This window comes from Aliiglaciecola sp., from assembly GCF_039982535.1.
In the GTDB taxonomy this organism is placed as follows: Bacteria; Pseudomonadota; Gammaproteobacteria; order Enterobacterales; family Alteromonadaceae; genus Aliiglaciecola.
The window spans coordinates 57672-173014 of the sequence record NZ_JBDWYG010000075.1 but is presented as its reverse complement, the minus strand read 5'-3'; the positions used below and the strand labels follow the sequence as shown (position 1 = coordinate 173014).

General features: G+C 42.0%; 94 protein-coding genes (2 of these 94 cut by a window edge). 50 read left to right on the top strand and 44 right to left on the bottom strand.

The features are described 5' to 3' along the window. Positions 1–56, top strand: the 3' end of a protein-coding gene (locus ABJV04_RS20465) for a chorismate lyase (RefSeq protein WP_348493524.1). Its footprint begins 553 nt before the window's first position; 56 of the gene's 609 nt are visible here — the last part of the coding sequence; the start codon falls outside the window, past its left edge; its stop codon occupies positions 54–56. After that, on the top strand, positions 53–910 hold the full coding sequence (gene ubiA, locus ABJV04_RS20460; protein ID WP_348493522.1) for a 4-hydroxybenzoate octaprenyltransferase: 858 nt from the start codon (positions 53–55) through the stop codon (positions 908–910). Before ABJV04_RS20465 ends, ubiA begins: the two co-directional genes overlap by 4 nt. Positions 911–929: 19 nt before the next feature. On the opposite strand, the gene ABJV04_RS20455 is transcribed toward ubiA, so the two are convergent. After that, positions 930–1190 (bottom strand): accessory factor UbiK family protein, encoded by a 261-nt coding sequence (locus ABJV04_RS20455; protein ID WP_348493520.1) that lies wholly within the window; start codon positions 1188–1190, stop codon positions 930–932. Between the two features lie 148 nt (positions 1191–1338). Between ABJV04_RS20455 and rep the strand changes: the two genes are divergently transcribed. Continuing rightward, positions 1339–3357 (top strand): DNA helicase Rep, encoded by a 2019-nt coding sequence (rep, locus tag ABJV04_RS20450; protein WP_348493518.1) that lies wholly within the window; start codon positions 1339–1341, stop codon positions 3355–3357. Here the strand turns inward: rep and ABJV04_RS20445 are convergent. Both ABJV04_RS20445 and ABJV04_RS20440 read right to left on the bottom strand, forming a co-directional pair. After that, a complete protein-coding gene (locus ABJV04_RS20445; protein WP_348493516.1) occupies positions 3340–5961 on the bottom strand; it encodes an EAL domain-containing protein in 2622 nt (873 codons plus the stop codon). The genes rep and ABJV04_RS20445 overlap by 18 nt on opposite strands. A gap of 61 nt (positions 5962–6022) precedes the next feature. Beyond that, positions 6023–6421, bottom strand: coding sequence for a cytochrome c5 family protein (locus ABJV04_RS20440; RefSeq protein ID WP_348493514.1), 399 nt, complete (start codon positions 6419–6421; stop codon positions 6023–6025). 437 nt (positions 6422–6858) lie between these two features. On the opposite strand from ABJV04_RS20440, the gene htpX reads away from it, so the two are divergent. Then, complete coding sequence (gene htpX, locus ABJV04_RS20435) at positions 6859–7731, top strand: protease HtpX (protein ID WP_348493512.1); 873 nt, start codon at positions 6859–6861, stop codon at positions 7729–7731. A gap of 82 nt (positions 7732–7813) precedes the next feature. On the opposite strand, the gene ABJV04_RS20430 is transcribed toward htpX, so the two are convergent. Both ABJV04_RS20430 and ABJV04_RS20425 read right to left on the bottom strand, forming a co-directional pair. Then, positions 7814–8032: a hypothetical protein gene (locus ABJV04_RS20430; RefSeq protein ID WP_348493510.1), complete on the bottom strand. Its 219-nt coding sequence runs from the start codon at positions 8030–8032 to the stop codon at positions 7814–7816. Positions 8033–8135: 103 nt separating this feature from the next. After that, the gene (locus ABJV04_RS20425; RefSeq protein WP_348493508.1) at positions 8136–8387 is read right to left on the bottom strand and encodes a hypothetical protein; all 252 of its coding nucleotides are present in this window, start codon (positions 8385–8387) and stop codon (positions 8136–8138) included. Between the two features lie 579 nt (positions 8388–8966). On the opposite strand from ABJV04_RS20425, the gene ABJV04_RS20420 reads away from it, so the two are divergent. The 7 genes from ABJV04_RS20420 to ABJV04_RS20390 all read left to right on the top strand — a co-directional run bounded on the left by ABJV04_RS20420 (position 8967) and on the right by ABJV04_RS20390 (position 19795). After that, entirely contained in the window at positions 8967–11996 is a 3030-nt protein-coding gene (locus tag ABJV04_RS20420) for a TonB-dependent receptor (protein ID WP_348493506.1), read from the top strand. 205 nt (positions 11997–12201) lie between these two features. Next, the gene (locus ABJV04_RS20415) at positions 12202–12930 is read left to right on the top strand and encodes a SapC family protein (protein ID WP_348493504.1); all 729 of its coding nucleotides are present in this window, start codon (positions 12202–12204) and stop codon (positions 12928–12930) included. A gap of 59 nt (positions 12931–12989) precedes the next feature. Beyond that, positions 12990–14024 carry a cupin-like domain-containing protein gene (locus ABJV04_RS20410; RefSeq protein WP_348493502.1) on the top strand — a complete coding sequence of 345 codons (1035 nt, stop codon included), beginning with the start codon at positions 12990–12992 and terminating at the stop codon, positions 14022–14024. Between the two features lie 14 nt (positions 14025–14038). Continuing rightward, complete coding sequence (locus tag ABJV04_RS20405; protein WP_348493501.1) at positions 14039–15523, top strand: tryptophan halogenase family protein; 1485 nt, start codon at positions 14039–14041, stop codon at positions 15521–15523. A gap of 249 nt (positions 15524–15772) precedes the next feature. After that, complete coding sequence (locus ABJV04_RS20400) at positions 15773–17101, top strand: GH1 family beta-glucosidase (protein WP_348493499.1); 1329 nt, start codon at positions 15773–15775, stop codon at positions 17099–17101. A 3-nt stretch (positions 17102–17104) separates the two neighbouring features. Further along, entirely contained in the window at positions 17105–18643 is a 1539-nt protein-coding gene (locus ABJV04_RS20395) for an MFS transporter (RefSeq protein WP_348493497.1), read from the top strand. Between the two features lie 150 nt (positions 18644–18793). Beyond that, a complete protein-coding gene (locus ABJV04_RS20390) occupies positions 18794–19795 on the top strand; it encodes a LacI family DNA-binding transcriptional regulator (protein ID WP_348493495.1) in 1002 nt (333 codons plus the stop codon). 156 nt (positions 19796–19951) lie between these two features. On the opposite strand, the gene pckA is transcribed toward ABJV04_RS20390, so the two are convergent. After that, the gene (gene pckA / locus ABJV04_RS20385; protein WP_348493493.1) at positions 19952–21562 is read right to left on the bottom strand and encodes a phosphoenolpyruvate carboxykinase (ATP); all 1611 of its coding nucleotides are present in this window, start codon (positions 21560–21562) and stop codon (positions 19952–19954) included. Between the two features lie 273 nt (positions 21563–21835). Between pckA and ABJV04_RS20380 the strand changes: the two genes are divergently transcribed. The 8 genes from ABJV04_RS20380 to leuD (ABJV04_RS20345) all read left to right on the top strand — a co-directional run bounded on the left by ABJV04_RS20380 (position 21836) and on the right by leuD (ABJV04_RS20345) (position 29744). After that, positions 21836–22942, top strand: a complete 1107-nt coding sequence (locus ABJV04_RS20380) for an NAD(P)/FAD-dependent oxidoreductase (protein ID WP_348493491.1) — start codon at positions 21836–21838, stop codon at positions 22940–22942. A 199-nt stretch (positions 22943–23141) separates the two neighbouring features. After that, on the top strand, positions 23142–23453 hold the full coding sequence (locus ABJV04_RS20375; protein ID WP_348493489.1) for a cytochrome c: 312 nt from the start codon (positions 23142–23144) through the stop codon (positions 23451–23453). A 197-nt stretch (positions 23454–23650) separates the two neighbouring features. Beyond that, entirely contained in the window at positions 23651–24844 is a 1194-nt protein-coding gene (locus ABJV04_RS20370) for a CaiB/BaiF CoA-transferase family protein (RefSeq protein WP_348493488.1), read from the top strand. Positions 24845–25114: 270 nt separating this feature from the next. Then, a complete protein-coding gene (locus ABJV04_RS20365; RefSeq protein ID WP_348493486.1) occupies positions 25115–25774 on the top strand; it encodes an isochorismatase family protein in 660 nt (219 codons plus the stop codon). Between the two features lie 15 nt (positions 25775–25789). Then, positions 25790–26737 carry a polysaccharide deacetylase family protein gene (locus ABJV04_RS20360; RefSeq protein WP_348493484.1) on the top strand — a complete coding sequence of 316 codons (948 nt, stop codon included), beginning with the start codon at positions 25790–25792 and terminating at the stop codon, positions 26735–26737. Next, positions 26734–27657, top strand: coding sequence for a polysaccharide deacetylase family protein (locus tag ABJV04_RS20355; protein ID WP_348493482.1), 924 nt, complete (start codon positions 26734–26736; stop codon positions 27655–27657). The genes ABJV04_RS20360 and ABJV04_RS20355 overlap by 4 nt, the downstream gene beginning before the upstream one ends. Before the next feature lie 48 nt (positions 27658–27705). Then, positions 27706–29121, top strand: a complete 1416-nt coding sequence (gene leuC, locus ABJV04_RS20350) for a 3-isopropylmalate dehydratase large subunit (protein ID WP_348493480.1) — start codon at positions 27706–27708, stop codon at positions 29119–29121. Next, positions 29118–29744: a 3-isopropylmalate dehydratase small subunit gene (gene leuD, locus ABJV04_RS20345; protein WP_348493478.1), complete on the top strand. Its 627-nt coding sequence runs from the start codon at positions 29118–29120 to the stop codon at positions 29742–29744. Before leuC (ABJV04_RS20350) ends, leuD (ABJV04_RS20345) begins: the two co-directional genes overlap by 4 nt. 92 nt (positions 29745–29836) lie before the next feature. On the opposite strand, the gene ABJV04_RS20340 is transcribed toward leuD (ABJV04_RS20345), so the two are convergent. The 3 genes from ABJV04_RS20340 to ABJV04_RS20330 all read right to left on the bottom strand — a co-directional run bounded on the left by ABJV04_RS20340 (position 29837) and on the right by ABJV04_RS20330 (position 32575). Beyond that, a complete protein-coding gene (locus ABJV04_RS20340; protein WP_348493476.1) occupies positions 29837–30472 on the bottom strand; it encodes an isochorismatase family protein in 636 nt (211 codons plus the stop codon). A gap of 20 nt (positions 30473–30492) precedes the next feature. Further along, the gene (locus ABJV04_RS20335; protein ID WP_348493474.1) at positions 30493–31353 is read right to left on the bottom strand and encodes an isocitrate lyase/PEP mutase family protein; all 861 of its coding nucleotides are present in this window, start codon (positions 31351–31353) and stop codon (positions 30493–30495) included. A gap of 67 nt (positions 31354–31420) precedes the next feature. Next, positions 31421–32575: an iron-containing alcohol dehydrogenase gene (locus ABJV04_RS20330; protein WP_348493473.1), complete on the bottom strand. Its 1155-nt coding sequence runs from the start codon at positions 32573–32575 to the stop codon at positions 31421–31423. Positions 32576–33303: 728 nt separating this feature from the next. Between ABJV04_RS20330 and ABJV04_RS20325 the strand changes: the two genes are divergently transcribed. The 6 genes from ABJV04_RS20325 (at position 33304) to ABJV04_RS20300 (ending at position 38750) form a co-directional block, all read left to right on the top strand. Then, positions 33304–34011 carry a cyclic nucleotide-binding domain-containing protein gene (locus ABJV04_RS20325; protein WP_348493471.1) on the top strand — a complete coding sequence of 236 codons (708 nt, stop codon included), beginning with the start codon at positions 33304–33306 and terminating at the stop codon, positions 34009–34011. 202 nt (positions 34012–34213) lie between these two features. Then, positions 34214–35641, top strand: a complete 1428-nt coding sequence (locus tag ABJV04_RS20320) for an FAD-dependent oxidoreductase (RefSeq protein ID WP_348493469.1) — start codon at positions 34214–34216, stop codon at positions 35639–35641. A 51-nt stretch (positions 35642–35692) separates the two neighbouring features. Then, positions 35693–36004, top strand: coding sequence for a cytochrome c (locus ABJV04_RS20315; protein ID WP_348493467.1), 312 nt, complete (start codon positions 35693–35695; stop codon positions 36002–36004). 75 nt (positions 36005–36079) lie between these two features. Then, on the top strand, positions 36080–37300 hold the full coding sequence (locus tag ABJV04_RS20310; RefSeq protein WP_348493465.1) for a class I SAM-dependent methyltransferase: 1221 nt from the start codon (positions 36080–36082) through the stop codon (positions 37298–37300). A gap of 46 nt (positions 37301–37346) precedes the next feature. Beyond that, a complete protein-coding gene (locus ABJV04_RS20305; RefSeq protein WP_348493463.1) occupies positions 37347–37697 on the top strand; it encodes a hypothetical protein in 351 nt (116 codons plus the stop codon). Between the two features lie 18 nt (positions 37698–37715). Further along, positions 37716–38750 (top strand): DUF1838 family protein, encoded by a 1035-nt coding sequence (locus ABJV04_RS20300; RefSeq protein WP_348493461.1) that lies wholly within the window; start codon positions 37716–37718, stop codon positions 38748–38750. A gap of 105 nt (positions 38751–38855) precedes the next feature. Here the strand turns inward: ABJV04_RS20300 and ABJV04_RS20295 are convergent, their stop codons facing one another. Next, positions 38856–39659 carry a GntR family transcriptional regulator gene (locus ABJV04_RS20295; RefSeq protein WP_348493459.1) on the bottom strand — a complete coding sequence of 268 codons (804 nt, stop codon included), beginning with the start codon at positions 39657–39659 and terminating at the stop codon, positions 38856–38858. Positions 39660–40198: 539 nt separating this feature from the next. On the opposite strand from ABJV04_RS20295, the gene ABJV04_RS20290 reads away from it, so the two are divergent. Together ABJV04_RS20290 and ABJV04_RS20285 are read left to right on the top strand one after the other, a co-directional pair. After that, a complete protein-coding gene (locus ABJV04_RS20290) occupies positions 40199–41227 on the top strand; it encodes an NADP-dependent oxidoreductase (protein ID WP_348493457.1) in 1029 nt (342 codons plus the stop codon). Positions 41228–41364: 137 nt separating this feature from the next. After that, entirely contained in the window at positions 41365–42258 is an 894-nt protein-coding gene (locus tag ABJV04_RS20285; protein WP_348493455.1) for a DUF4437 domain-containing protein, read from the top strand. Positions 42259–42446: 188 nt separating this feature from the next. On the opposite strand, the gene ABJV04_RS20280 is transcribed toward ABJV04_RS20285, so the two are convergent. Both ABJV04_RS20280 and ABJV04_RS20275 read right to left on the bottom strand, forming a co-directional pair. Then, positions 42447–43253: an alpha/beta hydrolase gene (locus ABJV04_RS20280; RefSeq protein WP_348493453.1), complete on the bottom strand. Its 807-nt coding sequence runs from the start codon at positions 43251–43253 to the stop codon at positions 42447–42449. 17 nt (positions 43254–43270) lie between these two features. Further along, positions 43271–44266, bottom strand: coding sequence for an NADP-dependent oxidoreductase (locus tag ABJV04_RS20275; protein ID WP_348493451.1), 996 nt, complete (start codon positions 44264–44266; stop codon positions 43271–43273). A gap of 293 nt (positions 44267–44559) precedes the next feature. On the opposite strand from ABJV04_RS20275, the gene ABJV04_RS20270 reads away from it, so the two are divergent. Then, entirely contained in the window at positions 44560–45240 is a 681-nt protein-coding gene (locus tag ABJV04_RS20270) for a hypothetical protein (RefSeq protein WP_348493449.1), read from the top strand. Between the two features lie 97 nt (positions 45241–45337). On the opposite strand, the gene ABJV04_RS20265 is transcribed toward ABJV04_RS20270, so the two are convergent. The 5 genes from ABJV04_RS20265 to ABJV04_RS20245 form a co-directional block, all read right to left on the bottom strand. After that, positions 45338–46105, bottom strand: a complete 768-nt coding sequence (locus ABJV04_RS20265) for a hypothetical protein (protein WP_348493447.1) — start codon at positions 46103–46105, stop codon at positions 45338–45340. Positions 46106–46181: 76 nt separating this feature from the next. Further along, a complete protein-coding gene (locus ABJV04_RS20260) occupies positions 46182–48638 on the bottom strand; it encodes a TonB-dependent receptor (RefSeq protein WP_348493446.1) in 2457 nt (818 codons plus the stop codon). A 432-nt stretch (positions 48639–49070) separates the two neighbouring features. Further along, the gene (locus ABJV04_RS20255) at positions 49071–50291 is read right to left on the bottom strand and encodes an MFS transporter (RefSeq protein ID WP_348493444.1); all 1221 of its coding nucleotides are present in this window, start codon (positions 50289–50291) and stop codon (positions 49071–49073) included. A 35-nt stretch (positions 50292–50326) separates the two neighbouring features. Beyond that, on the bottom strand, positions 50327–51154 hold the full coding sequence (locus tag ABJV04_RS20250) for an aldo/keto reductase (protein ID WP_348493442.1): 828 nt from the start codon (positions 51152–51154) through the stop codon (positions 50327–50329). Between the two features lie 49 nt (positions 51155–51203). Further along, positions 51204–52784: an FAD-binding oxidoreductase gene (locus ABJV04_RS20245; protein ID WP_348493441.1), complete on the bottom strand. Its 1581-nt coding sequence runs from the start codon at positions 52782–52784 to the stop codon at positions 51204–51206. A 310-nt stretch (positions 52785–53094) separates the two neighbouring features. Here ABJV04_RS20245 and ABJV04_RS20240 point away from each other — a divergent pair, with 310 nt between their 5' ends. From ABJV04_RS20240 to ABJV04_RS20210, 7 genes are all read left to right on the top strand, one after another. Then, positions 53095–54045, top strand: a complete 951-nt coding sequence (locus ABJV04_RS20240; protein WP_348493439.1) for a hydroxymethylglutaryl-CoA lyase — start codon at positions 53095–53097, stop codon at positions 54043–54045. A 33-nt stretch (positions 54046–54078) separates the two neighbouring features. After that, the gene (locus ABJV04_RS20235; protein ID WP_348493437.1) at positions 54079–55074 is read left to right on the top strand and encodes a 2Fe-2S iron-sulfur cluster-binding protein; all 996 of its coding nucleotides are present in this window, start codon (positions 54079–54081) and stop codon (positions 55072–55074) included. Positions 55075–55479: 405 nt separating this feature from the next. Next, positions 55480–57633, top strand: coding sequence for a TonB-dependent receptor (locus tag ABJV04_RS20230; protein WP_348493435.1), 2154 nt, complete (start codon positions 55480–55482; stop codon positions 57631–57633). 216 nt (positions 57634–57849) lie between these two features. Next, positions 57850–59043, top strand: coding sequence for an NAD(P)/FAD-dependent oxidoreductase (locus tag ABJV04_RS20225; RefSeq protein WP_348493434.1), 1194 nt, complete (start codon positions 57850–57852; stop codon positions 59041–59043). An 8-nt stretch (positions 59044–59051) separates the two neighbouring features. Then, positions 59052–59798, top strand: coding sequence for a hypothetical protein (locus tag ABJV04_RS20220; protein WP_348493432.1), 747 nt, complete (start codon positions 59052–59054; stop codon positions 59796–59798). Between the two features lies 1 nt (position 59799). After that, the gene (locus ABJV04_RS20215) at positions 59800–60714 is read left to right on the top strand and encodes a hypothetical protein (RefSeq protein WP_348493430.1); all 915 of its coding nucleotides are present in this window, start codon (positions 59800–59802) and stop codon (positions 60712–60714) included. A gap of 30 nt (positions 60715–60744) precedes the next feature. Then, positions 60745–62271 carry an aldehyde dehydrogenase family protein gene (locus tag ABJV04_RS20210; RefSeq protein WP_348493428.1) on the top strand — a complete coding sequence of 509 codons (1527 nt, stop codon included), beginning with the start codon at positions 60745–60747 and terminating at the stop codon, positions 62269–62271. 107 nt (positions 62272–62378) lie between these two features. On the opposite strand, the gene leuD (ABJV04_RS20205) is transcribed toward ABJV04_RS20210, so the two are convergent. The 4 genes from leuD (ABJV04_RS20205) to ABJV04_RS20190 form a co-directional block, all read right to left on the bottom strand. Beyond that, positions 62379–63020 (bottom strand): 3-isopropylmalate dehydratase small subunit, encoded by a 642-nt coding sequence (leuD, locus tag ABJV04_RS20205; protein WP_348493427.1) that lies wholly within the window; start codon positions 63018–63020, stop codon positions 62379–62381. After that, a complete protein-coding gene (leuC, locus tag ABJV04_RS20200) occupies positions 63020–64447 on the bottom strand; it encodes a 3-isopropylmalate dehydratase large subunit (protein WP_348493425.1) in 1428 nt (475 codons plus the stop codon). The genes leuD (ABJV04_RS20205) and leuC (ABJV04_RS20200) overlap by 1 nt, the downstream gene beginning before the upstream one ends. A 116-nt stretch (positions 64448–64563) precedes the next feature. After that, on the bottom strand, positions 64564–64698 hold the full coding sequence (locus ABJV04_RS20195; protein WP_348493423.1) for a hypothetical protein: 135 nt from the start codon (positions 64696–64698) through the stop codon (positions 64564–64566). Positions 64699–64985: 287 nt separating this feature from the next. Continuing rightward, on the bottom strand, positions 64986–65873 hold the full coding sequence (locus tag ABJV04_RS20190) for a hypothetical protein (protein ID WP_348493421.1): 888 nt from the start codon (positions 65871–65873) through the stop codon (positions 64986–64988). Between the two features lie 242 nt (positions 65874–66115). On the opposite strand from ABJV04_RS20190, the gene ABJV04_RS20185 reads away from it, so the two are divergent. Further along, the gene (locus ABJV04_RS20185; protein WP_348493419.1) at positions 66116–67120 is read left to right on the top strand and encodes an alpha/beta hydrolase; all 1005 of its coding nucleotides are present in this window, start codon (positions 66116–66118) and stop codon (positions 67118–67120) included. 67 nt (positions 67121–67187) lie between these two features. On the opposite strand, the gene ABJV04_RS20180 is transcribed toward ABJV04_RS20185, so the two are convergent. From ABJV04_RS20180 to ABJV04_RS20170, 3 genes are all read right to left on the bottom strand, one after another. Then, entirely contained in the window at positions 67188–69107 is a 1920-nt protein-coding gene (locus ABJV04_RS20180; RefSeq protein WP_348493417.1) for a PHB depolymerase family esterase, read from the bottom strand. 136 nt (positions 69108–69243) lie between these two features. After that, the gene (locus tag ABJV04_RS20175) at positions 69244–70275 is read right to left on the bottom strand and encodes a 3',5'-cyclic-nucleotide phosphodiesterase (protein WP_348493416.1); all 1032 of its coding nucleotides are present in this window, start codon (positions 70273–70275) and stop codon (positions 69244–69246) included. A gap of 11 nt (positions 70276–70286) precedes the next feature. After that, positions 70287–70907, bottom strand: coding sequence for a TetR/AcrR family transcriptional regulator (locus tag ABJV04_RS20170; protein WP_348493414.1), 621 nt, complete (start codon positions 70905–70907; stop codon positions 70287–70289). 156 nt (positions 70908–71063) lie between these two features. Here ABJV04_RS20170 and ABJV04_RS20165 point away from each other — a divergent pair, with 156 nt between their 5' ends. Together ABJV04_RS20165 and ABJV04_RS20160 are read left to right on the top strand one after the other, a co-directional pair. Next, positions 71064–72140 (top strand): efflux RND transporter periplasmic adaptor subunit, encoded by a 1077-nt coding sequence (locus ABJV04_RS20165; RefSeq protein ID WP_348493412.1) that lies wholly within the window; start codon positions 71064–71066, stop codon positions 72138–72140. Position 72141: 1 nt separating this feature from the next. Beyond that, positions 72142–75183, top strand: a complete 3042-nt coding sequence (locus ABJV04_RS20160; protein ID WP_348493410.1) for an efflux RND transporter permease subunit — start codon at positions 72142–72144, stop codon at positions 75181–75183. Positions 75184–75217: 34 nt separating this feature from the next. On the opposite strand, the gene ABJV04_RS20155 is transcribed toward ABJV04_RS20160, so the two are convergent. Next, positions 75218–76840 carry an L-lactate permease gene (locus ABJV04_RS20155; RefSeq protein ID WP_348493409.1) on the bottom strand — a complete coding sequence of 541 codons (1623 nt, stop codon included), beginning with the start codon at positions 76838–76840 and terminating at the stop codon, positions 75218–75220. A gap of 294 nt (positions 76841–77134) precedes the next feature. Here ABJV04_RS20155 and ABJV04_RS20150 point away from each other — a divergent pair, with 294 nt between their 5' ends. Next, positions 77135–78736 carry an ABC-F family ATPase gene (locus tag ABJV04_RS20150; RefSeq protein WP_348493407.1) on the top strand — a complete coding sequence of 534 codons (1602 nt, stop codon included), beginning with the start codon at positions 77135–77137 and terminating at the stop codon, positions 78734–78736. Positions 78737–78827: 91 nt separating this feature from the next. Here ABJV04_RS20150 and ABJV04_RS20145 read toward each other — a convergent pair whose 3' ends face one another. Beyond that, positions 78828–79637 carry a transporter substrate-binding domain-containing protein gene (locus ABJV04_RS20145; RefSeq protein WP_348493405.1) on the bottom strand — a complete coding sequence of 270 codons (810 nt, stop codon included), beginning with the start codon at positions 79635–79637 and terminating at the stop codon, positions 78828–78830. Between the two features lie 317 nt (positions 79638–79954). On the opposite strand from ABJV04_RS20145, the gene ABJV04_RS20140 reads away from it, so the two are divergent. Genes ABJV04_RS20140 through ABJV04_RS20130 form a run of 3 tightly spaced genes read left to right on the top strand, consistent with a single transcriptional unit; the run spans position 79955 to position 85691 of the window. Beyond that, entirely contained in the window at positions 79955–81307 is a 1353-nt protein-coding gene (locus tag ABJV04_RS20140) for an efflux transporter outer membrane subunit (protein WP_348493403.1), read from the top strand. Between the two features lie 4 nt (positions 81308–81311). Further along, positions 81312–82601, top strand: coding sequence for an efflux RND transporter periplasmic adaptor subunit (locus tag ABJV04_RS20135; protein ID WP_348493401.1), 1290 nt, complete (start codon positions 81312–81314; stop codon positions 82599–82601). Then, on the top strand, positions 82602–85691 hold the full coding sequence (locus ABJV04_RS20130; RefSeq protein ID WP_348493399.1) for an efflux RND transporter permease subunit: 3090 nt from the start codon (positions 82602–82604) through the stop codon (positions 85689–85691). A 71-nt stretch (positions 85692–85762) separates the two neighbouring features. On the opposite strand, the gene ABJV04_RS20125 is transcribed toward ABJV04_RS20130, so the two are convergent. Beyond that, positions 85763–86767 carry a DUF1838 family protein gene (locus tag ABJV04_RS20125; RefSeq protein ID WP_348493397.1) on the bottom strand — a complete coding sequence of 335 codons (1005 nt, stop codon included), beginning with the start codon at positions 86765–86767 and terminating at the stop codon, positions 85763–85765. A gap of 448 nt (positions 86768–87215) precedes the next feature. On the opposite strand from ABJV04_RS20125, the gene ABJV04_RS20120 reads away from it, so the two are divergent. Continuing rightward, on the top strand, positions 87216–87932 hold the full coding sequence (locus tag ABJV04_RS20120) for an SDR family oxidoreductase (RefSeq protein ID WP_348493395.1): 717 nt from the start codon (positions 87216–87218) through the stop codon (positions 87930–87932). Between the two features lie 38 nt (positions 87933–87970). Here ABJV04_RS20120 and ABJV04_RS20115 read toward each other — a convergent pair whose 3' ends face one another. From ABJV04_RS20115 to ABJV04_RS20100, 4 genes are all read right to left on the bottom strand, one after another. Continuing rightward, positions 87971–88471: a hypothetical protein gene (locus ABJV04_RS20115; RefSeq protein WP_348493393.1), complete on the bottom strand. Its 501-nt coding sequence runs from the start codon at positions 88469–88471 to the stop codon at positions 87971–87973. 23 nt (positions 88472–88494) lie between these two features. Then, the gene (locus tag ABJV04_RS20110) at positions 88495–90081 is read right to left on the bottom strand and encodes a YHYH protein (protein WP_348493391.1); all 1587 of its coding nucleotides are present in this window, start codon (positions 90079–90081) and stop codon (positions 88495–88497) included. Between the two features lie 547 nt (positions 90082–90628). Next, positions 90629–91324: a helix-turn-helix domain-containing protein gene (locus ABJV04_RS20105; protein WP_348493389.1), complete on the bottom strand. Its 696-nt coding sequence runs from the start codon at positions 91322–91324 to the stop codon at positions 90629–90631. Between the two features lie 158 nt (positions 91325–91482). Continuing rightward, positions 91483–92991: an aldehyde dehydrogenase family protein gene (locus ABJV04_RS20100; protein ID WP_348493387.1), complete on the bottom strand. Its 1509-nt coding sequence runs from the start codon at positions 92989–92991 to the stop codon at positions 91483–91485. Between the two features lie 250 nt (positions 92992–93241). On the opposite strand from ABJV04_RS20100, the gene ABJV04_RS20095 reads away from it, so the two are divergent. After that, positions 93242–93751 (top strand): VOC family protein, encoded by a 510-nt coding sequence (locus ABJV04_RS20095; protein ID WP_348493385.1) that lies wholly within the window; start codon positions 93242–93244, stop codon positions 93749–93751. Between the two features lie 3 nt (positions 93752–93754). Beyond that, the gene (locus tag ABJV04_RS20090) at positions 93755–94450 is read left to right on the top strand and encodes a hypothetical protein (RefSeq protein ID WP_348493383.1); all 696 of its coding nucleotides are present in this window, start codon (positions 93755–93757) and stop codon (positions 94448–94450) included. A gap of 73 nt (positions 94451–94523) precedes the next feature. Here ABJV04_RS20090 and ABJV04_RS20085 read toward each other — a convergent pair whose 3' ends face one another. Both ABJV04_RS20085 and ABJV04_RS20080 read right to left on the bottom strand, forming a co-directional pair. Next, positions 94524–96164, bottom strand: a complete 1641-nt coding sequence (locus tag ABJV04_RS20085) for an alpha/beta fold hydrolase (protein ID WP_348493381.1) — start codon at positions 96162–96164, stop codon at positions 94524–94526. A 30-nt stretch (positions 96165–96194) separates the two neighbouring features. After that, positions 96195–97793, bottom strand: coding sequence for an FAD-binding oxidoreductase (locus ABJV04_RS20080; protein ID WP_348493379.1), 1599 nt, complete (start codon positions 97791–97793; stop codon positions 96195–96197). A 242-nt stretch (positions 97794–98035) separates the two neighbouring features. Between ABJV04_RS20080 and ABJV04_RS20075 the strand changes: the two genes are divergently transcribed. Together ABJV04_RS20075 and ABJV04_RS20070 are read left to right on the top strand one after the other, a co-directional pair. After that, a complete protein-coding gene (locus tag ABJV04_RS20075) occupies positions 98036–99196 on the top strand; it encodes an FAD-dependent monooxygenase (protein ID WP_348493377.1) in 1161 nt (386 codons plus the stop codon). Positions 99197–99242: 46 nt separating this feature from the next. Then, the gene (locus ABJV04_RS20070; RefSeq protein ID WP_348493376.1) at positions 99243–100631 is read left to right on the top strand and encodes an MFS transporter; all 1389 of its coding nucleotides are present in this window, start codon (positions 99243–99245) and stop codon (positions 100629–100631) included. Positions 100632–100779: 148 nt separating this feature from the next. On the opposite strand, the gene ABJV04_RS20065 is transcribed toward ABJV04_RS20070, so the two are convergent. Then, complete coding sequence (locus tag ABJV04_RS20065; RefSeq protein ID WP_348493374.1) at positions 100780–101445, bottom strand: hypothetical protein; 666 nt, start codon at positions 101443–101445, stop codon at positions 100780–100782. A 318-nt stretch (positions 101446–101763) separates the two neighbouring features. Between ABJV04_RS20065 and ABJV04_RS20060 the strand changes: the two genes are divergently transcribed. Beyond that, on the top strand, positions 101764–102405 hold the full coding sequence (locus ABJV04_RS20060) for a glutathione S-transferase family protein (protein WP_348493373.1): 642 nt from the start codon (positions 101764–101766) through the stop codon (positions 102403–102405). 187 nt (positions 102406–102592) lie between these two features. Here the strand turns inward: ABJV04_RS20060 and ABJV04_RS20055 are convergent, their stop codons facing one another. Continuing rightward, entirely contained in the window at positions 102593–103720 is a 1128-nt protein-coding gene (locus ABJV04_RS20055; protein WP_348493372.1) for an enoyl-CoA hydratase/isomerase family protein, read from the bottom strand. Between the two features lie 232 nt (positions 103721–103952). Between ABJV04_RS20055 and ABJV04_RS20050 the strand changes: the two genes are divergently transcribed. Then, complete coding sequence (locus tag ABJV04_RS20050; RefSeq protein WP_348493371.1) at positions 103953–104834, top strand: AraC family transcriptional regulator; 882 nt, start codon at positions 103953–103955, stop codon at positions 104832–104834. A gap of 27 nt (positions 104835–104861) precedes the next feature. Here the strand turns inward: ABJV04_RS20050 and ABJV04_RS20045 are convergent, their stop codons facing one another. The 8 genes from ABJV04_RS20045 to ABJV04_RS20010 form a co-directional block, all read right to left on the bottom strand. Next, a complete protein-coding gene (locus ABJV04_RS20045) occupies positions 104862–105293 on the bottom strand; it encodes a hotdog fold thioesterase (protein ID WP_348493370.1) in 432 nt (143 codons plus the stop codon). A 121-nt stretch (positions 105294–105414) separates the two neighbouring features. Next, the gene (gene mmsB, locus ABJV04_RS20040) at positions 105415–106302 is read right to left on the bottom strand and encodes a 3-hydroxyisobutyrate dehydrogenase (protein WP_348493369.1); all 888 of its coding nucleotides are present in this window, start codon (positions 106300–106302) and stop codon (positions 105415–105417) included. A 61-nt stretch (positions 106303–106363) separates the two neighbouring features. Further along, positions 106364–107866: a CoA-acylating methylmalonate-semialdehyde dehydrogenase gene (locus tag ABJV04_RS20035; protein WP_348493368.1), complete on the bottom strand. Its 1503-nt coding sequence runs from the start codon at positions 107864–107866 to the stop codon at positions 106364–106366. Between the two features lie 444 nt (positions 107867–108310). Continuing rightward, positions 108311–109603 (bottom strand): PEP-CTERM sorting domain-containing protein, encoded by a 1293-nt coding sequence (locus ABJV04_RS20030; protein WP_348493367.1) that lies wholly within the window; start codon positions 109601–109603, stop codon positions 108311–108313. Positions 109604–110083: 480 nt separating this feature from the next. Further along, positions 110084–110860 carry an alpha/beta fold hydrolase gene (locus ABJV04_RS20025; protein ID WP_348493366.1) on the bottom strand — a complete coding sequence of 259 codons (777 nt, stop codon included), beginning with the start codon at positions 110858–110860 and terminating at the stop codon, positions 110084–110086. Between the two features lie 8 nt (positions 110861–110868). Next, the gene (gene pcaF / locus ABJV04_RS20020; protein WP_348493365.1) at positions 110869–112071 is read right to left on the bottom strand and encodes a 3-oxoadipyl-CoA thiolase; all 1203 of its coding nucleotides are present in this window, start codon (positions 112069–112071) and stop codon (positions 110869–110871) included. Further along, positions 112071–112889: a CoA-transferase subunit beta gene (locus ABJV04_RS20015; RefSeq protein ID WP_348493364.1), complete on the bottom strand. Its 819-nt coding sequence runs from the start codon at positions 112887–112889 to the stop codon at positions 112071–112073. Before ABJV04_RS20015 ends, pcaF begins: the two co-directional genes overlap by 1 nt. A gap of 1 nt (position 112890) precedes the next feature. Beyond that, positions 112891–113706 (bottom strand): CoA-transferase, encoded by an 816-nt coding sequence (locus tag ABJV04_RS20010; RefSeq protein WP_348493363.1) that lies wholly within the window; start codon positions 113704–113706, stop codon positions 112891–112893. Between the two features lie 244 nt (positions 113707–113950). Between ABJV04_RS20010 and ABJV04_RS20005 the strand changes: the two genes are divergently transcribed. Beyond that, positions 113951–114730 carry an IclR family transcriptional regulator C-terminal domain-containing protein gene (locus ABJV04_RS20005; RefSeq protein WP_348493362.1) on the top strand — a complete coding sequence of 260 codons (780 nt, stop codon included), beginning with the start codon at positions 113951–113953 and terminating at the stop codon, positions 114728–114730. 54 nt (positions 114731–114784) lie between these two features. On the opposite strand, the gene ABJV04_RS20000 is transcribed toward ABJV04_RS20005, so the two are convergent. Further along, positions 114785–115343, bottom strand: the 3' portion of a protein-coding gene (locus ABJV04_RS20000) for a LysR family transcriptional regulator (protein WP_348493361.1). The gene runs 341 nt beyond the window's last position; 559 of the gene's 900 nt are visible here — the last part of the coding sequence; its start codon lies beyond the right edge, outside the window; it ends in the stop codon at positions 114785–114787.

Here is a 115343-nt window from a genome sequence, read left to right as displayed (position 1 = left end):
TTGCTGAAATATTTCTTCCGGAATGTCCGGCCTATTCCAAGCAGAGTTTGATATGACAAAAAGTAAGCTTAACGCCTTTGTTAGGTTAGCTCGAATGGATAAACCCATCGGCAGTTATTTGTTGTTATGGCCTACCTTATGGGCGCTATTAATTGCGGGGCAGGGCAATCCGCCCATCGAGATCGTGATAGTGTTCGTGGCCGGTGTATTTGCCATGCGCAGCGCAGGGTGCGTAATCAATGATTACGCAGACCGACATGTGGATGGCAAAGTTGAGCGCACTAAATCACGACCGTTAGTCAGTGGTGAGGTGACCGAGAAAGAAGCATTATTATTTTTTTCCGCTTTAGTTTTTATTTCGTTTTTATTGGTATTGACCCTCAATTATCAAACCATACTGTTGTCTTTCGGTGCTTTGGCGCTAGCAACGATTTATCCTTTTATGAAGCGTTTTACTAACTTACCTCAAGTGGTGTTAGGAGCTGCATTTAGTTGGGCTATTCCCATGGCCTTCATGGCCGTCAATGAACAAATTCACTGGGTCGGCTGGGTGCTTTTCGTTATTAATGTGATTTGGACAGTGGGTTATGACACTGAATATGCCATGGTAGATCGCGATGATGATTTACAAATTGGTATCAAGTCTACAGCTGTATTGTTTGCTCAAGCTGACAAATTAGCCATCGGTATTACGCAGCTAATCACTTTGCTATTACTTAGCTTTGTCGCCTATTTTTTAAATATGACGTGGCCGGTGTATTTATCGCTGTTGGCCATGGGCGGACTTTTTATTTATCAGCAATATTTAATAAAAGATCGTGTTAGAGCCAATTGCTTTCAAGCATTTCTAAACAATCACTATGCTGGAATGATTGTCGCAATTGGTATGCTTTGCCACTATTGGCTATAGCTGCTGACTAAATAAACCTTTAGTTATCGTCAGTTGATGGCGTCGGGTTTTCTAGCTTGTCCAGTCGAGCTTCTAAGGCTTCAAGTTTTTCCCGAGTGCGGATCAGAACTTGGCTTTGCACATCAAATTCTTCTCTGCTAACGAATTCAAGTCGACTCAATTGTGATTGAAGAACTTGTTTTACTTTCGCTTCAGCACCCTCAGCCATGGTTTTCACACCGGGGGGAATAGAGTCTGTAATTTGCTTTGCAATATCTTCCAGCTTTTTCGGGTCCAACATGGGTAGAGTCTCCGTCTAAAAGCATAATTGTATCAGAGCTATGTTGAAGTTGCTGCATTTGTAGTAAAACTCCTGATTCGAGGCAACGGAGCTAGCAATTCCATCGTTAATTTTTTACAATTCCCGGCCATTTTTTAAAGATGCATTCATGAAACTCAACGACGGTCAAAATCAAGCAGTTAAATTTATCTCTGGCCCGTGCTTAGTGCTCGCAGGCGCTGGTAGCGGTAAAACTCGAGTGATTACCAATAAAATTGCTTACTTGGTTCAAGAGTGTGGTATTCCTGCCCGTCAAATAGCAGCGGTTACTTTTACCAACAAAGCAGCTAGAGAAATGAAAGAGCGAGTTTCTCAAACCATGGGTAAAAAAGACGCTCGCGGCCTTAAGGTTTCTACCTTCCACACCATGGGGCTGAATATCATCAAGTCTGAGTTTCGTAGCTTAGGTATTAAACCCGGCTTTTCTCTATTCGATGATAAAGACACCATGGCGCTCTTAAAAGACTTAACAGAAGACACCATTGATGGTGATAAAGAGCAGTTAAGTCTGTTGCAGTCGTGTATTTCTAATTGGAAAAATGACTTAATCATGCCAGAGCAACTGCAAAAACGAGCTTTGTCGCCGGGAGAGGTTGAGTTTGCGAAAGTTTACCATGAGTATCAGACCCACCTTAAAGCCTACAATGCACTGGATTTTGATGATTTGATATTGATGCCAACCTTGTTGTTACAAAACAATCAAGAGGTACGGCAAAAATGGCAAAACAAAATCAAATACCTATTAGTCGATGAATACCAAGATACCAATACCAGTCAGTATGAGTTGGTGAGACTGTTAGTCGGCGAGCGTGCTCGATTTACAGTTGTGGGTGATGATGATCAGTCTATTTATTCCTGGCGTGGCGCTAGGCCACAAAACCTGGCACTTTTACAACAAGATTTTCCTAGCCTAAAGCTGGTAAAACTCGAGCAAAATTATCGTTCCTCAGAGCGAATTCTGCATACTGCTAATATCCTTATTCAAAATAACCCCCATGTATTTGAAAAAAGACTGTTCTCAGAATTAGGCTACGGTGAGCCCCTCAAAGTGCTTATTGCTAAGAATGAAGAGCATGAGGCTGAACGTGTGGTGGCTGAATTACTTGCCCATAAGTTTATGAAAAACACCCAGTTCAAGGATTACGCGATTTTGTACCGGGGAAATCACCAGTCTCGCCTATTTGAAAAAATACTGATGAGTAACCGCATCCCTTATAAAATCAATGGGGGTATGTCATTTTTTGGGCGTACAGAAGTAAAAGATTTGATGGCTTACCTGCGATTATTGGTAAATCAAGATGATGATAACGCACTGCTTAGAGTTATCAATACTCCTACCCGTGGAATAGGTCGTGTTTCTTTAGAAAAACTAGGTAGTTTTGCTAATCAGTTGGGTTGTTCGATTTTTGAGGCTGCTTGCCACCCCCAATTACATAGTGTGTTGAGCGGAAAAGCTCTGCAAAGTATCGAGTCTTTTAGTCGGTGGATTGTCGAGGCCGCTGATAACGCAGTCCGTGGTGACGGTATTGCCGCTATTCGAGAGATGATTAAGGCCATGCAGTATGAAGAATGGCTATATGAATCTAGTACTAGCCCCAAAGCGGCTGAAATGGCAATGGCGAATATCAGTACCCTTTTTGGCTGGATAAGCGATATGCTCGAAGGAAATGAGTTGGATCCGCCGATGAGCTTATCTGAGGTAGTAAATCGACTAATTCTGCGGGATATGATGGAACGTAATGAGGATGCTGAGGAGTCAGATCAAGTACAGCTTATGACCTTACATGCATCCAAAGGACTAGAGTTCCCTTATGTCTTCATGGTTGGAATGGAAGAGGGTTTATTGCCCCATCAAAGTAGTATTGATGAAAATAATATTGAAGAGGAACGCCGACTTACTTATGTAGGTATTACCCGAGCACAGAAAGAACTGTTTTTTACTTTAAGTAAAGAGCGTCGTCAATTTGGCGAAGTAATTCAACCAGAGCCCAGTCGTTTTCTGTACGAGTTACCCCAAGACGATATTATTTGGGAGCATAAAAAGGTAAAAGATAGTCCAGAGGTTCGCCAGCAAAAGGGGAAAACTGGAATAGCGAATTTAAGAAATATTCTATCTAGTGGGAAATGAGTTCTGTTCTAATACAGTCGTCATATTGATTGGTGACTGTATAAAGTGCCCTTGGCCTAAGGTGCAACCAGCATCAACAAGCTTATTATACTGTTCTTCATTTTCTATACCCTCAGCAATCAATTTAAAAGACAGCTGACTGGAGATAGCTAATACTGAACGAATTAGATTGTAATTACGTTTTGAGCGAGTAATTGATTTGACGAACTTATTATCAATTTTAACGTAGTCAAATGGGTAGCTATATAAATAGCTTAACGACGCAAGGCCGCTTCCAAAGTTATCTAAAACCAATATTACCCCTGAACGTTTTAGCTTTTTAATCGCTGGAAGCATAAATTGTGATCTTAGGTTGAGCTCGTTTTCATCAAACTCAAATACTAAATTGGATGGATTAATGTTAGCTGCTTTTACTCTTTCGATTATCTGATTCACTAAACGGCTTTGCGATAAGTGATTGATTGATAAATTAATAGCGATTTTTCGGCTTGAATCGTTATCACCTAATTTTTTCCAATGCTGCAAAACTTTCACTGCTTGGTCTAACATAAAGTTATCGATTTCTACTGTGAGACCACTACCTTGTGCGACTTTCCAAAACTTTTCCCGCTTTATTTTTCCGATTGTGGGATGGATCCAGCGTACAAAAAACTCATGATATAAAACAGAGTTGGTTTGAAAGTTTACGATAGCTTGAATTTGAGAGTCGAAATTTTCTTCGTTCAGTGTTTTTCTGAATTCGTTCTCTAATTCTAATTCCTCTAATAACTTTTGACGCATGCTAGTGTCGAATAAAACGAAGCGCCCGCGACCCAGCGCCTTAGCTTGGTACATAGCCGCATCTGCATCACGGATCAGTTCGTCAGCTGACTCGTAGCCTTGCTCAATACTGGCGATACCAATACTGGCCCCAGAAAACATTTCTTTATTATCAAAGGTAAAGGGAATAGCGAGGGTCTGAATAATGCGATTAGCCACTTCCTCTACATCACTGAAATCGTCAAAACTATCTAATAGAATTACGAATTCGTCACCGCCTAACCTAGCCAGCAGGTCGTGAGCTCGTATACATTTAGAGATTCGTTTGGAAACTTCAATCAAGAATTGGTCACCAGTGTGGTGGCCTAAACTGTCATTTATTTGTTTAAATCTATCTAAATCTATAAATAAAACTGCAAATTGGTGTTCAGGGTATCGATTTTTATTAGCGACAGCTAACTCCAATCGACTATTAAACATGACTCTATTTGGGAGATCTGTGAGGGCATCGTGATGGGCATCATGAATAAGTTTTAACTCAATCTCTTTACGTTCTTCAATTTGTTTTTTTAAGTATAAATTGGTTTGGTGCAGCTCATCGGTCCTTTCTCGGACTTTACGACTCAGCTGTAAATTATATTTCTGAATAGCTTCAGCAGATTGTTTGCGTTCTATGGCAACAGCAATATGGTGGGAGACAAATTTTAATAACTCCAGATCCTTGAGAGTGTATTTTGAATCTTTACCATAGGTTTGAACCGCGATAACTCCGGAAATAACACCATCTACATACAGAGGAGACCCTATCCATGAGTTATTGTGTTTGATCATGTTATTTATGGTGGTTTGATCTAATTGCTCTTTAACCGTTAAATCATTAAAACGATCCGTATCGATTAATTCAGCTTTACCTGAACGCAATACGAACTCAGTGAGTCCATTACTGAGTGGCCTTGATTTGACAACGTCACTTAATTCATCGCTGTAATATGGAAATTCTAAGGAGTTACTTTTCTCGTTAATTATTGCTACATAACAGTTAGGTGCACTTAGTAATCGGGCTAGAATATCATGCAAACTAGCGTAGAAATCCGACATTTCCCCTTCCACAGAAGCGGCTATTTCTGATATTTCAAAAAGTGCTTGTTGTAAAGACTCCACTTTTTGACGTTCTAATATTTCGTCCTGAAGCTCATCGTTAATTTCACGAAGCTGTTTAGTTCTTTCGCGAATTGTTTGTTCAGTTAATTCCCTACTTTTGACCCTATCCAAGGCGTTCACAATATGTTGAGAAACAAATAACAGCAAATCTAACTCGTCTTCAACGTATCGAACTGCTTTATCGTAACTTTGCACGACCATAGCGCCAATCACTTTATTACCGCGCTTTAGTGGTACGCCAATGAGATCCACAGGGGTTTTGCCGATGGCTTTGAAGTTGCGTTTTTTAGATTCTGATTCGAAGTTTTCTTCGCTTAAGACTAAGTGCTGACCAGATTTGAGAATATAACCGGCGATACCACCTAGTAAATCTTTTGCAGGGATTTGTTTAATAACATTTTCATCGAATTGATCGACGAAGTAGGGGAATTCGACAAATTCGTCGTCTTTTTCATAAAGGGCTACGAAAAAGTTCTGGGCATTCATAAATTGCCCGATAATCTCATGAATTGCAGCGTACAGGCGTGATAATTCGCTGATAGAACCAGCTAATTCAGAGATGTCAAAAAGCGCTCTTTGAATATGTTCAGAGCGCTTATATTTCTCTGTTAACTGTTGTAGCTGCGGGATTATTTCCCTTAATTCTTCAACAGTTAATTGGCCTGTATCAAAGTCTTCAGTCAATATACTTAATCCGAAAATAGATTAATTACAAAGAACCATGCACTGGCGAAAGCCGCTAAAATTAGACACCTTCAATCATAAATTCTATTGCTGCTTTAATATCATCATCAGAGCAATCGCCACAGGTTCCTCTTGGAGGCATAGAGCCAATTCCGTTTAGTGCGTTATGCAAAACTTCATCGATTCCTTTTTCCAATCGTGGTGACCAATCGGCTGCATCGTGAAGCTTAGGAGCGTTTAATACACCTGATGCATGGCAAGCGAAACAAGCGGTATTATAAATGTCTTCACCAGAGCGAGGACCAGAAGCGGCAGCTGAGTCAGCTTTAGCACCAGCAACATGTACTGAACCAACAGGTTCGATGCGGGACTTGATATCTTCATCAGACATGTTTTGCGCTTGTACGGCAAACATCAAAAAACTTCCAACTAACACGCTCAACAACGCTTTTAATTTCACAATAATCTCCAACGATCTAAATTTAAATTCTAACGTTCACTAAAGAATAACAAATTATAGCGAGTTATTGATACTGAACAACAATTTACTTTGAAATTGCTATTTATCTTCACTCTAATTTGGCTAATCCACAGAGTTTAACTCTTTTTGGCGTCTTCTAACCAACAATAAGTGTTAATTTAGCCTTAAAAAATGACAAATTTTTCATATTTTTAGGTTTGTTAGTTTGTTTGACCCAAACCCTAATTAACATTTCGCCTAAGTTTACACGAAAAAACATCTAAAAATTTTAAGAAATAGTATAAATATGTATTGCACAACTTTAGTAAAGACCCATATTAATTGAGACAATTGGGTTTACTTTTGCCAATTCACCTAACAGTTAATTTCAGCATCTACATTCCGTGAGCATTTATCACGATAAAAAGGAGTAATGAATGTTAAGAATATTTCTATTTCTAGGCACCAATATAGCGATTATTGCATTGCTAAGTCTGACATTTAGCCTTTTGGGTTTTCAAGGGCTTCTAGCGGAAAATGGGGTTGATTTAGATTTAACCGCATTGATGATTTATTCAGGTGTTATAGGCTTTAGCGGTGCGTTCATTTCTTTGTTCCTATCAAAATTTATGGCTAAACGGTCTATGGGCGTGCACGTTATTGAACAACCAACGGACACAACACAGCGCTGGCTTGTTGATACTGTTCGTCGACAAGCTGAAATGGCCGGTATTGGTATGCCAGAGGTGGGTTTATTCAATAGTCAGTCGCCCAATGCCTTTGCTACCGGATGGAATCGCAACAATGCGTTAGTCGCGGTTAGCACAGGGTTGCTAGCCCACATGAATAAGAATGAAGTTGAAGCGGTTCTAGCTCACGAAGTAAGTCACGTAGCTAACGGTGATATGGTGACCATGACGTTAATTCAGGGAGTCGTAAATACTTTTGTGGTTTTCCTATCTCGGGTTATTGGACACATTGTTGACCGAGTTGTTTTCAAGGTTGAAAGAGGTCATGGACCGGCTTTCTGGATAGTCTCTATCATTGCTGAAATTATTCTTGGCTTTTTAGCTATGACCTTGGTTATGTGGTTTTCACGATATCGGGAGTTTAGAGCCGATGAAGGTGGCGCAAAACTCGCAGGTAAGGCAAACATGATTGCTGCTTTGGCAAAATTGAAGAGCTTTCAGGGTACTCCTGATATGCCTGATGAAATGGCTGCTTTTGCAATCAACGCAGGTAAAATACAAAAGTTATTTTCAAGCCACCCTCCATTGGAAAAGCGTATTGAAAACCTTAGAGCTGGCTAAACCAGCTCTGCTAGGTTTTTTAAAGCTTAATATATTTACTAAGCTTCAATAATAAACGAGCACTAGTTGTTTCAAAAATAATCTAAAAAGCAAAACTGGTTTGTACTCTGCCTTGGGCACTAGGTTGTCTATTTCTCGATTTTGCTAACATTCTCAAGTTATCTAAACGATTGATTAAATTATCAAATTGTTTATCACGAGCAGCTCTGTCTTTATTTTTTTGATTGATCCTTTGTTGCTGTATTTCACAGCGAGTGGATTCGCATATTGAATCGTGCAAGTTAACTAATTCATTTGTCATAACGTCCTCTCAATAATTTAACTGTGTTTTTATACAGTATACAATCGAATGAAATTTAGTCAATAAATCGCTCAATTAATTATCAATAAAGTTGCAGGCTTCTCTATGTTCTGTTGTTTAAAACCCGATCCGTATGCTCAGATTCTCGTTTAACTAATATAAAGGTGATTATCATTTTCGTCGGCAGTGACATAACCATGCCTACTGCTACACAGGCTGCACTAATAATGATTCCTTGTACTCCCATTTCGTCAATGGTCTGATTAAAAAGGTGTAAATAAATGCCAAGGGTGATTAAACATAGACCTGAAAACATCACCACTTTAAGTAAAGTCATGACCCTTGAGTTTGTCATGGAGGGGACTCCCTTATTCTAAAACCTTGTTTAGTATTTAATCAGTTAGTAGTTAAATCATATTGATCTGGGTCAGTGGAAACGTAAATATTCTGATTAGAATTAATCTTATTGTCTTTTGAGGTTTATTTTAACGGTGTTATTTAGTGCTCCATCACAAACAAATAATTAACAATGAGAACTTTAAAAAAGTGTGCTTCAAACAACAAAAAATCACTGTTTGTTGTTAATTATTAGTTAATAATCGCTTATTTATGGATGACTAAAAATTTAATTCCCCCACCTGATTCATAGACTATTAATCACCCCGAATATGATAAAGCTGAGCTAATTCAATAGTTTAGGTTTGTGTTGTTGAGTGTTTTAGTTGCGGTTTTTGTAAATTATTAGTTAATAACTTTGTCAGTTTTGATGATTATGAGTTGACGGTCTGATTTTCGTACTCTATTCTAATGAAAGCGCTTACATTTAGCTTGTTATTACAATAACTTTACAACTTTTGGGTGGCAAGAGCAGGAAGTGCGCAAGTAAAAGTGTGGTAATGAGTACAATCAAGTTAGTTTTTTGGGAGAAAACAACATGACTAAAATACGGTTTGCAAAAACCCATCTAGCAAAGAGTCTGTCGCTCGTTTTAGGAGCTTCGCTGTGCGCACCGCTTGCCGCGCAAGAGGTCGAAGATGTCGAGGTTATTCAAGTTACGGGATTACGTGGCAGTTTACAGGAAGCTGCTGCAATTAAACGTTCGTCTGCGGGGGTTGTTGATGCTATTTCCGCTGAAGATATAGGCAAATTTCCAGATACAAACCTCGCTGAGTCGTTACAACGAATAACCGGTGTTTCCATTAGTCGTTCTAATGGCGAAGGTTCTGAAGTGACGGTTCGGGGTTTCGGCGGCGGAAACAACATGATTACCTTAAATGGTAGAACCATGCCGGCAGCGATAACCTATGGTGCGGGCTCAGGGGCCGATGGCACAACTCAAAGTGGAAACACTCGGTCATTTGATTTTGCAAACTTAGCCTCAGAGAGTATTAGAGCTGTTGAAGTCTACAAAACAGGGAAGGCCAATATAGCCACCGGCGGCATTGGTGCAACTATTAATATTATTACTGGCAAGCCTCTCGATCAAAAGGGCTTTGTTGCAACCGTTGGTGCAAAAGCAGTGCATGACACTACTAATCGTACAGGCGACGATTTAACCCCAGAGCTTTCTGCGATTATGAGTTACGCCAATGACGAAAAGACTTTTGGAGTTAGTTTGTCTGCTGTTCACCAAGAACGCGACTCAGGTTATACCGGGGCAACGGTAAATAACTGGAATATTGACTATTGGGATGATATTGCTGATCCAGACAGAATGTGGAACAACGCTGACGCCAATTATATTAATGCGCCAGAACAAGGGCAGCTTTACGCTCGCCCAAATGATATCCGCTATGCTTTTTCTAATACTCAGAGAACTCGTGACAACATGCAATTAACCTTGCAGTTTGCACCCACCGATGATTTTAAAGCATCACTTGATTACACCTTCGCAGAAAATGAAATAGTAGAACAGCGAGGTGAAATAGGTAACTGGTTACAAATTGGAACTAATACGGGCACCGTTGAGTTTGATAACTCGGCAGTAAAAACACCTATCTACATAACCGAAAGTTATGCTGGCGGCGTTGACGAGGGTTACGAGCAACAATGGCGTGAACAGACTAATACACTAGACTCAGTGGGCGTAAACTTTGAATACAATGTGAATGATGATTTTAAAATCATGTTTGATGCTCACGATTCAACGATGCACAGTCGCGGCACAGGTCCTAGAGGTTCTGGTGAACTGGCGGTAGGTTTAGGGGCACCAATAGTCACTTCTAGAGAATGGTTCTGGGATGGCGATTTGCCCACTTATAGCAATGTATATGATGACAGTATCCGAGGCGCAAATAACAATGGCCAAGTGGATCCTGGTGATGTTGGTTCATCAATTGCTCGAATAAGAAACGCTAGTCAAAAGTCTAGCATTACTCAATACAAGCTGGATGCAACTTACTTCCTTGATAGCGGACATTTCGACTTTGGTGTTGAAGCGCGTGAAATGGAGTCTCGTTCATTTCAAACCGCAGGTAACAATATTGCCTTGGGTAACTGGGGGGTTGCTAATCCCGGAGAGTTCGGTGATTTGATTCAACCATTTGATTTGCCGGGCGAGTTCGATGACTTTTCGACCAACCCAGGTGGTTATGGTTTTATTGCTAATGCGCCTGATTTATATACGGCAGCTGAAACACTATACCCAGGTATTCCAAGTGGCGTTGAAGATGCGTTGTCATTTGATGATACGATCCAAGAAGATACCCTTGCTGCTTATGTGCAAGTCTCCTTGGAAGGTGAGATTGGCAAAATGCCATTTAGCATCTTAACCGGTATTCGTTATGAAACGACGGATGTGACTTCAACTTCACTCATTAGTCGTAACTATTTCCAATGGGAAGATAATAATGACGTGGTGGCTTACGTTGATGGTTCTGAAACAAGCTATGTTTCAGCAGATAGCGACTATGACTTTTTGCTACCCAGTCTGGATTTAAAACTGGAAATTCAAGATGATTTGATTGGACGCTTCTCGTATAGCAAAACTATCGCGCGCGCAGGATTTGGTAGCTTAGGTGTTTCAGCCTCAAACTTTGCGGGCGGTGGTGGTTCAACATTATTGGGAGCACAGCCTACAGCGGATGCATCAAATCCAGCGTTATTGCCTTTAGAGTCGTCTAACGTCGATTTATCCTTGGAATGGTACTACGATGAAACCAGTTATGTGTCAGCCGGCTTGTTTCAAAAAAATGTGGTTAACTTCCTAGGTAGTCGTCAAGTTGATCAACCACTATTGGGGATTCGAGACGTAACTGGAGGCCCTCGCGCCGAGGCGGCAGCCCAAGCGTTAGCTGATAGGGATATTGCGTTAGATGATACTTCCCTTTACGCGATGATGGTCTTACTCAGTCAACCCGAAGCTTTCCCTGGAGGCGCTGACGATTACACTGGTACGCCTGAACAAATTCAACAATTAGCAGAAACTGATGGTTGGGATTTGGTCGCCAATGAGGATGATCCTGAAGTTATTTTCCGTACCAACACTCCAGACAATAATCGCGCTGCAAAAATTTATGGTGCTGAATTTGCGGTACAACATTTCTTCGGTGATAGTGGTTTTGGTGTACAGGCAAATTATACGGTCGTGCGCGGTGATGTTGGGTTTGATAATGAAGCTGATCCCAATCAGTCGCAATTTGCTTTAGTTGGTTTGAGTGACACAGCTAACTTAGTGGCTATGTATGAGAAAGATGGCTTCCAAGCCCGTCTTGCTCTCAACTGGCGTGATAAATACCTGGCTGAGGTGAATAAAGGCAGTTCGAATAACCCACGTTATGTAGAGTCTTATACTCAACTTGATGTGAATGTTAGCTATGATATTAACGATCATTTCACGGTATTCTTTGAAGGTTTAAATATTACCGAAGAAGACATTCGTGAACATGCTCGAAACGAAACCCAATTATGGTACGCCACCGATTTAGGTGCTCGTTATCAAATGGGCGCTCGTTATAAGTTTTAATCATACCCAACCTTGGCAACAACACAGCAAGTGTTGTTGCCTTTATCTCTAGCCGCAAACTATTGCGGTTTTTAAGGATAATGGAATAGGATATGAAGATGCTGCAAACTGGTTTTTATATTTTATAGGCTTCGGTATGAATAATTTGATTTTTAGTTTGCTGATTCGAAATAGCAAATAAGTAAAAATTAATCGAGGGAAGATAATGGCTAAACATGTGCTTTTGAATAATGTGCATCACAAAGACACTAGGGTTCTTGCTCATTATGCTAAGGAATTTGCCGATGATGTTGCCAGCGTATTGGTTTTTCCACCGGAATTTGTCGAGTTACAAAAAGAGTATCCAATATTCTTTCAACTAGACCAACAAACGAAAAAATACCAGTGTGTTGTTATGCTTGGTTTGCAAAAAGATGAAAACCTTTTTCTAAGTAACACCACGCCCTCAGGTTGGGACGCGGATTACATACCAGCGATGATGGAACGTGGGCCCTTTCTTATCGGTTTTCAGCAACAAGATCCTCTTTCTGACCCCTCTCCGGTTATTCACATTGATATGCAACATCCCAAAGTGTCCAATGATAAAGGGCAACCCTTGTTTCTAGAACACGGTGGCAACAGTCCTTATTTGAACCATGTTGCAACGCGTTTACAGTCCATCCATGAAGGAATGGCTATTCAAGATAAGATGTTTACTGGCTTCACGTCTTGCGATTTGATTGAACCGGTTAACATTGAGTTTGATTTAAACAATGGCGAAAAGTGCAAACTAACTGGGAATTTCACCATTAATGAGGAGAAATTAGCTGCCCTATCAGCAGATCAACTATTTGAACTCAATCAATCTGGGGCTTTGCAGTTGGCATACGCAGTTGTGGCATCTGTCACTAATGTTAGAAAGTTGATTGAGCGCAAAAATGCCAAGCTTTCATAAGATATCTGGCTTCCATAAGCAGTGCCTTAATCGCCTAATAAGTCGAGCTTAGAATTCAGATGTTAAGTATCAGCAAACAAACTGAAGCTATTATCCATTGCCAGCCAGGTGAAATACCCAATGATATTCATCAGTATCAACATCCTGTGGTACTTAAAGGCTTGGTTAAACATTGGAAGCTGGTTGAGGTTGGCTTGCAATCTCCGCAAAAAAGCGTTGATTATTTAAAATCGTTCTACAATGGAAAGCCGGTATTTGCTTATTTCGGAGAGCCCGCAATAGATGGGAAGTATGCCTATAACGAAAATGCGACTGAACTAAATTATGAGTCTAAAAAAGCACGAGTAGATGAGGTTTTAGAACTAATAATTGAACACCTTTATGACCAACAACCACCTAGTTATTACATTGCCTCAAACGTTATTGATGCTAACTTTCCGGGGCTAGGTGATGAAAATAATTTGCATATTCCTGTCACCTCAAAATCATCCGCCACGGAATCACCGGTAGCCAGTATCTGGATTGGCAATAGATCCATTGCCCGATGTCATTATGATGCGTCCGACAATATTGCCTGCGTGGTTTCAGGAAAGCGCCGTTTTATCACTTTCCCACCGGATCAAATTGCTAATTTATATCCAGGACCCTTAGCGCCTACCCCTGGGGGACCTGTCATTACAATGGTCGACTTACACAATCCAGACTTCGAAAAATACCCAAAGGTTAAACATGCTTTAGCTGTGGGACAAGTGGCAGAGTTAGAGCCTGGCGATGGTATCTATATCCCTAGTATGTGGTGGCATCAAGTCGAAGCACTAAGTTCCTACAATATTTTAGTGAACTATTGGTGGAGTGATGCAGAAAAATATATGGGCGCAGCGATGAATGTGCTGTATCACGCAATGTTAAGTCTTCGCGATAAACCGGCACATGAAAAAGCGGGTTGGAAGCACATATTTGATTACTATATTTTTGGCGAGGGGGAGCAACCAACCGAACATTTACCGCCCGAAGCACAGGGCTTCTTAGCGCCTATGGATGAAATGATGTCTCGTCAGCTTCGCGCCATGTTAATCAATAAACTAAATCGATAAATGGACCTTTAAACGTGAACAGAAAAATTAAGAATGTGGTCATCGCAGGAGGCGGAACGGCAGGTTGGATAGCCGCAGCGGCCTTGGCTAAACAGATGCCGTCAGTGATAAATGTGACTTTGGTAGAATCAGAGGAAATTGGCACAGTTGGCGTTGGGGAAGCAACCATTCCTCCTATGCGTGTGTTCAATAAACTTTTAGGCATTGATGAGTCACAGTTTATGAGGGAAACCTCAGCCACCTTTAAATTAGGCATACAGTTTGATAATTGGGGGAAGCAAGGGGATAGCTACATACATTCGTTTGGTATGACAGGAAAAGAAAGTTTTATCGCGCCATTTCATCATTTTTGGTTGTATGGGAAAGAGCAGGGAGTTGCTAAGGACTTTGGCAAGTACTGTTTTGAACTAGAAGCTGCTAGGGCTAATAAGTTTGCCCTATCGGACAAATTATCCATCAACTATGCATACCATTTAGATTCGAGTAAATACGCCGCATTCTTACGTAAGTTTAGCGAATCTCGCGGGGTGAAGCGTGTTGAAGGTAAAATTGCAGAGGTAAATAAGAACCCGAAAAATGGATTCATTTCTAGCTTGAAATTGGACTCTGGACAGCTGATTGAAGGTGACTTCTTTATCGATTGTACTGGCTTCAGAGGTTTGTTAATTGAGCAAGCTTTGCATACAGGATATGAGGATTGGTCTCATTGGTTGCCCTGTGACAGCGCAATTGCGGTACAAACTGAATCAACCGGGGAAGTCGCCCCTATTACTCGGTCTATTGCCCATCAAAGTGGCTGGCAGTGGCGAATCCCATTACAGCACAGAGTTGGCAATGGCATAGTTTATTGCAGTAAATTCATGAGCGATGAAGAGGCGAAAGCATATCTTCTTGCAAATATCGAAGGGCAAGCGATTACCCAACCAAGAGTAATTAAATACCGAACGGGTCGACGTCGAAAACATTGGAATAAAAACTGTTTAGCTCTGGGTTTAGCCAGTGGTTTTGTTGAGCCTCTTGAATCAACCAGTATCCATTTGATCATGATGGGTATTATTCGCTTACTTAGGCTTTTCCCCTGTGGAGAAATATCTGATTCGGTAGTCAACGAATACAATCAACAAGCTACCGATGAAATCGAAAAAATTCGCGACTTTATCGTGTTGCACTATCATGTCACGCAGCGCCAAGACAGCGAATTTTGGCGACATTGTAAAAACATGGAAGTACCAGAGAGTTTAGCCCATCGAATCAGGTTGTTTGCTGATCACGCCCACGCTTTTCAAGCTGATGGTGAATTGTTTAGGGTGGATTCTTGGACCCAAGTAATGCTTGGTCAGGGAATTGAGCCCAAACAATATCATCCTAGTGTTACCGCAATGCCAGTGAAAGAGTTGGAAAAATTCTTAGCGTCGATGGAACAATCAATAGCCAACGGCGTTGCTCAGCTTCCTAGTCATCAAGACTTTATTCAACAGTATAGCCAACAAAACAAGTAGCCATGTGTAGTTGGCAATAAAATCAATTAAATTAGATGTTTATGACTCTTTAACTTAGCGATTTACATTTTTTTAACCTTAAGCATTGCTTTTTGAAGCTGATCCAACTAACCTAAATGAAAGCGCTTTCATTTGTCAGTTTAGCCAAAACTTTAAGCAGTTACGACAAAGTTTTTAAGCGCTTTATCAATGCTAAACCTGTAAATAGAAACCGATTAACCATTAACTAAAATTAGTAAATATCAAATCATGAATAAGCTTTCCTTACCATCGTCATCAAAATTACTGAACCAAGACTTCGTGTTCGGTGTTGCTACCTCTTCATTTCAAATTGAAGGGGCTGCGGATAGCCGATTAGAATCCATTTGGGATACGTTTTGCGCCACGCCAGGAAAAATTTCAGATGGTTCTAATGGCTTGGTAGCCTGTGAACATATAAAGTTTTGGCAGGAAGATGTGGAGTTGATCGCGTCTTTGGGTGTTGATGCTTATCGATTCTCTATTTCTTGGCCTCGGGTGGTTAAAAAAGACGGTACGTTAAACGAAAAAGGTATGCAGTTTTATATTGATTTAGTGGACGAGTTGCTTAAGCGCAAGATTAAACCTTTTGTCACTTTATATCATTGGGATTTACCTCAACACCTAGAAGAGCAGGGTGGTTGGTTAAATCGTGAAACTGCCTTTCATTTCGAACACTACGTGAACCTAGTGTCAAAAGCCCTAGGCGATCGTGTTTATGCTTATGCCACTTTAAACGAACCTTTCTGTTCAGCTTATTTAGGTTACGAGAGTGGAGAGCATGCGCCGGGCAAAAGCGGTCAAGGAAACGGCAGAAAATCAGCACATCATTTATTACTCGCCCACGGTTTAGGCATGCGAGCCTTGCGTCGCAACTGCCCTGACACTTTGGCGGGTATCGTACTTAACTTCACCCCTTGTTATCCTGAGACTCAGGCCGATACCGAGGCCACCAAATTAGCCGATGAGTATATTAATCAGTGGTATATGCGTCCTGTAATGGAAGGTCTATATCCTGATGTGATAGATCTCATCGAGCCACAAAATCGCCCAGATATCTTTCCTGGTGATATGGATTTAATTAGTCAACGATTAGACTTCTTAGGGGTTAACTTTTATACCCGTTTAAAATATCGTAGTGATGGCAAAGGTTGGTATGAAGAGTTACAACCAAAAGGTGTGCCTACCACTGATATGGGCTGGGAAATCTATCCAAAAGCACTTTCTGAATTATTAATATCACTGCATCAGCGTTATACGTTGCCACCTATTTACATTACTGAAAATGGTGCGGCTATGCAGGATGAAATAAAACAAGACAAAGTGAATGATCAAGACAGAATAGATTACTTTCAGTCCCACCTTAACGCAGTTGACTATGCCAATGAGCAAGGAGTGGATATTGCTGGCTACTTTGCCTGGAGTTTAATGGATAACTTTGAGTGGGCAGAAGGCTACGAGAAGCGGTTTGGGATTGTATATGTTGATTACCTTACTCAAAGTCGCACTATTAAAAACAGTGGGTTGGCATACAAGCAACTAATCACAAGTAGGTCGTAAATTATGCAAAGCCAAGTAAGCAAGTTGCCGATAATTGAAAAGGTCGGTTATGCCATGGGAGACGCTGCCGCCAATTTAGTTTGGCGTGGCGCGCTTGCATATTTGGCGGTCTTTTATACTGATACTTTTGGTTTGACTGCTGCTGCGGCCGCAATGTTATTTTTAGTGGTGAGGTTATCCGATGGTATCACCGATATCATTATGGGAATGATTGCCGACCGAACAGAATCCCGTTGGGGCAAATTTAGACCATGGATTTTATTCTCCACACCCTTATTGGGCCTTTTCATGGTCTTATGTTTTACCACTCCAGATTGGTCGGCAAGCAACAAGTTAATCTACGCCTATGTGACTTACATTGGTTTAACCCTTTGTTACACCCTTAATAATGTCCCTTATTCAGCGTTAATGGGGGTGATGACTGAATGTGATGTCGAACGCACCAGTCTCTCTGCATATCGGTTTGCTGGGGCATTTCTTGGCGGTCTATTAGTGATGGGGTTTTTACCCTATTTTGTTGACTTATTTGGCCAAGGTAATGATGTGCAAGGCTATCAATCCACAATGTATCTGTTTGCAGGGTTATTAGTCGGGCTCATGGTTTTTACCTTTTTATCCACCAAAGAGCGGGTGAAACCTGTTATCAATAACAGCACGGGTTTGAAAACTGAACTTTGGGATCTGAGCAAAAATCTGCCCTTCATTTTATTTCCTTTAATGAGCATAACAGCGTTTTTCTACTACCGTAATCTAATCACAGGAATATGTTTTGCCGTTGTAATGCTTGGTACTTGGCTGCTGATTAAACGCTTTTTGGCTAAGCCCCGAGAGCAAATCAGCTCGACTCAACAAGATATGATTGATTTGATAACCAATAAACCATGGTTAATTTTATTAGGTATGGGGTTTTTAACCATGATGTTTAACGGCATTAAATATGGTGTGATTGCCTATTACTTTAAGTACGTAATCGGTGATGAGTTAATGACTGGGCAATTTTTTGTTGCCTTGCTGGTGGTATCCATTTTTGGGGCATTGAGTACATCTTATTTAGCGCGAATTTTTGGTCGTCGACTGTTATTTATTGGTTCTTTACTCATTGGTAGCGGATTTACTGCCTGTTTTTACTGGATCCCCGAGGGCAATGTCACCTTAGTGTTTGTATTAGGTTGTTGTGCCGAGTTTTGTGCTGCTATTTTCCCAACATTGTTTTTTTCAATGTTAGGCGATTCTGCAGATTATTCAGAATGGAAAAATGGGCGAAGAGCAACGGGCTTAGTCTATTCAGCAGGCACCTTTGTACAAAAAACCGGAGGCGGTTTTGCTGGCGCGTTAGTATTGGTTGTGCTGTCTAGCTATGGTTATGATGGCATGAACCCCAGCACTGTGGCAGATAGTCTACCTGGCATTAAACTGCTAATGAGCTGGATACCTGCGTTTTTTGGTGTCGCAGCGGCAATTTTGATGTTGTTTTATCCTATTACTGATAAACAACAGCAACGAATCACTTTAGAGCTCAAGGGACAAAGAGCGTTGGTTTAGGCCGTTGTTTGTTAGCTAATATCACTGACACTAGCCTTTTCACAACACACATCGGATGTTTAGAAATGCCAAACAAATAACCATTACAAGGTGGCGATTGTATAGTAGGCTAGCTATCCTCTAGTCTGTGGGCGAAAAATAGCAAAATTTATGGCAACGATTTACGAAGTGGCAAAACATGCTGGCGTGTCTTTAGCAACAGTTTCCAGAGTCATGAATGGCAATGTGAAAGTACGAAAAAGTACTAGCGACAAAGTCATGAGTGCAATGAAAGAGCTTGGATATGTGCCTAATAACTTTGCTCGTTCACTGGCATCAAATAAAGCAAATAGTATTGGCCTGTTAGTGTCTAATCTGCATAGTTCCTTCTTTGGACAAATGATGAGTGGTGTGGAAACTGAATTAAGAGCGGCTGGTAAGCACGTGATTATTTCAGCCGGCCATGATGAAGAAGCAGAAGAAAAAGACGGTATAGATTTTCTTATTAGTCGGCAATGCGACGCATTGATCGTTCATTCCGAAGCCATTTCTGACGAATATTTAATAGAGCTAAATAAAACCAAACTCCCCATTTTAATAATGAATCGTGTTGTTGAAAGCATGCAAGAGCAGTGTTTCATCGTCAACAACCAAGCTGGTGGTTATATGGCCGCTAAAACCCTTCTGAAACATGGTCATAGAGACATAGCTTATATTAGCGGCCCAACTTACAAGGACGATACTAAACAACGTTTAATTGGCCATAAACGAGCGTTAGAAGAATATGGTGTTGCCTTTAACGAGAAGCTTCATTATGTGGGAGATTATTTAGAAACCGGTGGTATTGCAGGGATGAATTATCTGCTTAGCTCAGGACAACGTTTTAGTGCATTAGCATGTTCTAATGATGAGATGGCATCAGGAGCCATGAGTTGTGCCAGAGAGCATGGTTTAACCTTGCCTGAAGATCTATCGGTAATTGGTTTTGATGACGTGTTATTTGCCAAACATATGTTTCCCAAATTAACCACTATTGATAACCCAGTTTTAGAAATGGGCAGAATGGCAGCCCAATGGGTATTAAAATATGTGTATAAAGAGTCTGACCAAGACATTCAGAGAGTATTCGAGCCTAAACTCATTGAGCGTTTATCAGTGATTAAAAAAGCTTAAAAGTTCCTCCTTTTATTATTTCTTCGACGCAATTTGAGGTAACCAAAAATAAAGCAGCAAGATGATTTAATCATCTTGCTGCTTTTTTATTTACTTTAAGTTTGCCAACTCTAAAGTTGGCAATTTCAAAACAATGGCATGAGCAAAGAGCTCAGTTTATAGCTTAGGTCCAGAGTTTGAAATTTCCTTTCCTTCGTCGTTGTCAGTAAACTTCACAAAGTTTTCAGTGAACAAAGTCGCTAAATTAGTCGCCTTTTCGGTCCACTCTCCAGCTTCTTCGTATGTGTCACGAGGATCTAGAATCTTGTCTTCAACATCATGTAAATGTTTAGGAATCGACAAATTGAAAATAGGAAGCTCGTCCATTTCCGCTTGATTAATGGAACCATCTAAGATGGCGTCAATAATTGCACGTGTCGCTTTAATGGAAATACGTTTGCCGGTGCCATTCCAACCTGTATTTACCAAATAAGCTTCTGCGCCTACAGCATGCATACGTTTGCGTAAAACCGCTGCGTATTTGGTTGGGTGCAAACTCAAGAATGCCGCACCAAAACAACTTGAAAAGGTTGGTGTAGGTTCGGTAATGCCTCGCTCTGTACCAGCTAACTTGGCAGTAAAACCGGATAGAAAGTAATATTCAGCTTGCTGAGGAGTTAACTTGGCAACCGGTGGAAGTACACCAAACGCATCAGCCGTTAAGAAGATAACTTTAGTGGCGTGGCCGGCTTTAGAGATAGGCAGAACAATGTTTTCGATGTGATCGATAGGATAAGAAACTCGAGTGTTTTCGGTTTTTGAGTTGTCGTCAAAATCGATCTTACCCTTGCTGTCAACGGTAACGTTTTCTAACAACGCGTTACGACGTATGGCAGCATAAATTTCTGGCTCTTGCTCTTTGCTTAAGTTGATGGTTTTTGCATAACAACCGCCTTCGAAATTGAAGATACCATTGTCATCCCAACCGTGCTCGTCATCGCCGATGAGTTTTCGGTGTGGATCGGTGGAAAGGGTGGTTTTTCCAGTACCAGATAGACCGAAGAAAATAGCCACATCATCATCTTTACCCACGTTGGCGCTGCAATGCATTGAGGCAATGCCTTTTAATGGTAAAAAGTAGTTCATCATCGAGAACATACCTTTTTTCATTTCGCCGCCGTACCAAGTACCGCCAATTACTTGTACTTTTTCAGTAAGGTTGAAAGCCACAAAGTTTTCAGAATTTAAACCTTGCTCCTGCCATTTGTCGTTAACCGTTTTCGAGCCGTTTAAAACCAAAAAGTCTGGTTCAAAGTCTTCAAGCTCTTCTTCCGTTGGACGGATAAACATGTTCTTCACAAAGTGGGCTTGCCAAGCAACTTCAGTCACAAAGCGCACTTTTAAGCGGGTATCTGCATTCGCACCACAAAAAGTATCGACTACAAATAGACGTTTACTACTTAACTGTTGAGTAACCGTTTGTTTTAAATGATCCCAAACTTCAGTGTTAATCGGTTTGTTGTCATTTGTTCCTTGATCAGACCACCATACTGTATCTCTGGTGGTGTCATCGCGAACAATGTATTTATCTTTTGGTGAACGTCCAGTGAAAATACCTGTGTCTACTGACACCGCACCGAGTTCTGTTTCAACACCTTTTTCATAACCAACTAAATCACTTTTTGTCTCTTCTTCAAACAGAAACTCATAGGATGGATTATGAATGATTTCCGTGGCATTCAGAATGCCGTTCTTGTCTAAATATTTGGTTAGTTTTTCAGTCTTCATGAACTATCTTCCGTAGGGTTTTATATTTTTATTATTATTTTTGTTTTTAAACTAACTTTGTTATTAAAGTTAGACTCCCTAACACTAAAGGGTCTCAAAGGGAAAAACTAGACTTAGATGCCACTCAATTAAAAAAAAAAGCGATAAGTTATAATTATTCATTAAATTCAATGGATGTAAGGGCTTTCAGTTGTTATTTAGTGGCTGTGGCGGGGGAGTTTCGATAATGTTGACCTTCTTGGTTAAGTTTTGCTAACTACTATGAGTGATTAAATGATCGAGTCTGTAGAGTGCATTGTGATTGGAGCCGGTGTTGTCGGTTTAGCCGTGGCTCGAGAAATGGCCTTAAAGGGGATAGAAACCATTGTAGTTGAGAGTCAATCACAGATTGGCACAGGGATAAGTTCGCGTAATAGTGAAGTGATTCATGCTGGAATTTATTATCCACCTAACTCGCTTAAAGGGAAACTGTGTGTGCAGGGGAATAAGTTGCTGTATGAGTATTGTCAGCAACGAAACATTAACCATAAGCGATGCGGTAAACTCATAGTGGCAACATCTGAGTCGCAATTGCAAAAACTGCCTGAAATTCAAAAAAATGCGAAGGCCAACAAAGCCTTAGATCTGGAGTTTATCAGTAAACAACAAGCGGCAAAGCTAGAGCCCGAACTTGCTTGTTATGGAGCCCTGTTTTCACCCTCTACGGGCATCATCGACAGTCATGCTCTGATGCTTAATTTACAAGGCGATTTAGAACATGCTGGGGGTGTTGTTGCATTCGGTTCTAAAGTGCATTCAGGCGAATGTGCTAAAAATACAATATTGTTAACCATTGCCGGTGAGCAAGAAGTTCAAATTCGTGCTAAATATGTCATTAATTGCGCAGGGTTACATGCTCAATCTATCGCTAGACTATTCCAAGGTTTACCGCGAAGCACAATTCCTGAAATTCATTATGCTAAAGGAAACTATTACGCTTTATCTGGTTCCTCTCCTTTTAAACATCTTATTTATCCAATTCCCGAGGAAGCGGGTTTGGGAGTTCATTCAACCTTAGATTTAGGCAATTCAGTCCGGTTCGGTCCTGATGTTGAATGGGTAAATGAACTGAATTATTCAGTAGATCCCGCACGTGCTAATGATTTTTATGGGCAGATTAGAAAGTACTGGCCCAATCTAAAAGATGGTTCATTAACCCCTTCCTATGCAGGAATTCGACCTAAACTCCACGCCCAAGGCCATCCTGCGAAGGACTTTATGATCCAGACTGAATCAGAGCATGGTGTTGCAGGACTGGTGAACTTGTACGGTATTGAATCCCCTGGATTAACGGCTTCAATGGCTATTGGGGCAATAGTTGCCGAATCCCTGTTATCTTAGAAAACCGATCATTTTGTCGAGTCAATCAGTCAGGTTTAGTTTTGATTTTAGTCAATGTTGGAGTGAAATATACCAAGTATATTGACCACATTGCTTGAGGTTACTTTGATACTTGTCTCTTCATCTTAGCTCACCAAAAAATAGCATTTTTTAGAATCAATCACGAAATTCTGTTTTATTGAAATAGGAACATTTAAAAATGGTGAAACTACGTAGTTTTTTGATAACGATGACAGCCATGGTTTTTGCAACTCAAACTCAGGCAGCAGATAAATTAATCAGCATGGGTAAAACAAAATCTATGATTTGCGCCAGTTGTCATGGTAGCGCTGGAATTAGTCAAAGTCCTATTTGGCCTAACTTGGCTGGTCAAAAATCAGGTTACTTAGAAAAACAACTCATAGCATTCCGAGATGGAAGTCGTAAAGAACCCACTATGTCGGCAATGGCTAAACCCCTAAGCGATAGCGATATAAAAGCTTTAGCAGCTTATTACGCCTCTTTGAAATAATGCCTTTTATTGGCTTCATAATCTTCACGAAGCAGTGAAACTTACCTGAAAATATTAAGATTTTTGCAATCTCATTAGCTCACTTTCACGATAATTTTGTGGAATGAAGTAGAATCTCTTGATATAAATGGTATAAAGCTATAACATAATTTCAATAGAGCATTTTAGCTATCTTTTAATTTACAGGATTATTATTTATGTCGACAGCAAGATCATATCCACTTGAAGACCTCAAAGTCGTTGAGTTTACACATATGGTTATGGGGCCTGCTACCGGTGTGGTACTTGCCGATCTAGGTGCTGTCGTGACAAAAATAGAACCTATTGATGGTGACAAAACTCGTCGCTTAAAGGGCTCAGGTGCTGGTTATTTTCCAATGTACAACCGCAATAAGCGCAGTGTTTGTATTGATTTAAAATCTGCCGAAGGTAAAGAAGTTGCATTGAATTTAATTCGTGAAGCCGATGTTTTAATTGAAAACTTTAGACCGGGTGCCATGGAAAAACTTGGTTTTGGTTATGCTGCTATGAGCGAGTTGAATCCAGGTTTAATTTACTGTTCATTAAAAGGCTTTTTAACCGGCCCTTATGAAAATCGTACTGCCTTAGACGAAGTTACTCAAATGATGGGTGGTTTAGCCTACATGACAGGTTTACCCGACCGACCTATGCGCGCAGGTTCATCGGTAATTGATATTACCGGCGGGATGTTTGGTGTCATTGGTGTTTTATCGGCTCTGCACGAACGTCATAGCACGGGTATAGGCCGCCATGTTACCAGTTCCTTGTTTGAGACTACGGCGTATTTTGTTGGTCAACATATGGCCCAAGAGGTGGTTTTAGGCGAAGCTCCACCGCCTATGTCTGTGCGCAGAAGTGCATGGTCAATTTATGAAATTTTTCAATGCAAAAATGACGAGCGAGTTTTTGTCGGGGTAGTGAGTGATACCTTGTGGAAGCATTTCTGCAAAGAGTTTGAATTAACTGAATTTGCCGCGGACACTAGCTTAGATAAAAACAATGATCGGGTAAAACAGAAAGACAGAATTATCCCTGTGATCAAAGCACTCTTCAGTGAATTAGATAAACAAACTTTAATGGATCGTTTAGAGCGTGCAGGAATTCCGTTTGCACCTATCAATACTCCCTCTGACTTATTTAATGATCCGCAACTCAACAGCGGTGGATTATTGCCTGTGAGCACACCTCAAGGTGTTGCTAATTTGCCTTCTTTGCCAATTGAACTCGATGGCAAACGTACACAGCTACACCATGATTTACCAAAGGAAGGCGAAGATACTGTTCAAGTACTCAGAGACGCCGGTTACAGTGAAAAGCAAATAGCTGAATTGATTGAATTAAAGGTAGTAAAGGCCCTTACTACTGACTAAAAAAGTTTCCAACCTTCTCCGAAATTAGGTTGTTTTTTAAAGGGCGTTTTAGCCCTTTTTTTTACTTTTTTTATTGGCTAAATGTTAACTGACATCTAGTTAGATTGTTTAAATTTCAACTTATTTAAACGCAAACGGGGCTTAAAAGTACATAACAGTTTTATTTCTTAAGTATAAAAGATATGATGATATATCATTTGGCTGTAAGCTTATTAGTTTCACATCCTTACAATAATAAAAATTATCACATTTAGGCAAATAGGAGCGACTATGGAATTATCTGAAAAAACCGCCCGTCAGATTTTTGCGGAAGTTCAAGCTAACCCAGCAAGAAAGCGTTTTGGCTTTGGAAATAAGGCTATTTTGGTCAATATTGATTTGCAAAAGGCCTACACAAGAACAGATCTCTACAAAACTGCCTACGAGACTGACCCGCGCCAACTCGAATATGTGAATACCCTAGCGGAAAAATTCCGCGCACTTGACTGGCCTGTCGTCTGGACCAATGTGGCCTACATGGACTCTGGCGAAGATGCCGGTATTTGGGGGACCCGCACAGATACTCCAGATAGTTTGCAAAATATCAAGTTTGATAGTGAGCGTTCAGAACTTGACGACCGTCTGCAAGTTGATCGTAAAAAAGACGTTTTCTATTGCAAAAAAATGCCTTCTCCTTTTTTCGAAACACAACTACAAAGCTTATGTGTGTGGCATCAGGTAGATACCGTAATCTTAACCGGTGGCTCCACTTCTGGCTGTATTCGAGCTGCTGCAGTAGACAGTTTATCTCGTGGCTACCGCACCATAGTGCCAATAGAATGTGTCGCTGATAAACATGAAAGCTATCACTTCGCGAACCTAACCGATTTGTCATTGAAATATGCTGATGTACTTGCCGTACAGGAAGTATTTGACTGGTTAGAGAAATAGTAAAAGGAGTTATTAATGCAAACCGATCCTGGATACTACGATTATTGGCCCTATGATAAACGCCCTAAAATTACTTGGCCGAACGGAGCTAAAGTTGCATTTTGGGTAGCTCCTAATATTGAATTTTATGAGTTAGACCCGCCGCCTAACCCATCCCGTAAAGCGTGGCCTCAACCTTATCCTGCCATTGCTGGTTACGGTATTCGTGATTACGGTAATCGCGTGGGTCACATGCGTCAAATGCAGCTATTGGAAAAATACGGTGTGCGCGGCTCGATCTCTCTGTCTACTGCGTTATGCGACCACCATCCGGAGATTATTCGTCTTTGTCAGGAAAGAGACTGGGAATTTTTCAGTCACGGTATTTATAACACCCGTTATACCTATGGAATGAGTGTGAAGCAGGAGCGGGAAATGATCCGCGACTCAATTGAAAGCATTTACAAACATACTGGCCAAAAATGCGCTGGATATTTAGCGCCGGCTCTGTCTCACAGTGACCATACTGTAGATTTGTTTGCTGAAGCAGGAACAGAGTTATTCGGTGATGAAGCGGGCTTCTACACCTGTGATTTATTCCATGATGATCAGCCAACGCCTATTCATACTCGTTCAGGTAAAAAATTCGTGTCTATTCCTTATTCGTTAGAGATGAACGACACCATTGCCTATGTTTCCAATAAAGTCACACCCCGACAATATGGCAAAATGCTAAAAGCTAACTTTGACCGTTTGTACCAAGAAGGTGAAGAGAGTGGGACTATCATGTGTATCCCTACTCATAACTACCAAGTGAGCTGTCCCCACCGGCTAAAAGCCTATGAAGAAGCCTTGGAGTATATCACCGGACACAGTGATGTCTGGATTACCACTGGTCGCGAAATAGCGAGTTATTACATGCAAAACTGCTACGAGCAGAGTGTTGCTGACATAGCCGCCAAGCAAGGAGGGAAATCATTATGAGTTTAGATGATTCTTATCTTCAATATCCCAAACGACGTTACGGTATGGACCATGACTTGTACGATTGGTCGATGCTTTCACAACGTAAACCTGTTGTTTGGCCGAAGCAAAACAAATTAGCTCTTTGGGTAAATATTAACGTCCAGTTTTTCCCTTTGAATCAGCGTGATAATCCCGTACCCGTGCCCGGTGGGATGAAAATGCCTTACCCAGATTTACGTCATTTTAGTTTACGTGATTACGGTAATCGCGTAGGTATATTTAGACTGTTCAAAGCCCTCGATAAATTCAATATTAAACCGACCATAGCTGTTAATGGCGCAATGGTAGAACGCGCTCCTTATTTGATGGATGTGATCAAAGAGCGAGGTAATGAAGTTATTGCCCATGGTTGGCAAATGGACATGTTACATCACGGTGATGTGTCGCCAGAAGATGAAGCAAGTTGGATTGACAAAAGCGTGGAAACTTTGCGTGAACGTTTTCAACAACCAGTAACCGGTTGGTTAAGTCCGGGTCGTTTGCAATCTGAAAATACCCCTAAGTTACTTCAACAAAATGGTATCGACTATATGTGTGATTGGGTAAACGATGAGTTGCCCTATGCCTTTAGAACCGAAATCGGTGAGTTGACCGCCATGCCTTTGTCTAATGAATTAGATGACTTTTTTATTCTGCAAAATAATCTACACAGTGAAGATAGCTATGCGGAGCAAATTGAAGATGCCTGTGATTTGTTACTCAGTGAAGCACAAACACAAGGTGGACGTTTATTAGCATTGAATATTCACCCATGGATGTTGGGACAGCCCCATCGTATTGCCTGTTTTGAGAAGGTTCTTGAGTACATCAGCAGCAAAGATGGAATTTGGAGCGCCAGTGCAAGGGATATTCATCAGAGCTGGAAAGCACAGCAGTAATGTGAGTGGGCGTTAAAACCCGCTGCATTCTTGAGACAAGAGATAATAATGTCCAAAACACTTTTTCAGAAAATATGGGATGCCCATCAAGTTAAAAAATTACCCGATGGCACTTATTTAGTTTACATCGACCGAGTTTTTTTACACGAAAGAACAGGATCAATTGCACTGCAGAGTTTGGCTGAAGCAGGACGTAAGGTCCGTCATCCTGAGCAAGTCTTTTGTACTATGGATCATATCGTTGATACTTTCCCTGGTCGTGGTGATGAAACCGTCATGCCCTCTGGAAAAGACTTTATTCAAGCAACCCGCAAAGAAGCAAAATCTGCAGGCATCACTTTGTTCGATATTGGTGATGAACAGCAAGGCATTGCCCATGTTATCAGCCCCGAGCTTGGCATTGTCCAACCGGGATTGACCTTAGTTTGCCCAGATAGCCACACTTGTACCCAAGGTGCCTTAGGTGCAGCTGCCTGGGGAATTGGTTCTTCAGAGGCAGAGCATGCCATGGCCACTCAAACCTTGCGGATCAATAAACCTAAATTAATGCGGGTTTGGTTTGAAGGAGAGCTCAATACTAGTGTGACTGCTAAGGATATGATCCTGCATCTTATCAGTAAGTTTGGCGCTCATGGTGGTGCTGGTCACGCAATCGAATTTGCCGGACCAGCCGTTGAAGCCTTGTCCATTGAAGCGCGCATGACCCTATGTAACATGGCGGTAGAATTTGCTGCCTTTACGGGATTGGTTGCCCCAGACCAGAAAACTATCGACTATCTGCAAGGACGTCCCTATGCACCTAAAGGTGAGCAGTGGGAGAGTGCAGTGGTTTATTGGCATAGTTTACGTACCGATGAATACGCGCTTTTTGACACTGAAATCAAAATAGATGTGGCCGATATCGAACCTACTATTACTTGGGGGACGAGTCCTCAGCATGCTGGCGGAATTACCCAAGCCATTCCTGAATTAGATTCATTACCGTCTGACGATGCGCGCACAGCGGCAACACGAGCTTTAGCGTATCAAGACTTAAAATCAGGGGATAAATTACTTGGTCTGAAGATTGATTGTGCATTTATTGGTTCATGTACTAATTCGCGAATTGAAGATTTGCGTAAAGCGGCGGCTATATTAGATGGTAAAAAAGTGGCGGATCACGTAAAGGCCATTTGTGTTCCCGGCTCTCAGCAAGTAAAAGCCGCTGCGGAGCGTGAAGGTTTACATCAGGTCTTTTTAGATGCCGGTTTTGAGTGGCGAGAAAGTGGCTGCTCAATGTGTTTTTATGCTGGCGGTGAACACTTCGGCAAACAGCAAAGAGTGTTGTCCACAAGCAATCGTAATTTTGAGTCTCGACAAGGTCCTGAAACTCGCACCCATTTAGCCAGTCCGGAAACTGTGGCAGCCAGTGCAATAAAAGGTTGTATTACCGATCCACGCACGGCGCAAAGGAAACACAAATGAAAGCATTTACGACCCATTGTGGAATAGCCGCACCACTGTTAAGAATTAATATCGATACGGATGCCATTATTCCTAGTAGGGAAATGCGTCGAGTCTCTAAAAAAGGCTTAGGTGAAGGACTATTTGCTTCCTGGCGCTATGTTTTGCCTGACTCTCGGGAACTCAATCCAGATTTTATATTAAATAAACCGGCATTCGCCAATACCACAATACTGCTTGCAGGGAACAACTTTGGTTGTGGCTCATCTCGGGAGCATGCGGTTTGGGCATTGGCCGAGTATGGTATTCGTGCCATTATTGCTCCAAGTTTTGGTGCTATTTTTTATCAAAACTGTATGCGTAACGGCATATTACCGGTTGTTTTAAGTAATGAAGCTGTCACTCAATTAGCCGAAGAGATTCAGCAAGATCCACAGCGTTTAACTCTTAAAATCGACTTACAAGAGCAAAAAGTTGAAAGTCCCAAGGGTGAAGTTTTTGAATTTGATATTGAGACTGGCAGCAAAGAAATGCTGTTAAAGGGGTTAGACAGCATCGGAGTCACTTTGCAACACGAAAAAGAAATCGCTGCATTTGAAAGGCAGCTTCGTCAGCAACATGATTGGTTGTATTTACAAAATTAGATAAGTTAAAACCCTAGATTATCTAAACCTTACATCTAGATATAAAAAGTCAATCAACCTGAGTTGATTGACTTTTTTATTGGCTGGCGTTTTTAAGCAGTTAATGATTGCAAATAGGTGATGACATCGCTTTCAGTGATAACATCGCCATATTTGGCATTCATATCAAATAGATTGGCATTGTGAGGTGCTTCATGGCGATCACCACAAGCTTCTTCAACAATTATTGGGATGAATCCATGGGAACAGGCATCAACACAACTGGCTCGAACGCAACCACTGGTAGTCAAACCGGTTAGTATTACGCTATCAACGCCATGTGCTGCCAGAGTTGAACTCAATGAAGTACCAAAAAATGCGCTGGGGTATTGCTTGGAGATCACCAACTCATCTTCAGTGGGGCTGAGTGTGCCTGCCCATGCGCCCATTGGTGAACCTTCAGTTAAATAGCGTAAGGGTTTCGCTTTTTTGAAGAATGCTCCGCCATTAATACCAGATTTATGGTAAACAACATTGGTGTAAATAACTAGAATTCCCGCTTTTCGTGCCGCTTCGAGTACTCGTTGAGCCGAAGCTAAAGCATCTTCTACATCGGCATAAAGCTCGCATGATTTGTCATAATAAGCTTCAACAAAATCTATCAGTAATAGGGCTGGTTTTTTGCCATAACCGACTTTATTGTTATAAACGTTTGCATAGTTTTGATCGATATTTTCACTAATAGTCATATACTTCTCTTTAATACTTGTTACTTAGCCCACTTTTTTTCAAATTCCCAAACGTCTTCGAAACCAATTAACGAACAAAATTCATTGAAATCATTAATAGGTACACCGTCAGGTAACGGACTACCTTGTTCTTTCATGGCAACTAATGCTTTTTCCATGGCGTTAGCCGCAGCTAAACTGGTCAATGAAGGAGCGATAGCGATGGCGTATCCCACTTCTTTCATCTCTTCTACAGATAACATTGGAGTTGAACCACCGTTAGACATGTTAGCAAACATAGGGCCTTCTACCTCTGTGCATGCTTTGCGCATTTCATCTTTTGACTCTAAGGCTTCAACAAATAAAATATCGGCACCCGCTTTATAATAAGCTTGCGCCCGTGCAATTGCAGCATCTAATCCTTCGGCTTGTCGTGAATCGGTGCGCGCTATTATTAACATATTTTCATCAGTACGCGCATCTACTGCCACTTTAATTTTTTCAACCATGTCTTCAACGGGTATCACTTTTCGATTGGGAGTATGACCGCATTTTTTAGGAAACTCTTGGTCTTCAATCTGTATTGCAGTGACTCCAGCTTCTTGATAACCACGCACAGTATGGTGAACATTTAGCAGCCCACCATAACCTGTATCTGCATCAGCAATTACCGCTGCATCACTAGTTTGTACTAGAGTGCGCATGCGATCTACCATTTGCGTGTAAGTTACAATTCCCGCATCAGCAATACCGTACGCAGACGCGGTTAACCAGTAACCCGTTCCGTAAACAACATCAAATCCAACCTTGTTAGCAATCACAGCTGTGATCATGTCTTGAATTCCAGGGGCAAATATAAATTCGCCTTTTTCTAATTTTTCTTTAAGTATTGGATTAGCCATTTGTTAACTCTTTACTATCTTATTCATTAAAATCCCGATGCATATGAAGCAGCTTATGAGTGAATTTTCAGTACGCTGATTTATATATATCGAGGGCATCTTCACGAGTTACCTCGCGGGGGTTATTTACTAATAACCTTTGTTGCAGCATCGCTTCGTCTGCTAACTTCCCAAGATCTTCTTGAGGAATGTTCATTGCTTGTAAATTTTTAGGTAAGCCCACATCAGTGATCAAATCGTCCATGAATTCGATAAAGAGGTTACATCCTTTGCTGCCTAAGTCCGTTATTTTCCCTGCTGATATGCTAGGTAGTAATGCCGCATATAAGTCTGCCGCTATCGGAGCGTTAAAGCGCAAAACATGGGGCAATACCAAGGAGTTGCTCAATCCATGGGGGATATGATAGTTCCCGCCCAATGGGTAAGCTAAGGCATGAACTGCGCCAACGGGTGAGTTAGCGAAAGCTTGGCCGGCCATTAAGGCTCCCAATAACATGTCGGAACGAGCTTGTAAGTTAGCGCCGTTCTCTACTACTTCTAGAAGATTTTGCGACATTAATCGCAATGCTTCTTTTGCTAACATGTCAGAATAGGGGTTCTTTTTAATCTTTCCTGTAAAGGCCTCGATTGCATGCACCATGGCATCGATACCCGTTGCTGCGGTAATTGCAGGCGGTAAGCCAACGGTTAGTGTGGCATCTAAGATTGCAATATCTGGCAGTAAAGTTGGAGAAACAACACCCGATTTGGTGGTTTCACCTGTGGTGATAATGGAAATTGGCGTAACTTCTGAGCCAGTTCCTGCAGTAGTTGGTAATAAAATTAACGGCAGACGTTTACCTTTGACCTGACCAATACCATACATGCTCTTCAATGTTTGATTGGATGTTGCTAACACGGCTATTAATTTTGCTACATCTAAACTGCTACCGCCGCCAAAGCCAATTACTCCGTCCACTTCTAATTGTTGGGCAAACTCAGTTGCAGACAAAACTAGTGCTTCTGGCGGATCGGCTTGTATATCGCTATAAATTACCGCGGTAATGCCATCTTTATTCAGAGGCTGGGTGACCTGTTCTATTAATCCGGCTTTAACTAGCCCGGGATCTGTCACTATCACGGGACGAGAAATGCCTAACTGGCGACAGTGTTCCGCAATTTCTTCAACCGCTCCTATCTTACAAATAACTTTATTCGCGGTGGTGAACTCAACGGTGCTCATGGGCGACTCCTTTGTCACTGAAATGCAAAGCACGGCTTTCTAACGCCTATTTATAAAGCTGCGCTATCTGGTGTTCATACAATGCTGTTTTTAAGCAAACATAAATTAACAGTAGGCCCATGCGAATCCAGAATATTTGAAACGTTCAACGTACATTTGCTACTGAGAGCACAACCGCAGTTAAAGAAATTTACTTAGTTTATACCCTTTCTCTAGTCTGCACTTTTACACCAATTTGGCTATGACAAATGTCAAACAAATCATCAGTCATGATCACAAAACAATGTAATCGAACTGATTGACTGAGAATTTGTTTCAGCCTCCACTGTTTTGATTGGTTTAATTGAGTTTATTAGGTCTTTAAATGGACACTAATTAATGTGGTCACCCTTTATGCGCTCAGGTTGGGTAAATTATCTCTCTAAGCTAGTCAACAAAGGGGGGGAGCAGAATAAAAACACCATCAAAAATTGACGAAAAACAGGGAAATCTGCGACGAAATGATGCACCAAAAGGATTCAATTGAACTATTTTAAATACTATTGATATATCATTTGTTCATTTAGTGAGCTAAAAGTAATTAATAAGTATTTGAAAATATTGATAAATATCAAAAAATAGGGTTTTGGTATGCTGTTTGCTTTGTAAAATTAAGCGGTTTGTCGGCCCTTAAGTGCTTGCTACAAATGTAAATTTATGTAATTCTTTTGTTAAAAAGGAATAATGATATGTCAACAATATTTATACCTAAACATATACATCCTACTTACTCTAATAATGTGTTCGATGATTGTCTGTTGTTTCACAACCTAACGCCCAATGAATTGGATCGATTAGAAGACTATGCTGAACTGTCTAAATGCGACGACGGAGAGTATCTGTTTCGTCAAGATACACCAGCCGACTTTGTCTATAATGTGATTTCAGGGACAGTGGCAATCGAACGTATTTTCAGTAACGGCAGACGCCAAATTATCGGTTTTTTATTTCCCGGTGACTTCATTGGCTTAACCCACTCTAAAAACTATGACTGTGCTGTACGTTGCCTAACTAAAGTTGAAGTTTATAAATTCAGCCGCAAACGCTTAAATACGTTAAGTGAAGAAGTTGGGCATCTAAAACAGAATATGGAGCAGATCAAATCACGGATATTTTCCAGAGTGATGGAACAGCTTTATGTTTTAGGTCAGAAAAAAGCCCTAGAGCGATTATGCTTTTTGTTCATGCAATTGTTAGAAAGGCTGCCAGGAGCACGAGCTGATCGAATTGAACTCTATATGTCTCGTCAAGATATGGCGGACTATTTAGGTTTGACCATAGAAACGGTTAGCCGTTGTTTAGCAAAATTAAAAGCGGATGAGTTAGTTGCTTTTCCGAAGTTAAACCATTTACAAATACTAAACTTATCTGCTGTGAGTGAATTGGCTGAATGTTAATTTAACACTGATTTAAATAGGGCAAGGACGCGCCCTTGATTTCGTTAAAAGCGTCAAATATCCGCTAGATCACTCTATTCAATATTTTTCTTCGTATATTGACAAATATCAATGCTCAAATTGCCCCCCATGCTAACGTCGATACTAATACGTTGGAGAATCTACTCATTCACGAACCTAATAAATGTGCAGGAATTTTGAAATGAAATTAAACCGAAGACGATTTCTCCAATCCAGCGCGACCTTAGCTGGAGCCGCTTTGTTCCCACCTTTAACTTGGGGAAGCGGTAAGACTGATGTGTTAATTATTGGTGCAGGGTTATCAGGTTTAAATTCGGCTCACTTGTTAGAGCAAGCGGGTTTGTCCGTAACTGTGTTAGAAGGCCGAGACCGCATAGGTGGTCGCCTGTTCACTATGGATGATGTGCCGGGTAAACCAGAAGCTGGCGGGCAGACTATAGGTTCGAACTACGGACGAACCATCTACACTGCTCAACGTTTAGGTGTGCCATTGGATCAAGTCGACTTTATGTTGGGTGACGAGCCAATAAGACAGACATTCTTCACTCAAGGCCAGCGCATATTACCTGCTGATTGGGCGACTTCAAAACACAATCCCTTCCCTGAGCAATATCGCAGTGTACCGCCAGACCGTCTACTTTTAACGGCATTAGGGCGTCCACCTTTGAGCTCACCAGATGACTGGCATAAAAAATCTAATTTTGGTTTAGATATCCCCGTCGCAGAATTGCTATCTAAAAAGGGCTTTTCAGCAGAAGCTATCGATATGTTAGGGGTTAGCAACAATTACGGACGTACACTGCAAGATACCTCATTGTTATTTCAACATCGTACCAATGCGTTGTTATTTCAATCTATGCAGACTCCCGGTGGTGTGAGAATGGTTGCCAATGGTAATCAACGTTTACCCGAGGCGATGGCAAAAAGTTTAAAAGCTTCTGTGCAATTAAATAAAGTGGTTACCTCCATTGTACAAAAGGGCAACAAGGTCAACGTAACTTGTGCTGATGGTTCACAACACCAAGCTAGTTATGTGATCAGTTCTTTACCCTTTTCTACCTTACGTGATGTATCCATCGAGCCTGGTCTACCAACTCTGCAAGCCGAAGCAGTTAATAAGCTTGTGTATAGTCAGGTGTATCAAGCGTACTTTGAGGTTGAAAAACCCTTTTGGGAAGGCTCAGGTATGTTACCCAATGTTTGGTCTGACTCCGTAATAGAGCGGGTGATGGCTGTTGATCCAGGTAATACAGGCCGCATCACTAATTTAACTGTATGGATAAACGGCATAACAGTCGAAGCGTTAGATAAAATGACCCAAGCCGATGCCTCAGCTTTAATCCAAAAAGAGTTTTATAAAGCGCTGCCCGAAGCGAAAGGCTCAGTACGCTTTGTAAAAGTGAACTCTTGGCAACAACAACCTATGTCTAAAGGCTCTTTTGCCGTTTGGCAACCAGGTCAAATCAGTCGTTATAGCGAGTCTATGGCGAAACCTTCTGGTCGTTTGCACTTTGCTGGAGAACATACGGCGCAATGGTCCTCAGGAATGGAAGGGGCATTGGAATCAGGTGAGCGTGTCGCCAGCGAAATTCTATCTCGCATAGGGTGAGGCAAATTAGACTGAGTTTACGACTCAAAGAGTAAAGATTTGGAGTTAGAAATGCGCTTTAAAATAAAAACAATATTAGCAGTGTTACTGGCAGTTATACCGGCAACTTATGCGCTAGCTGGTGATGCTGAAGTAGGCAAGAAACTAACTGTGCAACATGGTTGCGTTGGTTGCCATGGTAGTTCCGGAATTAGTTATGGTCCTCTGTGGCCTAATTTAGCCGGTCAAAAGGCACCTTATATTGAATCTCAACTAAAACTATTTAGAAGCGGTGAACGTAAAGATCCGATGATGAAGTTATATGCTACGCCATTAGCGGATAAAGAAATAACGGATTTAGCATCCTATTATGCGTCACTTTAATCCATTGATTGTATCTGTAGTTGAACAACTGTGTGGACACCGCAATTTAGAAATTAGCAAATTGGAAAAACTATTATGACATCGAGTTTACTTAATACGTTTCAACAAAACGAACATCCTATGTTGCCCGTCGGCGATGCTGATGACCGCGCACGCCAAGAATTTGTAAAAAGCTTGAAGGCTTACATTCAGCAAGATATTTTACCTTTAGTGCAAAATACCTATCAAACACGAGCTGTTAGCAAATTCAAAAAAAGCCACAAACATGACCCTGAAGATTACCGAGAAGCTCGGGAAGCTTTTGCCGATGATCCTATCTTCAAAACTTATTTAAGTATTAATCGCTCGAGCCAAGAGCTGCAGTGGTTTTCGGTCATTGATGGTATGGAACCGCAAATTGCCGAGCTAGAAGAAAAAGCGAAAAACTTACCAAAAGCCGGTGGTTCCTTAACAGTCGATGAAGACTTTGTGGTTCCTAAATATATTTCTGAGCTAGATATTCACTGTATGCCTGGCGGTTATTGTGGCCCTCAAGGCGCGAGTAAAATCCACGCTGGGGCGCTTTACGACAGAGGCGTGTATTTGTATGCGTTAGGGTATATGGGGCCAAATAATGACGATATGGGGCGTTCCGTATGTAACTACATCACCCGCAACTACCCAGACTTCAAGCCAACCGCTATTTTAGATATGGGATGTACAGTCGGTCATTCAACCTTGCCTTTTGCTGAATTATTTCCAGAGTCTGAAGTTCATGCTATCGATGTTTCTGAATCCTGTGTTACCTATGGTCATTATCGGGCTGAAGGGCTTGGATTACCTGTTCACTTTAAACTAGCAAACGCTGAAAAAACTGATTATCCAGATGAAAGTTTTGACTTAATTGTTTCCCATATATTGCTCCATGAAACGTCTAAAAATGCCATGCCTAAAATATTTAAAGAATGCATGCGTTTATTAAAGCCCGGTGGAATCATGATCCACGCTGATTTACCTCCTTTTGATAATATGGATGCGTATACGCAACTTATTTTAGATAACGAAACCTGGTACAACAACGAACCATTTTGGACGGCAATGCGTAACACCGACCAAATTGAAACTGCTGTGGAAGCGGGTTTCAAACGTGAAGACATTAAATTTGATACAGCGCCAATGGCCATTATGGAGTTGATTGCGCAAAGTGAATCTTATTCAGAAGAAAAAGCTCAAGAGCTGACCGACCGCGAGTTTACTGCTGGAGAGTACGCACCTGGAGGGGGATGGGAAGTATTGATAGCGCAAAAAGCTATCTAACTTTAATCGGTAACCAACCCAATTTCAAAATTATAAAGGTGAAGAAATGAATCAAAATAAAATTATTAAAGGCAAACGTCCAAGTTTTTACGATGCCCCAGAGTCTGATTACTTAATGCACATGGTTATGGTGTTGGCGCAAGAACTTTCCGCCACCAGAGACCGTCTAGATACGCTAGAAAAATTAGCAATACAGAATAATCAGATTGGACCTGATGATGTTGAAAACTATACCCCAGACCAAGATACCCTTGAGCAACGTGAGGCTAGACGCCAACAATTCTTGGGTAATCTTTTCAGTGTAATGAGTCAAGAGTCAGCTGAATTGAAGGCGCGGGATAATAAAAGCCGATTTGACCAAGTGATCGATGATATTGCTAGCGGCAAAATTGATTAATTAAACGGAGTGTTTTAGATGCAAAATGATGATAAGAACAGTGACCTAAAGCAAGACAATGGTCGTCGAGAGTTTTTAACTAAAACAGCGAAGAGTCTAATTGGTGCTGGTGTTGCAGGCGCAGGTATAGGTATGGGGATCGGTCAAGCACATGCGATGACAATAGAGTCCGGAAGCCATAACTTACCTAAAAATGCTGGAACCTTAAAGTACAACGATAACTATTGGAATCGTGATGCGTTAGCACGGATTATGGGCGATTTAGAACTAGGGAAACAGAAGTTTGGCTGGTATCGCGGTACTGTTATCGGTGTTAAAAAAGGTGAAAAAAATCGCGAGTTATGCGGCTTTGAAGGCTTTTCTTTCGCTAGGCTGAAAGATGCTGGTAACGGTGTTTACGAAAAGCTGCTTAGAGAAGTAGGCTTTTATACAGATCTGAAAACTGGCGAAGTGTTAGAAGAATGGGACAACCCATACACTAATGAAACCGTTAAAGTCGTGCATATTGCCAATGACCCATTTAACTTCAAAATTGGCCCGTTTTTTCCTAAGCCTCCTTCATACGGTGGTTTAAATAAAAAAGTAGAAATGCCCGATATTCCAATGATTTTGCCTTGGACTGAAGTGGGTGATGACAAGGTGATGTTACAAAGTAACACTCATCTATACTACAAAAATGCTTTGCAACCAGACAAATGGCCTCGTGAATCATCAGGTGAAATGAACCGCGTTTCAGAAATGTTTACTTATGTTTTTGACAAAGAAGATTTGGCTGACCCTAAGGTTACTGGTTTAATGTTTTCAGGTAGCTGGAATCGTATTACACCTTGGTTACCCTGGATGTTGATGGGGCAAGCAGAAGGGCACGCTTACTATAATTGTATTATGGGCTGTTACGATAATATGGATATGATGTCTCCAAAGGTTTTGGCCTATGCCAAAAAACATTATCCTAAATACTTTGAAGCCCCTACTGAATGGGTTGAACCTAGTTGGTCTAGTTTAGAGCATTATGCCAACGAACAAACTCCTGCCCCAGTTAAAAAGTCTTAAAAATAGTTAGCGCCAATATAGTTTTTGGCGTTTTAAATAATTGAGCCTTGTAAAATACAAGGCTCAATTATAAGAACTAGCTTTTCTTGCAAAGATAATAACGAATTACTGCACACTCTCTTTATAGCTATCTAAATCCATTGTCATTTGATACTGGAAAATTGACGGATTGTAACGGCAGTAAAGAATATCAATAAGTTTATCATTACTATCGTAAGAGCGGCGTTCAAGCACCAATAATGGGCTTCCTTCACGTATGTCGAGTTCTCTGGCAACCTCTGAGCTAGCTACTTCAGCACTTATTATCTGGTCGATACGAGAAATATTGATACCTGTTTGTCTTAGTAGCTCAATGCGGGTGTGGTTATCTAATGCTTCTGCATTGAACGTATCCGCAGGAGTTAAGGTCCAACTGATGTAATAGGCGTAAGGGATTTTTTCATCTTCAGTTAAACGAACACGGAGTAGACGACAGGCCGTTTCACCATCTTTCATATCAAGGGCTTCGCGAACGTCAGCGGGAGGCACTGTTTGTGCAATTTCTATGGTTCTCGATAAGGTATGTCGACCCATAGTTTCGATATTTTCGAGTAATCCAACTAACGGCGATTTGGCTGGTTTTGGTTTGTATTTATAAGTAACCGAAGTGCCACGTCCACGACGACGTTCTACCAATTTCTCTGCTGCTAGTTCATCCATCGCTCGCTTTACCGTTATTCTAGATAACTTAAAGGCTTCACCCAACTCTTGCTCTGTGGGTAATTGCGCACCATAACTGATGGTGCCGTCGATTATTTGGTCTTTTAATAAGCTGTACAACTTGTGATACAGGGGAGTGGGTCCATTCCATTCTAAGCCAATGTGTTGGCTATACTGTTTAAGTGATTTTATAATAGTTAACTTAGACAAATTTTTTTCCTTCAAGTCGTCGTGTATTTTAAACGATATAGATCTCACAAAAGAATTATTCGCAAGTCATTATACCTTTTCATGACGCCGTTGCATATTAAACAATCAAAGGTTTCACTAGCTTTAGTATAAAAAATTCTTATTTTGTCGGTTTTGTTAGTCAAGCTTACCACCCACTTCCCATCTTGTTTGTATTTTTATTGGTATTGTATGTTTTATTGACAATTATCATTTCGTTGGCCGTAGTAAGAAACGTATTATTTGAACGTGATCGTAGAGAATCCCATATTAAATATTGTTTTCCATAAATGTGCAGTGAACGAGCATCTTAAAATTAACGGTCCGTATAGGTAGTTTGCCGCTGAAATATGATTCGGCTTTTTGGGTGTTAACAACCTCTTCGGTTTAGTTGTGTTAAATACAATAAACCAACCAAACTACAACTAATCAACAGAACGGTTAATTCGATATTGAGCGGTTGCTTGAATAAATCGATATAAAATAACGGTTCTCCAAATATACTATTTGAGGACGAATCAATGACAACGAATAGACAGCTGTGTTTGAGTCGAAATATTCGTCAGGGTGAAGCAGTCACCTCTGAACTATTTGAAATGAAAGAAACACCCATTCCTGAGCCGGGTGAAGGTGAGTTTTTAGTAAAAACCAGTGCACTAGGCTTTTCTCCTGCTCAACGTGCTTATTTGATGGGTGAAGAAAGTCGCTTTCATACTCCTGTTGAAATCGGTGACATTATGCGTGGCCGCGGTGTTGGTGAAATTTTAGTATCAAAAAATGATGAATATAAAGTTGGCGATATCGTTGCTTGTTCAACGGGTTGGCAAGATTACTCAGTACAAAGTGGTGACCAAGGCGACTTGTTAGTTAAAACATTGCAAAAAGTCGATAATCCTCAAGATCCTTTGTACCTACACTTAGGCATTCTTGGTTCTTCTGCATTTTCCGCTTATTTTGGTTTATTAGATATAGGTAAACCGCAAAAAGGTGAAACTGTTGTTGTCTCTTCAGCTGCCGGTGGCGTGGGTTCCATTGTCTGCCAAATTGCTAAAATTAAAGGCTGTAAAGTAGTCGGTATCGCTGGTGGCAAAGACAAGTGTAAGTGGCTTGAAGATTTTGTTGGTGTTGATGAAACCATCGACTATAAAAATGATGATATCGAAGCCAAATTTAATGAGTATTGTCCAAATGGCATTGATGTTTATTTTGATAATGTTGGTGGCGATATTCTTGACCTTGCATTAAAAAATATTGCCTTACGGGGACGCGCAGTTATCTGTGGAATGATTTCTACTGAATATCAAGAGCCGCCTATGCCAGGACCACGTTATTACTACAATGTTATCTATAAACGTGCACGTATTGAGGGCTTCTTTGTTTGGGATTATTTTAATCAATTCCCAGCCGCAGAAAAAGAACTGATCGATTGGTATAAATCAGGTCAACTTAAGCCTACAGAAGATGTTTTCAAAGGTTTAGAGTCTGCACCTGATGCGCTGCAAGCTATGTTTGATGGCAGAAGCTGCGGTATTAAAATCGTCGACTTTTAGTTAACCAATTTAGACAAGTGTTGCTTGGCTTATTTTTAGAATGAGTGGGTCAGGTAACCTTAACAAGGACAATGGGTTGTTGGTTGCGCCTTGAAAAATAATTTTAACCATTCTTAATATAATTGATTGGAGAAATCATGAGACCTCATGTAGAAATGATCGATGAGAAGGACCTAATTTGGCACCCTTCAGAATTAGTTGGTGCAACTGAAGGTAGCGCTAAACAACGTAATTTATCTTACGATGAAGAAGATGGTTCTGTCTCTGCAAAAATCTTATTTGAAACCACTTGGAAAAGACCTGCTGGTGTTCACAAAGCACAAACTGAATGGTACTTACTTAGTGGTGAAGTGAAAATCGGTGACGAAGTGCTTATTGAAGGCGGTTACTGGTGTACACCTCCAGGTGTACTTTGCCCTGCAATTGAAGTGAAGCCAGGGACCGAAATTTTATATTTCCGTGAATTTGGTACTTGGGAATTTGAAGAGGCCAGTGAAGACAAACCAGGTGTTCGTGAAGACCAAAAATTAGTGGTTAAACACAGTAACTTAATGGAGTGGGTACCGGTTGAACTCGGTAGCCCTATGGACTTTTCTGCTGGTGGTACGCCAGTTCCTGGTTTGTTCATTAAACTATTGTTCCGCGATGAAAAAACCGAATTTTACACGCGCTTAATTAAAGCCAAGCCAGGTTGGGTTGAACATCCTCTTGCTCACCACCCTTGTTATGAAGAAGCTTATACATTGGAAGGTTCATTCGAGTTTAACTTTGGTGAACAGTGGCCTGGTGTGTATTTCTTCCGTCCACCGTTGATTCGTCATGGCGACTTCAAAGCGGGTCCAGAAGGCACTACTTGGTTATTACGTTGTGATGGTCGTTTAGTGGATTGGTATACTGACAATGCAAAAATGGAAATGCATGGTGACCCAGTGAATTGGGGACCGGCTTATCCAGGCACTCAAGATCCTGTGCCTCTACAGCCAGTGCGTTCTAAATCCGTTGGTCCTATGAAAGACCCTTACTACACCTAAGCTGTGAGTAACCTAATGCCTGCTATCTACTAGGTCGATAGCAAGCTTAAAACCTCAGTAGTACTTTAGTCAGTACTCTGAGGTTTTTTTATGTCTTAAATAACGTTACTTAAATCACTGTAAAAACTGAATTGGAATTATCTAGATAAAGCAGTGTTGTTGACTTGAATAAGCTTATTCACTTGAAGCTATAATTCTTTGCTTAAAAAAGCATGGAATTTTTCACCAATTTCTTGCGGTTTCTCAAAGGTATTTAACGCGCCAGCATTTGCGATAGTAGTCACTTCACAGCGTTTTATGCGACTTAATGCACGGGTTAATTCGTCCTTAGAATAAAATAAGTCGTGCTCAGCAGCAAATACTAGGGTAGGGCACTCAATAAGGCTGACCCAATCCGCTTTAGCCATCCACTCCAATACACAGTGATGGATATCATAGGGTCGTAGTCTGCCAGCTTGTCCTATAATAAAGGGTTTATAACGGACTTCTAATGGACTTGTTGGCGCTAGCATCTCGAAGCGTTTCCAGGCATCCGCAATAAACTGCCCCTCATCATCCATAGGGATTTCTCGAGATATAGGCTTTTTCTTAAAGGCTTCCATAATCTCGTAGATGCGCGACTGAGAGGCTAACATTTCGCAAGATATAATTAATTTAGAGACTTTTTCTGGAGATTGGGTCGCAATGCAGGTTGCCAATGCCGCGCCGGAGTGATTTCCGACTAACATAACCTTGTCGAATCCCAGACTTTCAATTAATTGTAGGGTTACTTTTGCAAAATCTTCAACTTGCATGGCGTAGTCGGGATCGTAAGACTGACCATGTCCCGGCATATCCGGAGCAATGACCATAAAGTCATCGGCCAGCAGTGGGATGATGTCATCCCACTCAGCGATGCTCATTGGTGATTGATGCAATAAAAAAACCGGCTGACCTTGTCCAGCGACAACATAATGAATTTGACCGCTGGGTAAATCAATATAGTGTTTTTTCATAACCACCGGACCTATTTTTAATCTGAAACTTTAATGAGAACTTTACCGATATTCTTACCGTTCATTAAGCGACAAAACGCTTCTGGAGCACTTTCAATCCCCTGAGTCACTTCTTCAAAGGGAGCTAAACGTTTTTCATCAATATAAGTCTGACACTCTTTGATGAAGTCTGCTCGTTGCTCTTCAAAGTCATAAACTACAAAACCGTAAACTGTTGCACGACTTTTGATCCACATGGCTGGCATCGGGCCACCAGAACGCTCAGTTTTATTAACTTCAGACATAATGCCACAGAGGATAACGCGTGCGCCTATGGCTAATTGGCTCGAAACAATATTAAGGGTTTCTCCACCTACTAAATCTAAATAGATATCTACACCATCGGGACACAATTCTTTTAATTTTTCTGCAATATCATCGCTTTTGCGATCAATGCAGGCGTCATATCCTAATTGCTCTACAGCAACACGACACTTCTCTTCGCCACCGGCAATACCAATTACCTTGCAGCCATATATTTTCGCGAGTTGCGCAGCGGTTGAACCTACGCCACCGGTCGCTGCAGGAATGACAACAGTGTCACCTTGTTTAGGTGCGCCTTTAAGAATTAAAGCAGCATAGGCGGTTAAACCTGTTGAACCTAAAGCTGATAAATAAGCAGAATAATTAGATGCATCGGCAGGTAATTTAGTTAACGCTTGTGCCGGTAGTTTTGCATATTGCTGCCATCCACCAAAACCGCGAACGATATCACCGACTTGGAAGTCATCTGAACGGCTTTCCACTACACGGGCGATGGTTTCCCCGTTCATCATTGAGCCGGGTAAAACTGAACCGGAAATATGTAGTCCTGAAATCTGACTTCGCATATATGGGTCTAAAGACAAATACATGACTTGGCAAAGTACTTCACCGTCTTGCAAAGAATCGACTTCGGCGGTAGCCAATTGAAAATCCTTTGGCTCTGGCACACCTACTGGGGTTTGTTTTAACTGCACAATGGTATTAAGCATGTTTTTTCTTCTCTAATTAATCGCTAAGCAAATTTAGTCTAGTGTAAAGGCTTTGGGGTAAATGTACTTTGATATTTGTCATAACCAAGGGGGGTTCTTAAAAGCTGCTACATCTGGATTTTTCGGTTAATTTGGCTGATACGCTTAAGGTAAATAAATTGGTAATTAGATCCACTGGTTCACAATGAGAGTTAACAAGAGTTTAAAGTTAGTTAACTATTTTTTGATTTTTGTTAAGGACGGTAATTTTTCAGACTGTATTGTAAACTCAGCTTACATGAAGGAGTTAACAAATGGGTATTGTAGAACTTTCGGTTCTAAAATGGGCACATATAATTGCCATGGTTTACTGGTTAGGCGGTGAGTGGGGTGTATTCCAAATCTCGTTTAATGTCGTCAATAGAAATTTATCTATGGATGAAAGAAAACGACATTTAGAAACTGCTTATCGTATTGATATACTTGCTAGAACAGGTATTTTGTTACTATTTCCTCTTGGTTTCCACATGGGAAATATTTGGGGTGTACAACCCTATGGTGGCGGGTGGTTAGTCGCAGTTTGGGCAATCTTTATTGGTTGGTTAATTCTATGTTGGACTGCATTTTACTTCCGCGAGACCGATCGTGGTGTCATGTTGACAAAAGTAGATGAGAAGTTACGTTATATATTGATCCCCGTAATTGCCATATGCGCCATTTCTACCCTACTTGGTTACGGTCCGTTTCTAGGTGTAGAAGGTATGCGTTGGTTCTCAGTGAAAATTCTAATGTTCTCGGTATTGCTTTGTATTGGTCTGTACTTAAGATTCGTTATGCGTCAATGGACAGCTATTTTTAGAAAGTTGGCTGAAAAACAAGATGATGCGTTAGAAGCTGAACTAGAAAGTTCCATTCGTATCTCACGTTACCTAGCTTATTTTTACTGGATAATTATTGCTGGAGTGGGCTTCATTGGAGCGACCAAACCTTTCTAGATGATTTAATCTACATTCTAAAAGGCTTTAACTGTAACGGTTAAAGCCTTTTTTATTTGGGGTTGTAGTCTTAGGATATTTCAATTGATTGTGGAGTCTACAGCCACTTAGTCATAAACTTGCCCTTCTCATCTGTTGTTACAACCACCCCAGTATTGTAGCGCTCACGCAGCACCTGCTGCTGCTTTTCAATCTCAGTAGCTTGGATGCGCACGGCTGAAAATACTGAAACACCTCGCAATGGCCCTAACTCATAAACATCTTCTGCTTTGTTCAAGCCTAAATTAACCACAATGCGTGTATTGGGATTCGGTAGAGTGATGAGCATTTGGTAAGTTGGCTGTTTGGACTCCTTATTTATGGAGGTATAAAGTGCACTACTTTCAGTAACAGGTTGTAATTTATCTTCTGTAGTTGCCATATAAGCGTTTAATGGAGCAAAGATCACACTACCTGGATGCTGTTGGCTATTTTCAGATTGCGCTTTGCTAACTTGAATGAGTTGAACACCCATTGAGTCTGGTATTTCAAGCCCTACAGCGCTGGCTGGAAAATGACCCGGAGGATAAAATTTACGTTCCGTTATTATGGCCTTGTTTTGCCCTACATCAATTGAGAATAGCGTGCCGTAATGGGCTATTTTGCTATTGTATTGACCATCCATATAGGTATTTTCGCTAAGCCAATGACCTTGTTGCGCTGCCCAAAATGGCACCGATTTTAAGTTTTCTGCAACGCTTGAAGTTGAGGTTATAGCGATGACTAAACATGGCAGTAATGCAGAAATGGAAAGTCCAAAAAAACTGTTAGTTGAGTTTTTCAAAGGTAAATTTAGGGGCAATAGTCGAATTAAATTTAATATCATAATTAGTCCAATTAGTGTGTTGAATACAGCAATAAAAAAGGCGCCCCATAGGCGCCTTTCATTTGTTTTGTGCTAGTTAAAACGCGTAAGCGACTTTTACACCAAATTCTCTTGGCATAATCGGGTCAACTACCGCACCTTGTGATGCAAAAAAGTTTGGTATAGCACTAAAGTCAGTGTTACGACGCCCAGTAGCCCAACCATCTTCGTCAGTACAGTTTCTACAGTACAACTCTACATCGATTCCGCTTTCATGTTGGAAACCCAAACTAAGGCTCAATAACGAATATGAATCGATTGTGGTTAGGTTAAGCTCATCAGTGTAGGTTTTGCCTCTGTAGGTTAGATCTGCACGTGCGGAATAATCCCATTCGCTGTTTAATGTATCTTTCCAACTCATGCCAATAGCACCACTGTGTTTTGGTGAACGAGGTAGGGTATTGCCATCAGCCGCTAAAAATGTTCCGTATGGCAAGCCTAATACTGTGCGGAACGAGTTGCTGTCGTATCTATCATACTCAGACTCTGTATAACCATAGGCGAATTGCATATTTAGATTTTGGTTAATTTGCCAGCGACCTTCAGCTTCAATACCCTGCTGTATACTTGATCCTTCCATTGTCGGGTTCAAGAAATAAGGTGTGCCTGTACTTTCACCAAAGAATGCATATAAACCAGAGGATTTCATAGCTTCCCATTCTTGATAAAATGCAACCAATGAGTACCAAACGCTACCGTCAAAAACAGATTGTTTCAAACCAAGTTCATAGCTGTTAAGACTCTCTTCGCCAGTGGTTTTTTGCACATTGGGATTTTGTGCTAAGAAAGCTGCAGCATCATCTTGATCAATAGCATCAAGCTGAGCATTGTATGAACCAGGAAGGAGCGCCTCTGAGTATGTTAAGAATAGATTGGTATCTGCATTAGGTTTGTATTGTAAGCTCACACGCGGTAAAAATGCGTCATAGTCTTGTTCTACAGGATCCGTCAATGTCGCTTCAGTAAATCCACCACGAGTGATAGTGGTATCTTCTTGATAGCGCCCTTCAAAAACAGCCGTGAATTGGTCAGAAAAGTCATATTCTATAGCGCCAAATATTCCTGTTGATGCAACGTTAGCTGCATCAATTGAGCTAGTGCCATAACCAAGTTGTAGACCACCAAATATACCGTCAAATACACTCCAGCCGCCATCTACGTCACCCATTTGATCAATTTCAGAGGTGCTTACGCCAACCATCCAGCGTAACTTTCCTGCATCATCAAAGGTGTAACGTGCTTCTGCGGACCAAGACTCTAACTCTAACCAAGTCGCAGTAATCCAAGCTTTACTGTCTGTTTGGTCACTGTCGCGAATTTGCGTAGTATCTCTTTTGTTGTAGCCCGCCAAAACTGACAAGGTATAGTCGTCGGATACCACGTATTCAGCTTCCATTGAAAAAGACACTAGCTCTCCGGCTAATCCAATTTTATTCAAACTAGGTGTGTCACCCGAATCGGGTCGTAGGTTTAATAATTGTTCCGTGCTATATGTGCCATCAGCAATGATGTCTTGTCCACTAACAGCAACATCATAAAAGGTCGCGTTGTTGCTAATATCTATGGTAGGTAATGATCCAATAAGCCAAGGCTGAGTAAATGTCACATCCTGCGTACCGTTGTTAGTTGGAATAGTGATCCCATCACCTGCAGACACATTGTTATAGGTAGTGAAAGGTATAAATGTTGAACTTGTCGCACCATCGTCGTCTTCTGAATAAGCAAAACGGGTTTTAATACTGAGATCTTCAGTCGGTGTGAAAGAAACAATTAACGAAACCCCAGTGGTGTTTTCTTCACCTAACTCACCGCCGTCATTCGCGGTGAAAGGAGCACCTTGAGTACGTGTAAAAGCAGTCAGTCTGGCATTGATGTTTTCAACAATTTCACCTTCCACATAACCTTCCAACTCTTGGCTACCAAAAGTGGGGCTGTAGGAAGCGGAAACACCACCGCTGAAGTCACTGGTTGGAGTAACTGTAGTGTAGTTAATTGCGCCACCAAAGGTACCTCGGCCAAAGTATACCGGTTGGGGTCCACGTATTACTTCCACTTGAGATATGTCGCTGAATGAAACTGAGCTTGAGCCCCCAAGCATGGCTATTCCATCAACTAAAAAACCACCGGTTTGCGTGGTTGGCGTGGTAATGGCGATATCCATTCCTCTAAATCGAATACCAGGGTTAAATCGACCTGGCTGGGAGTTACCCACATTTTGGAAGTCTAAATTAGGTGCGAAGTTAGCAAGGATTTCTAAGTCAGATATGCCTTTTTCTTTCAAGTCAGCACTGGTAAATGCCTGAATTGAAAGTGGAACTTCAATAATGGACTCATCTGTTTTACGCGCACTAACAGTAATTCTTTCAAGAGAGTTATTATTAACTTCCGTTGCTGCGTTAGCATCTTGAGCGTGGACTAGTGTTGTGGCTATAGGGGATAAAGCGAATGCAGTTCCTGCAATATACACGTATTTGCGTAATTTAGAGTTGCTCATGATTTTTCCTTTTATGTGATGCGTTTCTATTTTTTGACTGCGATTAACTTTTGCTAAAAATTAAACCAATTTATTGTTTTTATTAATATTCTGTAACATTTAATGGTTAACCTACACTCGCAAACAATGTGCTTATGTGTTATTCAGCATAAGCAGCATAAAATTTAGCCGCCTTAACAAATGTCAAAAATCATTGGGAATTCGCTTATTTTTTGACTAAATAATTGGGAGTATGCAGTTTGCTGAATTTCAGCGGGATATTAGTTACCCATTGATAGAACAATGTGACCTAGAAAGAGAAATTTGCCTTACCAAACAAGGGTGAGATGTATAAAGTACAGGCAGAATATTGTTTAAGCGGAACTGCTATTTATGAATGGTTAAATAGTGCTTGAGGCTCTATGTGATTAGAGCCTCAGCAGTATTTAGACCCTAGGTTGGGTTTTTATTTAATTTGGTGAACGCTGTTTCTCTAACTTGAGTAATACAAGGAATGGCTAAGACAATGAGTCCGAAGAATACCCAAAAAGCTAAATCGTAACTTGAGTTCATTCCATAGAACACGCCAGTAAGCCAGATACCTAAGCCACCACCTAAGCAATCTAACACCGTGATAGTGCCCAGAATTTTACCTGCCGACTTTAAACCAAAACAGTTTACAGCAGATAATTGAATCGTCGTGTAAACACCACCCCAGCCTAAGCCGAACAAAATAATTGCTTCCCATAAAACAGATTTATTCATTAGTGCTAGCAAAAGGGAACCGCTAAGCATCACTAAGATATTACCTAAGAACACTTTCTTAAAGTGAATGTGGTCAGCTAAAAAGCCAAATACAAATTTACCAATAAGCGCACAAGTGAAAAACAAACTAATACCGTTGGCGGCGGTACTTGCTTCAAATCCAAGATCACGCATATAAAGGAATAAGTGGGCTTGAACCCCTAAAACAGTATAAAAAGTTGTCATCGCCACTAAGGTTAATGCCCAAAAGGTGCGGGTGCGAATGGCATCAAAATAATCCATACCAGTAGGGGCACTAACAGTTTCCGGTTGCGCACTGGCGCTGGCACTTTTGTTGCGCTTAGACGGGTTGTCTGAAACAAAAATTAACACAATTAAAAGCATCGCAAGTGGGAATAGAGTGGCCCATTGCATTGCCGTACGCCATCCATAAAGCTCGTTCATGTATAACCCATATTGAGGGAATAATACGCCTCCTAGACTAGTACCCACTAAGGCGATTCCTATTGCCGCGCCGCGTTTTTTCGTAAACCAATTGGATACCAGAATAACAGCAGGGTTCAGGCCACAAAATATGAGTACTAGGCCTAACATTGCATGTACAACATATAAACCTTGCAGTGATTCAATTTGACTATACAGAGTGTAAGCCACTGCCAGTAATGACCAACCAAATAATAGAGAGCGTTTAACCCCGATTTTATCGAGAATAATGCCACCAAAAGGTGCAAGTAGTGCACTAGTAGCAAAGGTGATCATATCTCTAAACTTTAGAGAGCCTCGTGACCAGCCAAATTCATCGAGTAGTGATTCATCAAAAACTGATAAACCAGAAATACTCATGCCGTTACTGACCAGCAACGCAATACAAGCAATAAAAGCGATAATCCAAGGGTAATGTTTGTTCATAATATTTCCAATGTTAGTCATTGTGTTTTAGTTATTTAATCTAATCCGACGAAATCCAATGGATCTGGACCGAGTCGTTGGTCTTTATTTAAATCATCTATGGTTTTCAATTCTGCTGCAGTTAATTCAAAGTCGAACACTTGAATATTTTCAATAATTCGACTTGCTGTAATTGATTTGGGGATCACTAATGTGTTTCGTTGCAGATGCCAGCGTAAGACCACTTGAGCTGGAGATTTTTGGTATTTGTTAGCAATGCTCGTGACTTGTTGTTGTTCGAAAATACCCTGGCCACCTTGGGCTAAAGGACTCCAAGCCTGAACTAAAATATTGTGTTTAGCACACCAATCTGACAATGTTTTTTGCTGAAATAACGGATGTTTTTCAATCTGGTTTATAACTGGTGTAACACCCGTTTGTTGAATCAATGTTTCAATATGTTCTGGTAAAAAATTACTAACGCCGATGGATTTCACTAAGCCGTTTTGCTGCGCTTTAATTAACTCTTCCCAAGCTTTGCTATATTGTCCTAAAGATGGCACCGGCCAATGAATCAAATAACAATCTAAATAATCCAATTGCAGTCGAGATAAACTATCTTCTAATGCTTGTTGAACGTTATTCTGATCACTATTCCAAAGTTTGCTAGTAACAAAAATGTCTTCCCTAGCTACTTTATTTACTCTCAGTGCTTCACCTACGCCAGATTCATTTGCGTAAACAGAGGCTGTATCTATTAAGCGATATCCAGCATCAAGGGCAGTAGAAATCGCTTCAACAACTTGTTCGTTGCTTGCTTGCCAAACCCCTAAACCTAATTTGGGGATGCTATTGCCATCCAACATTTTAATGCTATTTGTCATAATTACTGCCTTTGAGGTGATGAAGCGTATACGCTAATAAATAGGACCTTTATAATCCTAAGGAGCCAGGGTTCACAAGTCGATTAGGATCAACACACTCCTTAATACGTTCAATGAGTTCTAATGCTGGGGGTTTAATACCATCTTTGTACGCATAATTTTTACCAATCTGGAAGTGTACGCCGCCCATCTCACTAAACTTCGCAGCTACTTCATTTTTAATTTTGGTGACGGTTTCTCTGGCTTCGAGGTTTTCATCGAATTTTTTCAATTTACTAAAGTGTCCTGACTCTACACTCTTTTCATGCAACTCATTCAGACAATCCTGCCAAAAGAACACAGGCTCAATCACAAATGCATTGGTTGAAATTACTGCAAACAAATATCCCACTCCAATTTGCATGCGCTCCATAACGTCTCGGTGGCTGTTAAATATGGCTTCGGTGGCATTAAAAGCTGGGATAACCTTTGAATGGGGGAATTGACCGTGAACTGGTACCCAACGTTCTCCGTTGGGGCCAACCATATTGTTGACAGGCCCAAAAGGATTCGCACGTAGAATTTTGGGAATAGTGTTCTCGATTTCTTTGCCCTTGTTCTTTTTAACAATGGCACGAATATCTTCAAGACACTGTTTAGCTCCATGGGCAGAACGTTCCTCTATAAATGCATGAATCGAGAAATCAACATCATCCATAAAACCACGGCCAGCAAAGGCAATCTTTGAGCCTTGTTTAATGGCTTGACCGATGGAACCCGCTGATTTCATAAAACCGACTAAGGCTTTGGCATCAGATGCTAGGCTTTCACGTTGTTTGCGCTGAGCTTGTAAGAAGGGATCAAAACCGAAACACTCCATGGCTAATCCGCGACGGGAAATTTCGCTCATGGTATTTAATGCATCATCAGAGGTTTTGAAGTCCATGGAGATATATTCTCTGGCAGTCAACTCTGGCATTAATCTTAGGGTCGCGCGGGCTTTAAAGCCTAGTGAGCCAGTATCGCCAATGAAAACACCAGTTAAATCTGGTCCGAAATGACGGAAAAACGGTGTGCCATTAATTTGTGCAGCAGAGCCAGTTTCTAAAATAGAACCATCTGCTAGAACTACTTCCACACTGATAACAGAGTCCGCGATTGCGCCGAATTGTCCAGAGCCCCAAAACATACCGTTTTGCGATAAACCACCACCGATAGTGGCATAAATTCCTGATAACGTGCCCCAACATGGAGTGCGTAATCCGGTGTCTTTAAGGGCTTCGTACAGAGACTTCCAAGAGCAGCCACATTCCACAGTGACGTACATATCTTGTTCATTAATTTCAACTATTTTCGACATTCTGCTCATGTCAATTATGATCGAGTTGTCTTGTTGCGGCACATATCCACTGGTGTATGACATACCGCCACCACGAGGTATCGTAATATACTTGTGAGCAGTGGCCGTTTTTACAACTTCAGATAGTTCGAGAGTTGAACTTGGTTGCACAACGGCGAGTGCCGGTTTGTCTTTGGTAAAGACATCTTGTGCATATAGACTGCACGAATCAGCATCTGTTAATACATATTCTTGGCCGACTATGGTGGCCAACGTTTCTAAAACAATTGATGCATCACTTTTAGTATTCACACACACTCCATAAATCTTATTGGCTACACTTAAACTGCAGCGATTGAAGCTGGTTTCGGTTCGCAAATATGCACTATTTCAGACGTCCCGAATTACTCTAATATTTTATAATGTACTATTATTATAACATTGATGCAATATGTCCTGAAGTTATTCCCAGAAAAGAAAGTGAGTTTACCTTGGATCATGGCTTAGGTATGGATTGTGGAGCATAGTTCAGTGTTATTCGCTTATTGATACAGCTTCGTCACTGTTGAAGTAAAAGATCGAATGTTATATATTTATATCTTTATTTTTACGGTGGCAGTATATGAAGACAGAGATTGATGTCGAAATTAGTGAAGTTGGCCCACGAGATGGATTGCAAAGTATTAAGCCGATTATGTCCACGGCTGACAAAAAACGTTGGATCAGCGCGTTAGCTGCAGCTGGGCTTCCTGAAATTGAGGTGGGTTCATTTGTACCTGCCAGCGTACTTCCGCAATTAGCAGATACTGCCGAGATAGTTGAACACGCTCGCACAATTCCTAATTTAAATGTAGCGGTTTTAGTACCTAATTTTCGTGGTGCACAGAACGCGGTAAAAGCTGGTGCTCATAAGATCACAATTCCTCTTTCCGTCTCAGAGACTCACAGCTTGAAAAATGTGCGTCGTACTCACGCTCAAGTTATTGACGAAGTGGTAAAAATACGTGAGCTTATTGATCAGTCTGATAACTCCCATAAAATTATTTTGGAAGGTGGTTTATCTACTGCTTTTGGCTGTACTTTAGAGGGAAATGTACCTGAGTCCAAAGTATTTGAAATGGCAGAAAAGTTAGTTGAAGCTGGCTGCGATGAAGTTGGCCTTTCAGATACCACTGGTTTTGGTACTCCCACTCAAGTTAAACGTCTAACTTTGGGAATTTGGGATATCGTTGGAAAAGATAAACTTACCGGAATACATCTCCATAATACCCGTGGGCAAGGCCTAGCTAATGTGATGACTGCCCTTGAAGTTGGTTTAAAAACAATTGATTCTTCAATGGCTGGTATTGGTGGCTGTCCATTTGCACCGGGCGCTTCAGGCAATATCATTACCGAAGACTTGGTCTTTTTACTGGAAGGTATGGGGCTGAAAACTGGGGTTAACTACCAACGTTTGTTATTAGCTAGGCAGATCCTTCGTGACAGTTTACCTATTGAAGTTGAATTATACGGGTTCACCCCAGATGCAGGTTTACCAAAAGGTTTTGAAATGGCGACGTCGCAAACTACGTAATTGCGAAGTCCTGTTTTAAGGGCAATTTTAAGCATGAAAATTAGCACTCAAAACGGAATTATCTTTCAGCAAAAAAGCGGTCAAACCATCCTTGATGCCAGTATTGAAGCTGGTTACCCCATCAACCATAGCTGCCGTTCTGGCCGCTGTGGTTTTTGTAAAGTGAAATTACAATCAGGAAAGTCTCACGCTTATCGTTCTCAGCAGTTGTCACAACAAGAAATAGACGACAATTGGATATTAACTTGTTGTCATACGGCGGTTAGTGATATTCAAATTGATGCGGGCTCTCTGCAACAAGTGACAGTGCCAAAAGTCTGTTCCATTCCTTGCGCTATCGATGCTCTGGAATTCATCAGCCCAGCTGTACTCAAAGTAACATTGCAGTTACCGTTAATTGTTAGGTTTACCTTCCTGGCCGGCCAATATGTCGATTTAACCCAGGCTGGTGGTAGTTCAGGTCGATATTATTTAACTAAATTGAAAGATAAAAACCAGCCGCAAAAAATAGAATTACACGTATTAGCTGATAAGCATGATCCCATGAATCAGTATTGGTTTACACAGGCGAAGGTTGCAGACCTGCTCACATTAGAGGGGCCTAAAGGCACTTTTTTCTTGCGAGATGTGAGCCAGCGCCATGTAATTATTGTAGTTTATGAGCGCGAAATCCCAGCTGTACAATCCATGTTAGACACCCTAGAAGCATTGCCCAAAGACATGCAAGCCGCCAGCGTCACGTTGATCTGGCAAGGTCGAACGGAGGCAGATTTTTACCAAAACATAATAACCGCTATAGATGAGTTTGAGTTTATTCAAACCCTACCCAATAGTGGTTCTCTTTTATCTGGGCAGTTGGGGGGAGTTCAGGATATTATTTTAAATAGGTACCCTGACCTCACCAAAGTGCAGGTGTACGCTTGTGGACCTGAACGTTGCTTAGAGCAACTTCGAAAAAAACTGCTGCTACATAAGTTTGATCCTCAAAATTACTTTTCCCAAGGAAGTTTTAGCAATTCTGTCTACTAAGGTTACTTAGTCGGTACGTCTAAATATGACTTCGAGCTTACGACAGTCTTCAAGCCTATTTTTATTCCCTTAATTATTTTTATCACGATTACACAATAGTTATCTGCTGTTAACAGCGTAGTTGAATTGCGATTTTGAGCGCTAAATATTCATTAATTTAGTGAGCAGATATTGACAAATGTCATAGTGAAGTTTGTTAGATGCAGATAGATTGAATCAGTGATAGTTGACTAATTTTTGCTTCAATCATTTTAGAAAACACACAAAAACAGGCGCTTACAATCTGCAGAAATACTGAGATGAGGGGAGCGCTTAAACAACAGTTAGACAAGATTTTCAACCAACCAAATTAAAAGCTAACACTCTTAAATGGCGAATTATAAAAAACAGGTCGGAGAAATAAGTATGAAAAAAACTGAGAAAAAATTTTACGCAAGTTTAGCAGCAGGTTCTTTGCTAGTTACAGCAGGTTCAACATTTGCTCAACAAACAACTTCAGATGACTTAGCCATTGAGAAGATAACCGTTACCGCTCAACGAAAAGCGGAAAGCATACAAAATTCTCCGGTTTCCATTTCTGCACTTGGTCCAGAAGATATTGAAAAAATGCAGATTGATAATACTAAAGACCTCAGCCAAGTGATGCCAAATGTGATGATTAAACCCGTCACAGGAGGCAGCGCTGGGATCACGCCATTTATTCGAGGTGGTGGAGTAACTGATGGTGCACTTATTACCTCTGAACCCGAAGTTGGCATCTATGTTGATGACGTTTATCAGCCTCGTTCTGCAGCCTCTTTTATTGAGTCATTAGATCTAGAACGCATTGAAGTTCTACGCGGTCCCCAAGGAACCTTGTACGGCCGAAATAGCTCCGCAGGGGCGTTGAAAATTATTTCTCGTGTACCCGATGATTTATTTCGCTTTAAAAATGAAGTTGGAATAGGTAGTTGGAATGAAAGATACGATAAGTTTACGGTAAGTGGTCCCTTGAATGATGATGAACGTCTGCGAGGCGGCATTACTGGCATGATCCGTAAACGGGATGGTGGTCGTCAGTATAACGCCAGTTTAGACAAAGACGTTGGCGAGGAAGATTATGCAGGTTTCCAAAGTGATTTGTATTATGAAGGTGATACTTTTACTGCCCGCTGGAAATTATTTTATACTGATTATGAAAGTGATGGCTTGCATGCATCGGCACTTGATCCCCTTCAATCAGATAACGAATATGATCAGCTAACCTTTACCTCGGGTGAATTTGATACTGTGTTGTCACCTTTCGAATCTTATACCGACGATAAGCAATACGGCACTAGCTTACACTTAACCAAAGAAATCAATGACTCCATGAGACTGTTTTCGATTACCTCCTGGTCGAAATTGAAAAATGACTGGGCAACTGGTTTTAGTGGTGGTGTAGCTTATTCTCTATTAGGTATTCCAATTGACGGCTATGCAGAACTGTTTAGCCGCAACTCTACAAGTGACCAAGATAGTGTTAGCCAAGAAGTACAATTGCAAGGTGAAGCTTTTGATAACAAGGTTAGCTATATCGCTGGTTTGTATTACTTTAATGAGTCGGGGGAGCAAACCGTCAACTCCGAAATATTTTTTGCACCTTCATATGGTAATTTTAACATTGATACTAAGAGCTATGCAGCCTTCGGACAGGTCACCATTGGTCTTACTGACAAGTTGGGTTTAACCCTAGGGGCCCGTTACACTCGCGACGATAAAGAACTCGATGCCACCCTTGAGACAACACCAGTAGCGCGTCAAGACTCATTTAAAAAGTTCACCCCCAAAGTTGCTTTCAACTATCAGGCTAATGACGATTTACTTTTATACACAAGCTTTACCGAAGGTTTTAAAGCTGGGGGGTATAACAGCTTGGCTGCCACTGCTGAAGGACTAGATACTCCTTTTGATATGCAAGTGATGGACGCCTATGAAGCAGGTATGAAAAGTGAATGGTTAAATAACCGCTTGCGAATTAATGTCGCTGGATTTTTCAATGAATATTCAAGTCTGCAACAACAGTCTGTTGACGAATTGGGATCATTTATTACTGAAAACTACGATGCCGAGCATAAAGGTATCGAAGTCGAACTATATGTGCGTTTAACCGCCAATTTAAATTTCTGGGCTAACGGTGTTTCACAAGATAGTGAATATACCTCGGTCAACGTCAATGGCGTTGCGTCTAATGGTGGTTTAGTCGGCAATAGAATGACCAACGTCTTTGAGTTTCAATATGCTGCTGGTTTGGATTACACCAGAGATATTGGTGACGGAACCCTAAGTTTGGGTACCAACCTGAATCATCGCGATGATTTCTATTCGACCGCTGACAACTCTGATATTGGTCATATCGAGCCTGTGACATTAATTGATGCTTACGCCTCTTATGCCTATGAACGCTGGAAAGTCACTTTGTCAGGTAAAAACCTAGGTAACGAAAAGCAAGCATTTACCGGTTTTGGTTTTAGCTTGATTCAGCCGCGTTTTATGGCTGATCCAATGACTTGGCGCCTTAGCTTATCTTATGAAATGTAAGGCCGTGCATCAGCGTCGAAGGGGCAAGATTGAATGCTATATGGAAGTTTGAATGGGAAGTGATAGGACAATCTTCAGATTCCTATCAATCATTATGAGTCAGATATGAACTGAAAATAATGAGGTTTTTTGCTTAGAGTTAAACAACGATTGTTAACTGGTAAGCAACTAATAAAAGAAAGTGAATACTCACTTATTAAATAAGGTTAAGTTACTATGAAATCAACACAAATCATTGTGGCAGGTGCAGGACCAGTGGGAACCGTTACTGCTTATCGACTTGCGAGTATGGGGTTTGATGTCATGTTATGTGAAGCAGGTCCAAATTGCGCAGTTGATTTGCGTGCTTCAACGTTTCATCCACCCACATTAGAAATGCTAGATGAATTAGGCATGGCTGATGAATTAATTGAACGAGGCTTAAAAGCGCCGATATATCATTTCCGCGAACGTGCAACTGGTGAAGTTGTTGAGTTTGATCTATCGGAACTAGAGGGCAAAGAGAAATTTCCCTATCGCTTACAATGTGAACAGCATGTATTAGCTAGCATGGTTGCCGAAAAGTTAAATAATCATCCAAAAGCAGAAGTGAAATTTAGTCACCGAGTGGTTCATTTTGAACAGACCGAAGATGGCGTTGAAGTTGCCCTTGAAGGCCCTTTTGCTATCGAAAAAGTGAAAGCCAAATATTTGGTCGCAGCAGACGGTGGTAACTCCATTATTCGTAAATGGTTAGGTGTTGAATTTGAAGGTTTTACCTATCCTGAAAAATTCTTAACCTTATCAACCAAAGTTGAGCTAAAAGACTACATCGACAACCTTGCTTACGTGAGTTATGTATCTGATCCCAAAGAATGGATGGTACTGCTTCGAGTGCCAAGTGTATGGCGTATTTTGGTGCCTGCTAGTGAAGATCAACCTGACGATTATCTGCTATCCGATGAGAAGAAAAACCAAGTATTCCGTGATCTGATAGGTCGTGAAGACGTGGAAACTGAACACAGAACTATTTATCGGGTTCACCAGCGCGTTGCTAAGAAGTTTAACCATGGTCGAGTCTGTTTAGTGGGAGATGCATGTCATATGAACAACCCCCTAGGTGGTTTTGGCATGAACAGCGGGATCCATGACGGCTGGAATTTAGCGGATAAAATCAAGCTAAACCTTACCGAAGGTCATGATGATGCAAACTTTGAGCTGTATGACGCCCAACGTCGTCCAGTTACTCATAGTTTTATTCAGGCGCAAACCATGCAGAACAAGAAACTGTTAGAGCATAGCCCAGAAGAAAACCACGCCATGCGTTTACAAGAAATGCACGATATCTGTAATGATGACGAAAAACGTTTAGCGTTTCTTAGACGACAAGCCATGTTTACTAGCCTTGAAGAAGCTAACAAAATCAAATAGGAAAAATTATGAAAGACGCACTCGGATATCGAGCTAAATTTGGTGTGTTAGGTCCCTCAACAAACACCATAGTACAACCTGAATTTGATGATATGCGCCCAGCTGGGGTGACCAATCATTACAGCCGTATCGTAATCGAAAACGCCAATGCGGTTTCCAATGAAAGTTTTATGGCCGGTACCAACTTGATTGACCAAGGTACAGAAGAAGCCGTTAGAGGCGTGCTTACTTGTGCGCCAGACTACCTAGTGATGGGTATGTCAGCGGTAACTTTTTACGGTGGAGCTAAAGGTGCGGAAGCCTGGAAAAATCGTATCGAATCATTTTCTGGCCTAAGAATATCAATGGGGTCAGAGTCAGTGGTTGCTGCCATGAACGCCATAGGTGGCATTAAAAAAGTTGCCTTCTTATCACCTTACTTTCCGGTAGCAAATGCAGAAGTTGCCCACTATTTAAGTGACCACGGATTTGAAACTGTGCGTGATATTCCATTAGAAAGACCAAGTTGGTTAAGTATTGCGGAAACGCCTTTTTCATTGACCCGCGAAACTGTAGCTAAATTAAATGGTGACGACGTTGATGCCATCGTACAGGTAGGAACTAACCTATGTATGGCAAGCCTTGCTCCGAAATTAGAGCTAGAGCTGGGCAAACCTGTCATCGCAATTAATACGGCGACTTATTGGCACGCATTACGTACCTACGGAATCACAGATAAAGTCAGTGGTTTTGGTCGATTGTTAGAGGAATTTTAAAATGGAATATGATTACGTCCCCATTAGCGAACGTGGCCAATTAAAGTGGCCCGATGGCAAAAAAGTAGCGTTAATTCTTACGTTCAATCTTGAAACTTGGGATCTGACCAAAGACACCGACGAACCTTATTATGCTGGTGGCCCTGCGGTATTACCGGACACACTTCCGGGAAATACACCGGACTTCCCTAACTATACTTGGCGCGAATACGGTCAGCGTGTAGGTATTTGGCGTTTATACGAGTTATTTGATGAGCTTAAAGTGAAAGCCAGTTGTACCACTAATGCGGTCACCTTCGAACGTCGTGGTGCCATGGTACAAGCCTGTCTTGATCGCGGGTGGGAATTGATTACCCACAACTACGAACAAGGTGAATTACTTACTAACTTCGCCCACGAACCAGAAAAAGAACAAGAAGTTATTTCCCGTTCAATCAATATGTTCGAAGAATATGTTGGCCGTCGTCCAGTAGGATGGTTGTCATCATCGTTGCGCGGTACCCTTAATACACCAGCGATTCTTGCCAAAGAAGGTTACAAGTTTTACTGCGACATTATGAATGATGATCAGCCCTTTATGATCCGCACTGATAATGGCCCCATAGTGTCTGTCCCTTATTCAAATGAAATCAACGATTTCACTATTATCACCCGACGTGGCCACACGACTGATGAGTACCGTGATATTTTGATTGAAGAATTGAATGTGCTGTACAAAGAAGGTGAAACTCAGGCGCGTATTATGAACGTTGGTTTGCATCCCCATGTTACTGGACGAGCCTATCGGATTAGAGCGATTCGTGAATTTATTGAATACGCAAAAACCTTACCTGATGTGTGGTGGACAACCCGTGAAGAGATTGCTGATTGGTACTTAGAGCATCAGCAAGCACATCATATTCCTGGCCAAATATAAGTCACACTGACATCCAATAAGGAGCCTTTTATGACTAATGCAATATTAAACGACGGCGTGATCCCAGAACCACAAACCCAAGCCGTACGCGATTTGCTTGCAGCAACACCTGACAAACAACTGTTCATTAACGGTGAGTATTGCGCTCCCCAAAGTGGTCAGTATATGGAAACTTGTGACCCTGCTACGGGCAAGGTTATCGCGCGTATCGCCAATGCAAATAAGGCTGATGTGGATAATGCCGTCGCCGCTGCGCAACAAGCATTAAAAGGCCCTTGGGCAACCATGACACCCATGGAGCGCGGCATAATTTTAAACCGTGTGGCTGATCTTGTAGATCAACATATGGACGAATTGTGCGAATTGGAAGTACTTGATCAAGGTAAACCTTGGTTTGTGGCGCGTTGGGCAGAAATACCTGCAGTGGCTGGACAATTTCGCTTTTTCGCCGGACAAGCCCTTACCTTAGATGGTAATACCTTGAATCCTTCAGTCAATTATCAACCTGAAGGCAAACAAGTTCATGCGTGGACTGTTCGTGAACCTGTGGGCGTTGTGGCGGCTATTACCCCGTGGAACTCGCCGTTAATTTTAACTGCCATGAAACTTGCTCCCGCTCTTGCCGCTGGCTGTAGCATAGTGCATAAACCGGCAGAATTGACCTCGCTTACCGCGCTGCGCTTAGCTGAGTTAATTAGTGAGGCGGGTGTACCGCCAGGTGTGTTGAATGTTGTTACCGGAGACGGTGCCAAATGCGGTAGTGTGTTAGCTAGTCATCCTGGTGTTAATAAGGTTGCCTTTACAGGTTCTACGGCTACCGGCCGTGCCATTGTTGAAGCCAGTAAACAAAACTTAACCCGAGTTACCTTGGAACTTGGCGGGAAATCGCCAGCCATTGTACTTCCTGATGCTGATTTGAACTTAGCGATTCCAGGGATTGCCAACGGTATCTTTTTCAATGGCGGTCAAGTTTGTGTGGCCAATTCACGTACCTATATTCATCGCTCAATTTTTGATGAAGTTGTTGAAGGTATTGCAGCCTATGGTGCAGGCTTGAAAGTCGGTCATGGGTTAAACCAAGATACCCAAATGGGGCCTGTGGTTTCTTCCCAACAAGGGGAAAAAATTGAAGCCTACATTAAAGGTGCTAAAGCCGAAGGTGCAACTATTTTAACCGGTGGGGAGCGTTTTGGTAGTGCAGGGACATTTATTCAACCTACAGTGGTAACAGGCACAAAAACGACCAGCCCAATCCATTGCCAAGAAGTCTTTGGTCCGGTCATTGTGGCAGAACCTTATGATGACATTAACGAAGCCTTGCAGTGGAGTAATGACAACGAATACGGGTTAGCGGCCAGTGTTTGGACTGAAAACTTATCCAATGCCCATCGCCTATCTCGCCAAATTGAGGCGGGAACTGTGTGGATTAATACCCATTCGATGTTTGACCCCGCTATGCCCATTGGTGGCATGAAAAGTTCAGGTTATGGTCGTGATAGTGGTAAGCAAGCTATGGATAATTACCTAGAATGGAAAACCATCTGCGCGGTGTTATAAGTTTGTTCTGAATAGCTAAACAATAAAAAACCGGATATTGAACACTCAATATCCGGTTTTTTATTGCCCTAGCCCCATTTAGCGAGGCTAGGAGGATTAGCCAAGAGTTAGTTGCTGAACAACCATTTCTCTGAGGCTCTTAAGTTATTTTCAAAACCTTGAATAGCGTCTTGTTGCAATAAGGTGATGGAAATCTCATCATGGCCTTGTAACAAGTTTTGTCGTCTAGATTCATCTACTGTGAATGACCAACTTTGTTCATTAGCATAACTGACCGTACAATTTTCTAAGTCAACAGTTAGCTCGATGGTGTCTTGTTGAGCCGTTAACGTGAATAAGCTATCCACCACATCTGCAGGCAATGCAACAGGTAACACACCATTTTTGAAACAGTTGTTATAGAAAATATCTGCAAAACTAGGGGCGATAACAGCCTTAATACCGTAACCACTTAATGCCCATACTGCGTGTTCTCTACTTGAACCACAGCCAAAGTTTTCACGGGCAAGCAAAATGTTGGCGTTTTGATATTGTGGTTTATTCAAAACAAAGTCAGGATTCACTCTGCGGGTTTTACAATCCGTTCTAACATCACCCGGATCTAAATAACGTAAGTCATCAAATAACCAATCGCCAAAACCGAACTTACTAATGGACTTCAAATATTGTTTTGGCAGGATTGCATCAGTATCAACATTACTGCGGTCAAACGGTAAAACTGTTCCTGTGTGAGATAAGAATTTTTTCATTATTGAACTCCATCTTGAGTGATATCAACAAAGTGACCGGCAATGGCTGCGGCTGCGGCCATCGATGGACTGACTAGATGGGTACGACCTCCACTACCTTGGCGGCTTTCAAAGTTACGATTCGATGTTGACGCACAATGTTCACCTGACATTAAACGGTCGGCGTTCATTGCTAAGCACATGGAGCAGCCAGGTTCACGCCACTCGAAGCCCGCAGCTAAAATGACTTTATCTAAACCTTCATCTTCAGCTTGTTGTTTAACTAAACCAGAGCCAGGTACCACCAATGCTTGTTTAATGGTTTTAGCCACTGTTTTCCCTTCCACAACGTGTGCAACGGCACGAATATCTTCGATGCGCGAGTTGGTACAAGAGCCAATGAACACACGATCTAGAGTCACATCGGTGATCGGCTGTCCGGCAGTTAACCCCATATAATTAAGGGCTTTTTGATAGTCTTCTGCTTTTTGCTCGTATAATTCTGGGTTAGGGATAAGTTGATCCACCGACATCACCATTTCCGGCGATGTACCCCAACTTACTTGGGGTTTGATCTCTTCAGCTTTAAAATGGAATTCAATATCAAAATTCGCACCAGCATCACTGTGTAGGTCTTGCCACATTGCAGTGGCTTCTTCCCAAAGTTCATTTTTAGGCGCAAAAGGGCGACCTTTAATATAATCTTCAGTCACTTGGTCATAGGCAACGAGTCCGGCTCGCGCGCCAGCTTCAATGGCCATATTGCAAACCGTCATGCGGCCTTCCATACTCAAACCGCGAATGGTTGAACCGGCAAATTCGATGGTGCAGCCAGTACCTGCCGCGGTGCCAATTTTACCTATCACATATAGCACGACATCTTTGGCTGTTACCCCTGGGTGTAATTCACCGTTTACTTCCACCAACATGTTTTTTGCTTTACGTTGCTGTAAACATTGCGTGGCCAATACGTGTTCAACTTCTGATGTACCTATGCCCACGCCCAATGCCGCAAATGCTCCATGGGTGGCTGTGTGAGAATCGCCACAAACAATGGTCATGCCTGGTAGGGTAAGGCCTTGTTCTGGTGAGATTACGTGTACTATTCCCTGACGTTTATCCTTAAGATCAAACTGACGAATATTAAAGTCTTGGCAGTTGTCATCCAGGGTTTTCACTTGAATTCGCGAAATATCATCGGCAATGCCTTCAATCCCCGCTTCGCGGTCGGTGGTGGGGACGTTATGGTCTGGGGTGGCGATGACTGAATCACGACGCCAAGGTTGTCGATTGGCTGCACGTAGGCCTTCAAAAGCTTGTGCTGATGAGACTTCATGTACAATGTGTCTGTCGATATAGATTAACGACATGCCATCTTCCGATGTGCTGATACAACGGCGTTCCCAGAGTTTGTCGTAAAGGGTTTTAGGGTTATTTTGCGTAACCATCTAATTTGTTCTCCAAATTTCGTTTACGGGTAGTCATTCCGCTATTTGCCTGAAATGCACCGTCAGCCTAAGGCCGACGGCATTATCTGAATTCCATTGTTTTCTAGTTTAATTTCTCACTTGTTGAAAAGTGGGATTTCGCCACGTTGTTCACGAAGTTTATCTCTGAGTATTGTAGTTGCGTCATCATCAAGTATCTTTTGTGGATCACGGGCATATGGGTCTCCCCAGCCGCCTAAACGATAACTCATAGCCTCTACCCTCTTAGATTTGCAAACCAGAGTAGCGATCGGGCTTTTTCACGCAATGACAAATATCAATGTTGGAACACTTTAATGGCACATAAGCGCAGGTCATGCCCCCTATGAGTGGTTGCAGAAGGGCATTGGGGGACATGAATGGCAGCTAGAGTTAGGCAGAGAATGTTGGAAGTAAAAATTTGGACTAGCAATTTTTTGATTTGTTAGTTATGCAAAAATAAAAGCCTGATTTGTCGACTAAAATCAGGCTTTTATTGGGTTGTTATTTTCTTTCCTCGTTACTTTCGACTAAGGGCTGTTGGCCCTTCAGGGGAGAGTAAGGAAGTAAGCTGGTCAATGGCGTCATCTTTAGCGAAAAAATAACCATTAATCATAAGAGCAGAAATATCGCTAGTTTGTTTAAGTTCGGCTAACTGTTTGGGCCCCGGTAGTTCGGGACGACAAATTGCACCACCAAAGTAGTGGTCCACATCATCAAGCACAATGGCGTAATGATCATTTGTCGCTGGTGCCATTTCATAGGCATCAAGATGAGCCGACCAGTCTGATGCTCCTCCCATGGGAATATCATTAGTGCCCGTTTGTATTAATGCTGGCACTGCCAAGCTAGCAAACCCTTGTTTTTCAATTAAACCTGGCATTGCCGGAGGAGGGGAATAGGCTAAAACCATAGCCACACGAGGATCTGCCTGGGAAGGTGTCATACCTTTAGGAATAATTGCTTTTACGCCACCTTTTACTAATGCCGTTAGCGCACCATAGCTATGTCCTGCAGCAATATAACGTTCGCCACCATAAGTATCTGCTAACAACTGCATGTCTTCTAATCTCGCTTGCCACGACATAGAGACAGTGTATTTGTCTTTTTCAGGATGATCAGTTGAGTCGATATGCAAGGGTGCATAAACAGTAAAACCCTGTTCAACCCAAGGCTGGATCAACGGGTCGTACTTCCAAGGAGCAGATAATGCACCGTGGGAAAAGAGTATGACGCCTTTTTCCTCACCCTCAGCTTGCCATTTCCAAACCTTAACATCACGCTCCTTAAGGCTCAGTGTTACAGTTTCTGAATCTAATGCAAAGCATTGAATCGAAACTGAAAAAACGAGAACTACACTCAGTAAAAAGCGCTGGAATAACTGTTGTAAATTAGGTGAAAAAAGCAAAGTTTTTACTCCTGAAGTTTTAAATTAAAAATTTGGGTCGGTAGTTACAGGTATAACACTATTGTTATCAAAATAATTTGATAACAATCAAAATCCCACTTGGATAGTGGTAACAGGACTCATTTAGTGCGCAAATTACTGGAAATCAGTGGTAAAAAATTTTGATTATTGACATTTGTTAATGCGCCCTTGGATTTCTACCGTTAAGTTAGGTTATTAAAATCATCAAGAAGGACGAGAAAATGGAAATTGGAAACAGGTTATTAATCGTAATAATAAGTATCGGTCTATATGTGATAAATATTCCTTCTGCTTTTAGCCAAAGTGAAACTCCTGAGGTTGAAACTACTCGTACTCACACAATGCAAGAGATGAGAAGTAGCTATGCTGATAGCCAATCTCAGTTTGTTGATTTAGATGGTGTTAATGTTCATTACAAAGATGAGGGTGAGGGTCCAGTCATCTTACTTGTTCATGGAACCTTAGGCGATTTGTTTGATTGGGATGTGTGGACCAAAGAACTTGTAAAATCAGGTTTTCGAGTTGTGCGTTTTGATATTCCTGGTTTTGGTATGTCTGGCAACATTGCTAACAACAACTATTCCGTTGACCGTACTCACACTCTTATTGACAGTTTAATGGATCATGTGGGTGCTGAAAAATTTGGAATCGTCGGGATCTCCTATGGCGGGATGGTGGTGTTTCGCTATGCAGCTACTCGTACTGACAGAGTGACCTCCATGGTGTTGATTAATTCAGCGGGAATACAAACAGCTAATGCGGTTAAAAAAGCCCCTAAAAAGGGTGCGAAAAAACGTAAACGTACCAGTATGTTTATGTATTCACCAGTGGTCATTAAAGATGATTTAGTTGATTTTTACGACAGCTATATTAATGATCAAACTAAAGTTACAGAGCAGTTTTTGCAACGCAAACTAGATTTTTTGAATATTCAAGAACGTGACAAAACCTCTATTGCAACTTTCAAGCTTTATGAAAAAGGAGACCCACAAAGAGTGCTCTCCCACGTTAAAGCGCCAAGTTTAATCATGTGGGGTACTGCCAATAAAGCTTTAGATACAAAAACTGCAGATGCGTTTATTGATGCCTTACCCAATGCATGTTTAACCAAGCTGGTTACATTCGAAAGTGGCGGACACTATATTAATATTGAACGCCCAGTGGAAACGGTCAAAGTTGCCCAGTCTTTTTTCCTGGAATTAAAAGATAAAACCCCCTGTAAATAGGTGTAGTCTTAAAACAATCAATAGTCGGTGAGCTAAATACCCACCGACTATTTGTCATTTAAAATCACTACGGACAAGTACCAACCAACCAGTTTTGAGAATCTGTACTATACAAACTGGTATTTCCCCAAGTTGAACCTAACATAGCCTCATCACTACCTTGTGCAAAATAATTCGGTGCATAGGGGTTACCCGAACTATATGCTCGGCCGGCTGTTTTATGGTAATAATTATAAGTGCTGAATTGCTCACAAGTAGGGCTGTTGTCTCCGCCGCCATTATCACCGCCACCATTATCACCACCGCCATTTGACGCACTGCATGCTTGTGTGGGGCCAACACAGCTCCCATCATCATCTTGCCACTGACATTGTTCACCCGAAAGGGTTTGTTCATTAAGCTTGAATGCATTAGTGCTGTACTCTAAATAGCAATTTGCGTAATTACTATAATCCAATCTTCCTGCATTAATGTGTTCGTCTAAGGTGGCTGTTTGTCCGGCATCAATGAGGAAAGTGATGGTGTCGGAAGATTGCAGGTTAGTTGTATCGGTGGCCACAATAGTTACACTTTGTTGGCCTCCCGCTAGACCACATGCTTGGGCGCTAAAGGTATTGCCTTGCACTACAGCGGTTTCATTTGCGGTTGAAAAGCTTACAACCACAGTATCTAGATCTTGATTAACATCCACCACTTTACCGGAGATTGTGGCACATTGATTATTTACTGTAGCGATGATTTCACTTAAGTTTGGAGCCGTGGCTGGTGGGGGCGGACCAATTCTCACCGTGCTCGATATCGTTTCGGAATGTGCCCCTAGATCATCAATAGCAACGGCAGACACGCTATAAAGTTCATCGGCAAGATTGCCACTTGTTACTGAAAAGCTATTATTTGATAGGGTTTGTGTCGACAGTGAGTAGCTATTACCCACCGAGTCTTCTATGGAAAAATCAATCTGTACCACTTGTCCATCGGCATCACTGGCGCTGCCACTAATCAAAATGCTTGAGTTGCTTTCCTGTGTTGTGAGCGTATCGACGATAGGCGCTTGGTTACGGCTTACCCGTTGATTATTATCTGCAAAAAATTGCCCTAGATACATGGCATAATTAATTCCTGCCCCACTGATATAAGAACCACTAGCTCCTTGACCGCCAGACCAAGAGTGGTCAACACCATTTAGCCATAACATGGAAACTCGATTGTCTTGCCAAAGGGTTTCGTCGGCGGTTCTGCCGGCTAGGGTAATTTGTTGGCTGCCTGGAAGTTGTGACACCCCATAAACCCCAGCCATTCCCTGTGCATTTTGTTGGTTATAACAGCTATCAACAGTGGTATCTGCATCACCGTGGGCTATGGATGCGATTTGGCTATCGAAGTGAGATGCAAACGATCCCGCATAAGTTTGGCAACGACTGGCAACGTTAGCCGATTCGCAACTGCCTAGTGCTCCGCTGGAACTGGTACCTATACTCGGACCGGCACTGATCCCCATACCGGCAAATATATCTGGGGCTAAACAGGCTGTCGTATTGGCAAAGGATGCACCTGAAGACAGGCCAGAAATATACACTTGATCATCATCAATGTTATAACTTGAGTCACTTCGTAGGGCGGTGGCTAAATTGATTAGGTTTTGATAATCGCCAGCGGTTCTGGATTTAGTACCTTGCCAATAAGACCAGCAACCAAAACCCGCTTTATTCATGGCGTTGGGCACCGCAACTACTATTCCGTAAGCTTCTGCTGCTTGTTCTAACTGTGCCGTTAAATAAGCATCTATGGATTGCGTGCAACCATGCAGCACTAACAACAGTGCCCGTCCTTGACCTACTGCAGAGACGCTATCTGGGGTGTAGATATGTACCTGGCTAAAACCACCAACAGATTGATTATTTTGCCAACTACCGGCATTTACTGCGGATGATAGGGTTAATGTCAGCCCCAATAAGCTGCTCAGTACTAGACTATTTCGACGAGACATAGGTTTACCTTTTTTGTTAAAAAAATGTAAACGTAGCTTAGTGGTTGCTGAATTTTTCGCCTTAGTACTTTAGTACAGCGCTATAATATCAATTCAAATAAATAATAATTTAGCGATTACGATTTTCCGCAAAAGCCTAAAATGCTAATTTTTGACCTTGTTCTGGAATGATAATCTGCAAACCTAAATTGTTGGCTTCATCCAGTTGCTGTTTTATCTTAAGCCGCGGGTTGAGGTTGTTGGCTAGGGTATATTTGATATGGCTAATCACTAATTTGAGATCTTGCAGTGGAGCTTTTCCGCCAACTTTAGATGCAAAATTATGTAGCTCTTGCATTAATAATTTTGGAGTAAGGTGACCAAATAACAGATTGTGTGGACGTTCATTTTCAAAGGATACTTCGATTACCATGCCACGCAGCTGTTTATGTTGCATTTGTTTTGCAAGGTAGCGCCAAATAACCTCAAGTTTTCCTTGTTTTTCGACAATATCGGCACCGGTATCCCCGAAATACACAAACATATCACTGCCGTTCTCAAGCACAAAGGCACTGGACTCAACGGGGTGACTGAGGCTAAACGCTGTCACCGTTAGCTGAGTATCGGTAACGCTAATAGGCTCGCCGATGGGAAGATCAACAACGTGATATTTGTTTAGAGTAGGCGGCCTACCGCGGTCTGTGAAATTTGCCCAAGCTATGCCATTGAAGTAGGTCTCACCAATCATCTTATTCACTGATGCCAGAGCATAGATATTCTTATTTGTATCTTCAGGAGAGGCGACTAACAGACCATTAATATGATCAAGGTGACTATGGCTTACTAAATAACCTTTTACATGGTCTCTTAAAATAGTTCCTGAAGTTGACCAGTTTGGATTAGGACGAATAGGCAAATCTGCAAAGGCATTTTTCTTCACACTTTGATTTATGCCATTCACTATTGTCCCTGCATCTAAGGCGACATAATTGTGACTTTTGAGAGAACGTAATAAAAACGCACTTAAATTCCCATCTTCAATGCCGCCACTATCACCTAACACGATAAGTTCAAATGAGGCGTTTTTAGACTCTTTGTTTACTAGGTCTTGTTGATTTGCAAAACAGTGAACCGAGAAAAGCAAAGTTAACACTGTTAGTTGTTTAATTAGATGGGCAAGTTTAGGCATTATTATTATCTTTATATTGTTGGGGTTAAATAGTGATCTAGAAAAATATTGGCGGTTTGTTTGATCACAAAATCTTTTTCAGCTTCGCTAAGGGGGTCCTGCAATTTAAACACTAGTGGCCAGAAACAGCGGCCTTTGATTAGGTCATTTAACTGATCAATGGCAAAGTTGACGTCCTTAATTTCTAAGGTATTGTCTTTTACTGCAGCCTTTATAAAACGATGAACTGCAGTTTCTATGGTAATCAAGCGATCAATTTCTTTTCTCAGGGTGTCTTGTTCATAGAAGAAACTGCCGATAACCACGCGAACTAACTCTATGTGTTGCTCATCGCTCATGGAATCTACTTGTTCTTCTATTAAGCGAATAAATTGCTCATAAATGGGTTGTTTCGGCTGATATATCACGGTGCTTTTAAGCAGCGATGCTTCCCAATTATCGGTCAACAGGTACATTACTAATTCTGCTTTGGTGGCAAAATGATTATAAACAGTGCGTTTTGAAACACCAGCAATCTCAGCTAACCTATCCATGCTAGTTCCTTGCACGCCAAACTCTTGAAAAGCGACGTTAGCTGCTTCTACTATTGCTTCGCGTTTTATTTCGCTGCGGCTTTTTTTTACTGGTTTCATAATTCTCTATAACTTTTAGAACAATATATAAATTTCGATACTAAACACAGTTTACTTTCATCCTTTTGATAATGTAAACTACACCGAGTAGTTTACTTTTTAACTATGTATTTTTCAATAGTTCAATCCAGCTTAATAATGAGAGAAATTCCCGTAATGAGATTATTTTTACGTGCACTGCCTGCTAGTCTTTTACTATCAGCTTCAGTGCTATTACTCAGTGCTTGTGGCGAAGAAAGCCAACCGCAAACTCAAACAGAAAAAGCGCGAGTGGTGAAACTGACACCGGTAATATCTGCGTCTATTCAAAATCAATCGACGTTTCCTGCTGTAGTGTCGGCAGTGAAGACTATCGATCTGAGTTTTGAGGTAACAGGACGTTTAATCCAAACGGATATTGTGACTGGGGAAAAAGTTAAAAAAGGACATTTGCTGGCGAGTTTAGATCCAAAACCCTTTGAAAGAAGAGTAAAGGAACAACAAACTCGACTACAACAAGCTGACCGAGAGTTAAGTCGTATAGAGTCTATGTTTAATAAGAATTTAGTCTCTCAAAGTAACTTAGATGATGCTAAAACAGAATATGAGCTGGCTGAGATAGACTTATCAAACGCCCTGCAAGACCTCGAATACACTAAGCTACGCGCACCCTTTGATGCATTAGTTGCTAAGCGTTTAATCGACAACAACAGTTTTGTAACCGCTGGACAATCATTAGCTCAGTTGCAAGATGTTTCGCGTATTTACTTCAATATTAATGTGCCAGAACGAGTTTTGTCAGCCAACCAAGGGCGTAAAATCATCAAAGCTCAGGCTTCTATACTGGGTAACCCCGACAAATGGTATGACTTAGTTTACGTTGAACACTCAACCCAGCCAGATGCTGTCACTCAAACCTATCAAGCGGTGTTTGCCTTAGAGGGGCAAAGTGAGTTGCAGGTCACACCTGGTGCACGAGCAGTGGTGAATGTCACTGCCGAAACTCCTAATAGTAATGGTAATTTATTAATTCCTTTTAGAGCATTGGTGGGAAGTGATGCTGAAGGTTTTTTTGTTTGGCGTTATCTTGCCGATACTCAATCTGTTGAAAAAGTACAAGTTAAGGTGCTGAGTATTGTAGATTCTGCAGTAGTCGTTGACGCCCAGTTAAGTGAGCAAGATTTTGTTATCTCTGCAGGTGCTGCCCAAGTTTACGCGGGCATGAAAGTCGAACCTTATCACGGAGAAAGATAACATGGATATAGCGCGTTATGCGATGCGTACGCCAGTTAATATCTGGTTGCTTATTTTGGTTTTCTCCATCGGCGGTCTTATTGCACTTTCTGAAATTGGTCGGTTAGAAAACCCTGCGTTTACTATTAAACAAGTAAAGGTCATTACGGCATTCCCTGGCGCTAGTGCTAAGAAGGTGGAAGAGCAAGTAACAGAGCCCCTTGAAATTGCTATTCAGCAAATGTCGCAGCTTTATCGTTTGACTTCCATTTCTTCACCTGGGCAATCTGAAATTACCGTTGAAGTTCAGCCCCATTACGATGGTGATATGTTGCCGCAGATTTGGGATGAATTAAGAAAGCGATTAGGTGATATGAGCGGCTCTTTGCCTGTGGGCGCCCAAGAGCCTCAGGTCTATGATGATTTTGGTGATGTTTACGGTTTGTATTTTGCGTTGGTTGCGCCCGACTTTACCCCTTACGAAATGCGTGAGTTTGCACGCATCATTCGCAGACAATTATTAACCACTGAAGGGGTGGCAAAAGTCGAAGTCAGTGGCGTGATGCAAGAACAAGTAGTCGCTTATATCGATCCCTATCTAATTGCTGGTTTAGGAATGAGCTTTCCTGACATTGTGGGTTTATTCGAAGATAATTTAAATCCTTTTAATAGTGGTCGGATTCAAGTAGACGGCAAAAAAATTAGATTGCTAGTAGAAGAGTCGCCTAATCAATTGGAAGAGATCGGTAATTTATCTTTAGTCATACCTGGAACCAACCGTTCGGTGCGAATAAAAGATATAGCCAGATTGGAACTCGAACCTGCGGAAATTCAATCGTCGCTAATTCGTTACCAAGGTAGTGAAGCCATAACTCTGGCGGTATCTGCCATTGATGGCGTGAATATCGTCGAAGTGGGGGAGCACGTCCGCCAGACTGTCGACAGTCTGCTCGATGATTTACCTCTGGGGATGAAGCTCACGCCAATCTATGATCAAGCTAAAATTGTTGATGACTCCGTTGGCGGATTCATTATGAATCTGATTATGTCTGTTGTGGTAGTAACCCTGACTCTCTGGTTATTTATGGGTTGGCGCTCTTCAATTATAGTCGGCGCAGTCTTGGTAGTTACCGTACTGGGAACTGTGATGATCATGTGGTTAATGGGGATACAGCTACAACGGATCTCCTTAGGCGCTATGGTAATCGCAATGGGGATGTTGGTAGACAACGCCATCGTGGTTGCTGAGGGTATGATGCTAAAAATTCGCGGCGGAACTAAACCTGTTGATGCCGCCAGTTTTGTAGTTAAACGTACGCAATGGCCGTTACTTGGCGCGACGGTGATTGGTATTGCGGCTTTTTCCGGCATAGGCTTATCAGATGATGCCACTGGTGAGTTTTTATATTCACTGTTTTTCGTTGTTTTAGTCTCCCTGATGTTGAGTTGGGTGTTAGCTGTAACCGTCGTACCTGTATTGGGTGGTTATGTTTACAAATCTGAAAAAGTGATTGGTGAAGAGCAGGGAATCAGTGGTGTGCAAAAAGTATTTTTAAGCGTTTTGCATAAAGCCTTGCGCTTTAGGTGGGTAACACTAACCTCGTTAGTGGTGATAACAGTTGTCGCATTCGCTGGTTTTGGTTATGTGAAACAAGGCTTCTTCCCATCTTCAAATGCGCCTATTTTCTTTGTTCATTACTGGGGACCGCAGGATCAAGATATTCGCTACACCGAAGAGAAAATTGAACAAGCTGAAAAACGAATTTTAACCTTTGATGGCGTCGAATCCGTTACCAGTTTTGTAGGACGCGGAGCCGACAGGTTCACTCTTACCTATGCACCCGAAGCGAATAATGAGAGTTACGGTTTGTTGTTTATACGGGTTCACGATAGAGACGAAATTGAGACTCTGGCACCTGCAATTTTGGCTAAACTGAAAGATGTTGACCTTGATGCCGATTTTTATATGGAGCGAATGCAATTTGGTCCAGGTGGCGGAGCTAAATTGCAGGCGCGCTTCTCTGGCCCGGATCCTTTTGTGTTGCGCCAGTTAGCTGAAAAAGCCCAGCAGGTTTTCAATCAAGATGGCAGTATTCGTGATATTCGCCACGATTGGCGTGAAAAAGGTCTGGCTCTGAATGCCCATTACGATGAATTTAACGCAGGTATGTCAGGCATATCTCGCTCTGATTTTAACGACGCCATTCAATATGCCAGCGATGGTTTATCCCTAGGAGTGGTGCGTGATGGTGACTATTCGTATCCCATCAAAGCGAAAATGGCTGCCGCAGGTCAAACCCCTATTGAGGCCATTGAAAACAACCGAGTATGGAGCTCGCAACAACGGGTTTATGTTCCGTTTCGACAAGTCTCCAAAGAGTTGGAGCTGGTTAATGAAGATGTGTTAATTCAACGTCGAAATAGAATTAGAACTATCACCATTAAGGCCGAGCCTGGTTTTAATGAGACCGCGGGCGAAGCCTTCACCCGTATTCGTCCTAAGGTGGAAGCCATTGATTTACCTGACGGATATAAAATTGAATGGGGCGGCGAGTATGAAAATGCAAATGAAGCTCAAGAGGCTCTAGGGAAAGGCTTACCGGCAGGGTTCTTGGTGATGTTTCTAATTTCGGTACTGTTGTTTGGTAAGGTCAAGCAACCACTGATTATTTGGATGGTAGTACCTATGGCAGTAGTCGGGGTGGTCGCAGGGCTATTGAGTACCAATATGCCGTTTGGTTTTATGTCGCTGTTAGGCTTTTTGAGCCTGTTTGGTATGTTGATTAAAAACGCCATTGTACTGATAGAAGAAATCGACTTACTTTTAGCCGAAGGGCAAACTCCGAAACTTGCTATTACCAATGCTAGCTTAAGTCGTCTTCGACCTGTGTCTTTGGCTGCAATCACCACTATTTTGGGTATGGCGCCGCTGTTGTTTGATGCGTTTTTTGCCGACATGGCGGTGACAATAATGGGTGGGCTAGCTTTCGCTACTGTACTGACATTGATTGCCGTACCTGTTCTGTATAGTGTGTTCTTTAGGATCAGCTTTAGAAAAGATTAGTGGTTTTTAAGCTAACCTCAATTTTGCATTGGGGTTAGCTAACAACACTTATCCAAATAAGCGACACCACGCCAGCTAGAAGACAGTATAGCAACATTGGTAGTAGGGTTAGTCTTATCACTGACCCTTCTTGATCTTGCAAGCCCACCACTGAACACGCGGCAACGACGTTTACAACACAAATCATATTTCCAGCATTTGAGCCTAACATTTGTAACGCCAACACCACATTGGGCGTGATTCCTAAGGTTAACGCAGTTGTCTGTTGTAGTTCTGCAAACATCATATTTGAAAAAGTCGCGGATCCGGAAATAAACGCACCTAAAGCACCAACAAAGGACGCGACCATAGGCCAGGACTGACCAAAAAATTCGGACATCATCATCGCCAACTCCTTAGGCATACTCGTCAGCGAACTACTGGCAACATCGGAATTGATAAAAACTCTGACTAAGGGCACCGCTGTGGCTAAGGTTAATAGGGATGGCACTAGGGATTTCAGGGATAAACGCACGGAATTGCTAATTTGCTCGAAAGACATCTTGTGTAAAAAGAATGTCATCACACACACTACAACAAATATAAATCCAGGCAAATACAATGGGCTGGCGGCGTGGGAAATTGACGTGCCTAAAATATTCTCAAATTCGACTTTCACGCCAGTTAACAGGAGCTTAAAAGGTAAGGAGTCTAATCGGGTTAGTACCAGCAAACTTGCCACTATGACATAGGGCATCCACGCCATATAAATCGACATTTTGGATGCCTTTCCAGCAACCAAAATCCCTAAGTCATCCTTCAAAGTCGCATCTTTATCATCTGCAAAAAGCCATGCTTTTTTGGGCACTAAAAAGTTTAACTTTACTGCGCCAATAACTAACATCAAGCCAATGAGTCCACCTAGTATTGAAGGGAAATCGGGGCCAAGGGTATTGGCAACCAACCAAGCGGGTAATAGGAAGACGAGACCAGAAAATATCGCAAACGGCCAAAGGGCTAAACCTTCTTTGAATGAGCGATTTTCGCCCCAGAAACGGGTTAAAATACTCACCATGAGCAGAGGGGTAAACACCCCTACAAACAAATCAATACTAATTGCTGTGGATGCGATTTGCTGTAGTCGGTCATTGGATATATGCCCCAAACCTTCGTTAATGCCAACTAGGATAGGAGTGCCAACCGCGCCGAAAGAAACCGCCGAAGAGTCAGCAATCAGAGCCAGTGCAACAGCTGCCAGAGGATGAAAGCCAAGGGCCATGAGTAGAGGGGCACAAATAGCAGCAGGTGTGCCAAAGCCCGACGCACCTTCCAAAAAGCCACCAAACAACCAAGATATAATAATCAGTTGAATTCGTCGGTCGGGGGTAATGCCAATAAAGCCTTGGCGAATTACTGAAATTGCCCCGCTTTGTGTCAGGGTATTAAGTAAAAAAATTGCGCCAAAGATTATTATTAATATTGTAGCCCCTATGATCCAGCCTTCAAAGATGGAAGCTACAATCTGTACATAAGGAACTTGCCAAATCAATGCTGCAAGACTGGCGGTGATCACCAAACTTACGGCCATCGCCTGCATGGCTGGCCAACGCAAAATAACTAAAAATACCAGCACAGATAAGATTGGCATTAGGGATGTAATGGTTTGCAGTAATGTCATTTCAAATTCAATCTGTTTTACCTTTACTGTTCAAATTCAATAGTGAGTCAATTTTGTCTTATTTACTATGCAAGCATGATAAAAAGTTTGAAATTTGAGCAACACTTGTTGGATAAGCGTCTTTTCAAATGAACTTAATTTAGTACGATTTATAATCAAATTCCCTCGACTTTCCTCCCGAATTTATATATAGTGCGCGCCGTTTTGAACTAAGTAGTATTGCGCAGCGACATTGGGCTTTTATTGTGAACCTTGGTTTGTTTTTGTTGCTTTTTTACTATTTGGAATTCCACTTTGATATCTACCGCAAACATCACTATGCAGTTTGGCGCTGAGCCACTGTTTGAAAATATCTCGGCTAAGTTTGGCAATGGCAACCGTTACGGTTTAATTGGCGCAAATGGCTGTGGTAAATCCACCCTGATGAAAATACTTAGTGGTGACTTAGCGCCCACTTCAGGCAACGTTTCCATCTCTCCGGGTCAGAAATTAGGTAAGTTGAGTCAAGACCAGTTTGCTTTCGAAAAATACTCTGTTGTTGATACCGTTATTATGGGTGACATGGAGTTGTGGAAAGTAAAACAAGAGCGTGATGAAATTTATGCTAAGCCTGAAATGAGTGAAGCAGACGGTATGCACGTGGCCGAATTAGAAACTCTTTACGCCGAAATGGATGGTTATACAGCTGAATCTCGTGCTGGTGAAATTTTGCTAGAAGCGGGTATCGAAGAACATTTCCATTACGGTTTGATGTCACAAGTATCTCCTGGTTGGAAAGTGCGGGTGTTGCTAGCTCAAGCGTTATTTGCCAACCCAGATATATTGTTGCTCGACGAACCCACCAACAACTTGGATATTTATACTATTAACTGGCTTGCTGAGGTGTTGAATCAGCGTAAGTCCACCATGATCATTATTTCCCACGATAGACACTTTTTGAATTCTGTTTGTACTCACATGGCAGACATCGACTACGGTGAATTGCGTATTTACCCTGGGAACTATGAAAAATACCAAGAAGCCGCTGCGTTAATTCAAGAACAATTATTGCGTGAAAACGCTAAAAAGAGCGACGAGATTGAAGAGCTTCAAGCCTTTGTGGCCCGTTTCTCCGCCAATGCATCTAAAGCTAAACTCGCCACTTCGCGGGCTAAGAAAATGGATAAAATTCAACTAGACGAAGTGAAAAGTTCTAGTCGAAGAACGCCGCGTATTCAACTTAAACAGCACCAGAAACTGCACAGACAAGCACTGATATTAGAGGATATGAGTTTTGGTTTCGAAGAACAGCCCTTGTTCAAAGGAGCTAATCTGTTACTAGAAGCCGGAGCAAAGTTAGCGATTATTGGCGAAAACGGTGTGGGTAAAACCAGCTTTTTACGTTGTTTAATGAATCAGTTGCAAGCCGAAGGTGTAGTGAAGTGGTCTGAAAATGCCGCTGTGGGTTATTGCCCCCAAGACAGTTCTGAAGACTTCGACTGTGATTTAAGTCTTTTTGATTGGATGTCTCAGTGGCGTACACCTAAACATAACGATTTGATGGTGCGTGGTTTATTGGGCAGTTTGTTATTTAGTGCTGATGACTTCAATAAAAAAGCCAATGTATGTTCCGGTGGTGAGAAAAACCGTTTGTTATTCGGTAAGTTAATGATGGCTGACTTAAATGTTTTGGTGATGGACGAACCCACCAACCACATGGATATGGAAGCGATTCAAGCACTCAATGATGCCTTAACTGATTTTGATGGTACGTTAATTTTTGTTAGTCATGACCGCGAATTTGTTTCATCTTTGGCAACTCGGGTGATTGAAATTAAAGATCAAGAAGTGATTGATTTCCAAGGTACCTATGACGAATACCTTGCTCATCAAGGACTGCAAAAAGCAGTAGCCTAAACCCTAAGTTTAGCCAGTTTTTCAGTAACACCTTGATGAGTGTTCAGTGCAGATAAAAAGCGAGTACAAGTGACTCGCTTTTTTCTATGTTTTATTCGTTAACCTTTGCCATATTTTCCAATATTTCTCTATAGTGCTGAAAAATACTATCAATTTCTCCACTTTGTTTTAGTGAGCTAATCGCGGCATTTAATTCTGGTAGCAGATGAACTAACTCACGACGAATTCGCAAAACGATTTCACCGTGGCTATGAATGCTTGCTAGGGATATTTCCACGTTATGTACTTGAGCCCAATGTTGAGCGGTTAAGTTTTCGAGAATGGCAACCTCATAACGTCCTTTTTTCAGGCCTTTGATGAGTGCACTCTCAGAACTAAAATCGACTCTATTAAACAAATGGTCATTGAAATAACTGTATCCTCGTATCGTGCCTACCCGCTTACCGTGAATACTATCAGGGGTCGCATATTTATCTGCATTTTCTGGCAGAGTCACATTGTATTCGGTCAATTCAAATATGCTTTTAGACTGCACATACTCATCACCCATATCTCCATCTTTAAACCAACTTGGACTCATAAAATCGATATCGAGTTGGTCTTTCTTAAATTCTTGAGCGGCTCTTTTGGGGGGATAGTAATAAAACTTGTAAGAAAGGTTGGCTTCTTGCAATATTAAAGTAACCACTTCTGCGAAAATCCCTGGGTTATCATCATCTTTAGAGTAACCATAGGGAATCCAATATTCGGTTCCACTGAGGTTGTACTTTAAGGTTAGAGGCTTTTTAGAAGTAGCCTGAGTTGTCGAGACGGTTACAAAGTAAAATAAAATAAGTAGAAATATTCGACTTATTAATTCGTTACCAACAAACGCCTTTTTTAGACAAACGTTTCTTATCATTGAATTTACTCATGTCAAAATTTCATAAACAAGAGGTTCTTATAGTCACCCTCAATTAATAATAGAACATAAGCCCCAAATTATCCTTCGTCCGACTTTTATTTTGCTCAGAGCACTGAATTAAGTGGTTTGCAGCGCTCAGTGACCGATATTTTAGGGTGAATAACAATGCTCCGTAAAGTTTACGTAAATTCCAATTCGAATTGCTGCATAACCCATTAATTAACGGTATTATTTCAACCAGAATGCCTTATTTACATAGTCTTATGCTGTCACAAAGTTGTTTATACAATAAAAACGTAAAGCTAATATCATGTTTGTTTGTTTTGGTCTTTTTGCACGGTTGTAGTTCCGTCAAATTAGATCAGGAAAAGGAAGTTCCAGCATTACCCGATGAGTGGCAGTTTCAACACAATGCCGACGACGTCGACGACAACTGGTTAACAAATTTCACTTCCGAATCCGATAATCAACATTTAACCGCTTTGCTCAATGAAGCCATCCAGGCAAATCAGTCGATTCGTGCCCAAGCCTACTTAGTGGATATTGCGGCGCAGAATTTAACTATTGCTAAAAGTAATTTTTGGCCGGCTTTAGATGCATCCTTCGGTGCGTCGCGCAGTCAAAATAGCGGAAATAGCTTTAGTTTAGAGGCGGATCTTTCCTATGAGCTCGATATTTGGGGCGCATTGTCAGACGCTGAACGTCAAGGAAAACTTAACTATTTGCAGGCCAAAGCTGAATTGGAAGAAGCTAGATTGCAACTAGCTGGTGATGTCATTATCGCTTATGCCAATGCTTCTAGGGCACATCAGCGCACAGCGTTAGCTGCCCAGCAAGTGCAGAATTCATCCAATAGTTTAGACATTATTGAACGCGGTTATAAAGCTGGCTTAAATGAATCCTTAGATGTTTACCTTGCTAGAAATGAGCTTAATAGTGATAAATCGACATTAGCAACCAATCAGCAAACCTTGCTTGAAAGTGTAAGAGCATTGGAGCGATTGTTAGGTCGTTACCCTGATGCAAAACTCGATGTGACTCAAGTCTTAGGCTTACCTGATGTGGACGTTGCTGTTGGTTTACCCTCTGAACTGATCACGCGCAAACCTGCTTTACAAGCTAGCTGGCTTGAGTTGATGTCGCAGGACGCTTCACTAGCCATTGCTCACAAAGCGCGTTTTCCATCAATTAATTTAGGTGCCAGCTACGGACCCACAAGTGATTCTTTATCAGATTTACTATCGACCTCAGCTAGTTGGTCTTTGATTGGCAGTATTTCAGCGCCGATTTTTAATGCTGGAAAGCTTAAGGCGAATGAAGAGATTGAGTTGTTAACCTTGAAACGTCTGGAAGAAAGTTATTTAGATACGGTTTTAAATGCCCTCTTGGAGGTGGAAAACACCCTGTCTGCTGAAGCGAGCTTAGTTGAGCGTTATCAAGCGACTGTCAAAGCCGCTGAAAATGCCAAGTTTGCAAATAAACTATCTTTTGAGCAATACCAAGCTGGTCTTGTGACTTACACCACAGTGTTAGAGGCCCAAGCGAGATTAATTGCGGCCGAAAATAATCTTATTGATATTAAAACTGACTTAATTGCGAATCGAGTTCAATTGCATGTTGCACTCGGAGGAGGAATCAACCTCTACGCCCCAATTCAAGAGCTTTGATTAAATGGTAATTTCTAAAAAAATTGTATTGCCCATCGTTGTTGTACTTATTGCTGTTGTTGCAGTGGTGATTATATATAACAACCCTCCTGCAGCTAAACGCCAACGTCCAGCAACTGCTGCGGTTTTAAGTGTTGAAACGCAGTTATTGCAGCCAGAAAAGTTCCATATCACCTTGGACAGTTACGGTGTTGTTACGCCGCGCACCCAAAGTACCTTAATGGCACAGGTGGCGGGACAAATTGTGTTTGTGGACGCTGACTTCCGCGCTGGTGGATTTTTTCAAAAAGGCGATTTGTTGCTGGCAATAGATGACAGTGACTATCAAGCCGAAGTGAATATTGCCAAAGCGAACCTTATTACTGCGCAACAAAATCTAGCCGAAGAAATGGCGCGATCTGAACAAGCAAAAATTGATTGGCAGCGTTTAGGGGATAACCAAAAACCCAGTGATTTGGTATTAAGAATACCTCAACAAGAGTCAGCCCAAGCTAACTTGGCCTCTGCTAAAGCGCAGCTAACAAAAGCAGAATTATCACTTAAGCGAACTAAAATCATTGCACCATACAGTGGCCGTATCGTAAGCCAGAACGTTGATATTGGCACCGTAGTGTCAAGCAATACTGAGTTAGCCAGTATTTATGCCACTGACTACATGGAAGTCCGCTTAGCAATCAACAATAATGATTTAGGTTTTGTAGAACTACCCGAAGCTAATATTGACAATTCACTAACCACACCACCAATAAGTGTGACTTTTACTTCTACCCTCATTGGCCAACAAAGTTGGACCGGTAAAATTGTCCGTACTGAAAGCGCCATCGATTCTGCGTCGCGACAATTGTATGTAGTGGCACAAATTGATAATCCTTTTGATCAAGACATTGAACGTGGTGTATCGATTAAAATTGGTGAGTACTTAACCGCGGAAATAGATGGTAAAACAATTGATAATGCTATTGTAATCCCCGTAACGTCTATCTATCAGGGGAGTTATGTTTATATTGAACAAGACGGTGTACTGCTTAGAAAAGAAATAGAAGTTGCATGGCAAAATGATAGCCGAGCGTTAATTAAATCGGGATTAGAGGGTGGCCAAGCCTTAGTTGTTACACCTTTAGGCCAGGTGAGTTCAGGTACAGCAGTATCTGTCATCAACGGTGATGGTAAAAGTCAAACGCAGGGTACGCGAGAGGGTAAAAACTCATCCGCTAACAAGCCGGGCTCTAAAACAAGAGGTGAGCGTTCCAACAGCGAAAGAGGTGCCAACCGACCTCCACGTGAGGAAGGATAAATGATAGCTTGGTTTGCAAAAAATTCAGTCGCAGCCAACTTGTTGATGATTACCATTATCGCAGCAGGTTTGTTGAGCTTGAATAGTCGTATCCCCCTCGAAGTTTTTCCGTCTTTTGAAATCGATGTGGTAACAGTGAGCGTTACCCTCGATGGCGCAACACCTGAAGATATCGAACAAGGTGTTACCATTCGTATTGAAGAGGCGGTGCAAGACCTTGAGGGTATCGCTAAGATTATTAGCCAATCTTCTGAAGGCGGCGGCAGTGTTACTTTTGAACTAGACAGTGATTATGACCGACGGGATTTACTGGCTGATATTAAAAGCCGAGTGGACGCAATCAATACTTTTCCTGCCAATGCAGAAAATCCCGTGGTGGCCCTTGGCGATCGTAAAAGAGAAGTGATTACGGTGGCGGTTACTGCGCCTTATAGCGAAAGAGAAGTGCGCGAGTATGCTGAATTAGTGCGTGATGATTTGCTCACCATCGACGGTATCACGCAAGTTGAAATGGATGGTATTCGTGATTACGAAATTGCCATTGAACTAAGCTTAGACAAAATTCGTGAACTAGATTTAACCATCAATGAAGTGTCCGATATTATCGACAATAACAGTGTCGATGTGTCTGCTGGTAATTTACGAACTGAAAGTGGCGACGTTTTAATTCGTTCGAAAGGCCAAGCTTATCGAAAAGACGAATTTGCCTCTATTCCTATTAAAACCAATCCTGATGGTTCTATTATCCGCCTTGATGATATTGCTAATATTTTAGATGGATTTGAAGAAACTCCGGTTCGCACCCGTTTTAATGGCCAGCAAGGTGCATTTATTGAGGTCTATCGCATCGGGCAACAAAGCGCTATTGAGGTTGCCGATAAAGTAAAAGAGTATGTTGATTCTCATCAACAAAGCTTACCTCAAGGGTTTAATTTAACCTATTGGGATGACGATTCACTAATCGTAAAAAGTCGTATATCGAGCCTAACATCCAATGCCATGCAAGGTGGGATTCTGGTTCTGGTTTTATTGACGTTATTCTTGCGTCCCTCAATCGCATTTTGGGTATTTATTGGTATTCCAGTAGCCTTTATGGGCGCCTTTATTTTGATGCCATTTTTTGGTGTCACGTTAAATATGATGAGTGTATTTGGTTTTATTCTAGTGCTAGGGATTGTGGTGGATGATGCCATAGTCACAGGTGAGAATATTTACACCCATTTAGGTAAAGCTAAATCGGGTGAACAAGCGGCTATTCAGGGAACCTTAGAAGTGGCTAAGCCGGTGACCTTCGGTATTCTCACCACTGTGGCTGCCTTTTTGCCTTTGGCATTTATTGAAGGGCGAAGAGGGGACATCTTTGCACAAATACCCTATGTGGTTATCCCTGTTTTACTGTTGTCTTTAATTGAATCTAAATTTATTTTGCCTTCTCACTTAAAGCACTTGAAACTGCGCGCTGAAAAAACCAAACAAAGTAAATTCGACAAGTATCAGCAAAAATTTGCTGATGGTTTTGAGCGGGCAATTTTACGTTTTTACCGACCAGCACTTATTACAACCCTAAGATATAAATGGACAACCATAATGGTTTTCTGTGGCGTTTTTGCGGTGATATTGACGTTGATTGTCAGTGGTTGGACACGTTTTGTGTTTTTCCCCAGAATTCCCAGTGAAACCGTTAGCGTATCACTGGCCATGCCCACGGGAACGGCATTCGATATTACCAATAAATACATCATACAAATTGCTCACCATGCGCGGGATTTACAAGAAAAGTATGTTGATGAAGATACCGGTGAAAGCGTTATTTTGAACGTTCTTGCCACAACTGGTGGTAGAGGCGGCTCAACAAATTCAGGTAGCGTGCGATTTGAGATTAGTCCACCTGAATCAAGATCCTCGTCCATAACCTCTGAGCAACTGCTAAATGAATGGCGTAAGCTTATCGGTGAAATACCAGGTGCTGAATCATTGAGTTACCGAGCAGAATTAGGGCGCTCGTCGGATCCCATTGATGTAAGGTTGAGCTCGAATAATGTGGCTACATTAGAAAATGTGGCTGACAAAGTAATTCAGCGATTAAACACCTATCCCACCGTCTATGATATTGCGGATAGTTTGTCTGATGGTAAACAAGAATTACAAATTGAGTTGAACAAACAAGGAGAAGCATTAGGCCTCACAAGATCTGATGTGGTTGGGCAGATACGCAGCGCCTTCTTTGGCTCGCAAGTCCAGCGAATTCAGCGCGGGCGAGATGATGTGAAAGTAATGTTGAGACTGCCGTTAAGCGAGCGTCAATCGTTATCCAGTTTAACCAATTTGCTTATTGATGTGGGCAATAACGAAACCGTCCCACTGTCCAGTATTGCGACTTTGACTCCAGGCCAAAGTCCATCCTCTATTCGCCGTATAGACCGATTAAGAACCATTAGTGTTACTGCGGATGTAGATAAAAACAATACTAATATGACAGTGTTGCAAGATGATCTTAATAACTACATTGCCGAGTTATTAACCCAGTATCCAGGGGTTTCATATGAACTCGAAGGCGAGGCAGAAGAACAACGTGATTCATTTGGCTCTTTGGGAATCGGCTTGGTAATTGTTCTTTTTGTCATCTATGCATTACTTGCTATTCCATTTAAATCCTACACCCAACCTTTGGTGGTAATGAGTGTGATCCCCTTCGGCGCAATTGGTGCTGTGGTTGGTCACTGGATCATGGGAATGGATTTGACCATCTTTAGTTTATTAGGGTTATTGGCCTTGGTGGGAATAGTCGTCAATGACTCCTTGGTATTAGTGGATTATATTAATACCAAGCGGGAACAAGGCATGGAATTGTTAAAAGCGATTCTTACCGCGGGAGCATCACGTTTTAGACCTGTTATGCTCACTAGTTTAACCACCTTTATCGGCTTAATGCCGCTGTTATTTGAAAAGTCTACCCAAGCACAATTTCTCATTCCAATGGCCGTCTCTTTAGGCTTTGGAATACTGTTTGCGACCTTTATCACCCTGATTCTTGTGCCTATTAATTATATGTTGCTGGAAGGATCACTGAAGCAACTTAAGAAAGGGTAATTTACTTAATTGCAGGCAATAAAAAAGCGGCATATTTGCCGCTTTTTGTTTGTAGGGTATAGGTTCTTATTTTATTTCTTTACAGGGGCTGGCTTTTGCTCTTTGGCATAATTTTCCAAGCTTGAAAAGCTGGGGCCATACCATTCTTTTGGCGCTTCAAAATACTCAGGGAAATGCTTTTCAGCATAAGCGCGTACTTTTGGCGAGAGTATTTCTGAACTGTTATATGCACCCATTGAACAATCGTAGAAACAATGTCCTTCAGCTTGTCCCATTAGCATCCAGGGTAACCAAGGGGTAATTCGGCTCCATGCCCCAGAGTATTCAACGCTTGTAATGTCAGGGTTAGCTAAATCATCTTTATTGATAACATAGTTAAACATTTCAGAAACACGATTCATTGGGCCCGATGACTCTCTTGGCCACTCATCTGGCTGCAATGCATTTGGATAAAACAAATGAATGTGTGAGTTAAGGGTCACAGTATTGTTTGGCGTTTCTTTCCATGGGTATAACATGGGGATTTTTTTCTTTTCGGTTTTATTCAAACCACCGTAAGAGGGACCTTCTGGAACATAAGGGGTCAACTTGTAGTTGAAAGGGTCGTTGGCAATAGGAACCACTTTTACAGTTTCATTGGTGTATGGGTTGGTCCATTCTTCTAGAACGTCACCCGTTTTAAGGTCGGTATAAAAACCAACTTCTTTTAGCACTTTGCTGTAAACACCATTACCTTCGTCAATTAAACGGGCATATGAAAAACCTTCAAAGCCAACTAAAGGTTTTACTTTTTCATTAGGGCGTACGCCATTTACAAACCCAGTAAAGTAACCGAATTTTTGTTTACCGAAGTCGAGGTCACCTTGCAAGCGAGCCATAGCATCACGGTTCCATTCGGGGTCATTGTAGCGCAAGGTGCCTTGGTTTTTCACTGTTGAGGTGCTGCCATCTGAAGCACAACCAGCTAAAGCTAAAGTACCTGAGGCTGCTACGCCACCACCAATTAGTAGTTTACTTGAATTAACCAGAAACTCTCTGCGATTAGAGTTTTCTGAGTTTTGTTTTGTAGAATCCATAAGTATCCTTTGTCATTAACTGTTTATACTTTTTTGCATACCTCGAACACTTAAATAGTAGTGAATATTCACCTTTGTGCTCGGTTATTTTGTGACAATTGATGTCTGTTGCAATGATTTTAAAGCGAGCATTAGAGCCTGCTACAACTGGCTATCATATATATCAAGTTTTAGATTAATGGTTGTAAAACTAATGACATTAACAAATATCAAAAAATATTAACTTAATTTCAGGTCAGTTGAATTAGTCGGCAAAATACAGACTAAAAGGTCATCATAAACTTTGACCAAAACTATCCTAAAACGTGCTTTCTATTTTTAAATCAAAGTGGTTTGCCAGGCTATGACATTTATCAATGTTTATTGACGGTGTTAATGAAAAACTTCATTACCTCTTACGGAATTAAAATCAGCCGTTCTTCTAGATAACACTCAGGAGTGGGAATAAATGAGCACTTATTTAATCACTGGCGCTAATCGAGGCTTAGGTTTGGAACATACTAAACAAGCGTTAGCGGCTGGGGAAAGGGTTATTGCTACCTGCCGTCAGCCTGAACTTGCCACAGAGCTAATTCTGTTAAGTGAACAATATGCCCGGCTAAGCATCGAACAACTCGATCTTGCTAAGGGCGAGTCCATCGCTTCCCTTGTCAAACGTTTGCACAATACTCCCATCGATTTTTTGTTCAATATCGCCGGCATGTTTGGCGGGAGTTGGGGAAATACTGCGGATGTTCAGCGACAATCATTGTTAAACATGGACTATGATTTATGGCATGAGATTATGCAGGCTAATGTATATGGACATTTTGAGCTAATTGCTGGGTTGTTGAGTAACGTTGAGCAAAGTACAGCAAAAACCATATTAATGATGTCTTCTGATTTAGGTTCAATCACCAATAATACCCTTGGAATGGCCCATGCCTATCGTGCCAGTAAAGCGGCGTTAAATATGCTGACCAAGGGGCTGTCTGTTGAGCTGGCGACAAAAAACATCACCGTTGTTGCGCTGGCTCCCGGTTGGGTGAAAACCGACTTAGGTGGAGAGGGTGGTCATTGGGAAGTTGATGACAGTGTCAGGCATCAACGTGAGGTGATTGTCACGTTGACGCCTGCAGACAATGGCAAGTTTATTGATTTACAGGGTAAAGCAGTGTCCTGGTGAGGGCACAATTATTAAACCTTTGACAAAACCTCGGTCTGTTAATGATGCTTATGTTTGTTTTCCAGCGGTTGCGAGGTAAAGTTGTGTAAAACAATTGGGTCTTTGGATAAATCGAAAAAGATTGAGCTCATAATGTCATGATTGCCCTTTACCCAATTCTCGTGTCTATGGCTATTCAAAGATACCGCAACTTGATTGACCCCCTCTTTTAACGCTGCAGCAGGGATATGAATATCCTTGCCATAAAGACGGCGTAGCTTTTCTGCGTTAACAAATACATGGGCGTGCCCCTGCAATACTCCCTCAGCGTTAAAGTCACCGTCAGTGGCTACCATATCTGGTGCATTTATTTGGTAGTTTTCTACCTCTACATGCACATTTACACCGTCCATAGGATCTTTAAAGATTTGAATCTCAATTTTTGGCACCGGTGTATCATCACCAATATCTTTCGACATATGCTGATGAATTTCCATCGCATTTGCAGCAGATGTTACGCTAATCAGTGCAAAAATTAAGCTGATAACGAGTTTGTTCATGAGTTTATCCTTGTTCAAAACCACTAACCACCGGGACCTGCGCCCGGGCCAGGACCCTGACCTTGATCGCCAGTACTGCAAGAAGCCATGGCATTGTCTTCCAATTGACCTGCGTAACGGGTGCCAATGATATAAGGGAAAGCGGGTGAAATATTGTTGTCTTCGTCCATGGTCAAAGTGATGTGATAATGGTATCCACGTTCACTATCGTAATGACCATTGTATTGGTCTAAATATACGCCGCCAGCATCGGTTAAGGAGCTATCCCAATAGTAGTCTTCATAATAAAAACCATTTTTCGCGATAAATTCATTACTCGATAAAGATAACACCACGTCGTCAAACCCTGGGCCATCGCTAACTTCTACTGTGCCTTGGGAAATATCGTATTGGTCGACTAAGTTACAACTGCGGGCGCCGTCTGAACAACCTGTTGTGGTGGGATCAGAGTAGTCTCTTAATACCCAAGCGCTCACTGCCAATTCACCGTTACTTTCATATGGACCATAAATTGGATAGCCATCGGCTGCGTAACCATATAAGGGTGAGTGGGCAGTGCCATCATCTCCTAATAATTCGGCTAAACAGGCGCTATAAAAGTGATGGTGATAATCCGTTCCTGCGGCGTGTCCGCCACACACATCAACATCATAAAGTTCTGCTTCTGGTGCCAGTGTTTGCCAAAAACCTTCACTGTTATAGCTCATGCCATCACCCCAATTATAAATAGAGGTGCCGTTAACCATGATCCCAACTTTCGACAAGCCATTCTCACACTCTTCTTCCGTTGGTGTTGGCTCAACCGGAAGATAAACGGTTCTTTCATCTTGGGTTGGGCATTCAGGCCCTGGCGGCCAGTAGCCATAACCATAATCCAATGTACAGTTACTATTACTCACGTAACCCACATCTTCACCAAAAGAAATGCTGTCTCCCACTTCTACAGAAGGGTAACCATTTACGAAGTCGGAACTGGCCTTCGGTCGTCCGCTCAAACCGTCGAATATGTCGTCGGTGATAAGGGTTTCGTAATTCGGGATACCTTGTGAAGTGACGACTGTGTATTCTTTGCCGTCTATGTCTTCAACTTCAACAGACTGAACGTTGACCTCTACGCCAATGCCGGTGGTTGAATCCAGAATATGCTCAGACAACTCACCTGTTTCATTGATGATCCATACCGATGAGTCGTTCTGAGTTTCTTCATCTGTTGAAGTATCGCTGACAATTACTGAAACTGTATCAGACACGGCTTCATTCACGCCATCGTCTACGGTAACGGTAAAAACTAGGGTGTCATCGGTATCAACTTCAGGGGCGGTAAAGCTTATGCTCTGGGAGTTGGTGTCAGATATATCAGCTGTTGTTGTGCCACCAGTTTGGGTCCAATTGACGGTATAAATATCATCATCGTCTACCGAGGCCTCTAAAGTGACAGTGTCACCTTCATCAACATATAGATCGCTACCCGCATCAACACTGGGACTAGAGTTTGAGGTTGAACTGTCAGTTTCACTCTCATCAGTGTCACTTCCTGAACAGGCAGATAAGGCCAACAGGATTGCTGAACATAGCAGGGTCTTTTTCATAAAATGCAAAGAATTATTCATGGTAAATCACTTCAACAGAAAATAATTACCGGAGAGTACAGGGGGATTGTGCAGAACTTGCGCAGATTTACCGCAAATTATAAGTAATTGTAAAAGGGGCGAGATAAACGTTTTAATTTGAAGTTATTCTTTCTTTGCAAAACTACATGTATCAGCAATTAGTGTTTTGTTAAGGAGCAAAAAGTAGGAAAAAGATCAGAAAAAACAAAGCGAAAAAGATAATGCCTTTTTTATATCCATTATTTCGGACTTTTATCCAAAAGGCCCGTTGGGCTTGTTGCTCAACATGGTTTAACAAGTGATTACAGTGAGGGCACCTATTCCCTAGGTACATAATCAATTGGCAATTGGGACACCTAGCCGAGGGAGAGAACTCAGCCATACCCATAATAGTCGGCTTTTCAGGTTTCATCAGCAGTGGGGCGTTTCAGTTTATTAAACATAATGGTGAGACTACAAATTCCCTCGTTTCAAGGCCGCTGTGCTAAATACCGATTGTGAATAATTGCCAAGTGGTGGATTTGCTTAAGTTGCTAGCAAGCTAAGGTTAGCTAATATTGGCTAACTCTTCCACTGCTTTAAGATTAAGTATGCTGATTGTATTAGGGGATATGATGGAAATAAGACCATCTGCTTTTAATTGACTTAGAGTGCGGCTAACCGTTTCAACAGTTAGACCTAAATAATCAGCAATATCTGTTCGTGTCATTGGCAATTCGATATTACTGGGTTTGGCGCCAGGCAGACGATTGAGTAGTTGTTTCAGCATAAAACACACACGCTCGTAGGCTTTAAGTTGGCCTAAAAGGTAGACTTGTTCGAAAGTATGCGACATGACTACAGAACGAATTTCTTTTAAATTTCCACCTAAAGTAGGTAGTTCATCAGCGAGGGTAAACAAGTTTTGGCGTTTAAATTCATATACCGTTAAGTTGCTGAGACTTTTAACGCCGTATTGATAATTTTCAGCATTAGATAGACCGATAAAATCGCCAGGGTAAACGAACGCAAATATTTGTCTGCGTCCGTTGTTGGATACTTTTTCCATAATACCTACTCCAGAGACTATATTAAACAATCTGTCAGACGGAGCATGTTGCATGAAAAGGTATTGTTGTTTTGTCAGCACCTTTAATCTGGCGCTTTTCGATAAACGATCTAACTCGCACTTATTCATTCCCTTGAACAACATACAATCGTCGCCAAAACTAACACTCTTATAGGGACTACTTAATTGCGTCATCTTGAGTCTCTCTCTACTTTTTTGCGTTGTTTTTACGGTAAATAAGTGACATGTTTGTACTCGCTAGTTGCTTCGTCTGGCAGGGGTAATTTGGCGCATTCACCCTCAAATAACCGTTATTAACGAAAAACATTGCTCCTAGATTTAGCCCAATACTATTAAAATTGGGCAGTTACTGCTTTTGTTTCCAAATAGGCATCGAGACCTTCTTGACCAAACTCTCGCCCCCATCCTGATTGCCCATAACCACCAAACGGGATATTCGTACCTACTGCCCCATGGCAATTTATCGACACTTGCCCAGCTCGAATGCGGGCGACAAGTGAGTGGGCCGTGGATAAACTTTGTGTCCATACGCTACCCGACAAACCGTAAATGGTGTCATTTGCCATACGCGCTATCTCATCCAAATCTAGGGTAGAGAATCGTTGAACCGTCATGACAGGGCCAAAAATTTCTTCTCTAACTATGCGCATATCTGGAGTGCAATCAGTGAAAATGGTGGGTTGTACAAAGTGTCCTTCACCTTCAAGTTTCTGGCCACCAGAAAACAAAGTCGCGCCTTCACTCATGCCTATTTCGATATATCGCTGTACTTTTTCCCATTGTTTTTGCGAGATTAGTGGCCCAATCATAGTTGCGGGGTTGATACCGTGTCCAATTATCATTTGTTCTGTGAATAATTTGACCCGTTCCATTAATTCATCGTGAATAGAGTCATGAATGAATATCCGGGTTCCGGCCATGCAGTTTTGACCTTGCAGAAAAAATGTTGCCATTGCGACTCCCACAGTGGCCAAATCAAGGTCCGCATCAGGCATAACGATAACCGGTGATTTTCCGCCCAGCTCAAGGGATACTTTTTTCAGGTTACCCGTAGCTGCACAAATAATTTTTCTGCCGGTTTGTGTCGAACCCGTAAAAGATACTTTATCCACATCATGATGCTGAGCAATCGCTTCCCCAACATCGCTGCCAAAACCGTTTACGATATTGACTACTCCAGCTGGAATTCCAGCCTCTAAACATAGCTGACCAAGTAACAATGCAGATAAGGGAGTCTCTTCTGATGGCTTCATCACAAGGGTACAACCGGCAGCAAGTGCGGGGGCTAGTTTTAATACAGCAGTGGATGCAGGTACATTCCATGGCACGATTAATCCTGCTACGCCCACTGGTTCGCGCAACGTATAAGTTAACGCTTCAGCCTGGTCGGTAATGTGTCGTGGTGGGGTAGTTGTTGTTCCTTCAATACGCTGTGCAGCGGCAGCGTAATAATCACACATTTCAGCAATATTATGAATTGTTAGTCGCGCAATATTGGTTGGCATTCCATTATCTAATACTTCAATTTCGGTGAGTAAATCGGTATTAGATTCTATCAACCTAGCAAGTCGTGAAAGTAACTTAGCCCTTTCAAAATGAGTGAGTTTCGACCATGGACCTTCAAATGCGTTACGCGCAGCAATGACGGCTTTGTCTATATCTTGGCGTCCACCGATAGCGACTTTAGCAATAACTTCATTGGTTGCGGGATCGCGCGATTCGATAGTTTTACCCTCAACTCCATCAACCCAGACACCGTCAATTAGTAGCTTGTGTGGTTGAGCTAGAAACTCTTTAGTCGCAGATGCAATATTGATCTGTTTAATTTTACTGTTATTCATGTTTTGCATAGTTCCTTACTAGTGCACTCGCATAATTATACGTCGATTCCCCTTTACTCAGTTGTTGTATAAAGCAAAGCGTGTTTTTAACTCACGAAATCGAATCTTTTAGGTTGGTTGGTTGTGTCAATGAATTCACGCATGTTCACCTTAGGATTAATAAAAACTGGCGACCATGATATTTGTCAAAGATATTCTGCGGATAATTGACGTAGAGTGTATGTATCAACTTTATATTAGAGTAAAAAGTATGCAAACATCTCATGCTAGTGTGTCAGCCCTCATACGAGCGACTATTTTTGTGCGAGATTTAAATGTCGCTTTGCGGTTCTACCGGGCCTTAGGGATGTCGGAAAGTTACTATGAAGGGGATCTTGAGCATCCATCAGCGAGTGCCGTGCTGGGTTTTGAGCAACATTATCCTTACCCCATTAAAATTTTAAAAGTTGCAGGTCCAAATTTTGGCATGTTGGGTTTGTTTCAATTAGCGCCAGAACATAATGCTCAGCAGGTCCCTATCGCCACAGGAGCGGCTCGTGTTGGAGAAGTGGCTTTGGTGTTTTACGTGCCTAACCTAGACGATATTTTACCTAGACTTAAACAACTTGGCGCTGCTTGGTTACCCAAGCCCGAACAGTTTGAAATGGGAAGTATTTCCCAGCGTGAGGTATGTATCAGAGATGCTGATGGAACCTTATTGAACCTAGTTGAGCGAGATCCTAATATGCAAAATTTGCGAACTCCAGAGATGGAGTTTTAAGAGATGGCTTCGCTGCAACATTCTGCGTTACAAAATTATATAACAGGACGCATTGCCTATTGGACTGCTGATAACCGCTTAATCGGGCAGGAGCATTTTAGTTTGGCTTCCCATTTAAATGGCTATACGTTCCGAGCTTTTTGCGAAATGGATGATATTGCTTTAATACGTGATGTAACAATGTCCCTTAATCAAAATTGGTCACCCATAGATGGTTTTTGTCGGGTTATCAAAGCTGGACAGATTGCTGGCACCAATTGGTTCTCGTTTCATTCTAATAAGGTTATTGTGGAAAGTGATCTTGGCGCACAAGGACGAGTTTCACAACAATTTAGCAATCACCCAGCGTATACCTATTTAGGCCTTCATCCATTACAAGGAGATGCATTGATAACCACACAGGTCGATAGTACAAAGCCTGGTGAGTATATTGCGGTTCATGGCTTAACCAATTCCATATCAGAAAATGGTGATCAAGGGTTAACCGCTGCTGAGGTGCAGATTGAGGTGGCTTATTTAGGAAACGAAACAATCACTGTAACCGCGGGGCAATTCGAAGCGAGAAAGTATGCTTTGCGCTGGCAGCCTGATTGGCCCCCTGCATATGTTTGGGTGAAAGAGGGGGATTACATTTTTCTAAAAATGACTTGGGATAAAATCGACAATTGGTACGAACTTGTTGAATTAACCGAGCGTTAGCTTAGTTAATTCAAGGTCTATTTTTAAACTGGCCGTTACCGACTATTTTACTCTGCAACGCGAGTTAGAGTTCCTAGTGCAAAATCTGTGGCCAGCGATACATTTCATTTTCTAACAGAATATAGTCGACAAACAGGTTTCGATACGGTGCCGTAGAGGTAAAGGCCAACTGTGAGTCTGGACACTGATTATAATCATCAGCACTGTTCTGAGAAGCAAGTTTTAAACGCTCTTCTAAACCATCTCGAGATTTCAACAATGCAAGTAACTCTAGCTGTAATCTATTTGGCTCAGGGATCTGAGGGTTTTCGATTTGGCTATCTTGAGTACGTTCATACCAAGGGTAATAGAGTTTACGGTCTCTTAAATAATGCCAACCACGTTGTAAATGGGAACCGGCAGAGTCAACTTGCAAATCCGGTAATTTATCGGCATTGCTAGGCTGCGTGCTGCTGCATTCTGGATTACAAAAAGTCACTGTAGCGATTAATTCGGGAAACTGTGTTTTGAGAGCCAGAGCGCAGGCACTGGCGTTTGCAATGGCAAAAACGTCGATTTTATTTATGTTCAACCTAGTCATTAATTGCGCTAAAGCTGTTGCCATCTCTATGGGACTGCTACAGTTTGGATATTCGCTTTCACCGTGCCCCGGCAAATCTGGCGCGATTAATAATTTTTGCTCGGTTAATGTCATCATTAAGGTGCGTAATGTGTCGTTATTTAAACCTAATTCGTGCAATACCAATAAAGGTTTTTGATTTCCTGTAGTTGCCGCTCCATGATTACTAAGTATATGAAATGTCCCACCTTCAGTAGCCACAAAACGATTTTGCAAACCATATTGTTTGGCTTCATGGGGGGGCTCAAAAGGTGTACTTAAAGGAGAACCATGCTTTTTTGCATAGTTTAATAATGCTTCGGGTATGTCACAAAAATCCGGCACTGTTTGAATGTCTACATTGTTGGGCAAAGGAGGGTAATGTTCGACGTAACGGGACAAGGTATCAGCTTTAGCGGCTAACATTAAACTCGGTACTTTTAATCTAACTAGATCGTCAACGATGGCGTAGCCTACTGCAGCACGATAGGCGATGGGATAATTATCGCCAGCTTCCATGTAGTTCAAGAAATTCGTGTCTATTTCTGCATCTGTGGCAGCCCAACAGTTGATGCTGGTGGAAGTGCGTTCATACCAAGGAAAAAAGCTGTGTTGATCTCTGAGTCTCGACCATAAACAACTTAAGTGGGTTGCGTCCCACTTAATATGGTAAGTGGGAAAGTATTTGTCACACAGATCTTTTCGTTCATCCGCGGTGTTAATAAGCACACCGTTTGCCACTAAGGCTGCGATTTTTTGTGGGTAACGTGCTGCTAAACGTACACCAATAATTGCGCCAGTGTGACTACCGTAAACCACTGGTTTTTGTATATTCAAAGTATCAAAAAGACGTACCAAAGCATCAACAAAATCATCAATTGACGCTTGCTGCTTAGTTCCACTCAATGGATCAGATTGGCCATAACCAGGTGTATCCGGAGCAATCACGGTAAAATATGCCGATAAGTAGTTTATTAGGGGGATAAGCTCCTTACTATTATTTGGAGATTGATGAATCAATACTAAAATTGGTCCCGTACCTGCGTATCTATAGTGCACTTGTCGCTCACCAACTAATATATATTGGCGGGATATGCGGCAATTTGTTTCGACCATAGCTTTGTAACTCCTAAATAAAATCGTTAATTAAAGCCCTAAGTTGCCAGGTGATAATGCGTTTTTGGGATCCGTAAATTGTTTTATATTTTTAATTAGATTTAAGGTTTCTGAAGATACTCTTGAAGCATAAGGGTAGGCTTTGCCCAGCTGGAAATTAGTTGCATTGTGTTTTACGTATAAGGCAATAATATCTTCCTTTAATTGATGAATATATTCTCGCGCTTCAAGGTTGGCAGGGTGTTTAGGTAAGTTATCTAGGTAGTCTTGTGGTACCACTTCTTGGTGGTAAGCAGTGATTTCATCGGGCCAATATAATGCAATTTCATATAAAAAACCTGAGGATGATACGGTGGCAAACATGCCTCCATACCAAATACCAAGGCGCTGCATGTCGGCTGAGCGTAAGGTATAAAATTGCTCAAGTTCTTGATGGAAGTTGGCCACATTTGAGTGGGGTATAATGCCGTGCAAAGGTACCCAACGCTCACCCGCAGGGCCTAATGCATTGAAAAAAGGTGCGAAGGGCATTCCACGAACAATGGCTGGCACTGTTGCTGGTATTTCAGATCCTAGATCAGCGGTTAGTTCCCGAATTCGATGAAGGCGACTCTTCACCTCTGCATCGTGGGTACCTTCAACAATATAGTGGGTCATGTAAGGTGAAGAACTAATTGCTTTACGGGCCGAAAATGCAGACTTCAATAGTTGTTTAAAACCCGCCGCATAAGAGGGCGAACTAGTCAGTATAGACAACGCTATTTTCATCATTTGTCCGGCACTATCTTGACGCGCAATTTGTCCTTGAGACAATGCGCCATCTAAAGCGAAGTGGGTATCTTCTAAACGCTCTAAACTAATACGCCGCATTGATTCGTGCATGGCATTAAAGTCAGCAAAAGCAAAAGATATGACACGGTGAGCAGAGCGACGGCCAATAAGAGGCAGTGTAATACGCGCCTTTATTCCCAAAGCACCACAATCTCCAGTAAATAATCCGGTTAAGTCGGGACCAAAATGACGCATGAAAGGCGACGCACCTGTACCGGCAGAACCAGTTTGTAATAACGAGCCATCAGCAAGAACAATATCTACAGACTGCACGGATTGCGCTGAAATACCGTATAACCCCGAACCGTGGCTAATCGTGTTTTGTGATACCGAACCACCGACTGTTGCTTTTAAACCTGAAAATGGCCCCCAAAATGGCGTTCTAAGATTTCGTTTATCAAGCGCTTCTTTCAGGGTCGCCCAGGTGACTCCAGCTTCAACAGTTACGTAGCCATCCATTTCGTTGATTTCGACTATTTTATTCAGCAAACTTAAATCTAAAATTACGACTCCCTTAACCGGCGGCAGGTAACCATCGGTATAGGACGCACCGCCCCCTCTGATAGTGACAGGAATATCTTGTTCATTGGTAAAGGCCACCAATTGTTGTAGTTGTTCAACTGTGGTTGGCTGAACCACCGCATCAGGTACCTCAAGTTGACGGTAAACATCAGTATAGAAAGCCGCACCAGCACTGCCAATCAAACAATGTTCGGCTCCTACTATTTCACAAAACTTGTCTTTAACGGTTGGGGCAAGTGTTGCCTGCTGTTGTTGTTCCTGAACTGAATTTGTCATGCTAATACCTTTTGCTAATGAGAGTAGAATTTACTACTGAACCTCAACGAAGTTCGTCGTACTTATTTCTTATTTTTTCCTACCCAATGGTCGTCATTTGAGCTTGATTAAAAATCCAGAGTACTCCCCAAGGTAAATCTCGTCTTTGATAATTGTCATGGTTGCAATTTTTCATACGGGGATACTGATTACATTGAATCGACTTACGAGAAGTCATTCCGGTTGCAATTAGGAGATTGAATATGAAAGACCTAGATATTGCTTTGGTGGGGGCGGGTATTGCAGGACTGACCGCGGCCATTGCGCTGGCAAAAAGTGGTCAATCGGTCAGTTTATACGAAGCTGCTCCTGCTTGGGGAGATGTTGGGGCGGGTATTACTTTAGCGCCTAACGCCATGCGTGGATTAGATTATATTGGTGTGGGTGAAGCAATAGCTGAAATCGGTATTGAACCGAGTACGCAACAAATATCACATTGGCAAAGTGGAGAGACATTGCTAATGGTTGACCGTTCACAGACTCGTAAACAATATAACAGTGCCTACGTCTATATTCATCGTGCAGATTTACATCAAGTTTTAGTTGCCGAAGCAGAAAAAGCAGGGGTAAAAATTCATTTAGGTAAATCAGTGCAAAGTGTTAACTACCAGGGGCTTAAACCTGTTTTAAACTTTGCAGACAATAGCCGTGTCGAAGCCGAACTGATTATCGGTGCTGACGGTTTAAAGTCTCAAGTTAGACAGTTATTTGATTCAGTTGCTCCCCATTTTACCGGTCATATTGCCTATCGAGCTTTAGCTCCAATTACACCGGAAATTCAACATCTTATTGATCAGCCGGGAATGCATATTGGCCCTGGCAAAATGATTGTGCGTTACCCACTTCGCAAAGGCCAACTACTTAACCTCGTGTTTTTCGCTCGTCAGGATGGTTGGACAGAAGATGGTTGGTCAATTCCTGCTGAGTTACAAGAACTTAGAGACTTATACGCTGGCTGGAGTGATGAAGTTGGTACCTTAATCGATTCGATTAGACCAGGAACCGTATTTAAATGGGCTATTAATGCTCATAGCCCTCTGCCTCAATGGTCGATTGAAAATAAAGTAACTCTCATCGGTGATGCAGCCCACGCAATGACCCCATTTTTAGGTCAAGGAGCTGCAACAGGTATTGAGGATGCGGTGATTTTAGCGAGAATTTTGCAAGCTGCAGAAACAACTGAAAATGCCCTTAGCCGCTATCAAGCTGTTCGCCATGAACGCACTACGTTTATTCAAAAAGAGTCCAATGAAAATGCAGACCGTTTGCAAGGGGAGGCCGCGGAGTTATACGGGTTAGGCAATTTACGAAACGAGGAGACCTTAGGGCTTTTCAAATATGACTGCATTACTGAGTCAATTTAAATCGGCTTAAAAGCTGTAAATATAAGTCACTAAAAGGTAAAAAAAGATGAACGATACAATAACAAAAACACGTTCTACCGCAACCGATATAGAAGTGCCACAGAAAACTATGGTTTTGTACGGCTTTGGTCAAGTTGGAGCGCAACTTTTCCGTGATGCCCCTGCCGCATTATTGCCGTTATTTATGACAACCATGTTAGGAATTTCCCCTTGGTTGGCGGGTGCGGTGATTTTAGTCCCTAAAATTTGGTTAATTTTTTGCGATCCAATAATAGGCGCGATCTCTGACCATCATAAACCTCGTCATGGACGTAAACCCTTTTTGGTCTTTGGCGCAATATTAACCAGTTTGTCGTTTATGGCGTTATTTACATTTTCTAATTTTGCATCTCCTTTGTGGGCTGCGGCGACTATGTGTTTGCTGTTTTTTATTGCATCCACTGCATTTAGTGCCTTTTCGGTACCGTATTTAGCGGTTGCTTCTGAACTATCCAGCGATCCCCACGAACGAACAAAAATTTTATCTTATCGCATTGTTTTTGCTGTCGTTGGTGTTGTGATGGGAGTCGGTCTTGCCCAACCTCTAGTGTTTATGCTTGGCGGGGATGCTGCTGCGTGGCGCACAATGGCGGTTATTTTTGGCAGTATTTCGTTACTTGCCATGTTAGCAACGGCATATGGTGTACCCGTGAACTACGGTAAAGCACACTCGGTGGACCCTAAAAAACTACTCAGTCGGTTTTCTGCCGTTTTTGATAACAAAGCCTTCGTGGTATTAAGTTCTACCTTTTTTGTGCAGTCTATCGCCCAGGCCAGTGGTTATGCGGTAGTCGCATTTATATTTATTTATGCTATTCAAGATATCAACTTACTACTTCCTTTTGTAATGGCAATGGCCTGTGGTTCAATACTGAGCCAACCTTTGTGGTTAAAGTTATCTGCCAATATTGGTAAACAAGCCGCTTTTTGGATTGCTTGTGTTGGTTGGATGTTAGTCACTATTACTTGGCTTTGGGTAGAACCCGGAAATGATGTGTTATTTACATTGCCATTTTGGGGTGAAATGCCTACACAACATTTTTTGGTGTTAATACGGGCTTTCATTATTGGTTGTACTAATGCGGCATTCTCGGTTCTCACATTTTCCTTACTGACTGACACTATTAATAATCAGCAAGCTAAACACGGAAGCGTAGACGAGGGCGTTTTTTCAGGCATGTTTTCAGCAGTTGAGAAGCTGGCGTTTGCATTGGGTCCAATGATGGCAGGTATCGTATTGAGTCTTACCGGATTCGAGTCCTCAACAGAAGGCGTTATCGTTCAAGGTAGTGGTGCGGTTGATGGTATGGTGTGGCTATATTCGACTATTCCTGCTGGTATTATGGCGCTTAGTTTGCTGATATTTACACGCTATAACAAGGCACTATCACAATAATGATTAGAAGGTCTGAAAGCTGCTTTTTGTATGAGAGTACTTAGGCAGCTTTTATTCCTTAAAAATTTAGGCTAAGGCTTAGTCATAAGGGGACGTATAGTTGCTAATTAGCCCCATCAAAATAATCAAATATTATGAAATAGTTAACTCATAACATTGGTTTTGCAATGCCAATTGCCGCAGCACCAATCAGGCCTGCCCAAATGGTATATACCCAAGGTTTAGCTCTGTTCATTGCTTTCAACATCGCTTTATTGTCATAGGCGGTGTGTATACCCTGAATAAGGTTAGAATAAGCAGTACCAAAGTCTTTTAATGCCAAACGAATCATTAGCCCACAAAACACCAATAAATAAAATATGGCAAGTTTAGCCGCTATCCAAGTATTGCCCATTAGGTTGCCATTCAGTAAGGCAAAAGAAATAGAAATCAAGCCAATTACTATCAAGACACAACGAAATATAAAGTCAAACTTAACTAATTGATTTATATAAGAAGCGTGATGTTTGTAATGTTGCAATAAAACTAAGGTTAGCCAAAATGGGCCAAGTAAAACAATAGCAGCCATTTGCCACACTGGGTGCTCAACATTAAAAAACGTTGTTAATAAACCGCCGGTAGTTAACATCAATGTCATACATAGTTTAGGGACTAAATCACAGGCTACCATTATTTTGCCGGCCACTATTCTTGCTTCAGGACTCGCCTTGTCATCAACCACAATATTACTGGAATAAAACACCCCAATATCACCCCCAAGCCAATAACAAAACAGCAAAATATGTATTAGTAAAAGCAGTTCATGTGCAGTCATGGTGGACTCTCCATTATTAATAGTGTTGTCGAGATTCTGAGGGCTAAATTTGCTTCTACGCTTAATGCGATATTGGCGGGAAGGTGTTGAAAACTAAATTCCCACTAGCTCAAAATGAAATGTTAGCATAATATTATATCATTAAGGTGTAAAGTGGGGTTCTTGAGGATCTATGGCCTTGGATTTATTCAAGCCGACGTAATTGAATACTCAGGGACTTAAAAAATTGTTTTAAAAAAACACCGATAGATTAGTTCGCAAATCTCTCATATGGACTTGAAGTGTTGAGTCCCTTACTATTTAGGAAGCTAACAGAAAATGAAATTATATAGTCTGCCCCATTCGCCTTATTCAGCTAGAATTCGAATGCAAATTTATAGCAAGCAACTTAATATCGACATACTGCCACCAGAAATTCCATTAAAAACCGATGAGTTTAAAGATGCTTATCCAATGGGAAAGGTGCCTTTGTTAGCGGTTTCTGAAACGGAATTAATACCTGAATCCACGGCTATAGCTGAATATTTAGAAGATGAGTTTCCTGAAAATCCATGTCGCCCTGCAACGTCATCTGCTCTTGCCATGACAAGGGCAACGGTCAGTTTTGCAAATTCTCATTTCGGGCCATCATTGTTTCCACTGTTTAAAAATATGGCAGAAAAAGATGCCCACCCCGATAAAAGTGCGTTCACTTTGCCGCTTTGTGCTGAGCTAGAAAAGCTAGAGCGGTGGCTGGCAATTAAAACATCAGATGCATATGATATCGGTGATTTCGCCTTGGCCACGAACCTTTGGTATGCCACCACACTAGCGCCTGCCTATGATCAATCAGATATATTAGCCCAATACCCTAAAGTGAAAGCGTGGTGGGAATCCATCAAGCAACAACTCCACGTAGCAAAGGTATTAGACGAAATGGCAGCCGGCCTTGCCGCGTTTATGCAAAAAACTAAGAAGTAGTAATCCGTTAAGCAGGTGTTTTCAATGCTAGTAATAATTTGATTGCATCTTAACGGTTAATAGTTAGGGGTTAGGCAAAGCCTTATGGACTTTGCCTATATTAACAAACCTTTGGCGTTAGCACTTCTTTTCCAACTGACCGCTCTTAATCAAGCTAAAGGCCTTTGATCACGCTAAAGGCCTTTGATCAAGCTAAAGGCTTCAAATCCGCTAAAGGATTTACTGGCCAAGGCGGGGTAGTCAACTTTTGTAACACCTCAGGTGGTACCGCTCTTACGGAGTCATATTGCCAGCGGGGAGACTTGTCTTTATCGATTAGCAAGGCTCTTACTCCTTCAACAAACTCTGGGTTACGGACTGTATTGGTGACTAACATCAGTTCGTACTGAAAAACTTCAGCTAAAGACATATGTTTAGTGTTGCTTAACGTTTGATTGATGCTGCAAGCACTGATGGGGGAACCATGATTTAAAGCCGCTGCTGCTGCGCTCATCCAAGGATCTTCTGAAGGCTGCTTTATAATGGCATCGACAATGTCGTAAAAACTGTTTTGATCAGTTAACTGTTGAATACTGTCATAGTGGGCGGGAATGTTGCCGGTAGGTTTGGCTGCTAGGCTTTGTTGTTCAAAACGACGTAGCACAGCCGTGATTTGGCCGCTGTGCTCAGTGTTATCTCCTTGCCAGTCAATTGCTTCTATACTGGCTAATACCTCTTCCATTTGGGCGTTTTCGATAAATCTGTCGGCCATACCAGTATAAATACAGTCAGCAGCATTCATTTTTGCCGCGGTTAACCCTAAAAACAATCCAATGCGGCCTGGCATGCGATTCAAAAACCAACTGCCGCCTACGTCAGGGAAGAGTCCAATGGTAATCTCAGGCATGGCCATGCGCGTGCGTTCGGTCACAACTCTATGACTACAACCGGCCATTAAACCTAGGCCGCCTCCCATTACAATACCGTGTCCCCAGCAAATGATCGGCTTGTTGAAGGTATGCAACAAATAATCTAGGCGGTACTCACGTTCAAAAAATGTTTCAGCGTACTCGCAGGGGCCACCAGGTTGCTCAATGGCGGAATGATAGAGTTGCTGCACATCGCCTCCGGCACAAAATGCTTTTGGGCCTGCACCGTGCAAAAAGACACAGCTAATTTCATCGTCTTGTTGCCATTTCAATAGCTGAGCATAGAGTAAATCAACCATTTCCAAGGTAAGTGAATTTAAGGTTTTTTCAGTGTTTAGGGTAGCGATGGCAATCTTTCTATTCGCCTTGGATGCTCGTTCTTCAAATAATACAGCCGCATTAGTCATTTACACTTTCTTCCATTTGGGAATTAGGATTGTTACGTCAAGCCGACATACTCTTGTGAGTAACGGCTTAGCTGATCCTATAAGGTTATAAAGTTTACTACCATGATAGTAGCAGCCTATGCCTTATTGGCTAATTGTTTATCTTGTTATTAATATGGATTATATTGCGTTGCGGCCTCAAGTTGAAAGCGCTAGCTAAGCCTTGGGCCCATGTAACACCTTAAGGATTAATATGAGCAAACCATCTAATTGGCCTTTGAGTCGCGATAGTGAACGCATGGTGTCACCGGTTGTTATTCGTCAGCAATTACAACAACACCCCCTAACTCAAGATTGTTATCCGCTAGCGGTAGGGCGTTATGAAAAGGCACTTTTCCATGAAATGTCACGGAACCGCCATGACGATAATATCTTAATTTACTGTTTTTCCGGGAAAGGATTTTTACGTACTAGTGACTGGAGCGGTGAAGTACAAAGTGGAGAGTTGGTATTATTGCCTAAAGGCGTTAGTCATCGATATTGGGCCAATGCCGATGATCCATGGTCGATTTATTGGTGTCATTTCTCCGGCCATCAAGCCCAAGAATATGTGTTTAATATGGACTATAAAAAGACCTACCCGATCTTAAAAGTAGGCCAATCTCCTTTGCTGATGGCACAATTTAGTTCGGTTTTAGCAGAGTCCAGCACCGGATATAATATTCCGGCTATGGTATATGCAGCCAATATGCTTAAACAACTACTTGCCTATATCGGTAAGTTGGCTCAGCAAGTTAACACCCCCGAAAGACAGCAATTTAATCTGGATGTTTTACAGGCCTATATGCTGCAGAACCTAAATAAGTCCATTGATCTAGATGCGTTAGCGATGCAAGTGAATTTGTCTAAGTTTCATTTTAGTAAAAAATATAAAGAGGCCACTGGCTTCTCTCCGGTACAACATTTTTTAAAAATGAAAGTGGAATACGCCAGTTATTTGCTAGAAACCAGCGAATTAGCGATACAGGGTATCGCCTCTAGGGTGGGGTATGATGATAGTTTGTATTTTTCGCGACTATTTAGGAAACATACGGGCTTATCACCATCTGACTATCGCAAACAAAAGCATACCTAAATGGCAGATGCATTTGCCTGTAATTGTTTAGGTTCGTATGGGAACCACTGCAGTGGTTAACTTTGATAGGCAACTAAGTTTACCTTGGTCGTTCTCCAAACGAATTTCCCAAATTTGCGAGCGTGAACCTAAGTGTATGGGTCTAACTGTGGCGGTGACTAAACCCGAAGAAACAGAGCGGATGTGACTTGCACTGACTTCTTGACCAAACACTTGAAACTTATTTATATCGACGCAGTAATAACCTGCGATACTTCCTAAGGTTTCGGCAAGGACCACATTGGCGCCGCCGTGGACTACGCCAAATGGTTGAAAGGTGCGTTTATCGGCGGGCATAGTGCCACGGATAAAATCATCGCCTACCTCGGTAACCTGTAAGCCGAGGGAAATATTAATCTGACCTTTGGCGAGCATTTGATTTAAATCCTCAACCTTTGGTTTTGCAAACCAGATACTCATGGCCTTACCTCAATTGTCATAGCAAAACCTAAATTCCATCATACTCCTTTAGTGGTGGTCAAATTAGTGTCATTTATGACAGACTATTATGCCTTGTAACTAATTGAATTTATTCAACTTATCAATCTTGATATAAACGCATTATGCTGGAGAAATCCAGCGGCCCATTGCCTTTCGATTTGTGCATGGCATACAAGGATTTTGCCTGAGCTCCCATGGGCGCGGGCGAGCCACTTTGATGGCTAATATCCATAGCTAAGCCTAAATCTTTGTACATCAGGTCAACTTGAAATCCACCTTGATAGTCGTTCGATGAAGGTACGCCCTCCATTACGTGTGGATAGGGATTGTATTTTTGTAATACCCAATTGTTACCTGAGCTTTGCAACATTATTTGTGACAAGACCACAGGATCCAAGCCGTTTTTCACCCCCATATTAAGGGCTTCAACGGTTCCTGCCATTAGCACCGACAACAGCATGTTGTTACAACATTTTGCTATTTGACCTGCACCACTAGGGCCAGCATGGAAGATGTTTTGCCCCATGCTCTGTAAAATTGGCTTAGCTTGGGCAAATTGTGCATCTGTCGCTCCCACCATAAATGCTAAGGTGCCAGCCACTGCACCAGCAACACCACCAGATACCGGTGCGTCAACAAAGTTTAATCCACGGTTATTGGCAATGGCACAGACTTGTTTTGCAGTAGCTGCATCAATTGTTGATGAATCAATGATTAATGCATCTTTTCTTACGACCTCAAATAGCGGTTTTTCAGCGCTGACGTAAAGATCTTCCACATGCTTACCAGAAGGCAACATAGAGATAACCACATCTGCATCTGACGCTGCATCGGCCGCGCTCTTTGCGGCTATACCTCCATGTGAAACCAGTTGCTTAATTGCATCCGCAAACAAATCGAATACCTTTACCGTGTGACCTGCTTTAACCAGGTTGATGGCCATAGGCCCACCCATATTACCGAGACCGATAAAACCGATAACTGCCATGATCTTGTCCTTTATTTACAATAATTGAATAAACAAACGTTAAATAGCCAAATAGTGAACATCACTTCAGTTCAATGGTGGTGTTCACACCGGTATCAATATCATCTTCGAACCAGCGAGCGGTGATGGTTTTGGTTTCAGTATAAAACTTAACCGCTTGTTTACCATAAGCATGCTGATCGCCGTAAAAGGACTTTCGCCAGCCGGTAAAAGAGAACATGGGTAAAGGCACTGGAACTGGCACATTGATACCCACTTGTCCCACTTTAATTTCATGTTGATACTTACGAGCAACTGCGCCCGAAGATGTATAAATGGAAGTACCGTTGCCATAGGGGTTTTCATTAATCAGGTTAATGGCCTGTTCCAAGGTATCCACTTCCAACACGATTAATACTGGGCCAAATATCTCTTGCTGATAAATTGACATGTCGCGGGTAACATCGGTGAATAGAGTGGGCCCTACCCAGTTTCCGTCAGGGTAACCGGCTACTTCAAAGTTACTGCCATCGAGTAGGCAGGTGGCACCTGCATCTTTGCCTTCTTGAATAAGGTTTAACACTCGTTGTTTCGCTTGAGGATTAATCAGTGGGCCGTAACCTGCTTCTGGATCATCCCAAACACCGGGTTTAACCTTTGCCAATGCGTCACGCATTTCACCAACCCAATGTTTAGTTTCGCCCACTAACACGACCACTGAAATAGCCATGCAGCGCTGTCCTGCTGCGCCAACAGAGGCACCAGCTATGGCATTAATAACTTGATTTTTTGAAGCGTCAGGCATAACCACCATATGATTTTTCGCCCCAGCAAAGGCTTGTACACGTTTTAGGTGATCAGTACCGGTGCGATAAATATGTTCACCCACGGCAACAGAGCCCACAAAGGAGATGGCGGGGGTATCTTTGTGAGTTAACAGTTGATTCACTACCTCTTTGCCACCGTGAACTATTTGCAATAAACCATCGGGTGCGCCAGCTTCTTTAAACAGCGCAGCCAGTCGCATCGGCGTAAGGGGATCTTGCTCTGAAGGTTTAAGTACAAAGGTATTTCCGCAGGCAATCGCCATGGGAAACATCCACAAGGGGATCATGGCTGGAAAGTTAAAGGGCGTAATGCCAACACAAACACCTAGAGGCTGGGTAATGCTGTAACAATCAATCTTGTTAGCAACGTTTTCAAGGATTTCACCCATGCTCAAAGACGCGATATTGCAGGCATGTTCTACCACTTCAATTCCACGCCACACATCGCCCTTGGCATCAGCAAAGGTTTTACCGGTTTCTTGCGCGAGTAAACGAGCAAGTTCGTCATGATGTTCTTTTAACAGGGCTTGATAGCGCAGCATTAATCGTGCTCTGTCACCAACTGGGACATCTTTCCAGGTCTCAAATGCCGCTTTAGCTGAGGAGATTGCATCTTCCACTTCTTGGGATGTGGCTAAGGGCACTTGTGCTATCACTTGTTGATCCGCTGGATTGGTAACGGCCAACCATTGCTGGGTTTTACTTGGAATCAACTCACCGTTTATTAACAGTGGGACTTTTTGCGTTTGTTCAGACATAGGTGTTCTCAAGTATCAGTTCAATTAATTAAAGATTAGCATAGCTAAACAAACTAGGAGATTGATAATCTTGCGAACATAATGGACTAAATTGCGGTTTTGAGTGTAAGCGATAGAATGCTAAAAAATCATCAGCGATGCAAAAACACAGTGACATTGATTTAGCTTGTGAAACCAGGCTATTTCAGCCTATTAAAAGGCTCAAGACAGACCTAAGGTTAGTCGATGTAGACATCTTAGTTTTTTGGCGACCTCATTTTCAACGGGGGAAATAGGCAAGTTGGTATCAATGGATCTAGATTATCTTGTTATGACCTAAGTGCTATTCCGTGCAATTCCCACATACAAGCAAACAAAAAATAATGGCAACCTAGTTCGAGGTTTTGAACTTAGTTGCCACTTAGTTTCTGTTCTTCACCCTTGCGGACACTTGCGGGCAATCTACTAAGCCTGTTTACGCCTTACCATTAACATAGCTGCGCCACCAGAGAGTAACAACCAAAGAACGCTTGGTGCCGGAATGGCATTAACATCTACCGTTTCGGTAATTGGCGTTTGGGTAATTAAAATGGTGCTCATGTCCGGTGTATCGAACCTTAACCCAATAGTGAAGCCCGGTGCATAGGGATCAAGGGCTAGATCTGGGTCGATGCCACGTAAACTAAAGCCCTCGACAACATTAGCAAAATCAAAGGAGTCGCCGGAAAATAGATCTGCTAACAGATTCCCCGAAAGGTCGAACAACTGATAAGTGGCGTTAGCAAATAAGCTAAAATCAGGCAAATCGATTCCTAGCAATCCCGCACCATCAAAACTGTAATCGTAGCCTGTTGCAACTTCTGGATCGATCCAGACGGTCGAGCCGCCTAAATCTTCTACCTCGTCACTGTCCAACAAAAATTGGTGGGCAAAGTCGGTGCCATACACCCCAGTATAATTACTAGCTGCGGGCTTGAGGCTATTTTCGGCTGAGTTACCTAGCAGTGATTGAGCGGTCAATAAACTGTAAGCTAGGCTTGAAGGTGGCGCTTGACCACCGTGGGGGGCACTATATAAGGTGCTGCCGCGGGATTCTCCGTTAAGCTCATAGGTGAAGCCTTGTTGTAAAGTGATCTCAAAGCTATCGGTACCTGTTATTTCTGTGGAACCAAAACGGGATGGGGTGGAATACAAACGTTCAAATTCACCGTTATCCCCATACCCATCAATCTGAAGACCGACATAATTGCGACCCGCAAAAGTATTGCCAGAAATTGCTACGTTGATGCGGGCTTTGGTTGCTTCTGTCACGCTAAATTGATTGTATACAGATGCATTTAATGCGACCAGTGGACTGCGGTTCCCCCCTGCATTTACAGCTGCTATATCGGATGCATAGCTGAAACCGTCGCTATTACCACTTTGAACAATTGTTGCTTCATAGGAGCCAATGTTGCTGCCGAAGGAATCTTCATAACGAATGTACGAATCGGCTACAACCTGGCGAGCATTTTGTGAACCTGTGTAATAGCCAAGTACAGCCCCTGTGTTTGATACATCGCCAATTCTTAGATGTAGGTCATCAATGTTCTTGTCTAAATTTTCTAAAGTAACGACCACCGTGGAGTCGTAATCCGTTGTTACTATTGGGCCGGCAAATATCGGTGTGGTCATTATCAATGCCATCAAACCGGTTAAGCATTGCCTACGGCAATGTGCCAATCTAGATTTATATTGCTGAAATGTTTGTTTATTCATGATCGCTATTCCTTGTTAATCACCCTTGTTAATTACCTTGCTGTCATGCCATTTGCCTAAATGTCATATGTGCTGTCATTTGTCATAGTAGCTGACACTTGTTGGTTTTTTCAACAGTTTTTGTGCAAAAATAATTAACTATATGAATCAAAAAGAAACTTTTTATGGGATTAATAGGTGTTTTAATGGCTTGTTATTAACAATAAACAGGTGAGGTTGCTGAAAATCAGTCAATAAAAAGCGCACTAACAAAGACAAGTTATCGATTAGTGCAGCTCAGCGGTCAGTAATGGTTTTGGTGGCGAGAGTGTTATAAATCTGAGTAACTTAAATGACACATTTGCAGGGGAACGAAGTGGCAGTTACTGGCAGTATATTTAGACAGTCTCTGTTAGCCCTGATAGGAAAATTTATGTCCCGCCCTAATATACCGTGATGATTTTAGGGCAAGGGACAAAGCAGCGCCAAACTACTCAGGACTTAGCGTAATTGACTCAGAATACTTAGCAGTTTTTCGGGTGCCTCTACTGATGGAACATGGCCTACATGTTCAAGTTCAATTACCTCATCTTTGCCCATGAGTTGTGCCAAAGTTCTTACCAGCTCAGGGGGAGTTGCCACATCATCTGTACCGGCAATGAAAGTTTGCGGGATAGCTACTGAATGAAGTGTTTCACTGTGATCTCGTTGGCCTAGCCATTCGCATAGTAACCCGTAAGAGCGATTATCGGTAGAAGCTAGATTTTGTTGCCATTTTTCCAAGAGGTTTGCATCCTGCTCAGTGGAGTGAGGACTAAACCATCTGGCTACAATATCTGTACTCATTTGAGCTAAGCCAAGTTCTAGCACCGCTTTTTGCCGCTGCGCCCAACCTTCGGCGGTACCAATTTTGGCGCCCGTGTTGGTTAAGGTGAGGCTTAGTAAACGAGTAGGGTGGAATATAGCTAGTTGTTGGCCAATAGTGCCGCCAATTGATGTTCCAACATAGTGGAAGGTATCAATATTGAGGCCGTCACACACCTCAAGTAATTGATTAACTAGGTCAAGCTCGGCAAGCGCCGTTGTTTGTTTAGACACTGGCTGACTTTGTCCGTGGCCTGGCAAGTCCCATCTGATGACATAAAAGTCCCTTGCCAAGGTGTCTGCAATATCATCCCACGCATGCAGGTTCATTCCCAGTGGGTGGCCTAGCACCATCGCTGGATTGGCAGGAGATCCTAAAACCTCAAAGTGGGTTGAAGAGTCGATATTTTTCATATTGTTACCTACGCCCGTTCTATTAACATTGCAATGCCTTGGCCGACACCAATACACATTGTACATAAAGCATATTTTTGCTGAGTTTGCTGTAACTGGATAGCGGCTGTTTGCACCAAACGTGCACCTGACATACCCAGTGGGTGCCCCAATGCAATCGCACCGCCATTGGGATTAATGCGGTCATCATCATCTTGTAACCCGAGTTCGCGAATACAAGCTAAGCCTTGGGCTGCAAAAGCTTCATTTAATTCAATTACCCCGATATCCTCAAGTTTAACTTTGCTTCGTGAAAGCAGTTTTTTCACTGCGTTCACAGGTCCAATTCCCATATAGGCCGGTTCGACCCCTGCCGTTGCCATACCTATTACACGTGCCACAGGCTGCAAGTCATAGGAATTTACCGCGTGTTCACTGGCAACAATCATCGCCGCCGCACCATCGTTAATACCTGAAGCATTACCCGCGGTAACACTGCCATTCTCACGAAACGGTGTTTTTAATTTGCCTAAAGCGTCTAAGGTCGTGTCTGGGCGTAAATGCTCATCTTCTAATATTTGTACGGCATCGCCACGTCTAGGTTGGTAAACAATAGGCGTGATTTCTTTGGCAAAACGGCCTTCAAGCCTAGCACGTTGGGCTTTTTGCTGAGATGCATAAGCAAACACATCTTGGTCATGACGAGAGATTTTATAACGTTCAGCCACGTTTTCCGCAGTCTGCGGCATGGTTTCTGTGCCATAAAGACGGTCGAGTTGTGGATTCACAAACCGCCATCCCATGGTGGTATCTTCCATTTTCTGAGCCCGATCGTATGGATTGCTGGCCTTTCCCATGACAAAGGGGGCACGGGACATGGATTCCACACCGCCAGCCAGATAAATATCGGCTTGGTCGCTGGCAATGGATCTAAATGCTGTTCCTATGGCATCCATTCCCGAACCACATAAACGATTAACGGTGGCTGCCGGCACATCAACGGGTAAACCCGCCAGTAGGGTAGACATGCGAGCCACGTTACGGTTGTCTTCTCCGGCTTGATTAGCACAACCAAAAATAGCGTCGTCGATGCAGGCGGTATCAAGCTTAGGTGTGTCAGCTATCACTGCTTTAATCACTTGCGCTAGCATGTCATCGGGTCTAACTTTTGCCAAAGCGCCACCGTAACGGCCTATGGCAGAGCGTTTTGGAGAACAAATAAATGCCGACATTAAACTTCTCCTTGGGCTGAGTGAGCACGAGCTGTTTTATCTTTTAGTTTGCGCAGCACATCCAACTCTTGTTCGTTAGGTGACGGAGTGGTTGTGAGTTCAGGGGAAAATTTAATCGGCCAACCAGTAGCCCCTATAACTTGTTCTTCGGTTACACCAGGATGCAGGCTAACAACCACTAATTCTTTTGTATCAGGATCCGGTTTAAGAATACATAAATCAGTGATCACAACGGTGGGGCCTCGACCAATTTGAGGATGCTGATCCCGTACCTTGCCGTCACGGCCAAAGCCTACAGTAGTAACAAAGTCCACTTGTTCTACAAAGGTACGAGTAGAGTGTTTTACAGTAATAAACACTTCTTTTGCGTTGGTGGATATTTCAGGGGCACCGCCACCGCCAGGTAATCGCACCTTAGGGTTAGCGTAACTTGTCTTACCTTGTTTTGTGCTTGCGCCATCATTTGCGGCTATCACTGTGGTATTCAAGTTTGCGTATTTATCAATTTGCGCTGTGCCTAAAAATCCCACATCAATATGGCCACCTTGTAACCAATAGCGAAACATTTCTGGCACAGATACTGTGGTTAACGCCGATTCACATAGCTCACCGTCACCAATGGATAGGGGTAAAATTTCCGGTTTAGTTTGGATTGTGCCTGATTCATAAATTAGGGTAATGTCTGGCGCATGGGTCATGCGTGCCACGTTGGCCGCTTCACTAGGTAAACCTATGCCTACAAAACAGGTCATATTATTGGACAGCGCACGGGCTGCAGTCACTGTCATCATTTCAGCTGGGGTATAATTGGCAGTCATATTAGTTTGCTCCCGTTTGCAGAATTTCGTCTTCTAACCATTGATTGAAACGTGCTCTGTCTCTGCTGATAGCATCCCAATCTAGATAATATTGGTTGTCACGTTGATAGTAGCCATGGGCGTAGGAAGGGTGAGCACCTTTAGGTGCAACCGCAATATGATTGATGGTCCACCCAGGTAAAACGCAAGAATTTGGGCCTGCATTGAGGTCATCTACAATTTCTTCAACGGTTACTATGCTGCATTTTGAGCTTAAAACGACCTCTTTTTGCACTCCCACAATGCCTTCAATTAACACATTACCTTGGCGATCGGCTTTTTGTGCATGGATAATACCGACGTCAGGTTTTATGGCTGGAACGCAAGCTAGTTCTTCCCCAGTAAACGGACATTTCACCGAAGAGATGGCGTCATTCACATCGGGCAATTCACTACCAATATAACCTCGAAATACCGCCATCGGTAGACCTGCGGCACCGGCTTCATAGGCATTGGCCATAGCGGCATGACTATGTTCAACAGACTCTAGGGCGTGTGGGTAATCATTTTGGAATGCATCTCGTAGACGATGCAATGAGCCTACACCTGGATTACCACCCCATGAAAAAATCAATTTCTTGGCGCAGCCAGCTCCCACTAATTGGTCATAAATCAAATCCGGCGTCATTCTCACAAGGGTCAGCTCGCGCTTTTTCTGACGAATAATCTCGTGCCCAGCGGCGAATGGAATTAGATGGGTAAAGCCTTCTAAAGCAAGGGTATCGCCATCGTTAACAGATTCAGATATTGCTTGTTGGAGTGAATTGAAAATAGCCACTTTTGCCTCTTGTTCGTTATGCAAACATTTATTCAATATGCGAACAATGTAATGTATACTCCTTAAATCGTCAAGTTCTAGCTGTGCACTGGATCATTTAAAACAGCTTAGAATATTGATAAAAAGGGTTTTAATTGTCTGAATTAGATAGAATGTTCTAAGCTCAAAAATTAAATCAACGTGCCTAGTTAGGTGGATGAAGAAAACCTAGTCCATCAAAAAAGTGGCGAATAAAGAAAAAGCGATGAATGACGAAAAAATATCAGTAGATAATCGAGATTATGTGGGGGCTTTGGCGTCAGGTCTTGAAGTGTTGAGTGCTTTTGATGTGCAACATAAAAAAATGACCTTGTCAGAAGTCGCACAGATTACCGGTATGGATCGGGCAAAAGCTCGCAGGCTTTTATTAACCCTCCATGCGTTAGGATATATTGCCAAAGATGGCCGTGAGTTTAGGTTAACACCCAAAGTATTGCGTCTTGGTTATGCCTTTAACGCTAGCAACGATCATTTGGATGTGGTGCAGCACTATTTACAATCGGTCACATCAGAGTTGGGAGAGTCGTGTTCGTTGTCCATACTCGATAACGACGAAATCATTTATTTAGTCCGCTCCTCCGCTGCCCATCGATTAATGTCTATTAATATTACCCCAGGTACCAGATTACCAGCAGCTTACACTTCTATGGGAAGAGTGTTACTTGCTCAGTTGTCAGCAGCAGAGCAAAAAGACTGGCTAGCCAGAGCGCAACTGCTAGAGCATACCGACAATAGTATCGTCGATAAAAACCGCTTTGTTAACATGCTCAAAGACGTCAAACAGCAAGGTTTTTGTGTGGTTGATCAAGAATTAGAATTGGGACTCAGATCGATTGCTGTTCCAGTATTTGATTATCAAGGCAAACTCCTTGGTGCCGCAAATATTAGTACCAACTCACTTCGGGTGTCTATGCAAAGCTTAATTGATAAGTACCTTCCGGCGTTACAAGACGCGGCAAAATCCATTACTGCCCATGCGAAATAAGCGCTTGTTAGTATAAAACTTTGCACTTATATCACTTGTATAAGTTTGTTGAAGTTAGCTTGAGCGCTCGCTTTTTTGCTTTTCTACCAACTCATCGAGAATGACGGTGGCGGTTTGCATTATGTCGTTGTAAGGCTCTTTTCGTCTACTGCAAATTACCGGGCTGGTAATGGTTTTATCTTCTAGTTGAACAAACACAACATCATCTCGAGTTAGACGATTCACCTGCTGGGGTACTAATGCTACGCCCATTTCGGCAGCCACTAACGCTAATGCAGTTTGAATATCGTTTACCTGTTGTGCAATGCGCACGTCTAACCCATTTCGAGCAAATAAATCGATGCAAATGTCTGCAAAGTTAGGGCTTTGACCTGCCGGATATAAAATCATTGGCAGTTTTGCCAACTCAGCCATAGTTAAGGTTTTAGCAGCTAAGGGATGCTCCTTGTGCATTGCCACTAACATGGGTTCTTGAAATAAAATGGATTGTTCTATTTCCGGATCATTAATATAAATGCGGCCCAAACCTATATCTATTTTACCGGCCTTTAATGCGTCTAATTGGTCGCGAGTTTTGAGTTCATACAAAATTACTTCAGCATTGGTATTTTGC

Coding starts and splice junctions, on each gene's coding strand:
- ABJV04_RS20365 (WP_348493486.1), top strand. CDS start 25,115: ATGGAATTATCTGAAAAAACCGCCCGTCAGATTTTTGCGGAAGTTCAA.
- ABJV04_RS20425 (WP_348493508.1), bottom strand. CDS start 8,387: ATGACAAACTCAAGGGTCATGACTTTACTTAAAGTGGTGATGTTTTCA.
- ABJV04_RS20395 (WP_348493497.1), top strand. CDS start 17,105: ATGCAAAGCCAAGTAAGCAAGTTGCCGATAATTGAAAAGGTCGGTTAT.
- ABJV04_RS20145 (WP_348493405.1), bottom strand. CDS start 79,637: ATGATAAGAAACGTTTGTCTAAAAAAGGCGTTTGTTGGTAACGAATTA.
- ABJV04_RS20335 (WP_348493474.1), bottom strand. CDS start 31,353: ATGGCTAATCCAATACTTAAAGAAAAATTAGAAAAAGGCGAATTTATA.
- ABJV04_RS20290 (WP_348493457.1), top strand. CDS start 40,199: ATGACAACGAATAGACAGCTGTGTTTGAGTCGAAATATTCGTCAGGGT.
- ABJV04_RS20300 (WP_348493461.1), top strand. CDS start 37,716: ATGCAAAATGATGATAAGAACAGTGACCTAAAGCAAGACAATGGTCGT.
- pcaF (WP_348493365.1), bottom strand. CDS start 112,071: ATGTCGGCATTTATTTGTTCTCCAAAACGCTCTGCCATAGGCCGTTAC.
- ABJV04_RS20360 (WP_348493484.1), top strand. CDS start 25,790: ATGCAAACCGATCCTGGATACTACGATTATTGGCCCTATGATAAACGC.
- ABJV04_RS20095 (WP_348493385.1), top strand. CDS start 93,242: ATGCAAACATCTCATGCTAGTGTGTCAGCCCTCATACGAGCGACTATT.
- ABJV04_RS20280 (WP_348493453.1), bottom strand. CDS start 43,253: ATGAAAAAACACTATATTGATTTACCCAGCGGTCAAATTCATTATGTT.
- ABJV04_RS20340 (WP_348493476.1), bottom strand. CDS start 30,472: ATGACTATTAGTGAAAATATCGATCAAAACTATGCAAACGTTTATAAC.
- ABJV04_RS20125 (WP_348493397.1), bottom strand. CDS start 86,767: ATGGATTCTACAAAACAAAACTCAGAAAACTCTAATCGCAGAGAGTTT.
- ABJV04_RS20215 (WP_348493430.1), top strand. CDS start 59,800: ATGGAATATGATTACGTCCCCATTAGCGAACGTGGCCAATTAAAGTGG.
- ABJV04_RS20325 (WP_348493471.1), top strand. CDS start 33,304: ATGTCAACAATATTTATACCTAAACATATACATCCTACTTACTCTAAT.
- ABJV04_RS20230 (WP_348493435.1), top strand. CDS start 55,480: ATGAAAAAAACTGAGAAAAAATTTTACGCAAGTTTAGCAGCAGGTTCT.
- leuC (WP_348493425.1), bottom strand. CDS start 64,447: ATGGTTACGCAAAATAACCCTAAAACCCTTTACGACAAACTCTGGGAA.
- ABJV04_RS20060 (WP_348493373.1), top strand. CDS start 101,764: ATGAAATTATATAGTCTGCCCCATTCGCCTTATTCAGCTAGAATTCGA.
- ABJV04_RS20080 (WP_348493379.1), bottom strand. CDS start 97,793: ATGACAAATTCAGTTCAGGAACAACAACAGCAGGCAACACTTGCCCCA.
- ABJV04_RS20305 (WP_348493463.1), top strand. CDS start 37,347: ATGAATCAAAATAAAATTATTAAAGGCAAACGTCCAAGTTTTTACGAT.
- ABJV04_RS20045 (WP_348493370.1), bottom strand. CDS start 105,293: ATGAGTATCTGGTTTGCAAAACCAAAGGTTGAGGATTTAAATCAAATG.
- ABJV04_RS20355 (WP_348493482.1), top strand. CDS start 26,734: ATGAGTTTAGATGATTCTTATCTTCAATATCCCAAACGACGTTACGGT.
- leuC (WP_348493480.1), top strand. CDS start 27,706: ATGTCCAAAACACTTTTTCAGAAAATATGGGATGCCCATCAAGTTAAA.
- ABJV04_RS20380 (WP_348493491.1), top strand. CDS start 21,836: ATGATCGAGTCTGTAGAGTGCATTGTGATTGGAGCCGGTGTTGTCGGT.
- htpX (WP_348493512.1), top strand. CDS start 6,859: ATGTTAAGAATATTTCTATTTCTAGGCACCAATATAGCGATTATTGCA.
- ABJV04_RS20270 (WP_348493449.1), top strand. CDS start 44,560: ATGGGTATTGTAGAACTTTCGGTTCTAAAATGGGCACATATAATTGCC.
- ABJV04_RS20015 (WP_348493364.1), bottom strand. CDS start 112,889: ATGACTGCCAATTATACCCCAGCTGAAATGATGACAGTGACTGCAGCC.
- ABJV04_RS20410 (WP_348493502.1), top strand. CDS start 12,990: ATGTTAAGTATCAGCAAACAAACTGAAGCTATTATCCATTGCCAGCCA.
- ABJV04_RS20400 (WP_348493499.1), top strand. CDS start 15,773: ATGAATAAGCTTTCCTTACCATCGTCATCAAAATTACTGAACCAAGAC.
- ABJV04_RS20050 (WP_348493371.1), top strand. CDS start 103,953: ATGAGCAAACCATCTAATTGGCCTTTGAGTCGCGATAGTGAACGCATG.
- ABJV04_RS20025 (WP_348493366.1), bottom strand. CDS start 110,860: ATGAAAAATATCGACTCTTCAACCCACTTTGAGGTTTTAGGATCTCCT.
- ABJV04_RS20195 (WP_348493423.1), bottom strand. CDS start 64,698: ATGAGTTATCGTTTAGGCGGCTGGGGAGACCCATATGCCCGTGATCCA.
- ABJV04_RS20170 (WP_348493414.1), bottom strand. CDS start 70,907: ATGAAACCAGTAAAAAAAAGCCGCAGCGAAATAAAACGCGAAGCAATA.
- ABJV04_RS20090 (WP_348493383.1), top strand. CDS start 93,755: ATGGCTTCGCTGCAACATTCTGCGTTACAAAATTATATAACAGGACGC.
- ABJV04_RS20180 (WP_348493417.1), bottom strand. CDS start 69,107: ATGTCTCGTCGAAATAGTCTAGTACTGAGCAGCTTATTGGGGCTGACA.
- ABJV04_RS20165 (WP_348493412.1), top strand. CDS start 71,064: ATGAGATTATTTTTACGTGCACTGCCTGCTAGTCTTTTACTATCAGCT.
- ABJV04_RS20130 (WP_348493399.1), top strand. CDS start 82,602: ATGATAGCTTGGTTTGCAAAAAATTCAGTCGCAGCCAACTTGTTGATG.
- ABJV04_RS20320 (WP_348493469.1), top strand. CDS start 34,214: ATGAAATTAAACCGAAGACGATTTCTCCAATCCAGCGCGACCTTAGCT.
- ABJV04_RS20430 (WP_348493510.1), bottom strand. CDS start 8,032: ATGACAAATGAATTAGTTAACTTGCACGATTCAATATGCGAATCCACT.
- ABJV04_RS20135 (WP_348493401.1), top strand. CDS start 81,312: ATGGTAATTTCTAAAAAAATTGTATTGCCCATCGTTGTTGTACTTATT.
- ABJV04_RS20415 (WP_348493504.1), top strand. CDS start 12,202: ATGGCTAAACATGTGCTTTTGAATAATGTGCATCACAAAGACACTAGG.
- ABJV04_RS20100 (WP_348493387.1), bottom strand. CDS start 92,991: ATGAATAACAGTAAAATTAAACAGATCAATATTGCATCTGCGACTAAA.
- ABJV04_RS20240 (WP_348493439.1), top strand. CDS start 53,095: ATGAAGACAGAGATTGATGTCGAAATTAGTGAAGTTGGCCCACGAGAT.
- ABJV04_RS20155 (WP_348493409.1), bottom strand. CDS start 76,840: ATGACATTACTGCAAACCATTACATCCCTAATGCCAATCTTATCTGTG.
- ABJV04_RS20455 (WP_348493520.1), bottom strand. CDS start 1,190: ATGTTGGACCCGAAAAAGCTGGAAGATATTGCAAAGCAAATTACAGAC.
- ABJV04_RS20285 (WP_348493455.1), top strand. CDS start 41,365: ATGAGACCTCATGTAGAAATGATCGATGAGAAGGACCTAATTTGGCAC.
- pckA (WP_348493493.1), bottom strand. CDS start 21,562: ATGAAGACTGAAAAACTAACCAAATATTTAGACAAGAACGGCATTCTG.
- ABJV04_RS20175 (WP_348493416.1), bottom strand. CDS start 70,275: ATGCCTAAACTTGCCCATCTAATTAAACAACTAACAGTGTTAACTTTG.
- mmsB (WP_348493369.1), bottom strand. CDS start 106,302: ATGGCAGTTATCGGTTTTATCGGTCTCGGTAATATGGGTGGGCCTATG.
- ABJV04_RS20260 (WP_348493446.1), bottom strand. CDS start 48,638: ATGAGCAACTCTAAATTACGCAAATACGTGTATATTGCAGGAACTGCA.
- ABJV04_RS20225 (WP_348493434.1), top strand. CDS start 57,850: ATGAAATCAACACAAATCATTGTGGCAGGTGCAGGACCAGTGGGAACC.
- rep (WP_348493518.1), top strand. CDS start 1,339: ATGAAACTCAACGACGGTCAAAATCAAGCAGTTAAATTTATCTCTGGC.
- ABJV04_RS20420 (WP_348493506.1), top strand. CDS start 8,967: ATGACTAAAATACGGTTTGCAAAAACCCATCTAGCAAAGAGTCTGTCG.
- ABJV04_RS20105 (WP_348493389.1), bottom strand. CDS start 91,324: ATGACGCAATTAAGTAGTCCCTATAAGAGTGTTAGTTTTGGCGACGAT.
- ABJV04_RS20070 (WP_348493376.1), top strand. CDS start 99,243: ATGAACGATACAATAACAAAAACACGTTCTACCGCAACCGATATAGAA.
- ABJV04_RS20275 (WP_348493451.1), bottom strand. CDS start 44,266: ATGCTTAATACCATTGTGCAGTTAAAACAAACCCCAGTAGGTGTGCCA.
- ABJV04_RS20375 (WP_348493489.1), top strand. CDS start 23,142: ATGGTGAAACTACGTAGTTTTTTGATAACGATGACAGCCATGGTTTTT.
- ABJV04_RS20035 (WP_348493368.1), bottom strand. CDS start 107,866: ATGTCTGAACAAACGCAAAAAGTCCCACTGTTAATAAACGGTGAGTTG.
- leuD (WP_348493478.1), top strand. CDS start 29,118: ATGAAAGCATTTACGACCCATTGTGGAATAGCCGCACCACTGTTAAGA.
- leuD (WP_348493427.1), bottom strand. CDS start 63,020: ATGAAAAAATTCTTATCTCACACAGGAACAGTTTTACCGTTTGACCGC.
- ABJV04_RS20065 (WP_348493374.1), bottom strand. CDS start 101,445: ATGACTGCACATGAACTGCTTTTACTAATACATATTTTGCTGTTTTGT.
- ABJV04_RS20055 (WP_348493372.1), bottom strand. CDS start 103,720: ATGACTAATGCGGCTGTATTATTTGAAGAACGAGCATCCAAGGCGAAT.
- ABJV04_RS20255 (WP_348493444.1), bottom strand. CDS start 50,291: ATGAACAAACATTACCCTTGGATTATCGCTTTTATTGCTTGTATTGCG.
- ABJV04_RS20390 (WP_348493495.1), top strand. CDS start 18,794: ATGGCAACGATTTACGAAGTGGCAAAACATGCTGGCGTGTCTTTAGCA.
- ABJV04_RS20075 (WP_348493377.1), top strand. CDS start 98,036: ATGAAAGACCTAGATATTGCTTTGGTGGGGGCGGGTATTGCAGGACTG.
- ABJV04_RS20250 (WP_348493442.1), bottom strand. CDS start 51,154: ATGACAAATAGCATTAAAATGTTGGATGGCAATAGCATCCCCAAATTA.
- ABJV04_RS20235 (WP_348493437.1), top strand. CDS start 54,079: ATGAAAATTAGCACTCAAAACGGAATTATCTTTCAGCAAAAAAGCGGT.
- ABJV04_RS20370 (WP_348493488.1), top strand. CDS start 23,651: ATGTCGACAGCAAGATCATATCCACTTGAAGACCTCAAAGTCGTTGAG.
- ubiA (WP_348493522.1), top strand. CDS start 53: ATGACAAAAAGTAAGCTTAACGCCTTTGTTAGGTTAGCTCGAATGGAT.
- ABJV04_RS20085 (WP_348493381.1), bottom strand. CDS start 96,164: ATGGTCGAAACAAATTGCCGCATATCCCGCCAATATATATTAGTTGGT.
- ABJV04_RS20220 (WP_348493432.1), top strand. CDS start 59,052: ATGAAAGACGCACTCGGATATCGAGCTAAATTTGGTGTGTTAGGTCCC.
- ABJV04_RS20185 (WP_348493419.1), top strand. CDS start 66,116: ATGGAAATTGGAAACAGGTTATTAATCGTAATAATAAGTATCGGTCTA.
- ABJV04_RS20115 (WP_348493393.1), bottom strand. CDS start 88,471: ATGAACAAACTCGTTATCAGCTTAATTTTTGCACTGATTAGCGTAACA.
- ABJV04_RS20210 (WP_348493428.1), top strand. CDS start 60,745: ATGACTAATGCAATATTAAACGACGGCGTGATCCCAGAACCACAAACC.
- ABJV04_RS20330 (WP_348493473.1), bottom strand. CDS start 32,575: ATGAGCACCGTTGAGTTCACCACCGCGAATAAAGTTATTTGTAAGATA.
- ABJV04_RS20005 (WP_348493362.1), top strand. CDS start 113,951: ATGAATGACGAAAAAATATCAGTAGATAATCGAGATTATGTGGGGGCT.
- ABJV04_RS20265 (WP_348493447.1), bottom strand. CDS start 46,105: ATGATATTAAATTTAATTCGACTATTGCCCCTAAATTTACCTTTGAAA.
- ABJV04_RS20110 (WP_348493391.1), bottom strand. CDS start 90,081: ATGAATAATTCTTTGCATTTTATGAAAAAGACCCTGCTATGTTCAGCA.
- ABJV04_RS20160 (WP_348493410.1), top strand. CDS start 72,142: ATGGATATAGCGCGTTATGCGATGCGTACGCCAGTTAATATCTGGTTG.
- ABJV04_RS20030 (WP_348493367.1), bottom strand. CDS start 109,603: ATGAATAAACAAACATTTCAGCAATATAAATCTAGATTGGCACATTGC.
- ABJV04_RS20120 (WP_348493395.1), top strand. CDS start 87,216: ATGAGCACTTATTTAATCACTGGCGCTAATCGAGGCTTAGGTTTGGAA.
- ABJV04_RS20315 (WP_348493467.1), top strand. CDS start 35,693: ATGCGCTTTAAAATAAAAACAATATTAGCAGTGTTACTGGCAGTTATA.
- ABJV04_RS20310 (WP_348493465.1), top strand. CDS start 36,080: ATGACATCGAGTTTACTTAATACGTTTCAACAAAACGAACATCCTATG.